General features: G+C 47.5%; 96 protein-coding genes and 1 pseudogene (2 of these 97 only partly in view). 69 read left to right on the top strand and 28 right to left on the bottom strand.

Annotation, left to right across the window (positions count from 1 at the left end):
- Nucleotides 1-1,443 carry the 3' portion of an ABC transporter ATP-binding protein gene (locus AC4E8D_RS29880; RefSeq protein ID WP_490205610.1) on the top strand. It extends 438 nt beyond the left edge of the window, so only the last 1,443 of its 1,881 coding nucleotides appear in the window; its start codon lies beyond the left edge, outside the window; its stop codon occupies nucleotides 1,441-1,443.
- Between the two features lie 651 nt (nucleotides 1,444-2,094).
- On the opposite strand, the gene AC4E8D_RS29875 is transcribed toward AC4E8D_RS29880, so the two are convergent.
- Nucleotides 2,095-2,688, bottom strand: coding sequence for a hypothetical protein (locus tag AC4E8D_RS29875; protein WP_490205609.1), 594 nt, complete (start codon nucleotides 2,686-2,688; stop codon nucleotides 2,095-2,097).
- A gap of 314 nt (nucleotides 2,689-3,002) precedes the next feature.
- On the opposite strand from AC4E8D_RS29875, the gene AC4E8D_RS29870 reads away from it, so the two are divergent.
- Nucleotides 3,003-3,899 (top strand): diacylglycerol/lipid kinase family protein, encoded by an 897-nt coding sequence (locus AC4E8D_RS29870; RefSeq protein ID WP_490205608.1) that lies wholly within the window; start codon nucleotides 3,003-3,005, stop codon nucleotides 3,897-3,899.
- Nucleotides 3,900-3,939: 40 nt separating this feature from the next.
- On the opposite strand, the gene AC4E8D_RS29865 is transcribed toward AC4E8D_RS29870, so the two are convergent.
- Nucleotides 3,940-4,530 (bottom strand): GNAT family N-acetyltransferase, encoded by a 591-nt coding sequence (locus tag AC4E8D_RS29865; RefSeq protein ID WP_221819677.1) that lies wholly within the window; start codon nucleotides 4,528-4,530, stop codon nucleotides 3,940-3,942.
- A 160-nt stretch (nucleotides 4,531-4,690) separates the two neighbouring features.
- Here AC4E8D_RS29865 and pdxR point away from each other — a divergent pair, with 160 nt between their 5' ends.
- Nucleotides 4,691-6,160: a MocR-like pyridoxine biosynthesis transcription factor PdxR gene (pdxR, locus tag AC4E8D_RS29860; protein ID WP_221819675.1), complete on the top strand. Its 1,470-nt coding sequence runs from the start codon at nucleotides 4,691-4,693 to the stop codon at nucleotides 6,158-6,160.
- On the opposite strand, the gene AC4E8D_RS29855 is transcribed toward pdxR, so the two are convergent.
- Nucleotides 6,157-6,783 (bottom strand): TetR/AcrR family transcriptional regulator, encoded by a 627-nt coding sequence (locus AC4E8D_RS29855; protein ID WP_221819673.1) that lies wholly within the window; start codon nucleotides 6,781-6,783, stop codon nucleotides 6,157-6,159. The two genes, pdxR and AC4E8D_RS29855, sit on opposite strands and share 4 nt — an antisense overlap.
- A 178-nt stretch (nucleotides 6,784-6,961) precedes the next feature.
- Here AC4E8D_RS29855 and AC4E8D_RS29850 point away from each other — a divergent pair, with 178 nt between their 5' ends.
- Nucleotides 6,962-9,193, top strand: coding sequence for an MMPL family transporter (locus AC4E8D_RS29850; protein ID WP_221819671.1), 2,232 nt, complete (start codon nucleotides 6,962-6,964; stop codon nucleotides 9,191-9,193).
- A gap of 269 nt (nucleotides 9,194-9,462) precedes the next feature.
- Complete coding sequence (locus AC4E8D_RS29845) at nucleotides 9,463-10,416, top strand: nucleoside hydrolase (RefSeq protein ID WP_221819669.1); 954 nt, start codon at nucleotides 9,463-9,465, stop codon at nucleotides 10,414-10,416.
- A 238-nt stretch (nucleotides 10,417-10,654) separates the two neighbouring features.
- On the opposite strand, the gene AC4E8D_RS29840 is transcribed toward AC4E8D_RS29845, so the two are convergent.
- From AC4E8D_RS29840 to AC4E8D_RS29830, 3 genes are all read right to left on the bottom strand, one after another.
- Nucleotides 10,655-12,373, bottom strand: a complete 1,719-nt coding sequence (locus tag AC4E8D_RS29840; RefSeq protein ID WP_490205607.1) for a methyl-accepting chemotaxis protein — start codon at nucleotides 12,371-12,373, stop codon at nucleotides 10,655-10,657.
- A gap of 273 nt (nucleotides 12,374-12,646) precedes the next feature.
- Nucleotides 12,647-13,378 carry a DUF3105 domain-containing protein gene (locus AC4E8D_RS29835; RefSeq protein WP_490205606.1) on the bottom strand — a complete coding sequence of 244 codons (732 nt, stop codon included), beginning with the start codon at nucleotides 13,376-13,378 and terminating at the stop codon, nucleotides 12,647-12,649.
- Between the two features lie 472 nt (nucleotides 13,379-13,850).
- Entirely contained in the window at nucleotides 13,851-14,768 is a 918-nt protein-coding gene (locus AC4E8D_RS29830; RefSeq protein ID WP_490205605.1) for a hypothetical protein, read from the bottom strand.
- A 362-nt stretch (nucleotides 14,769-15,130) separates the two neighbouring features.
- Here AC4E8D_RS29830 and AC4E8D_RS29825 point away from each other — a divergent pair, with 362 nt between their 5' ends.
- The 9 genes from AC4E8D_RS29825 (at nucleotide 15,131) to AC4E8D_RS29785 (ending at nucleotide 24,186) form a co-directional block, all read left to right on the top strand.
- The gene (locus AC4E8D_RS29825; protein ID WP_017691786.1) at nucleotides 15,131-15,475 is read left to right on the top strand and encodes a Na-translocating system protein MpsC family protein; all 345 of its coding nucleotides are present in this window, start codon (nucleotides 15,131-15,133) and stop codon (nucleotides 15,473-15,475) included.
- Nucleotides 15,476-15,939: 464 nt separating this feature from the next.
- Complete coding sequence (locus AC4E8D_RS29820; RefSeq protein WP_221820266.1) at nucleotides 15,940-17,010, top strand: ABC transporter substrate-binding protein; 1,071 nt, start codon at nucleotides 15,940-15,942, stop codon at nucleotides 17,008-17,010.
- Between the two features lie 100 nt (nucleotides 17,011-17,110).
- Nucleotides 17,111-18,049 carry a nucleoside hydrolase gene (locus AC4E8D_RS29815; protein WP_341344241.1) on the top strand — a complete coding sequence of 313 codons (939 nt, stop codon included), beginning with the start codon at nucleotides 17,111-17,113 and terminating at the stop codon, nucleotides 18,047-18,049.
- 219 nt (nucleotides 18,050-18,268) lie between these two features.
- The gene (locus AC4E8D_RS29810; protein WP_036612869.1) at nucleotides 18,269-19,090 is read left to right on the top strand and encodes an ABC transporter permease; all 822 of its coding nucleotides are present in this window, start codon (nucleotides 18,269-18,271) and stop codon (nucleotides 19,088-19,090) included.
- 4 nt (nucleotides 19,091-19,094) lie between these two features.
- The gene (locus AC4E8D_RS29805) at nucleotides 19,095-19,886 is read left to right on the top strand and encodes an ABC transporter permease (RefSeq protein WP_017691790.1); all 792 of its coding nucleotides are present in this window, start codon (nucleotides 19,095-19,097) and stop codon (nucleotides 19,884-19,886) included.
- A gap of 18 nt (nucleotides 19,887-19,904) precedes the next feature.
- The gene (locus AC4E8D_RS29800; RefSeq protein ID WP_221819659.1) at nucleotides 19,905-20,963 is read left to right on the top strand and encodes an ABC transporter ATP-binding protein; all 1,059 of its coding nucleotides are present in this window, start codon (nucleotides 19,905-19,907) and stop codon (nucleotides 20,961-20,963) included.
- 173 nt (nucleotides 20,964-21,136) lie between these two features.
- Nucleotides 21,137-22,876, top strand: coding sequence for an adenine deaminase C-terminal domain-containing protein (locus tag AC4E8D_RS29795; RefSeq protein ID WP_221819657.1), 1,740 nt, complete (start codon nucleotides 21,137-21,139; stop codon nucleotides 22,874-22,876).
- A 129-nt stretch (nucleotides 22,877-23,005) separates the two neighbouring features.
- Nucleotides 23,006-23,326: a transposase gene (locus AC4E8D_RS29790; protein WP_221819655.1), complete on the top strand. Its 321-nt coding sequence runs from the start codon at nucleotides 23,006-23,008 to the stop codon at nucleotides 23,324-23,326.
- Nucleotides 23,323-24,186, top strand: coding sequence for an IS3 family transposase (locus tag AC4E8D_RS29785; protein WP_405132428.1), 864 nt, complete (start codon nucleotides 23,323-23,325; stop codon nucleotides 24,184-24,186). Before AC4E8D_RS29790 ends, AC4E8D_RS29785 begins: the two co-directional genes overlap by 4 nt.
- 88 nt (nucleotides 24,187-24,274) lie before the next feature.
- Here the strand turns inward: AC4E8D_RS29785 and AC4E8D_RS29780 are convergent, their stop codons facing one another.
- The 3 genes from AC4E8D_RS29780 to AC4E8D_RS29770 form a co-directional block, all read right to left on the bottom strand.
- Nucleotides 24,275-24,463 (bottom strand): hypothetical protein, encoded by a 189-nt coding sequence (locus tag AC4E8D_RS29780; protein ID WP_145149558.1) that lies wholly within the window; start codon nucleotides 24,461-24,463, stop codon nucleotides 24,275-24,277.
- A gap of 115 nt (nucleotides 24,464-24,578) precedes the next feature.
- Nucleotides 24,579-25,010, bottom strand: coding sequence for an SMI1/KNR4 family protein (locus tag AC4E8D_RS29775; protein WP_133386174.1), 432 nt, complete (start codon nucleotides 25,008-25,010; stop codon nucleotides 24,579-24,581).
- A gap of 151 nt (nucleotides 25,011-25,161) precedes the next feature.
- On the bottom strand, nucleotides 25,162-25,425 hold the full coding sequence (locus tag AC4E8D_RS29770) for a hypothetical protein (RefSeq protein ID WP_051447285.1): 264 nt from the start codon (nucleotides 25,423-25,425) through the stop codon (nucleotides 25,162-25,164).
- 288 nt (nucleotides 25,426-25,713) lie between these two features.
- On the opposite strand from AC4E8D_RS29770, the gene AC4E8D_RS29765 reads away from it, so the two are divergent.
- The 3 genes from AC4E8D_RS29765 to AC4E8D_RS29755 all read left to right on the top strand — a co-directional run bounded on the left by AC4E8D_RS29765 (nucleotide 25,714) and on the right by AC4E8D_RS29755 (nucleotide 28,652).
- Entirely contained in the window at nucleotides 25,714-26,451 is a 738-nt protein-coding gene (locus AC4E8D_RS29765; protein WP_221825608.1) for an HAD family hydrolase, read from the top strand.
- Between the two features lie 382 nt (nucleotides 26,452-26,833).
- Nucleotides 26,834-27,313, top strand: a complete 480-nt coding sequence (locus AC4E8D_RS29760; protein ID WP_200869383.1) for a Dps family protein — start codon at nucleotides 26,834-26,836, stop codon at nucleotides 27,311-27,313.
- Nucleotides 27,314-27,440: 127 nt separating this feature from the next.
- Nucleotides 27,441-28,652, top strand: coding sequence for a nitric oxide synthase oxygenase (locus tag AC4E8D_RS29755; protein WP_221825605.1), 1,212 nt, complete (start codon nucleotides 27,441-27,443; stop codon nucleotides 28,650-28,652).
- 49 nt (nucleotides 28,653-28,701) lie between these two features.
- Here AC4E8D_RS29755 and AC4E8D_RS29750 read toward each other — a convergent pair whose 3' ends face one another.
- Nucleotides 28,702-30,060: an MFS transporter gene (locus AC4E8D_RS29750; protein WP_221825600.1), complete on the bottom strand. Its 1,359-nt coding sequence runs from the start codon at nucleotides 30,058-30,060 to the stop codon at nucleotides 28,702-28,704.
- A gap of 255 nt (nucleotides 30,061-30,315) precedes the next feature.
- Between AC4E8D_RS29750 and AC4E8D_RS29745 the strand changes: the two genes are divergently transcribed.
- Genes AC4E8D_RS29745 through AC4E8D_RS29730 form a run of 4 tightly spaced genes read left to right on the top strand, consistent with a single transcriptional unit; the run spans nucleotide 30,316 to nucleotide 34,102 of the window.
- Entirely contained in the window at nucleotides 30,316-31,425 is a 1,110-nt protein-coding gene (locus AC4E8D_RS29745) for an ABC transporter ATP-binding protein (protein WP_036612848.1), read from the top strand.
- Complete coding sequence (locus AC4E8D_RS29740) at nucleotides 31,415-32,248, top strand: ABC transporter permease (RefSeq protein ID WP_017691799.1); 834 nt, start codon at nucleotides 31,415-31,417, stop codon at nucleotides 32,246-32,248. The genes AC4E8D_RS29745 and AC4E8D_RS29740 overlap by 11 nt, the downstream gene beginning before the upstream one ends.
- The gene (locus tag AC4E8D_RS29735; protein WP_062836831.1) at nucleotides 32,223-33,032 is read left to right on the top strand and encodes an ABC transporter permease; all 810 of its coding nucleotides are present in this window, start codon (nucleotides 32,223-32,225) and stop codon (nucleotides 33,030-33,032) included. Before AC4E8D_RS29740 ends, AC4E8D_RS29735 begins: the two co-directional genes overlap by 26 nt.
- Nucleotides 33,029-34,102, top strand: coding sequence for an ABC transporter substrate-binding protein (locus tag AC4E8D_RS29730; protein ID WP_339167566.1), 1,074 nt, complete (start codon nucleotides 33,029-33,031; stop codon nucleotides 34,100-34,102). Before AC4E8D_RS29735 ends, AC4E8D_RS29730 begins: the two co-directional genes overlap by 4 nt.
- Nucleotides 34,103-34,404: 302 nt before the next feature.
- Here AC4E8D_RS29730 and AC4E8D_RS29725 read toward each other — a convergent pair whose 3' ends face one another.
- The 5 genes from AC4E8D_RS29725 to AC4E8D_RS29705 all read right to left on the bottom strand — a co-directional run bounded on the left by AC4E8D_RS29725 (nucleotide 34,405) and on the right by AC4E8D_RS29705 (nucleotide 38,718).
- On the bottom strand, nucleotides 34,405-34,905 hold the full coding sequence (locus AC4E8D_RS29725) for a hypothetical protein (RefSeq protein WP_017691802.1): 501 nt from the start codon (nucleotides 34,903-34,905) through the stop codon (nucleotides 34,405-34,407).
- Nucleotides 34,906-35,157: 252 nt separating this feature from the next.
- Nucleotides 35,158-36,159: a cation diffusion facilitator family transporter gene (locus AC4E8D_RS29720; protein ID WP_091036009.1), complete on the bottom strand. Its 1,002-nt coding sequence runs from the start codon at nucleotides 36,157-36,159 to the stop codon at nucleotides 35,158-35,160.
- Nucleotides 36,160-36,353: 194 nt separating this feature from the next.
- Nucleotides 36,354-36,950, bottom strand: coding sequence for an SMI1/KNR4 family protein (locus AC4E8D_RS29715; protein ID WP_490205604.1), 597 nt, complete (start codon nucleotides 36,948-36,950; stop codon nucleotides 36,354-36,356).
- A gap of 323 nt (nucleotides 36,951-37,273) precedes the next feature.
- Nucleotides 37,274-38,044 (bottom strand): DODA-type extradiol aromatic ring-opening family dioxygenase, encoded by a 771-nt coding sequence (locus AC4E8D_RS29710; protein WP_490205603.1) that lies wholly within the window; start codon nucleotides 38,042-38,044, stop codon nucleotides 37,274-37,276.
- Nucleotides 38,044-38,718, bottom strand: coding sequence for an alpha/beta hydrolase (locus tag AC4E8D_RS29705; RefSeq protein WP_490205602.1), 675 nt, complete (start codon nucleotides 38,716-38,718; stop codon nucleotides 38,044-38,046). Before AC4E8D_RS29705 ends, AC4E8D_RS29710 begins: the two co-directional genes overlap by 1 nt.
- Before the next feature lie 228 nt (nucleotides 38,719-38,946).
- Here AC4E8D_RS29705 and AC4E8D_RS29700 point away from each other — a divergent pair, with 228 nt between their 5' ends.
- Both AC4E8D_RS29700 and AC4E8D_RS29695 read left to right on the top strand, forming a co-directional pair.
- Nucleotides 38,947-39,312 carry a glyoxalase superfamily protein gene (locus AC4E8D_RS29700; protein ID WP_237177283.1) on the top strand — a complete coding sequence of 122 codons (366 nt, stop codon included), beginning with the start codon at nucleotides 38,947-38,949 and terminating at the stop codon, nucleotides 39,310-39,312.
- A 67-nt stretch (nucleotides 39,313-39,379) separates the two neighbouring features.
- Complete coding sequence (locus AC4E8D_RS29695; protein WP_405130965.1) at nucleotides 39,380-39,919, top strand: helix-turn-helix domain-containing protein; 540 nt, start codon at nucleotides 39,380-39,382, stop codon at nucleotides 39,917-39,919.
- Between the two features lie 291 nt (nucleotides 39,920-40,210).
- On the opposite strand, the gene AC4E8D_RS29690 is transcribed toward AC4E8D_RS29695, so the two are convergent.
- From AC4E8D_RS29690 to AC4E8D_RS29670, 5 genes are all read right to left on the bottom strand, one after another.
- A complete protein-coding gene (locus AC4E8D_RS29690; protein WP_221825582.1) occupies nucleotides 40,211-40,930 on the bottom strand; it encodes a 3-ketoacyl-ACP reductase in 720 nt (239 codons plus the stop codon).
- 78 nt (nucleotides 40,931-41,008) lie between these two features.
- Entirely contained in the window at nucleotides 41,009-41,908 is a 900-nt protein-coding gene (locus tag AC4E8D_RS29685) for a DUF4097 family beta strand repeat-containing protein (protein ID WP_490205601.1), read from the bottom strand.
- On the bottom strand, nucleotides 41,905-42,498 hold the full coding sequence (locus AC4E8D_RS29680; RefSeq protein WP_221825578.1) for an HAAS signaling domain-containing protein: 594 nt from the start codon (nucleotides 42,496-42,498) through the stop codon (nucleotides 41,905-41,907). The genes AC4E8D_RS29685 and AC4E8D_RS29680 overlap by 4 nt, the downstream gene beginning before the upstream one ends.
- Nucleotides 42,491-42,820: a PadR family transcriptional regulator gene (locus AC4E8D_RS29675; protein ID WP_036667851.1), complete on the bottom strand. Its 330-nt coding sequence runs from the start codon at nucleotides 42,818-42,820 to the stop codon at nucleotides 42,491-42,493. The genes AC4E8D_RS29680 and AC4E8D_RS29675 overlap by 8 nt, the downstream gene beginning before the upstream one ends.
- 298 nt (nucleotides 42,821-43,118) lie before the next feature.
- Entirely contained in the window at nucleotides 43,119-44,663 is a 1,545-nt protein-coding gene (locus AC4E8D_RS29670) for an FAD-dependent oxidoreductase (protein WP_221825576.1), read from the bottom strand.
- Nucleotides 44,664-45,032: 369 nt separating this feature from the next.
- On the opposite strand from AC4E8D_RS29670, the gene AC4E8D_RS29665 reads away from it, so the two are divergent.
- Nucleotides 45,033-47,855, top strand: coding sequence for a glycoside hydrolase family 3 C-terminal domain-containing protein (locus tag AC4E8D_RS29665; RefSeq protein WP_221825574.1), 2,823 nt, complete (start codon nucleotides 45,033-45,035; stop codon nucleotides 47,853-47,855).
- Between the two features lie 73 nt (nucleotides 47,856-47,928).
- On the opposite strand, the gene AC4E8D_RS29660 is transcribed toward AC4E8D_RS29665, so the two are convergent.
- From AC4E8D_RS29660 to AC4E8D_RS29650, 3 genes are all read right to left on the bottom strand, one after another.
- A complete protein-coding gene (locus AC4E8D_RS29660) occupies nucleotides 47,929-48,768 on the bottom strand; it encodes a methyl-accepting chemotaxis protein (RefSeq protein WP_221825569.1) in 840 nt (279 codons plus the stop codon).
- Nucleotides 48,769-48,984: 216 nt separating this feature from the next.
- The gene (gene nrdG, locus AC4E8D_RS29655) at nucleotides 48,985-49,494 is read right to left on the bottom strand and encodes an anaerobic ribonucleoside-triphosphate reductase activating protein (RefSeq protein WP_221825568.1); all 510 of its coding nucleotides are present in this window, start codon (nucleotides 49,492-49,494) and stop codon (nucleotides 48,985-48,987) included.
- The gene (locus tag AC4E8D_RS29650; protein ID WP_221825566.1) at nucleotides 49,491-51,452 is read right to left on the bottom strand and encodes an anaerobic ribonucleoside triphosphate reductase; all 1,962 of its coding nucleotides are present in this window, start codon (nucleotides 51,450-51,452) and stop codon (nucleotides 49,491-49,493) included. Before AC4E8D_RS29650 ends, nrdG begins: the two co-directional genes overlap by 4 nt.
- A gap of 481 nt (nucleotides 51,453-51,933) precedes the next feature.
- Here AC4E8D_RS29650 and AC4E8D_RS29645 point away from each other — a divergent pair, with 481 nt between their 5' ends.
- Together AC4E8D_RS29645 and AC4E8D_RS29640 are read left to right on the top strand one after the other, a co-directional pair.
- The gene (locus AC4E8D_RS29645; protein ID WP_237177298.1) at nucleotides 51,934-53,571 is read left to right on the top strand and encodes a histidine kinase dimerization/phospho-acceptor domain-containing protein; all 1,638 of its coding nucleotides are present in this window, start codon (nucleotides 51,934-51,936) and stop codon (nucleotides 53,569-53,571) included.
- A 154-nt stretch (nucleotides 53,572-53,725) separates the two neighbouring features.
- Nucleotides 53,726-54,664, top strand: coding sequence for an aldo/keto reductase family protein (locus AC4E8D_RS29640; RefSeq protein WP_405130956.1), 939 nt, complete (start codon nucleotides 53,726-53,728; stop codon nucleotides 54,662-54,664).
- Between the two features lie 141 nt (nucleotides 54,665-54,805).
- Here AC4E8D_RS29640 and AC4E8D_RS29635 read toward each other — a convergent pair whose 3' ends face one another.
- Nucleotides 54,806-55,918 carry a GGDEF domain-containing protein gene (locus AC4E8D_RS29635; RefSeq protein WP_237177301.1) on the bottom strand — a complete coding sequence of 371 codons (1,113 nt, stop codon included), beginning with the start codon at nucleotides 55,916-55,918 and terminating at the stop codon, nucleotides 54,806-54,808.
- A gap of 272 nt (nucleotides 55,919-56,190) precedes the next feature.
- On the opposite strand from AC4E8D_RS29635, the gene AC4E8D_RS29630 reads away from it, so the two are divergent.
- The 20 genes and pseudogenes from AC4E8D_RS29630 (at nucleotide 56,191) to AC4E8D_RS29535 (ending at nucleotide 77,171) form a co-directional block, all read left to right on the top strand.
- Nucleotides 56,191-56,586, top strand: coding sequence for a Fur family transcriptional regulator (locus tag AC4E8D_RS29630; protein ID WP_036612807.1), 396 nt, complete (start codon nucleotides 56,191-56,193; stop codon nucleotides 56,584-56,586).
- Complete coding sequence (locus AC4E8D_RS29625) at nucleotides 56,562-57,368, top strand: winged helix-turn-helix domain-containing protein (RefSeq protein WP_449004071.1); 807 nt, start codon at nucleotides 56,562-56,564, stop codon at nucleotides 57,366-57,368. The genes AC4E8D_RS29630 and AC4E8D_RS29625 overlap by 25 nt, the downstream gene beginning before the upstream one ends.
- A 251-nt stretch (nucleotides 57,369-57,619) precedes the next feature.
- Nucleotides 57,620-59,083, top strand: a complete 1,464-nt coding sequence (locus AC4E8D_RS29620) for a catalase (RefSeq protein WP_339185466.1) — start codon at nucleotides 57,620-57,622, stop codon at nucleotides 59,081-59,083.
- Nucleotides 59,084-59,292: 209 nt separating this feature from the next.
- Nucleotides 59,293-59,709: a BlaI/MecI/CopY family transcriptional regulator gene (locus AC4E8D_RS29615; protein WP_221825553.1), complete on the top strand. Its 417-nt coding sequence runs from the start codon at nucleotides 59,293-59,295 to the stop codon at nucleotides 59,707-59,709.
- Nucleotide 59,710: 1 nt separating this feature from the next.
- Complete coding sequence (locus tag AC4E8D_RS29610) at nucleotides 59,711-60,571, top strand: M56 family metallopeptidase (protein ID WP_339180159.1); 861 nt, start codon at nucleotides 59,711-59,713, stop codon at nucleotides 60,569-60,571.
- 49 nt (nucleotides 60,572-60,620) lie between these two features.
- Entirely contained in the window at nucleotides 60,621-61,034 is a 414-nt protein-coding gene (locus AC4E8D_RS29605) for a DoxX family protein (RefSeq protein ID WP_221825551.1), read from the top strand.
- Nucleotides 61,035-61,332: 298 nt separating this feature from the next.
- Complete coding sequence (locus tag AC4E8D_RS29600) at nucleotides 61,333-62,034, top strand: pirin family protein (RefSeq protein ID WP_405130954.1); 702 nt, start codon at nucleotides 61,333-61,335, stop codon at nucleotides 62,032-62,034.
- 44 nt (nucleotides 62,035-62,078) lie between these two features.
- On the top strand, nucleotides 62,079-62,414 hold the full coding sequence (locus AC4E8D_RS29595) for a hypothetical protein (protein ID WP_076209715.1): 336 nt from the start codon (nucleotides 62,079-62,081) through the stop codon (nucleotides 62,412-62,414).
- A 175-nt stretch (nucleotides 62,415-62,589) separates the two neighbouring features.
- A complete protein-coding gene (locus tag AC4E8D_RS29590; protein WP_221825548.1) occupies nucleotides 62,590-64,182 on the top strand; it encodes a spore germination protein in 1,593 nt (530 codons plus the stop codon).
- Nucleotides 64,183-64,186: 4 nt separating this feature from the next.
- On the top strand, nucleotides 64,187-65,386 hold the full coding sequence (locus tag AC4E8D_RS29585) for a Ger(x)C family spore germination protein (protein ID WP_490205600.1): 1,200 nt from the start codon (nucleotides 64,187-64,189) through the stop codon (nucleotides 65,384-65,386).
- Nucleotides 65,379-65,600, top strand: coding sequence for a hypothetical protein (locus AC4E8D_RS29580; protein ID WP_221825544.1), 222 nt, complete (start codon nucleotides 65,379-65,381; stop codon nucleotides 65,598-65,600). The genes AC4E8D_RS29585 and AC4E8D_RS29580 overlap by 8 nt, the downstream gene beginning before the upstream one ends.
- Before the next feature lie 33 nt (nucleotides 65,601-65,633).
- On the top strand, nucleotides 65,634-66,836 hold the full coding sequence (locus AC4E8D_RS29575; RefSeq protein ID WP_490205599.1) for a GerAB/ArcD/ProY family transporter: 1,203 nt from the start codon (nucleotides 65,634-65,636) through the stop codon (nucleotides 66,834-66,836).
- Nucleotides 66,837-66,966: 130 nt separating this feature from the next.
- On the top strand, nucleotides 66,967-67,797 hold the full coding sequence (locus AC4E8D_RS29570; protein WP_490205598.1) for a uroporphyrinogen-III synthase: 831 nt from the start codon (nucleotides 66,967-66,969) through the stop codon (nucleotides 67,795-67,797).
- Between the two features lie 175 nt (nucleotides 67,798-67,972).
- On the top strand, nucleotides 67,973-69,460 hold the full coding sequence (locus AC4E8D_RS29565) for a cobyrinic acid a,c-diamide synthase CobB (protein WP_490205597.1): 1,488 nt from the start codon (nucleotides 67,973-67,975) through the stop codon (nucleotides 69,458-69,460).
- 160 nt (nucleotides 69,461-69,620) lie between these two features.
- Nucleotides 69,621-70,360: pseudogene (locus AC4E8D_RS29560) on the top strand (SDR family oxidoreductase).
- A gap of 42 nt (nucleotides 70,361-70,402) precedes the next feature.
- Nucleotides 70,403-71,041, top strand: a complete 639-nt coding sequence (locus tag AC4E8D_RS29555) for a ThuA domain-containing protein (RefSeq protein ID WP_074092596.1) — start codon at nucleotides 70,403-70,405, stop codon at nucleotides 71,039-71,041.
- Between the two features lie 72 nt (nucleotides 71,042-71,113).
- Nucleotides 71,114-71,494, top strand: a complete 381-nt coding sequence (locus tag AC4E8D_RS29550) for a phasin family protein (RefSeq protein WP_076209724.1) — start codon at nucleotides 71,114-71,116, stop codon at nucleotides 71,492-71,494.
- Nucleotides 71,495-73,165, top strand: coding sequence for an ABC1 kinase family protein (locus AC4E8D_RS29545; protein ID WP_221825539.1), 1,671 nt, complete (start codon nucleotides 71,495-71,497; stop codon nucleotides 73,163-73,165).
- A gap of 517 nt (nucleotides 73,166-73,682) precedes the next feature.
- On the top strand, nucleotides 73,683-75,134 hold the full coding sequence (locus tag AC4E8D_RS29540) for a SulP family inorganic anion transporter (RefSeq protein ID WP_490205596.1): 1,452 nt from the start codon (nucleotides 73,683-73,685) through the stop codon (nucleotides 75,132-75,134).
- A 429-nt stretch (nucleotides 75,135-75,563) separates the two neighbouring features.
- Nucleotides 75,564-77,171: a DEAD/DEAH box helicase gene (locus tag AC4E8D_RS29535; RefSeq protein WP_221825537.1), complete on the top strand. Its 1,608-nt coding sequence runs from the start codon at nucleotides 75,564-75,566 to the stop codon at nucleotides 77,169-77,171.
- Between the two features lie 491 nt (nucleotides 77,172-77,662).
- Here the strand turns inward: AC4E8D_RS29535 and AC4E8D_RS29530 are convergent, their stop codons facing one another.
- Nucleotides 77,663-78,595, bottom strand: coding sequence for a hypothetical protein (locus AC4E8D_RS29530; RefSeq protein WP_221825536.1), 933 nt, complete (start codon nucleotides 78,593-78,595; stop codon nucleotides 77,663-77,665).
- A 408-nt stretch (nucleotides 78,596-79,003) separates the two neighbouring features.
- On the opposite strand from AC4E8D_RS29530, the gene AC4E8D_RS29525 reads away from it, so the two are divergent.
- From AC4E8D_RS29525 to AC4E8D_RS29470, 12 genes are all read left to right on the top strand, one after another.
- Nucleotides 79,004-80,797 (top strand): vWA domain-containing protein, encoded by a 1,794-nt coding sequence (locus AC4E8D_RS29525; RefSeq protein ID WP_221825535.1) that lies wholly within the window; start codon nucleotides 79,004-79,006, stop codon nucleotides 80,795-80,797.
- A gap of 259 nt (nucleotides 80,798-81,056) precedes the next feature.
- The gene (locus tag AC4E8D_RS29520) at nucleotides 81,057-84,446 is read left to right on the top strand and encodes a tubulin-like doman-containing protein (RefSeq protein ID WP_091036105.1); all 3,390 of its coding nucleotides are present in this window, start codon (nucleotides 81,057-81,059) and stop codon (nucleotides 84,444-84,446) included.
- A 13-nt stretch (nucleotides 84,447-84,459) separates the two neighbouring features.
- Nucleotides 84,460-86,895, top strand: a complete 2,436-nt coding sequence (locus AC4E8D_RS29515; RefSeq protein ID WP_490205595.1) for a transcription initiation factor TFIID — start codon at nucleotides 84,460-84,462, stop codon at nucleotides 86,893-86,895.
- Nucleotides 86,896-86,980: 85 nt separating this feature from the next.
- On the top strand, nucleotides 86,981-88,264 hold the full coding sequence (locus AC4E8D_RS29510) for a vWA domain-containing protein (protein WP_221825534.1): 1,284 nt from the start codon (nucleotides 86,981-86,983) through the stop codon (nucleotides 88,262-88,264).
- Nucleotides 88,265-88,283: 19 nt separating this feature from the next.
- Nucleotides 88,284-88,931 (top strand): hypothetical protein, encoded by a 648-nt coding sequence (locus AC4E8D_RS29505; RefSeq protein ID WP_062836882.1) that lies wholly within the window; start codon nucleotides 88,284-88,286, stop codon nucleotides 88,929-88,931.
- Between the two features lie 90 nt (nucleotides 88,932-89,021).
- Nucleotides 89,022-90,281, top strand: coding sequence for a TRAFAC clade GTPase domain-containing protein (locus AC4E8D_RS29500; protein ID WP_024632789.1), 1,260 nt, complete (start codon nucleotides 89,022-89,024; stop codon nucleotides 90,279-90,281).
- A complete protein-coding gene (locus AC4E8D_RS29495; RefSeq protein WP_221825533.1) occupies nucleotides 90,278-93,499 on the top strand; it encodes a GAP1-N2 domain-containing protein in 3,222 nt (1,073 codons plus the stop codon). The genes AC4E8D_RS29500 and AC4E8D_RS29495 overlap by 4 nt, the downstream gene beginning before the upstream one ends.
- Before the next feature lie 655 nt (nucleotides 93,500-94,154).
- Nucleotides 94,155-95,039, top strand: coding sequence for an ABC transporter ATP-binding protein (locus tag AC4E8D_RS29490; RefSeq protein ID WP_221825532.1), 885 nt, complete (start codon nucleotides 94,155-94,157; stop codon nucleotides 95,037-95,039).
- Between the two features lie 93 nt (nucleotides 95,040-95,132).
- Nucleotides 95,133-95,945 (top strand): (2Fe-2S)-binding protein, encoded by an 813-nt coding sequence (locus AC4E8D_RS29485; RefSeq protein WP_221825528.1) that lies wholly within the window; start codon nucleotides 95,133-95,135, stop codon nucleotides 95,943-95,945.
- Between the two features lie 152 nt (nucleotides 95,946-96,097).
- Nucleotides 96,098-96,577 (top strand): glutathione peroxidase, encoded by a 480-nt coding sequence (locus tag AC4E8D_RS29480; protein ID WP_062836886.1) that lies wholly within the window; start codon nucleotides 96,098-96,100, stop codon nucleotides 96,575-96,577.
- 486 nt (nucleotides 96,578-97,063) lie between these two features.
- A complete protein-coding gene (locus AC4E8D_RS29475; protein WP_221825527.1) occupies nucleotides 97,064-98,425 on the top strand; it encodes an FAD-dependent oxidoreductase in 1,362 nt (453 codons plus the stop codon).
- A gap of 302 nt (nucleotides 98,426-98,727) precedes the next feature.
- Nucleotides 98,728-99,579: a formate/nitrite transporter family protein gene (locus tag AC4E8D_RS29470; RefSeq protein ID WP_339180085.1), complete on the top strand. Its 852-nt coding sequence runs from the start codon at nucleotides 98,728-98,730 to the stop codon at nucleotides 99,577-99,579.
- 58 nt (nucleotides 99,580-99,637) lie between these two features.
- Here AC4E8D_RS29470 and AC4E8D_RS29465 read toward each other — a convergent pair whose 3' ends face one another.
- Nucleotides 99,638-99,913, bottom strand: coding sequence for a hypothetical protein (locus AC4E8D_RS29465; RefSeq protein WP_221825523.1), 276 nt, complete (start codon nucleotides 99,911-99,913; stop codon nucleotides 99,638-99,640).
- Between the two features lie 736 nt (nucleotides 99,914-100,649).
- On the opposite strand from AC4E8D_RS29465, the gene AC4E8D_RS29460 reads away from it, so the two are divergent.
- From AC4E8D_RS29460 to AC4E8D_RS29450, 3 genes are all read left to right on the top strand, one after another.
- On the top strand, nucleotides 100,650-100,943 hold the full coding sequence (locus tag AC4E8D_RS29460; protein ID WP_221825521.1) for an AbrB/MazE/SpoVT family DNA-binding domain-containing protein: 294 nt from the start codon (nucleotides 100,650-100,652) through the stop codon (nucleotides 100,941-100,943).
- Between the two features lie 851 nt (nucleotides 100,944-101,794).
- Nucleotides 101,795-102,379 carry an RNA polymerase sigma factor gene (locus AC4E8D_RS29455; protein WP_221825519.1) on the top strand — a complete coding sequence of 195 codons (585 nt, stop codon included), beginning with the start codon at nucleotides 101,795-101,797 and terminating at the stop codon, nucleotides 102,377-102,379.
- Complete coding sequence (locus tag AC4E8D_RS29450; RefSeq protein ID WP_339305987.1) at nucleotides 102,348-103,463, top strand: DUF4179 domain-containing protein; 1,116 nt, start codon at nucleotides 102,348-102,350, stop codon at nucleotides 103,461-103,463. The genes AC4E8D_RS29455 and AC4E8D_RS29450 overlap by 32 nt, the downstream gene beginning before the upstream one ends.
- Nucleotides 103,464-103,523: 60 nt before the next feature.
- Here the strand turns inward: AC4E8D_RS29450 and AC4E8D_RS29445 are convergent, their stop codons facing one another.
- On the bottom strand, nucleotides 103,524-103,853 hold the full coding sequence (locus AC4E8D_RS29445; RefSeq protein WP_221825514.1) for a BLB8/JUQZ-1 family protein: 330 nt from the start codon (nucleotides 103,851-103,853) through the stop codon (nucleotides 103,524-103,526).
- 584 nt (nucleotides 103,854-104,437) lie between these two features.
- On the opposite strand from AC4E8D_RS29445, the gene AC4E8D_RS29440 reads away from it, so the two are divergent.
- From AC4E8D_RS29440 to AC4E8D_RS29405, 8 genes are all read left to right on the top strand, one after another.
- A complete protein-coding gene (locus tag AC4E8D_RS29440; protein ID WP_397376305.1) occupies nucleotides 104,438-104,617 on the top strand; it encodes a zincin-like metallopeptidase domain-containing protein in 180 nt (59 codons plus the stop codon).
- Between the two features lie 620 nt (nucleotides 104,618-105,237).
- Nucleotides 105,238-107,301: a molybdopterin-containing oxidoreductase family protein gene (locus tag AC4E8D_RS29435; RefSeq protein WP_490205594.1), complete on the top strand. Its 2,064-nt coding sequence runs from the start codon at nucleotides 105,238-105,240 to the stop codon at nucleotides 107,299-107,301.
- A 192-nt stretch (nucleotides 107,302-107,493) separates the two neighbouring features.
- Nucleotides 107,494-108,717: an MFS transporter gene (locus AC4E8D_RS29430; protein ID WP_036667966.1), complete on the top strand. Its 1,224-nt coding sequence runs from the start codon at nucleotides 107,494-107,496 to the stop codon at nucleotides 108,715-108,717.
- Between the two features lie 284 nt (nucleotides 108,718-109,001).
- Nucleotides 109,002-110,549, top strand: coding sequence for a response regulator (locus AC4E8D_RS29425; RefSeq protein ID WP_490205593.1), 1,548 nt, complete (start codon nucleotides 109,002-109,004; stop codon nucleotides 110,547-110,549).
- Nucleotides 110,550-110,881: 332 nt separating this feature from the next.
- Complete coding sequence (locus tag AC4E8D_RS29420; RefSeq protein ID WP_235193717.1) at nucleotides 110,882-111,742, top strand: ABC transporter permease; 861 nt, start codon at nucleotides 110,882-110,884, stop codon at nucleotides 111,740-111,742.
- A gap of 15 nt (nucleotides 111,743-111,757) precedes the next feature.
- Nucleotides 111,758-112,222, top strand: a complete 465-nt coding sequence (locus AC4E8D_RS29415) for an ABC transporter permease family protein (protein ID WP_260633048.1) — start codon at nucleotides 111,758-111,760, stop codon at nucleotides 112,220-112,222.
- Nucleotides 112,165-112,575: a sensor histidine kinase gene (locus tag AC4E8D_RS29410; protein WP_490205592.1), complete on the top strand. Its 411-nt coding sequence runs from the start codon at nucleotides 112,165-112,167 to the stop codon at nucleotides 112,573-112,575. Before AC4E8D_RS29415 ends, AC4E8D_RS29410 begins: the two co-directional genes overlap by 58 nt.
- Entirely contained in the window at nucleotides 112,554-113,840 is a 1,287-nt protein-coding gene (locus tag AC4E8D_RS29405) for an ABC transporter substrate-binding protein (RefSeq protein WP_339305975.1), read from the top strand. The genes AC4E8D_RS29410 and AC4E8D_RS29405 overlap by 22 nt, the downstream gene beginning before the upstream one ends.
- Before the next feature lie 311 nt (nucleotides 113,841-114,151).
- Here AC4E8D_RS29405 and AC4E8D_RS29400 read toward each other — a convergent pair whose 3' ends face one another.
- On the bottom strand, nucleotides 114,152-115,343 hold the 3' portion of the coding sequence (locus AC4E8D_RS29400) for an ABC transporter ATP-binding protein (protein ID WP_490205591.1). It continues 521 nt past the right edge of the window; the window shows 1,192 of its 1,713 coding nt (coding positions 522-1,713); its start codon lies beyond the right edge, outside the window; it ends in the stop codon at nucleotides 114,152-114,154.

Below are 115,343 nucleotides of genomic sequence, written 5' to 3'. Positions count from 1 at the left end.
GGACGTCTTCCTTTGAAATATTTTGACTCCCGCACAACTGGGGAGACACTTAGCCGTGCCACGAATGACGTGGACAATATCAGTAATACACTTCAGCAAAGTTTGGCACAGTTCATTACGTCTATCGTCACGATTGTCGGCGTAATTATCATGATGCTGACGATTAGTCCATGGATGACGCTAATCACGATTTTGACGCTGCCACTCAGTGTGGTTGTTGTTATGCTTGTTGCTTCCCGTTCGCAAAAACACTTTGCCGGTCAACAGAAATCCCTTGGGGAACTGAATGGTCATGTCGAAGAGATGTACACGGGACACAAGGTTGTCAAAGCTTTTGGACGTGAAGAACAATCCGTACAGCAATTTGAGAAGGTCAATGAAGAATTGTATGAATCCGGCTGGAAAGCCCAGTTTATCTCGGGTATTATTATGCCGCTCATGAGTTTTGTGGGCAACCTGGGTTATGTGCTGATCTGTGTGGTTGGTGGGATTTTCGTTACACGCGGCTCTATCTCTATCGGGGATATTCTGGCCTTCACACAGTATTCCCGTCAATTCACACAACCGATTAACCAGATTGCAAATATCTCCAATATCATTCAATCAACGATTGCTTCGGCAGAACGGGTATTCGAGTTGCTGGATGAAGAGGAAGAAGTTGCTGAGTCTAAACAACCTGTGCAATTACGGCAGCCTAAAGGTGCGGTTGCATTCCAAGGTGTTAACTTTGGATATAAAGAAAATGAATTGCTCATTCATAACATGAACATTGATGTGAAACCGGGACAGACGGTCGCCATTGTTGGACCAACGGGAGCCGGTAAAACAACCCTGATCAACCTGTTGATGCGTTTCTACGAAATTCAGGATGGTCGAATTACGATTGACAGTGCCGATATTAAGGACATGGAGCGTGGCAAGCTGCGCAGTCTGTTCGGAATGGTGCTTCAGGATACCTGGTTGTTCAACGGCACGATTCGGGACAACATCGCCTATGGCCGAGAAGGTTCTACGGAAGAGGATGTAATCAAGGCAGCCGTTGCGGCACATGCGGATCACTTTATCCGTACACTGCCTGATGGTTATGATACAGTGCTGAATGAAGAGGCGTCGAACATCTCTCAAGGGCAGAAACAGTTGCTCACCATTGCAAGAGCGATTCTGGCGAACCCGGCCATCCTCATTCTGGATGAAGCAACGAGTAGCGTGGATACACGGACCGAAGTATTTATCCAGAAAGCAATGAATGATCTGATGAAGGATCGCACAAGCTTTGTCATTGCACACCGTTTGTCTACCATTCGCGGCGCCGATCTGATCCTGGTTATGGATCATGGTAACGTGATTGAACAGGGCAATCATGATGAATTGATGGCAAGTCAGGGCTTCTATGCGGATCTCTACAATAGTCAGTTTGCGGAGCAACAACCGCAGGCGATCTGATTACAGATGTAACTAACAAGAATAGCCGTGAGCACTCCTAGGGATGCTCACGGCTATTTGTCGTGTATCCAGAGGAGTGGATTCCAATGTGGAGTTGATTGGATCCGTTTCGATACGATGGATTTATAGGATATGAAAGAACGTTGCATGGTATCTGGGTTGTGGTGCTCGTCAGCCTTTCAGTTGTTTGCGTGAGGTGCAGATAGGGGAGTCTTCATCCTCAGTCATGCTAACGAATCGTAGACACCTTATATGAAGGGTTATCAAGCACTCCCAGCTCTAACGAACTTGAGACATGTATTTCTCGGATAAGCAGCACAAAGTGGTAAAAGAAACCGCAGAATGAGGAAATAAAGTGTCTACGATTCGTTAGAATGCCGGAATTGTGAAATTATGCCTATTAGAGTGTGCTGAGTTCGTTAAAATATTCTAGTAAACCATAGTCATAATTGTCTTACATATGCCATGCTGCAAAAATAAAAACGGGACGAAGCGGTGTAACTACACTGCTTTGTCCCGTTTGTTTATATTTTGAATTCATCGTACACCGATCTAGATACAAGCACGCGAGCATAAGCTCACCGATTAGGAATCCAGATTCGTCATGAGATACTTTGTAAGCCTCTGTTTGGGCATGGCATGACCCGCATTTTATTGATCCTTAGACTCCTTAGCAAGTTCATCAGTGTCGTTGCTAGAGACCGACTTTACTTCTGCCTTCACGTCGTCGCTGTTAGCTTCTTCCAGTGCAGACGGAGCGGGTTCACCCGGGATTAATTCGCGCTGCTCAATCATGCGTTTCACAACCTCATAACAGTCATCCACATGTTTGTTACCCACATAGCGCATGGCTGTGAAGCTGAGTGCGGCAGCCAATCCCTGTCCTGCAAAGGGGACAAATTTGGCGACCGATTTGGTGGCTACGCGTACGCCGACTCTTTTCAGAACCTGTACCACCAATTCCTTGGTGATCATACGACCGATGACTTTGCTTCCGATGGACATCACGAATCCATAGATCATGGATTTGGTCTCGGGGTCCATACCGTCCAGCTGTTTTTGTGATAATCCGAATTTATTGTTAATGGCAGGCAACAGCTGCATCAGCATCCCCACATCAGCCAGTACGTCTGTACCGGGCAGTGGAACGAGTGTTGTACCGGCGGAAGCGGTAGCTCTTTTGCGAACCATGGTACGGCATTCCTTGCGAACTTGCTCCAATTGTTCCAACGTTGCTGGAATCATAGGGAATCCCTCCATTCGTATATGGTATAGATATAACCGTTTTGACTCGATTTGAATGGGTTCTCACCAGCAAAATTTGCAGCCTTATGATATTAAGGTGCGGAGAAACCCTTTTTCTCATGCATACCTCTGGTTAAACAAGGAAATGGTTTATGGATAAACGGGTCATCTAGCTATTACGAATGAATGAGGATTAGGATGCATACCTGATTGGGAAACCTATTGGAATCATGATGAGTGCTTTACGAAGGGCTTGTTTACGGCTTCGACCTTTGTGGGTAAAGGGTAACAAGCATTGGAATGGAGGAAGAGGGATGGAGTTTAACAAAGCGTTGTTAATTCATCATCATCATTCGGGCAAGGCCAATTGTGAGAATACAGTGGGCCTTGTGGCTGGTGTGCTGGCTCCCGCTGTCCATGAACTCGTCATTGTGCGTACGGATGAAGCTGGTGAAGGAGAGAAGCTGTGTCGTGAACGCGGGGAGCAATTCGATGTGGTGTTTATCCTGGGTGGGGATGGCACGGTGCATGAATGCGTGAATGGACTGGCCGATCTGCAACATCCTCCGTTGATTGGTATATTGCCCGGAGGCACCTGTAATGACTTTGCGCGTTCGCTCGGGATTTCACCGGATGCAAAGACTGCGGCACAAGAAATACTGGCAGGTCGGGTGGTATCCATTGATGTTGGACGGGCTAATGATCGGGTGTTCACGAACTTTTTCGGCATCGGTTTGATCAGTGATGCATCGCAGAATATTAACGAAAATCTGAAAGGCGCGCTGGGTAAGCTCAGTTACTTCATCAGCACCTTACAGACAATTAGTCATACAGAGCCGTTTCGTTACCAACTGGAGGCGGATGGGAAAGAGATGGAAGGCGCAGCGGTGATGATCTACGCAGCCAATGGGCGTTTTCTGGGAACGAATGCCCTGCCCTTTGCACCGGATGCGTTGCAGGATGGCGAACTGGACGTGCTCATTATTCATGAGACAGGCATTCCGCTGCTGCGAGAGATGCTGTCGCACAAGCCAGAGGGAGATTGGCAACCTCAAAGTGAGAGCATTTCATACTTCAAGGCATCTACGTTAAAAGTGAAGACGGATGCGCCGATGTCAGCTGACACGGACGGCGAATTGTATATGAAAACACCCGCCGAGCTTTCGGTGCTGACGGGTCATCTGAAGTTTCTAACCGGGGAGGGTTATTAGATCCCCCGGTTTTTTAGTTTGATTTTGACTGATCGAAAAATCAAACATTCCCTGCCTGATCTTTCATATGACGTTGCCTGAACTCATCCTCCAGCATGCTCATCTGAATCGCATCATGATATTGATGGTTATAAAACAACACATCCCGCTTCACACCCTCGCGCTGGAATCCAAGCTTTTCATACGTGCGAATGGCTCGCTCGTTGAAGGCGTACACCTCAAGCTCGATTCGATGCAAGTTACAGATGCCAAAGCCGTAGTCCAGCATAAGTAGCAACGCCTCGCTACCGTAACCTATTCCTTGATGCTCAGCCTGATCGATGGCAACCCGAATATGTGCACTGCGATTCTTGGCATGCATGTCCATCAGGACGACATCTCCGATGATCTGGTCATTTTCCTGTAAAGCAATAAGTAGCATGAGTCGGGTGTCATCTTGTGCAGCGCTCTCAACATAACGTTCAACCTGAGCGCGTGTGAAACTGTTCTGTGTTCCTGTCAGCCTACGCATCTTGGCGTCAAACAGGCCATGGAAGTATGCATCCACATCTGTAATCTCGAAAGGACGCAGATATATGCGCGACGTTTCCAGCAGACGGGGGATACGTGGGGATGGTTTTGGTGGTGACATAAGTTGTTCCTCCTATAGGTTCAAGGCGGGACAGATTGAGATCGCCCTGCCTCTTAAAGTTGGCGTTACATATTGATGATGACATGAGTATATCCCAATACTGTATACTTCCAAATATACAGTTTTAATTCATTTTACAGGACAGATGAGGTGCAGCAGTATGATTCAATTGCCAAAGTTGGATGAGAACGATAGTGCGCCAATCTATGTACAGCTCTCGGATCATATCAAAAGGGGAATCATTCACGGGGTATTGGCTGAGCATAGCCGATTGCCTTCGGTGCGAAAGCTTGCTGAGATGCTTGGGGTAAGCACCACTCCTGTGGAATGGGCCTATCAACAGTTGATCGCCGAAGGATATGTATACAGTCAGCCACGACGCGGCTATCGTGTCCGTGCCTTGGTAGACAGCTATCATGCCATGCAGATCGGGAAGACAGACCCACAGACAGCCGGGAAAGCTCCCGAGGCTCGAACGACATGGTCAGAACAGCAGGGCATACGCCCTGCTAGAGAAGTACAATATGATTTTCATATGTCACGCAATGATTTCAGCCTGTTCCCATTTGCCAAGTGGCACCAATATGTTAATCGGGTATGGCGGGAAGAAGCGGAGGAGCTATTGTTCTATGGGGACCCTCAGGGAGAATGGGGGCTACGATGTGAAATTGCTGTCTATCTTGCGCAGTTCAGGGCAGTCAGCTGTTCTCCAGAGCAGATTGTTGTGGGTGCTGAACAGCATCTGCTAATGTCCCTATTAGCACAGACCTTGCTTCACAAGGGAGAATCAACACATTCCATCGGTGTAGAGAATCCTGGATACCGACTGTTACCTGGCACATTCCGCAATTATGGTTATCAGGTTGTCCCGATCTCTCTGGACACTGATGGCATTAACTTGAGGGAGCTGGAAAAGGCCGGAGTGAAATTGGCGGGTGTGTCGCCCTCTCACCAATTTCCACTAGGTATGACTATGCCCATTACTCGCAGATTGGCGTTGCTGGATTGGGCGGAACGAACAAAGGCATATATCATTGAAGATGATTACGATGGGGAGTTCCGGTATCATGGGAGGCCAATCCCTTCCATGCAGGGGCTGCGTGAAGGAAGCCGCGTGATCTATATGGGTGGTTTCTCGCAGGTGCTCGCACCTGCTCTTTGTATCCATTACATGGTGCTTCCGAGAGAATTAATGGATCATTTTCGCCAAATGTATAAGACTATTCTATTCGAGCAATCAGCTTCCCGGCTCCATCAGCGAACATTGGAGATGTTCATGCATGAAGGAGAACTGGGTAAGCATATCCGAAAAATGCGTAATGTCTACAAACGAAAGCATGACCTGATCGTTCAGGCCATTCAGATGCATTTTGGTGATCGGGTTGAAATAAGGGGTCAACATTCTGGATTCCATCTGGTATTGCGAATGGCGACCAAACAGTCAGCCACAGAATTGGTAACCATAGCGATAGAGGCAGGGATACAAATCAGTTCAACGGAGTATTTGTGGGCAAACGGGAGCGAACCAGTAGATGGCAAAAGAGAGTTCATTATCGGTTTTGCCGGAATAGAGCCGGAACGCATTGACCCGGGTATTGCCGCATTGGCTAGAATCTGGGGCGATTATTAGTTCCGCTTAACCGCTCCATCCAGAAATAGCCCCACCAGTTCCCGTGCAAGTTCCTCGATGCTGCCGCCATTCATGTTGCGTACATCTTCGCGGTTCGCGAGCATCAGCAGTGACGTAAATGCATGGGCAAGCAGCATAGGGTTCCCGACCCGCAAATAACCGTTGTCCATCTCCTTCTGAAAATGGGTGGCTAGTACTTCAAAGATGCGAACCTCTGCTTCCCGAATCTGAGCGAGTTGCTCCGGGTCCAGATGTTTCTCGGCTTCTCGCATCATGGTCTCCGTTTCAATATGGGAGTGCTGCATCTTCGCTTCGGCAACCTTAACCAGACGTTCTTGCAATGGACCGGGTTCATCCAGACGGAGAGAAGTCTGCTGCATGCCCATCGCCATCATACGGGTAATGGCAACGGTGAACAGCTCGGCTTTGCTGGAGAAGTGATAATAGATCGATGCTTTGGTCACATTACATAACGAAGCGATCTGCTGGAGAGAAACGGGTTCATACCCGTATTCCATAAACAATCGTGACGCGGTCATTAATATGTTGGTTTGCACAGACGCTTGATCCACACCTGCTTTGGGTCTACCCGGTGAACGGGGAATGTTTGTTTTTTTGCTCATAAGTACATACCTCTTTACGTATTTAATTGCTTGTTAGAAGTGTTCACAAAATTAGGCATTGCAAAATTAACCTTCCGGTATATATAATTAACTCAATTATACTATGACCCGTGGTTCATTACTACACCATCATATATATTAGGGCTTCATAGAAACAAAATAGGGAGATGAAGAGACAATGCAGGAAGGTTCGGGTTACGGCCGCTGGGTTGCTGGCAAACGAAGCAAATGGATTACGCTGTTGGTATGGATCATTATCGCCGTTGTGCTTGGCATGGTATGGCCTGCTGTAGGTGAACGTGAAACCAATAACGCACAGGATCTGAGTGAATCCAAACCATCGGTTCAGGCAGCTGCACTTGCCGAGAAGGAATTCCCTGGCGGTGAAGGACTGCCCGCGCTGATCGTATGGCGTCAAGCCGGCGGTCTGACGGATGAGCAAATTGAGAACATTCAGGCATTAACGGAGCGACTGGATCAAGATCCGGTAGAACAACAACAGTCCGTTGTGCCACTCTATCAATTACCACCACAGGCATTGAAAGGCCAGCTTTCGGAAGATGGAAGTACCTTGGTTATGCCACTTTTCTTCAATGAAGGTGCCGATTCGGAACAATTGAAGGAAGCTATTGAAGCACTTGAGCAAAAAACACAAGACATCTTCGGGGCAAACCCGTTTGATGTAGCCATAGATGATACCAATACACTAATTGCCCGTGTGACAGGGCCAGTAGGGATATCCATTGATGCGAGCGGGCTATTCTCCTCCGCCGATGTATCCTTGCTGATCGCTACGGTTGTTCTGGTATTAGTCCTGCTGTTGTTGATCTACCGCTCGCCGGTATTGGCAATTATCCCGATTATTGCGGTTGGTTTCGCGTATATGGTGACAAGCCCGATTCTGGGATTCATGGCGGATAAGGGCTGGATTACGGTAGACGCACAGTCGATCTCGATCATGACGGTATTGTTATTTGGAGCAGGAACGGATTACTGTCTGTTTATGATCTCCAGATACCGTCAAATTCTCTATCATGAGCCGGACAAAAAGAAAGCCATTTTTCAGGCAATTACCGGATCTTCCGGCGCCATTGCCATGAGTGGATTCACGGTCGTTGCAGCACTACTCGTGTTGTTGCTGGCTGAATACGGTGCATATCAACGCTTTGCCGTACCATTCAGTCTGTCCATCTTTATTATGTTTATTGCAAGTCTGACGCTGGTTCCGGCGCTCCTGGCGATCTTCGGTCGGGGTTCATTCTACCCGTTCGTACCACGTACACATGAGATGGAAGTGGAACGTGCGAAGAAAAAAGGCAAACCGGCTCCGGCCCCGCGCAAAATCAAGGAAAGCTGGATTGGCCGTGTTGTAATAACAAAGCCATGGACTGTTCTTGCAATTACGTTGGTATTGCTGGGAGGACTGGCGGCATTCTCTACTCAGGTTAAATTCACGTATGATCTGTTGTCTTCCTTCCCGGAGGATGTGCCTTCCCGCGAAGGTTTCACCGTCATTGGCGAACAGTTCTCCCAAGGTGAGCTGGCTCCAGTCAAAGTGATCGTTGATGCCGAAGGCAAAGAAACTGATCTGAAACAGCGTCTCGAATCGCTGGATTACATTAGCAAAGTAGGCGATGCTCAGCAGGGTGCCGAGAATGCCAACATTACCGCCTTTGATGTGGAATTCAATCTGAATCCATATTCCATGGAGGCAATGCAGCATGTTCCAGATCTGCGGGCTACTGCGGAACAGGCGCTTCAAGATGCTGGTGTAGCTAATGTGGACAGTCAGGTCTGGATCGATGGTCAGACGGCTGAACAGTATGACATTGAAGTAACCGGAGAACGGGATGCCAAGATCATTATTCCGGTAGTCATCGGCATGATTACTTTGTTGTTACTATTATACTTGCGTTCCGTTGTGGCCACGGCGTATCTGATTGCAACGGTTGTTCTGTCGTATTTCTCTGCACTGGGTCTGGGTTGGATCATCATTCACTACGGACTTGGCGCAGATGCCATTCAGGGAGCGATTCCGCTGTATTCCTTCGTATTCCTCGTGGCACTGGGTGAAGACTACAACATCTTCATGATCTCTAGCATCTGGCAGAAACGCAAAACGATGCCGCTTCGTCAAGCGATCAGAGAAGGTGTTGGCGAGACAAGTTCGGTTATTACATCTGCAGGTCTGATCTTGGCAGGAACGTTTGCGGTACTTGCTACATTGCCAATTCAGGTGTTGGTGCAGTTTGGTATAATCACAGCTGTTGGTGTGATGTTGGATACCTTCCTGGTTCGTCCATTCATGGTACCGGCGATCACCGCATTACTGGGCAAATGGGCCTTCTGGCCAGGCAAGTATGTGCCGATTGCCGAGAAGAATGAGGAGAAACAGAACCAGTCCATGTAATGCATGGATGGGGTGAGATGGACGGCGGAGCTTCAAGCCTGCTGTCCATTTCTTTATTCTCCGAACGATGATGACCTCTACCAGTTGTCCTCCTGAGATGGAATGGTGGAACTGTAAAATATCCGCAGGATGAGGCGTGATCCTTGTTTTCTTTGCATGGGGAAGGTTTACGTAGCTAAGGGTTATGGGACATAATAGAGAGAGCGTCGGCCTTGGGCAGACGGATGATCAACATCAATGGGACAACCAGGGGAAGGATGAAAGCAAGCATGACGAACCAACTTAATGTGTATTTCAACCATGACGGCGGCGTAGATGATCTTGTATCGCTGTTCATGCTTCTGCAAATGGACAATGTACATGTAACCGGCGTATCGGTTATTCCGGCAGACGGATATCTGGAGCCAGCAACAGATGCCAGCCGTAAAATTATCGATCGTTTCGGTACATATTCCGTAGAGGTATCCAAATCCAACTCCAGAGGGAAAAATCCATTTCCTGCGGCGTGGAGACTGCATTCCTTCTATGTAGATGCACTTCCTGTACTGAACGAGTCCGGCAAAATGGAAGCACCACTCTCTGCCGTTCCAGCACACCAGCATCTGATCGAGAAAGTGCGCAATACCAAAGGCAAAACGTTGCTCCTGTTCACAGGCCCACTGACTGACCTTGCGCGTGCACTGGACGAAGCACCAGACATTGAAGAGAAAATCGACAAGCTGGTATGGATGGGTGGTACATTCGAGCGTGGTAACGTAGAAGAACCTGAGCATGATGGCACAGCAGAGTGGAACGTATTCTGGGACCCGGAAGCGGCTTACCGTGTATGGCAGAGTGGTATCCAGATCGATCTGGTTGCACTGGAAAGCACGAATAAAGTACCGCTAACTCCAGCCGTTCGTAACCGCTGGGCAGCAGAGCGTCGCTTCGAAGGCGTCGATTTCCTGGGGAACTGTTACGCAGGTTGTCCGCCACTGGTGTACAGTGAGACAAATTCCACATACTATCTGTGGGATGTACTGACAACGGCTTCCGTTGGACGCGAGGACATCGTGAAGAAGAAAACCGTGAACTGTATTGTCATCCCGGATGGTCCTAGCCAGGGCCGCACGGTGGAGCAAGCAGACGGACGTCCAGTACAACTGGTGTATGATACCGATCCGGAAGCGTTCTTTACGTACATGACGGATTTGGGTAAAAAAGCTGCTCCGCAGCGCTACTAATTCAGGCAGCCTTGGGGCTTGCCATCCTTAAAGGTACAACAAAAATAAAGCCGCAGGCAGTGGTCTGGGTATGGGGTTGACCCCATAATCCCGTCCCTGCCGTGCGGCTATTTGTTTTGGGCCGATTATATAGGTCGATAACAGCGATCGGAAGGTTGTTCTGTCATCGAAGTGGTATGTGTGAATATTCTTTAGTTCAATCTATATAGCCGATCTATATAGCAATCTAAGCTGCCCGCTATATTTTAAATCGACCAATCAATCCGTTCAACTCACTGGACAATACCCGCAGAGATTCGGCGGATGCACTCATCTCATCCATGGATTGCAGTTGGCTTCCGGTAGCATGAGACACCTTCTGTATGCTCGAAGAGGATTCGCGTGAGATATGTTCCATATCCTCCACAGAAGCGGATACTTCTTCTGCACTGGCAGACAGCTGCTCAGATGCTGCGGATACTTCGTGCAGACGTTCATTCATCGTCTCAATCCCGGTATGAATGAATGTGAATGAACGGCCTGCCTCCTGAACAACAGCGAGACCGGATTGGACTGCTGATGTGCTGGCAGACATATGTTCTGACAACAGGGCAGTCTGGCGTGTCATCTCGGCGATCAGTTCGGTTACATGCTGGGACGATTGCTCTGATTCCCCCGCAAGCTTGCGAACCTCGGAGGCAACCACCGCAAACCCGCTACCATACTCTCCTGCACGAGCCGCTTCAATACTTGCATTAAGTGCGAGCAGATTGGTCTGTGAAGCGATGCCTTTCATCAGGTGTGCTACCGATTCAATTTTACCTGAGTACTGCTCCAGCTGAGAGGTGGAGGCCACCATCTGCACATTTGCTTGATGAATTTTGTCCATGCTGTCCATCGCCGTGTTGATGTTGGCTTGACCTTGCACCGCGTTATTGGTCGTTTCTTGTGATACATCCGCGACCATAGAAGAAGAATTCGCAATGTGCTGCATGCTGCGTGTAATTTCTTCCATGGCTACCGTTACTTCGCCCGCACGAGCTACCTGTTCAGCAGCGCCACTGGCTGTATGATTCGTATGCTCGGCAATACGCTGACTGGCTTCTGCAGTCGCCTGTGAATGTTTCGATACACCTTCTGCAGCCTGTAGCAGAGAATCGGAGCTTTGACGGATGCCCGTCATGACATCCCGGGTACCTGTAACCAGATGTTTGAACTCCGAAGCGAGCTGTCCTACCTCGTCCTTGCGACTAAGTTCAACGTTGACGGTCAGGTCGCCTTTTCCTACCTGGGTGATTAACTTCTTCAACTTCACCAATGGTCGGGTCAAGTAGTGGGCGAATCCATACACCAACAAGACACTCAGCAGAACAATAGCCAAGGCTGTCCAGATCATGGTCATTCGGTTGCGGGACATCAGTTCATAGACCGCAGTGGAATCCAGATCCGCACCGACCAATCCTAGTACTTTCCCGTCATCCCTATGGATTGGCACATATGCTGTAATGGTAGCTCCATATTCATCCTGTGTGAGTTCACCCCGAATAGGCTCATTCTGTTCAAAAGCTTGCAGCATTCCTTCATAATGGGTCTCCTCTGCGGAACCGTAAGGGGAGAAGTCATCCTCTGCCACATCGACAGCAGCCCCATCCACAACGTAGAAATATGTATTTGTTCCATTTTCTTCGCGTGTACCAAGGGTGTACAGATACTTGAGTCCATTGGCCTCGCGCAGCTGACTGAGCTGCTCACGCAATACGCCGTAATACGCTGTCTCGTCCTGTCCGGTACTGAGTGGTGCATACAGAGAGGTGTCAATTAATGCAGCTGCCCGTTCACCCACAGCCTGTGCCTGCATTCCCATGGATTGTTCGACCAGTTGGGCCGATGAACGGTACATGGTAATGCCAAGAACCGCACCCGCGGCCAGCATCAGACAGGAAAAAAATAAAAAGATCCTCATAAACAAACTGTTCATTGGTAAAAGTGTTCCCCCTTGATCTGTTGAATCAATCGTCTCTTTGTCTCTTTACTTGGTGCTTGTCGTTCTTCTTTGGTTCGTATGTATTGTATATCAAATATACCATTTTCTACTTGAAATATCGGCATCCGGTCCATAAAGAATTAGCCCCCGAGTCAATTTGATCCGGGAGCTAGTTTCGTTTCAATCCTATATTGACCATGCTTATCATTGGAAGAAGCCTCATTGTTACTCCTTAGAGGGGCTTCATATGACTGAGTGATTAAGTCATTACATCGTTCCGCCGCCCTGGCGAACAGAGGCAGGAATCTTTTCAGGTCCCTGATTAATATATTTATTGATAAAAGTACCCACCTTGGCATCGTCGAATTGGTCGAGCTTCATTGTTTTGGTCCATGCGGTCACCACGACTTCACTGCCTTCGGGAATATCCTTGTTGGGTACAGCCAGAATACCTGCTCCGGCTTCGCGGAATTTGGCTAGGTATTTCAGATGTTCCTTCAAATCCTCGCTTGCGTTCTCACGATAATAGATGATGATATCCCCGTGCTCCAGATTGTGTACCAGGTAATTGTAGCCCGGGAAGTCAGTGTAAAATCCAAACTTGATATCATGCGGATTATGCGGCCCCGATGTTGGAATTGTCATCTCATACTGAATGGGGTCCTCCGTATGGTCTGCCCCATAGTATTTATCGTCCGTCACGTCGATTGTCGCGTTGGACTCCAGATCGGCTACATTATATGTTTTACCTGCTCCTTGCATGAAGAACAGGCCAAACGTAATCATCGACACAGCTATCATTACATGTGCAGCCAGCCGAAGGGATCGACTTTTTTTCTGGATGTCCGCCCGCTCTTTCTTTTTCATGTGGCCCAGGATTTTGCCCTGTGTGCGTGATGCCCAGATATAGGCGGCGATGGAGAACAGTAATACGATTACACCTACGATGAGCCACAGGTAGGATGTACCTGCCTCGTGCTCCATTTGCATATGATTCATATGAGTCATGTCCATAGAGAGTTCCTCTGCTTTCTTTGTAAAATGAGTCATTAATACACTACATAATGTAGTGTTAATAACAACAGTGAATCCTCTCATTACGTAGCGGGAGTTGCTGGTTCCGTGTTTGTTACGTAAATAAGAACATACCTGTTGCACTACACATTATAGTGTATGAAACATGCTCGGCGCAATGCTGCCTTAGAAAACCAAAAAAGACGTTCCCCGAGTGAGCAGGGAGCGCCTTCATATAAATCAAAAGAGTCAGGAAAATTTATATCTATTGGAATAATCATTTACACGAAAACGTAGAGGACAGAAAGAACCTGAAGAAGCGGAGCGTTCGCCTTTATCGCCAGATTTTCACTTTGCAAAAAGTGAATTAAAAAAAATCTGGAGATAACAGCGATCGGAAGGTTGTTCTGTCATCGAAGTAACAAGTGTAAATAATCTTTAGTTCAACTTATATAATTCACAGACGACCAAACGGTGAAAGCATCATGCCAATCAGTCCAATGATAATCTCACCCAACAATCGATACAGAATAAAGAACACGACCACATTAGCGATCAACACGCTGTACATGCTATCGATGGCTGCTTTGGTACGATTCAGTGGATATTGGAACAGCACCGAGTTCAGAGCAACAAAGATAATGATATACGAGACAGCAAGCAATGAGATCGCGATGGAATACGAGATGATAATAAACAGATTCGCCAGAACAAGGGATACGACAGCAGGAACAAGCAATGTACCAAACTGGGCAACCAGTGTTTTGGGGCGGAAGGTTATTTTTTCAATCTTCAGAATAGCGTACATCAGTGCAATAGAGGCAATCAAGATAATGACGGTGAACAATAGCGGCCTTAAAAATCCACCAATGAACAAGCCGTCCATGCCTATGCGACTAAAGGTAATTAAGAAGTATGTAGAAGATAGAATTGCAATTAGCGCCATCGTTAGCCATCCGTTTAGTGAATGCTGGTCGCCAACGGTTTTCATCGTCTGATAAGGACGGGCTAATACACTGAGGAAATAGGACAGATACTGTTTACTTACTTCTTTGGCTTGCTGAACTTTCTCATTCTGCACAATATTATTCCACTGATTGGAGCTATTGCCTCCTTCAGAAGCATGGTCATTGATACCTGTTGATTCTCTCGCCTGTTCCTTGTGAATGGAGACGGATGGTGTGTTGGATGGAGAAGATGTCTGGGAAGAGGTAGCCTGCGTGCTGGACCAACGGGTATATTCGGGTTCGGAAGCAGCAGCAGATTCCAGGTTCGGTACAGGAGTTGGTGATGAGGTTGTTTGCGTTAGATTAGAGCCGCACCTCTCGCAAAAATGGGCATCTCCATTTTCGTGATTACATACTGGACATTTCATGGTATAAGCCTCCAATTTCTAGAAAATAAAAACATGTCAACATTGTGTCTCATTTTAACGGTTAATGACGAAGTTTGTCTATGTTTCGCAGGAATTAGTACCCATTAGGGAAAGTTGAAACAAAGCCACGAATCCTCTGTATGAAAGCGGAGTGTAGAAGCAACAATAGTATAGGAATGACATGCAGGCATATTACTGTGGTATAAGCCGAATTGTTTTCTGCTGTTAATGTCTCATCGTTCGCTTTTATGTGTTATTATCATGTTAACTATATCTTTTGGGTTGCCTATGATCGTATATTTATGTATAATCAATCGTGTTAACACGTCGAATGTACGGTAGTAAGAGATGTGGGTGAGTTCATGGAACTACTGGACAGCAATGAGAGCAAGAAGAAGATGTGCCAGTATTATAACGAAATTTCGAAGGAACTGTTCGGATTTGGCACCACTCTCCTGAGAGTGACCATTGACCAGAATATTGTGACCTTCTACGCGAAGCACCGACGTTCACCGCGCTCTGACGCCCTGGAAGGGGAGGCCCCCGGCTTAAAGCTGGAAGTGGACTTCCGCATGTCTGTCTTATATAAGAAGAAATTCCGGGAGAAGCTCGAGCAACACATGGGTTTGCCAATTGAAGCTATATTGCGGGATTATGATGCGTCCACTCAGTGGGCGATCACGAATGTGATTCTGGAACAAGCCTAAGGATGGATCGGCAGGATTAATTCTTGTTGATGTATACAGAGGTTATGGCCGGATTCATGATCAGGTTCCGTACAATTTCATATGATGGCGTCTGTCTTTGGATTGATTCTGAAGCAGAAACCGATGATGTACCGGCAGCGGGTGTCGCTTTCCTTTGTTTACGAAGAAAAGTGTTCTTGTTTATACAAGAGCGCTTTTCTTTTTGTTTTTTAAGTCGAACTATACACACTCAACTAACGTAATTTACACGGGCACTTGATGACAGAACAACCTTCCGATCGCTGTTATCCCCAGATTTTTTGATCCTTTAAAAGGTGAAATCCGGTGATAAAGGCGCACGCTCCGCTTCTTCAGGTTATTTCTGTCCTCTCCGTTATGTGTAAATGCTTAGCAGAGCATGTAAGCTAGTTCAACTTAATGGTTGGGTTGTTAAATCACACATATCAGGGGGAATAAGGATCATGATGAAAAAGTGGATTAGCGGTTTGGCAGCAGTGGCAATGACATCGGTATTACTTGCAGGTTGTGGCAGCAGTACGGAGGATGCAACAGGCGGATCAGGCAGTGGGGGAACCGCAGCTAACAAATTGGTTATCTCCACTTGGGGCTTCTCCGAAGATTTCTTCAATGAAGAAGTATTTGGTCCATTCGAAAAAGAACATAATGTAGACATCGTGCTCGAAGTCGGCAATAACGCTGAACGTCTGAACAAAATTCGTCAAGGTACATCAAATGTTGATGTTATCTACCTGTCTGATTACTATGCACAACAAGGTATCGATGAAGGTCTGTTTGAGAAAATCGACCGCTCCAAAATTCCAAATGTAAATGACATTTATGATATTGCCAAAGCACCACTTGGTGAAGATTATGGCCCGGCCTACACCGTTGGACAGCTCGGTATTGCTTATAACCCGGATCTCGTATCCAAAGAAGTGACTTCATGGAGTGACCTGTGGGACCCGGCGTTCGAGGGTAATCTGACCATCCCGAATATTACAGCAACAGCTGGCCCAATGGTTGTGGATGCAGCTTCCCGTGTAGCTGGGAACGATACGTTTAATGAAGATGCGGCATTTGCTGAACTGAAAAAACTGAGCGGCAATGTGGTTAAATTCTATAGCCAAACTTCCGAGTTCGTGAACATGTTCTCCCAAGAAGAGATTGCGGGCGGACCGATCATGGAAATGTATTTCAAAGATCTGAAAGCAGCCGTGCCTAATGCCAAGTTTGTTACACCTAGCGAAGGTGCATATGCCGTGATGAACACAATCAATGTCGTGAAAGGCAGCAAAAACAAAGAGCTGGCTGAAGAGTTCATCAACTGGCAGCTGAGCCAGGATGTACAAGCGAAATCTGCTAAAGCCAAGGTCGATTCCCCGGTTAACACAAAGGTTGAACTGACTGCTGAAGAAGCAGAAGGTGTAACATACGGCGCTGAAGTTGTTGAGAAGCTCAACAAGCTGGATATGGAATTCGTGAATCAACAGGTTAAGGGCTGGACAGATCGCTGGAACCGTGAGATTGCACAATAAAAACAAGTAACCGACTGATTTAAAAGTATCTTTGATCAACATGTTCAACTTATATCATTTGCAGCAAGCAACCATATCACCGTATAGGAGTTGAGAACGGATGAGTGAAGCGCAAAATCGCATCATTCTGGACGTGGACACGGGGATTGACGATGCACTGGCGATCTTGCTGGCGGTCAAAAGCCGGAAGCTGGACATCCTCGGTATCACCACAGTCTGTGGGAACGTATCACTCCAGCAGGCAACAGAGAATACGTGCAAAATTCTTGAACTCGCGGGTGCACCAACGATCCCGGTCATTGCCGGAGCAGCTGGACCGCTTACTCGCAAGTCGCATTATGAACACCGGGTACATGGACAGGACGGGTTGGGCGGTGCGCTGCCTGATCCGGCCGTGTCTAAGAAAGCCGAGGAAGGTTTTGCGCCAGACTTTATCGTGGAGCAAGCCAAGTTGTATCCAGGCGAACTGACATTAATTATGACCGCACCATTAACCAACTTGGCCCTCGCGTTGATGAAGTGTCCTGAACTGCCTTCTTTATTGAAGGAAGTCATCTTCATGGGTGGTGTTGTTCGCGGACATGGCAATATTACACCGACTGCCGAGTACAACACATACGCTGATCCAGAAGCAGCTCGCATCGTACTGCACGCAGGCATCGAGAAGCTTACCCAAGTCGGATTGGATGTGACGCGTCAAACATTGCTGAATGAAGCAACGATTGAGCGTCTCACTGATCCTGCACTGCGCGCATACGTTGCTCAAAGCACGGAGATTTACATCAACCGTTACGAACAAATGAACGGCGTCCGCGCTTGCGCTTTACATGATCCACTAGCCGTGGGCGTAGCCCTTGCCCCGGAACTGGTAGGACGTAAATCGTATTATGTCGATGTCGAAACCGCTAGCCGCCTGTGCGATGGTCAGATGGTATGCGACTTCCAAAACCGTTTGGGTGAGCAACCCAACACGCTTGTTTGCGAAACTGTAGATGCAGAAAGCTTCCTTGAACTATTTATCAACGCATTAAATGCGTAGCTATGATAGTTAAATTCATGTTTTACACAATAACGTAGTGACAGAAGAAAGCTGGAGAAGCGAAGCGTTCGCCTTTATCCCCGGATTTCCCCTTTTCGATAAGGATCAAAAAATCTGGGGATAACAGCGATCGAAAGATTCTTCTGGCACGGAGTGAGCTAGTGTAAAGTTGTGCTTTTAACGTGTGAATAAAACCATTTTAATGTCAGGAGTATCGCGATGAAGAAATCAGTAATCTACTGGCTATTGCTGCCGGGATTTGTGTTTTTGGCGGCATTTATGATCATTCCGATTGTCCTGACGATCGGGTCGACGTTTTTCCAAGAAAACTCCTTCACGTTTGAAGGATACATGCATTTTTTCAGAGACCCATACTTTTTGAAAATATTGCTTACGACGCTGCAAGTCAGCGTGGTCACCACCATCGTCTGTGTGGTGCTCGGATTCCCGACAGCTTATTATATTTCGCAGAAAGCGCCGCGTCGCAAAGGCATTTTGCTGGCACTGGCGATCTTCCCACTGCTGACGAGCCCGGTCGTGCGCTCGTTTAGCTGGATGATTATCCTTGGACGCAAAGGGCTGATCAATAACACCCTTGTTGGTCTGGGTATCGTGGACAAGCCGCTGGACATTCTGTACACGCCGGCAGCGATGATGATCGGTCTGACACACCTGTTCCTGCCACTGATGATTATCTCTCTGGTAGGCGTGCTGGAGAACATTGACGGTGACCTGCTCAAAGCAGCACAAAGTCTGGGTGCATCGCGCATTACGGCATTCCGCCGGGTCGTGTTCCCACTGGCTGTGCCAGGACTTGTGATCGGAGCCGTGCTTGTCTTTGTCGGAAGCCTGACGGCGTATACCACACCTGCCCTCCTTGGAGGAAAACAGCGTGTAATTGCTACGTTCCTGTATCAAAACGCCATGACCCTCAACGACTGGTATCTGGCCTCGGTTGTTGCCGCGATTATGATTGTGATTACATTTGTCGTGGTTGGTGTCATGAACAAAATGGCCAAAACTTTAAATCCGAAGGGGTAGACATATGCGGGAGAAACATATCGGGCTGGGCCTGTTCAGTCTGCTGGTCTTTATCTTTCTGCTGGGCCCGCTTCTGATCATATCGGTCACTTCGTTTGAACCGGGAACGGTACTCAAATTTCCGCCGGAAGGGTTCTCCTTCCGCTGGTATGAGAATATTTTCAACACAGGCGGTTTCCTCCGCACATTCCAGACGTCCATCATCATTTCCCTGTTGGGGAACCTGTTGGCGCTGGTACTCGGAGTTCCTGCTGCGTATGCACTTAGTCGTTACGATTTCAAAGGCAAGTCCGTGCTGAACGCACTGTTCCTGTCCCCGGTACTGATCCCGGGAATCGTGCTTGGTTTTACATTGATGAAATACCTGATCGTAATCTATCATCTGCCGATGTATCTCGGACTGTTGATCGGTCATACAATTATCATGCTTCCATTTATCATTCGGGTTATTGCATCGAGTCTGTCGAGCTTTGACTTTGCAGTGGAAGAAGCTGCGCTGAGTCTTGGCGCGGGACGTGTAAGAACGTTCTTCACGATCGTGCTTCCTAACATCCGCTCAGGAATTATCGCTGCCGTGTTGATTGCCTTCCTGGAATCCTTCAACAATGTGGACATCTCGGTGTTCATGACCGGACCAGGGGTAAGCACATTACCGATCCAGATGCTGACGTATGTCGAGAATTATTTTGACCCAACGATTGCAGCGATTTCCGTGCTCTTGATGGTGCTGACCGGACTCTTAATGTTTGTGATCGAACGGATCATGGGCGGATTTTCATACTTTACTAAACGTTAATTGGAGGCGCAGAACGCTATGGCATTGCTGACATTAGACCACGTATCCGTGGCATACGATAAGCAGACAATCCTGAAGGATTTTCAGTTGGAGCTGGAAAAAGGTAAACTGCTCTCCCTGCTCGGACCGAGCGGTTGCGGCAAAACAACTACGCTGCGCCTCATCGCCGGATTCCTGGAAGCATCACAGGGCAAGTTTATGTTTGGCGGCAAGGATTATACGAAGGTTCCGGCGAACAAGCGGAACTTCGGATTTGTATTTCAGAGTTATGCGTTATTCCCGCATCTGTCTGTCTATGACAACGTGGCCTTTGGCCTGCGGATGCGTAAAGTAAAAGACAAGGATATCTCTTCCCGTGTGATGCGAATCCTGGAAGTGGTTAACCTGAATGGATTTGAGAAACGTTTTCCACAAGAATTGTCTGGTGGACAGCGTCAACGTGTGGCGATTGCCCGCGCATTGGTGATTGAACCTGACCTGCTCTTGTTCGACGAACCACTCAGTAACCTGGATGCCAACCTTCGCCTCAACATGCGGGTGGAGATTCGCCGGATTCAGCAAGAGCTGGGCATTACAACGCTGTATGTCTCTCATGACCAGGAAGAGTGCTTCTCGATCTCGGATCAGGTAGCGATTATGAACAAAGGTGTGGTCGAGCAGCTCGACCGCCCGGAAACCATTTTCAAATATCCGGCGACTGAATTTGTAGCACGATTCATCGGGTTCCATAATTTTATTGAATTTGCGGATCGCAGTGATGCAGGTGAATTAATTACCCTGAGCGCAGGTGGACGTACGTTTACAGCTACCGCACATCCTGGAACAGCACGTCCTGGTGCACGCAAAGGTGCGATTCGCCCAGATGATCTGATCGTTAGTGGAGATACCTCTGCGGATGTGGTGAACGCCTTGCCGGGCATTATCAAAGTCAGCACGTATCTGGGACGCAGTTATCAGTATGTAATCGAGACGGAGCTTGGTGACTTTACAGCAAATCAGGAGATGGAAACACCGTACCTTAGTGGGCAGCGTGTTAGCCTGATTTTCCCACAGGACAAGCTTGTATTGGTAGAGTAGTCGTGAATGTAGGAATAGCTTGAAGAAATAAGAGCAGCAAAGAAGGCATTTCATGCGATGATTCCGGACGAGGTAGTGGTACGCAATCAAGTGTATTGCATTAGATTAAAGTGCAGGGTCATCGTCCAGTCCGGATCGCAGTGAAATGTTTGTGAAGAAGGAGATTATGCCCCATGCGTGCAGATCAACTAATTGTGAATGTACATGTGTATAACAGTTATTATAAACGGTTTGAAATGAACAACGTTGCAGTACTCGACGGCAGATTCCTGTATGTTGGACCCGACGGACCGGAGATGATTCAGGCAGACGAAGTCATTGATGCGCGGAGAAGATACATGATTCCTGGCTTGATCGATATCCATCTGCATATCGAAAGCACGATGGTGACACCGGAAACCTTTTCCCATGGTCTGATTGGCTGCGGCGTAACATCCATTGTAGCGGAACCGCATGAGATGGCGAATGTATTTGGGCTGGAGGGTGTGCAGGAGATGATGGCTGCGAGTCGGGAGACGACGGTGGACATGTTCTATGCGATCCCAAGTTCCGTTCCGGCAACCCCGATGGAGACAACAGGCGGTTCGATCGAGATCGAAGATATGGACGTGCTGCTCGCCACTGGCGAGATCATCTGTCTGGGCGAGATCATGAACTATGTCGATGTCATACGTGATCCGGAGTGCAAGACGAACCAGATTCTACAGCATGTCCGCAAAAACTATCCTGATCTGGTGATCGAAGGACATACACCGAAACTGCTTGGACTCGATCTGCATCGACTGATCTACGCAGGCATCGATTCCGATCATACCCATCAGAGCATTGAGGGATTGCAGGCGCGGATTGCGGCAGGTATGTTTATTGAAATTCAGGAGAAATCAATGACCCCGGAAGTCATGGAGTACCTGATTCAACATGATGTGGCGCAGCATTTCTGCTTTGTTACGGATGATGTGATGCCGGATTCACTGGTGGAGCGTGGCCATCTGGATCATATCGTACGCAAAGCAATTCAGATGGGCATGCGTCCGGAAGACGCGATCTATGCAGCAACATCTACCCCTGCTTCCCGGATGAAAATGACTGATCGTGGCAGCGTTGCCCCAGGCAAAGTGGCCGATTATGTGTTGGTATCCAACTTGGATGATCTCTCTATTGATCAGGTGTACAAAAACGGCCGCAAAGCTTATGACGATTACGAACCGTATAAGCAGGAGCGCATAACCGGGCAGTTCCCACCTCACTTCTATAAGAGCGTACAGTTGGAGAAGCTGGGCGTAGCAGATTTTGCAATTCAGTTGGCAGACCCAAAAGTCAGTGGATCAGGGGTTGATCTCGCTGGTGAAGGTGAGTACCAATGCCGTGTCATGATGGTCAAGGATGGTTCTACTTTTGTGGAAGAGCATATTGCATCGGTTCAGTCCTCAGATGGCGAATTGCAGTGGGAAGAAAGTGGATATGCGCAGATCGCGACCTTTGAACGTTATGGCGTGAACGGCAATCGTGCACATGGCCTGATCGGTGGAGACACCATCAAACGCGGCGCCATTGCAACGACATATTCACACGACAATCACAACCTGCTGGTTGTAGGACGTAATCGTGAAGATATGATATTGGCAGCTAACACGGTAATTTCGAGCCAGGGTGGGTTCTGTGTGGTGGAAGATGGCAAGGTGCTATCCCATCTGGAACTTCCTGTAGGTGGCATTTTGACGGAAGAACCACTTGCAGTGGTTTCCCATCAAGTGAAGGAATTGAGAGCAGCGATGTTGTCTCTTGGATATGTGCATTACAACCCAATCATGTCGATCAGCACCCATTCCCTTGCGGTAAGTCCCGCGTTGAAGATTACGGACCATGGCTTGATTGATGTGAATGCAGGTAAGGTTGTATCGTTGATTGTATAGTTTGAAGACACATATGTCGTGATGCACATGAAAAAACACCCTATTTGGTATTATCCCCTTTAAGTAGACACTTGAAAAAGCCTTCATGTTATCATGAGGGTTCAAGTGACACTTGGAGGGGATATTTTTATGGCAAAAAAAGGACAAACATTTCAGACGTATACCGAAGAATTTAAATTGAATGCGGTTAGATCCTATGTCGAAGGGTCTTCAAGTTATAAAGTGGTAGCTGAACGCGAAGGAATTCGAAACTGTTCACAACTGAAGGTGTGGGTGAAAAAGTGGAAAAACGGGGAAGCGTTCGATGAGCGAAAAAACAATGTTCCGAATCCAATGAAAGGACTTCCCCGTACTGCCTTTAGCAGTGTAGAAGAAGAACGTGACTACCTTCAAGCACAGGTGGATTATTTAAAAAAGCGGTATCCAAATCTAGTAAAGGAGAAGCGCTGAGCCAACGGGAGAACTACGATATCATAGACGAATTGCGCTGCTCGCATAGCATTACACGCCTATTATCGATTACAGGAATACCCCGTTCCAGTTATTACAAATGGCGAGCAACACAGCCGCAGCGAGACGCAAGACAAGACCGTGATCGTGAGATCAAAGAACACATGATGGCTATTCATTTTGCAAACCGAGAGTTTGGTTATCCTCGCATGACAACGGCGCTCTGGGAGGCTGGTCTGAACGTTAATCACAAGAAAGTATGGCGAATCATGCGGGAACTATCGATCCAATCGGTCATTCGTAAGAAGCGGAAGAAGTCCAGCTATACGCCATCTGTGATTTATCCGAATCGCCTGAAGCGCAAATTTCATGCCACAGCCCCCCAGCAAAAAATGGTGACGGATATTACTTATATTTCGGATGGAAACACATTCGTTTATCTGTCTGTCATTCAAGACTTGTTCAACAACGAAATTGTAGCTTGGCAATTATCTAAACGGAACGATGTTCAGCTCGTATTGGATACGGTGGAACAATGGACACAAAAAAGAGACGTTTCGGAAGCCGTGCTCCATTCGGATCAAGGCTTCCAATACACATCTCAGGCGTACAACACACGATTAGAAGCATTCGGCGTGAAGGGCAGCCACTCTCGCAAAGCAACCTGCCTGGATAACGCATGCATCGAATCCTTCTTTTCGCATCTCAAGACAGAGAAGCTGTACCTTAACCAGTGTAATTCAGAAGCAGAGATTCGACAAGCCGTGGAAGATTACATGTACCATTACAACTACCGACGATTTCAAGCCAAACTCAAACAGCGCGCACCGATTGAATATCGATGCGCACTGGCAGCATAGCTTTTTTCATCTGTCTACTTGACAGGGGTATGACCAATTTCACAATTGTGAGCTAGGGTGTTTTTGTCTGTGCTTATTGGAATTATTATTATTTTAGCAACTTCTCTGGGTTCTTCACTTTAATGGAAACAACTTCGCCACAATCCAGACAAACCGTGTACATTTTTTCCACACCGAGAGTCATTTTCTTATCCAATGGACGAAGGTTGATGTAATCCGATGCTTCTACGAAAGATGTTCCTCCGCAATCATGACATTTCTTTTCTGATGTACTCATAAGTTCATTCCACCTTTTATTCATTTGTAATGTGTTCATTAATATAATATTCATTAAATGGAAATACAAAATTATCTAATTATTCATCGTAGATTAGGGTCCGTTAGTCCGTAAATTAAATTTTTATTTTGCCTTCTAAAGTCCACTCCAAATATTTGGACACTGAAGGTGCGACCCATTTTCGGCTGTCATTTTCATGATTCCACACAAACACGTCATCTCTACACGTTCCATCCCCTGTCACAGGAAAAGCAAATAAATCCCCAATCCCACTTTCCCCGAAGAAGAGCAGGTGATCAAAGGGCATGTAGTAATCTTGGGAGTGGTCATCCCGATAATGTCTGTTTTCATTCTTAATTCGATCTTCTGACCAGATAAGTCCCAAATCGTAAATAGCTCTGACTCCATTGGTTTCGAGCAATATTTCTTTTAATTCACGAGGGAGCGTAACCTGTAAGGAGTCTTCCATCTTTGCAATGTCATCACCAGATGCAGGGGGACTGAACGTATACTCCTTCGAAATGCTATGAAGATGCTCTTTCCACATGAATAAAGGCCTCCTCGATATATTCTAACTGTCAGTAACGAATGAAACGGTATGTAATTGATTGAAAAAAGAAGTCCTTCTTAACTTAAAAGGCTACTGTTTTTGATGTAGCGCAGTAATGTTATGTAAGGACTACTCTTCTAACTCCAGTTTACCAAGTTAGCCAACCGCTCGTTCGTTTATAGTTGTGCAGAAGATCGTATTGCTCGTGGTGCATGAGACGCTTCATTTTGGTTCTATACAGACGATAATCATGTTTACGATCGGGTTTACTTTCTTTGTTGTAATGCGTGCTCTTGATTCCTTTACGGTGATCTTTCAGCTTTTCTTTTCTTGGATCAATGAACTTCTTGTTGTGTCTCTGTGCAAAAGCTGTTTCATTTTCCCATGATTGAATCTCTTCCTGTGTGAACATCTTCATCCCCGTTGTACCGGGCTAGATTTTGGCTTGAGTAGCCAGTGCCTTGAGCACAACTAATAGGAGAAGAATTTTGGGTTGAACATCGTCATCACCTCAGATTTAATCATCCTTATTTTAACATATAAAGCCGTCCGATCAATTCTGGTCTAAGCGTTATTATGGGTACTGTTCTGGAGTAGAGATGATCACGCAACAAATCCCTTTTGGACGAGGCATAGGAATACATATATAGTAGTAAGAAAAGAGTGTTTGGACGCAAAAGCAGGAGGATAGACAACCATTATGAGTGAAATAGATAATGCTAAAACCATATTTTTCGACGTGGATGATACGTTATATGATCACTTGCAGCCACTTTGTGGCGCGTTGCAGGACGTTCTCGGCCTGCCCGATGAGTTCCCTTATGCTGAGGCCTATCATCGTTTTCGTTATTATAGTGACTGGCTGTCTGCACAAGAAGATCTGTCCGCTGTACCAGAAGCGGATGCAGTAGAGCGAATGCGCCGTCGGAGGTTTGAGTTGACGATGGAAGAGTTCGGACTCCCCCTACAATCGGGACAGGCTGAAGAACTACAAGCACAGTATCTGAGCAGACAGTTTGAGATTGTACCTTTTGAAGGAGCGTATGAGCTGATCAGAAGGCTTCAGGCAGAAGGCCATACCGTTGGTCTAATTACCAATGGAGAAGGAGAGCATCAGCGCCGCAAGCTTGAAGCACTGGATGTGCTTAGTCTCGTGGACGAGCATCTGGTCTTCATCTCCGGTACAACTGGTTATGCAAAGCCGGATCGCAGGTTGTTTGAATATGTGAGTAAGCATTCCGGGACAGATGCCCGTTCCAGCTATTACATTGGCGACTCGTGGCGTAATGATGTGGTAGGTGCGGTCGATGCGGGGTGGACAGTCATCTGGTTCAACCATCGGGAGGCGCTGCCGGAGTCCGATCATCAACCTCATTTTGTAGCACGGAGCTATGAAGAGATCAGTCGTATCCTGACTTTTGAGTTTGTTAAGCAATAAAATTGTACAGGTGGGTTCATGCGGTCCTATCATCTCACGGAGATGAAGGGCTGTTTTTGCGTTATTTGCACTGTGAGAATATTCGCAGTATGTGAGCGTAATTAAAGGTATAAATAAAAAGTGGGATCTGGTGCAAGCAGTACTACAGATCCTCATTAATCAGCCGTGTGGCCAGTGAACTCCACTTTTTATAATGATATAGGATGAAGCTCAGCTTCATGGAATCTTCATGTACAAGACAGGGCGAAATCCTTCCCAAACAGGATATGCGGTGTTATAATTAAAACAAGATTTAGATTAAGTCTAAATTAAAAGAAGCGAATCAAAGCAATCCATTATAAAATTCAAATTCTATTTTTATATTCGAGAGGGGATAAATTCCATGAGCACAATCCAAACTAGAAACAACACTTTTGCTAACAATGCCACAGCACTTCAAGAAGTCCTGAACCGTCAGATCGCAGGTTGGTCCGTACTATACACGAAACTGCATAACTTCCACTGGTATGTCCAAGGACCTCATTTCTTCACACTGCATGCCAAATTCGAAGAGTTGTACAACTTGGCTACGGCGAATATGGACGAAGTTGCAGAACGTTTGCTGGCTATTGGTGGACGTCCGGTGGCTACGATGGCTGAACAGCTGCGTCTTTCTCCAATTGAAGAGGCACAAGGGCAGTTGTCTGCTGAGCGTATGGTAGAGTCGGTGGTTGCTGATCTGCGTACAATGGTGAAAGTGATTCATCAAGGCATTCACGAAGCGGGAGAAGCAGAGGATAACGCAACGGAAGATATGCTGATTGGATTCACCGCTGCGCTGGATAAAGAGGTCTGGATGTTAACCGCATTTCTGGGCAAATAAGCAAAGTCACCCTACATCCTGACAACGATATGTAGAGTCCGTGAACAAAGTGTCCGTTCGCTTACAAATCCGGTGCGCTTGCCGTATAATGATGGCATTCAAGATGTACAGAATGGTGGAATGAACGATGCGGTCAGACCTGGAACAATTGCAGGAAGAAGCTGAACGGTTTATATATACATGTTATGAAGAGCTGGGCCATTCGCGTGAAGACGCAGAGGCCCGGCTTGTTGCCGTTATGGGAGAGATCGAAGTAACTGGTACTTATGTGCATACCACAGAAGAATTGGAGCAAGGTTGTAAAATGGCCTGGCGGAACAGCAACCGCTGCATCGGGCGGCTGTTCTGGGATAAATTGCGGATCGTGGACGCACGTCATGCTGATACGGCAGGGACGGCAGCAGAAGCTGTGTTGAATCATATCCATGTGGCATCCAACGGTGGCAAAGTAATCCCGATGATTACCATTCTTCCACCGGATGGGCCGAATGGAACTCCGGTACGTATCTGGAATCATCAGCTCATTCGATATGCAGGATATGAGACAGAGCAAGGCATTATTGGAGATCCTGCTTCGGTGGAACTGACCAAGGCGGCGATGTCACTTGGCTGGCAGGGGGCAGGTAGCTCCTATGATGTCTTGCCACTCATAATTCAGGCGCAAGGACAAGCTCCAGAGTGGTATGTTATACCCGAAGAAGAGATTGTGGAAGTTCTTATCGAACACCCGGAGCGGAAAGAGATTGCGGAGCTTGGCATGCGCTGGTACGGTGTGCCGATGATCGCCGATATGCGACTGGAGATTGGTGGTGTGTCCTACCTGGCAGCACCGTTCAATGGTTGGTATATGGGTACCGAGATCGGCGCCCGTAATCTGGCAGACACGTTTCGGTATAACAAGTTGCCTGCAGTGGCGGCAGCATTTGGATTGAATACCTCGAGTGAAACGACCTTGTGGAAGGACCGTGCGTTGGTAGAGCTGAATGTGGCTGTGCTGCATTCGTTCAAAAAAGCAGGTGTGAGCATTGTGGATCACCACACGGCAGCAGCGCAGTTCCAGTTATTTGAACAGCGGGAGGAGAAGGCTGGGCGTGAATTGACCGGAGATTGGGTGTGGCTGATTCCGCCAGTGTCCCCGGCTATAACGCATATATTCCACAGCTCCTATCGTAATGAGATCGTGAAGCCGAACTTTTTCCATCAGGATCAGGCGTATACCCTGAAAGATGGTGTGGCATCTGCCGCAGAGCCGCGAAGCAGCGAGCAGCAGAATGCACAGGTAGAGAATCACCAACCACAGGCCGGAGATGCACCAATGAAATGCCCGTTTGCACATTAATTGTGCAGGCGGGTCATTTTTTGTGATCCTTTTTTATCCAAACGAAGGGCTACCCCTCTTTCAATCGATACCGACTGCGCATCACGGCCTGAACTATAATGGCAGCAGCAATCAGCACCAGGTTGAACACAAACACGGAGTAAAGCGATCCAACTTCCGTAAGCAACGCAGCAACCAGTGGAGATACGATGGAGCCGATCTCGGCCGCAGAGACAATTTTGCCTATGACAGAACTTCGACTCTCGTCTGGGATGTGATCACCAATATGGGCAAAGAACGAATCCATGTAACATGCACCGCCAACCCCGCCAATGAGCATGCCAACGTAGACCCATAGATGGGAGGACGTGCTTAGAAATACAGCAACTTCGATTCCAATCAGGAACATGCCGAGCATGCAAAGCAACAGGCGATCGCCTAACCGGTCAGAGAGATAACCAACAAAGGGAGCAGCGGCAAGCGTAGAGATCCCGGAGACGGTGAAGGCGAGACTGGTGGCAAACGGGTCCCAATGCATGATGTGAGCTGCATACAGTGCAAAATAGGTGAGGAATACCGCATACGCGCTCATCTCAAGAAAATGTACCGTGCCGTAACCGATAAGCTGCTGATGCTGTGTGAGCCTTGTAGACAAACCTTGAGTATGCTTTGCGTCAGACGGTGATGAAGATAAAGGAGGAGGTTCAGTGGATGCAGCAAAAGGGTGGGATTCACTGATGGTGGAATCTACAACAACGTTATCCGTGGAGAGTGGCGAATGTGATGATTTATCGATAGGTTCTTGTGTCACAGTAGCCGAAGGATCTTCTAATAGGTGATCACTTAACGTATCCCCAGATCCATGATTGGCTCTAGCTTGTGCCGTCGTCTTCATCCCCATCGCAGCGACCACGGCCATCAGACAACATACGGTAACGAGCAAAAAAGGAACCGACAGCGGCCAATGCATAGCCAGCCAGCCACTAATGACGGGACCGAGTATCATACCGCCGCCCTCACTGCTGCTGATATATCCATTGTACAGGCCGCGGTTGTCTACATTGCCCCCATCCCCGATGATGGAACGTACGACCACGGTAAGGCCCGTGGAAGCGAGCCCTTGCAGCAGTCGTAGCAGGCCGAATAACACCGCAGCAGTAGACAGCGCGAAGCCACCCATACAGACTGCCAACAGGATCAGCATGAGGATGAGCGACTTTTTTCCTCCGAGTTTTCTATAAATTGCCGCCGCAGGAACACCACCAATTACTTTCCCTACATAAAAAAGTGCAAAAATAACCCCCATCATCCAGCCGGACAGGCCGAATTCCTCAATAAACAAAGGAAACAGGGGCAGGATCATGAATCCGCCCATCTGACTTAGGAAACAAATGGTCATTAGCAAAGGCAGGTTACGACGAATTTCCAAGAGCCAAGACTCCTCTCACACATAAAATGGAATCCCTAATATGCTTTATTTTCCAAATGAATGCGTAGATATCGACATATACCCGTAATGTATGCAGGATTTATGAAAATAAGAAGAAATGACACGTGGTGTTTACATCAAAACCATTGCGGATATACCTGAATCATATATAATAGATGGGTTATCAATAAGGAAACATGGACGAAAGTGTACAGACTTAAGATGTACCTCAAGTATAAGGGGGCGATGTGAAGCATGTCAGAACAACAACCGATTATCCGCTTCGAAGCGGTGACTCAGCAATACGATCAGGATGAAGCCGTATTGAAGGCAGTCAGCTTTGAGATTGAGCGGGGTAAATTTTATACGCTTCTTGGCCCGTCAGGGTGCGGGAAAACAACGATATTGCGGCTGATTGCCGGCTTTGCGGAGCCGACACAGGGCAGTATTTATTTTAACGGTGCGCTCATCAACCGAGTGCCTGCCCACCAGCGGCAGGTGAATACTGTATTTCAGGATTACGCGTTATTTCCACATTTGAATGTATTTGAGAACGTAGCTTTTGGTTTGCGGATCAAAAAGATGAAAACAGCTGAAATTCGCAGCAAAGTGTTGGAAGCCCTCAAATTCGTCAATCTGTCCGGTTATGAAAACCGTGAAATTGGTGAAATGTCTGGCGGACAACGGCAACGTGTCGCGATTGCACGTGCCATTGTGAACGAACCTGAAATTCTCCTGCTGGACGAGCCTTTGTCAGCACTCGATCTGAAGCTGCGGACCGAAATGCAGTACGAGTTACGGGAGCTGCAACAGCGACTGGGCATCACGTTTATCTTTGTTACGCATGATCAGGAAGAGGCTCTAGCGATGTCGGATGAGATCTTTGTCCTGAATGGCGGCGTGATTCAACAGAGCGGTACACCGAATGATATCTATGATGAGCCGATTAACCGCTTTGTGGCGGACTTTATCGGGGAATCGAACATTGTATCGGGCAAAATGAAGCAGGACTTTGTGGTGGAATTCGCTGGCGCACAGCACGAGTGTGTCGATCAGGGTCTCCAGCGGGACGAGCCGGTAGAGATTGTCATTCGTCCAGAGGATCTGGAGATTACAACGGAAGACCAAGGCAAGCTCAAGGTTAATGTGGACTCCCAGTTATTCCGTGGGGTGCATTACGAGATATCCACGTACGACGATGCGGGCAATGAGTGGCTTGTTCATTCAACCAAGAAAGCCGTTGTAGGCGCACGGATTGGACTCTATTTTGACCCGGAAGCGGTACATGTTATGCGCTTTAACGAGACCGAGGAAGAGTTCGATAAACGACTCGAAGCCTATCAAGAGGCCGCTCATGCAGACTAAGGCCAGCACACGCAATGCGTATCTGATTCCATATGTATTATGGATGGTGTTGTTTGTTGTGGCGCCGGTTCTGCTGGTCATCTATTACTCGTTCTTCGACGTTGAAGGGAACTTCACGTTTGGCAACTACGCCCGGTTCTTCACACCGGTGTACTTGCAGATGACGCTCAGTTCGTTCTGGTATGCATTTCTGATTACGGCCTTCTCGCTGCTGATCTCCTACCCGACGGCGTATATGCTGACCCGGACGAAGCACAAGCAGTTATGGTTGCTGCTGATCATTCTGCCAAGCTGGATCAATCTTTTGCTAAAAGCGTATGCCTTCATCGGCCTGTTCGGAACGTATGGTCTAACCAACTCCTTACTTGAAGTCGTGGGTATTGGTACACAGCAGATTTTGTTCACCGATTTCAGTTTTATCTTTGTCTCGGTGTACATCTTCATTCCATTCATGATTCTGCCGATCTTCAATGCGCTGGAAGAGATGAATCCATCATTGATCTACGCTGCGCGTGATCTGGGGGCCTCATCGTGGCTGACCTTCCGCCGGGTTATCTTTCCACTGACGATTAGCGGTGTGAAATCAGGCTGTCAGGCTGTATTTATTCCTGCGCTGTCTCTGTTCATGATTACCCGCCTTATTGCGGGGAACCGTGTAATTACGCTGGGAACAGCGATCGAACAGCATTTTCTCGTCACCCAAGACTGGGGGATGGGTTCAACGATTGCCGTCTTTTTGATTATTGCGATGGCGATTATTATGTTCCTGACTGGATCAGGCAAGAAGGAGGTGCGTAATGGGAAGAAACGGAAAGCTGTCTAACGTCTATCTAGCCGTTGTATTCGCCATATTGTACGCACCGATTGCGTATCTGATCTTCTATTCCTTCAATAGTGGCGGGCATATGCGCAGCTTCGAAGGATTCACGCTTGAATGGTACAGAGAGGTATTCGCTGATACTCGGCTGCTCATCATTGTGCTGAATACATTTATCATCGCACTGCTGTCATCGGCGATCTCAACGATCCTTGGTGTTGCAGGAGCACTGGCAATCTACCATGTGCGTCGCAAACGGACCAAAAATACGCTGCTGTCACTCAATAACGTGCTCATCGTGAGTCCCGATGTCATCATTGGTGCATCGTTCCTGATCCTGTTTACCATGATTGGCATCAAACTGGGCTTTACTTCGGTTCTGTTGTCTCATATTGCGTTCAGTGTGCCGATTGTTGTCATCATGGTACTGCCGAAGCTACAGGAGATGAGTCCGACACTGATGGATGCGGCACGCGATCTGGGCGCTGGATCATGGCAGATTCTGACGCGTGTGGTGCTGCCATACGTGAAACCGGGTATTTTTGCCGGATTCTTCATGGCATTGACGTACTCGCTGGACGACTTCGCGGTAACATTCTTTGTCACGGGTAATGGTTACTCTACACTCTCTGTAGAGATATACTCGAGAGCAAGGCAGGGCGTTTCGTTGTCCATCAATGCTTTGTCTACCCTGTTATTCCTGCTCACGGTGCTGCTGGTAGTCGGATATTACTTCATTAACCGCCGTGCAACACGGATTCCACCCGGAGGAAAGGGGCTGCGTCCATGAAGCAACTGGTACGGACATTTGCGCTTGTATTCGTGGCCGCCTTTGCCCTGATGATCCTGGCTTCGTATCTGAACAAGAGTCAGGGGTATTCTGGCGGCAACACGCTGACCATCTATAACTGGGGAGATTATATCGACCCGGATCTGCTCAAGGAATTTGAGGACGAGACCGGCATGAAGGTCATCTATCAGACGTTTGATTCCAATGAAGCGATGCTGACCAAGATTGAGCAGGGCGGAACTACGTTTGATGTGGCGATTCCTTCTGAATATGCGATTAGCAAAATGAAAGAAGAAGACCTGCTCGTACCGCTGGATCATAGCAAATTAACTCACCTGGACAACATTGATCCGAGGTTCATGGACTTGTCCTTTGATGAAGGTAACAAGTACTCCATCCCTTATTTCTGGGGAACGGTGGGGGTTGTGTACAATCCTGAGCTGGTGGATGGATTGACGTTTGATAGCTGGAATGACCTGTGGGACCCGCGTTTGAAAAATCAAATCCTGCTCCTTGATGGCGCACGCGAAGTCATTGGGATGGGATTGAACAGTCTCGGGTATTCTCTGAATGATACCAACGAAGACCATTTGCAAGAAGCGCTGAAGAAGCTGTCTACATTGACACCAAACGTCAGAGCAATTGTGGGTGACGAGATCAAGATGCTGCTTGCGAACGAGGAAGCGGCAGTTGGACTTGTATGGTCCGGGGATGCGTCCGAGATTATGGATGAGAACGACAAACTGGATTACATGGTGCCGGAAGAAGGCTCGAACCTTTGGTTCGATAATATGGTTATTCCAAAGACGGCGAGTAATATTGAAGGGGCACACCAGTTTATCAACTTCATGCTGGACCCAGACCATGCGGCTCGCAATGCCGAGTATGTGGGATATTCCACACCAAACGCTGAGGCCCTTAAGCTGCTGCCAGAGGACATCTCGGAGGATGAACGCTTCTATCCAGACGAGACACTGACAGGCAAGCTGGAGGTCTACGATAATCTGGGTAAAAAAATGCTCTCGCATTATAACGACCTGTTCCTGGAGTTTAAAATGCACAGTAAATAATCGCTCAATAACGTGTGCACAGTTCGTTAGATTTGCAAAAAAAACAAAAAAGGGATGCTGCTCGTCATTTCAATTGAATGACGAGCAGCATCCCTTTATTTTTACCTACTTCAGAGCAAAAGCTCAGGTTATATTATTTTCGTAGACACGTTAACGGAGGAGACAGAACAAACGAAGGAAGCGAAGCGGTCGCCTTTATCAACGGATTTTCCCATTTCTAGATGGGATTCAAAAAAATCCGGGGATAACAGCGATCCAAAGTTGTTCTGTCACCGCAGTAATCAGTGGAAACGAACAAAGAGTTACATGCGCTTTTTGCGACCCACCATGATCCATGCCCCGCCCATAATCAACACAATCGCCACAAACGGTTGGATAAAGCTCAAACTGCTCAGCATCGTGCCAATCGACATCACGGCAAAAAACAGCAGGGAGATAACCGTTAGAATGTTGATGGGGATCAGTAACCATTTGTTCCGACCACCGAACCAGTATAATTCGAACAAACCAACAGCTACAGCCAGAATGAAGCCCGGCCACATCGTACCCCAGTTGTTAAACAGCATAGCGATCTGACAGACGATACCAACCGTGAGCAGCAATCCACCAGGAACCAGAAGTCCAACCCCTCTGCCAATCATGGAGAAGTAGAGCCAGTGGAAGAACAGTCCTAGTGGAATCACGAATAACGTGGGCCAGAAGGTCGCAAAGATCGTACCCGGACCGAGTGAACCTCCCTGGTTCAGAATCAGGTACACGCCCAGCAAAATGAGAACAGGCGCAAGGATCGTACGTTTAGCCATAATATCTCTCCTTCTCAATACAAGATCAATTTCCGAACGGTTGTATGTAGAGCAATACTTTCGTTACTCACAGCATACCATGAACTGGAAAAGCCTATCCTCCGTCTTTGGAGTTAAAGTGAACCTAGACCAAAGTCTAGGTAAGTATTTGGGCAACTACCTCTTTGTAGATGAGTGTGTAGTTGAACATACTAAAAACCCACTCTGTTGAAGAGTGGGTTCTGTCATTCTTTTTATCCAAAACGAAGCTTGTTATTTCACCACATCTGAATGTTTCTTGCCCCAGCTGTTCACACCGTCATCCTCAATAATGGAGATGGCAGCGTCGGCGATATCGGGGTTCGTCATCAGTTTCTCCTGAATACGGAACTTGATGTCATCTGCATCAGCCAGGCTGAGTCCTTTGGTCAACTCAATCAGACCTTCGACATGATAATAACGGCCTTCCTGAATGATACGCATCATCTGAATATCGGCAACGTGTGTGTCTGCGAGAATGGTTTGGGACACTTTGTCCTCAATATCCTGCGGAGCCGCTACACCAATCAATCCGATCATATTATCGTAACCGACACGGAAGGCTACAGCGATCATCAGACATCCAATAATCGTTGTCACAATGCCATCGAGCAATGCAAAATTGGTTAATGCAATGACTACAACGGAGATCAAGGCGAGTGTTGCACCGAGTACTGCTACAACATCTTCGTAGAATACGAGACGGGTTGGTGGCGCAGCACGGCCTACATTTTTGATAGCAGCAGGGACCAAGGCAAATCCGGCGGCTTTAGGTGCGCGTGCTTCTTTGAGGATTTCCTTCATGGCTTTGATCAGGATGGCCCCGTCAATGACAATGTTCAGAACAAGCACTCCGATGTTAATCCAGAGACCGCCGGTATGACCAACAGGATGCTGGAGCAGGTGAATCCCCTCATGAATGGTCTCATAGGCCATAATCGTCACGACAATAACGGCGATCATACAGAAAATGTTGATGACCCGTCCGAACCCGGTCGGGAAGCGGCGTGTAGGTTTTTTCTCGGACAACACACTTCCGACAAAGACAAACCCTTGGTTAATGGCATCAGCGAGTGAATGCATCGCCGAAGCGAACATGGCACCACTGCCACTGAATAGGAAGGCTCCCCCTTTGCACACAGCAAGAACAGCATTACCTGCCATCGCTACAGCGGAGGATGTGTTTCCTTTTTTGACGAGAGACATAAAGCTCTCAGACTTCGGTTGTTCAGCCACTTCGTGTGTTCCTCCCAGATCAATGTATTAGGTGTAGAAAAGGCATTTTATCTATACAGCATGTGCATTTCCACTAAATGTTATTATAACCGCTTTGACATATCCCAGCATTATGCAAAAAAGGTCATATCATCATGCTGATCATGTGATCCTTAGGGAGTAGGCTGATGCCAGTGTGGATACGTTATACTTTCTCAGTACTCACTGGCCTCCAAGGCACGTAAATTCCGGTTGGACTGTTCCAACAGTTCCGTAAACGTCCCAGCGACATAATATACAAAATCCGGGTCATGCACGTACATAATAATCTGTCCAACCGTTCCTTGCTTTGTCGGATCAAAGTCGAACATCAGATACAGTGAGCCACCTCCAAGCATGCCAAACGTGATCCATTTCTTTTGAAAAAGGTAGGGTTTGATTCGGGGATCAAGCTCACGGATCTCTTCATCGGTCAAATAATCATCCATGCGGTTCTCCACCAGCGTGGACTGCTCCTTTTGAATTTTTTCCAGGGATAACAGGTAAAATGGTTCGGATTCCCGTCCTTCCTCAAGGCTTGGATACAAGACGTGAAAGCCATAACCACTCCCATCTTTACGTTTATAAAACGCACGAAAATCAGCAGGTAATTGAATACCGTGTTCCTGCTCGAATGCGTCAAGCTGCTCATCCGTCACGCCTTCAAACTCGCGATATTCGTTGAGTAGCTCCCGGTTTTCCTCATCCTGTACCTTCTCCTCCAGCAACATATCCAGTTCATCCATCAATTCATATATACGCTGTTCTGGCATCCAATTCCCTCCGTATGAGCTATTCAGATAATATGGTGAGTGATAATGCGAGCAAACTGTGCCTGATTTCACCTCATATTATAGTTATAATCCAGAAAAGCACACAAGAAACCGGAGTCCTTGCTTACATACTACAATGGTCTCATTATTCAAAGGCGGTTGTTGCATATCAGCACACCTGTCTCCATCCGAATCGATTACATACAACCATCATGAAAGTCGCTCCTAACAACAAATAAAGCGTGGGCAACAGGAATGATCCCTGTTACCCACGCTTATTTTTTATCTACTATATAATGCAACTAATCTTTTACATAGTCCTCTTATTCAAACTTCCAACAGGACAAGCTCAGATTGCCATACTGATAGGCTTTAAACAGGAGCGATGCACGTTTGTTCTGATCTCCCGCACCCATGGCGAGTAACAGCGGTACAAAATGCTCCGGCGTAGGCACGGCGGCTTGAGCTGAAGGGGCCAGTTTATCATAGGAGAAGAGAGACTCCGTATCCCAACTCACCAGCTTGTCATGCAGCCAGTTGTCGAACTCTGATGCCCACGGGTCAACGCCGTTACTTTCCCAGTTCAATCGACGTAGATTGTGGACGGTTCCGCCGCTGCCAATGACAAGAATGTCTTGCTCACGTAAGGAAGCGAGTGCCTGTCCAACTTGATATTGCTGCTCACCTGTCAGATAGCGATTCACAGACAAGGCAACTACGGGAATATCCGCATCAGGGTAGAGCAGGCGTAGAACAACCCAAGCGCCGTGATCCAGGCCACGAACATCATCCGTTTGTACCGGAATCCCGGCTTCTGCAAATAAACGCTCCACTTCGGCAGTGGTTTCTGCCTGTCCTTGAGCCGGATACTTGATCTGATACAGCTCGGGCTGGAAACCGCCGAAATCATAAATGGTCTCATAGTTGGCTACCGAGGATACAAGCTGAGTTGTGGATTCCCAGTGAGCAGAGAACAATACGATTGCTTTGGGTTTCGGCAGTTCCGGTCCTAGTTTTTGCAGAAATTCAGTGTACACATTCTCCTCCAGTGCCAGTGATGGGGCACCGTGAGCAACAAACAGGGATGGCATCATTATGAATTCAGTCCTTTCGAGTCCTCGATAGTCAGATTTGCATCCGTCCGAAGCCAGTGTTGAAATTGTTGATATAGATTGGGGGTCACCTGGTGCCCACCGTTGTAAGGTACATATGTGACGTGATTGGTATGTTGACGGAAGAAATCGGCGTTATCTTCGCCCAGTTGGAGCGGGAATAGATGATCCTGATCCCCATGCGAGATGAACACAGACAGCTCCGAATCTGGTTGCAGCTTGTACTCGTCTTTCACAAATTGCGGGATGTACCCACTCATCGCTACAATGCCTTTAATTGCATCTCCCATAATCAGCGATAGGGTCATCGCCATAATGGCGCCCTGGCTAAATCCGGCGATATAACGCCGCGTGGGATCAATAGTATATTTGGCGGAAAGATCAACAATCAACTGTTGCAGTCCCAGCACGGAGGCATCATACAGTTCACGGATGGGGTTGCCAATGCTTTTAATCTGAAAATAAGCATAACCACTACCCTGAACGATAGGCCCACGGATAGCAACAATAATAAAATCAGACTGCATAGGCTCCATTAAACGAAGCATATCCTGTTCATCTGATCCCATCCCATGTAAGGCGAAAATCACGGGATAACGCTGATCTGGATTGTAATGAGACGGTAATCGGACTTCATGTATATAAGGAGAATTCATTGAAAACACCACCTGAAGAGGAATGAGTTAAATATATCGTTCTGACAAATAAGTTCACCAATATGAAATAAATATTCTTATTTATGAACAAAATTTATCATGGTTTCATTGTAGGGTCAATACTTTTTTTGTATGATGAATATATGTTGTTTATAAAAAGTCTTGAATGGTTCTACAATAAATACCGCTGCGCATGGTTCATATCTTATTCCCGAGGACGTGATCAGGATGTTAAAAAGTATCGTGCCTATTTTGAGAATATTTGATGAAAATAAAGCTAGAGAGTTCTACCTGGAATACCTGGGTTTCCAATTGGATTGGGAACATCGATTTGAGCAAAATATGCCCTTATATATGCAGATTTCGCTTGATTCCATCGTGATTCATCTGTCTGAACATCATGGAGATTGTACACCTGGAGCTGCCTTGCGCGTGGAAACGGATAACTTGGATACATTCCATGGTGCACTTCGTCAGAAAGAGTACAAACATGCGAGACCCGGTATAGAGGAGACCCCTTGGAAATCAAGAGAAATGACCGTGACAGATCCGTTTGGCAATCGGATTATATTTGTGGAGGCACGTGCTGAATAGATAACCAGAAGTAGCTAAGCTTACGTCTGATGTTTTATATAGATCAATAGAAGGGGAGGGACGCAATATGGATATTGGCTTGGCTATTCGTACGATCCGCAAGCAGAAACAGATTACGATCATGCAGATGTGCGAGGGCACGGGGTTGTCCAAAGGTTTTATTAGTAACGTGGAAAATAACAAAACGTCACCTTCCATTGCTACGCTTGAAAGTATTGCGGATTATCTGGAAGTGCCACTTCCCTATTTGCTGCTTACACCGGAGCAGCGGATGAATGTGGTACGTAAGAACGAGCGCAAGGAGACGACAGCCGGAAGCGGACAGATCAAGGTGCAGCAGCTTACAGCCAAAGGTGCGATGCATATGTCCATTGTGGAGTTACCGCCAGGTGCTTCAACCGGGGTGAGCAAACATGCCGGGGAGGAAAGCCATCTGGTGTTGCAGGGCAAGATTCGTGCGGAGCAATGCGAAGATGTGGAGGTTCTTGATGTGGGTGATTCGTTTACCTGGAATGCAATAGTGCCTCATGAAGTGACCAATATCGGTGAGGAACCTGCGGTGGTGCTCATTGCGGTGTCCAAAGAATTGGGTCTGGATCATTTATAGAATAAAAAAGGACGACTCCCAAGTCATGAACATGCGAACCTGCATACATGTACAATGGGAAACGTCCTTTTATTTTCTAACGAAATGAGCGAGCCCTATTAGATGATTTTAAGCAGATATCGAGATGTAACGAATCTCAGACGCTTTATTTCACTGCTGTGTGTGTAATTTGGCTACATTCCACAGACTTGTGGCGAAATAACGTCGCTATGATTCGTTACGTTTCTCAATTCCTGCAAAAGGGAACAATAAGGTGCGAGAGATTCCTTAGAAAGGTCAGAGGGCCTCTGTCTACTGTGGATTAGTCGTCCAGATGCCTGCTGCTTTGACAAAGACACGGTCGGACAGCTTGAGCGTTGCGAGTGCAAGTTCAGCTACATCTTCCGCTTGCATCATGCGATCTTCGTCGCCAATTTTCAGTCCGGCATTGGTCGCAAGCTCCGTATTAACGGTGCTTGGAGTCAGTGCTGTCACACGAATGTTGGACTTGCGCACTTCTTGCATCAGAGATTCGGTCATGCCGAGTAGTGCAAACTTGGACGCACAGTATGCCGAACCTGTAGCGAATCCGCGCTCACCTGCAGTGGAAGCAATATTGATAATGCTGCCGCTACTTTCCTTGATCATGCTCGGAAGGACAGCACGAGTCACGTAGTATGTACCCATGACATTAACATGCAGGATGCGCTCCCACTCTTCCGGTTCCATCTCCATGAACGTCCCGAACTTTCCGATCCCTGCATTATTGATGAGAATATCCACCGCGCCGAGTTCCATCTCAATGGCTGCTACAGCGGCTTCCGCCTGCGTGCGATCCGAGATATCTGCTACAGCACTGGTTACTTTTACACCGTATTGTTGACTAAGTGACTGTTGCAGAGCCTGAAGATCGGAAGCGGTACGTGCAATAAGGCCGAGGTGCACTCCTTCTTTTGCAAGTGCTTCAGCGATGGCACGGCCGATACCTTTTCCGGCACCTGTGATGATCGCTGTTTTATTTTTAAGTTCCATGTGGGTAATTCCTCCTTAGAAATGGACTAGCATTCAATTATACTATTATTACCCACAGTTCGGAAATTGGCTTCATCACTATTTGGTAATCTCGATGCTGCCAGAAGAAGTACGGGCCTTGATCACTTCCCGGCTCACCATTGGCGATTCAGGTACATCTACACTTCCGGAAGTAGCCTTAGCGTCATAGATTCCGTCAAAATCAGGTGCAGCTTGAATGAAAATATCTCCTGATGTTCCAGACGCATTAATCGGGGCGGCATGGGACTGTTCAATATGAATACTACCCGAAGTGAATTGAACATCGGCTGCGCCGTTTAATTCAGTGATCTCAATATCACCTGATTCGATCTCACTGTTTACATGACCTATTACCTGATCAACAGTGAGGCTTCCCGATGTCTGTTTCACGGTCATGTCTCCATCAATCATGGAAGCGGTAATGTCACCCGAAGTTAGATCCAGCTCAATACGTGGTACCTTGATGTTTTCCAGACGTATGGAACCTGAGGTGTTATTCAGCTCAAGCTGCTTGGCACTCAGATCTGTCAGATCCCAGTCACTTGAAGAAGAATCCAGCTTAACCTCATTTAATTGGTGCCCTTCGGGCAGGGCCACAGTTATTGTGGAGTCTTGATAATTCCAATACAGGGTGAAAAATTGTAATCGTTCACGTTCTGTCTGAGACAGTTGGAATGTGCCGTTGGATAAATTGGCTTGTTCGAAGCTTTTGATTACGGCAGAGTCCCATTTGCCATCCACTTCGATATAACCATTCGAATCCGGGCTTACAACAAATTCAATATCTGCACTGAAATTAGCATTCATGATAATGTTCTGCAATTCATCTGCTTTGAAATCCCATCGTTTAGAATAATGCTCCCGTTCATCCCCGAACTGAACGCCATAGATGGATGTTCCAAGTAAACCTATTCCGATACATATCACGGCGAGCGCAAGCCATTTTTTGGTACTCATGCGGAAACATCTCCTTTCATCGTGTTTTTATTCCATCTAATATATTGAAGAGTGACGATTTTGAAGGCTCTAAAGACATACTTCGATACGATAGCAAACAAAATGCCGACACCGAAAGCGCCAATCGCAACGAAAATTTCCGGTTTATCGAGTTGCCCCAGGAATACAAAGTCCAAAACTGCTGCCACAGGAGCCAATACCAGCAAGGATAGGCTGGCAATAACAAGCCATACCGACCACATTATGAGACCAAGAGGAATGCCAAGAATTAGATTCAGGAATAACAGGCCGATGGCTGTGAAAAATTTGCGAGTGGCTCTGGTGTTGTTTCTAGGTGACCGCATTTCGCGATACGTCGGTGCATAGAACGCATCTGAACCCGGCGTATGAATGTCATAACGATCACCAAGTGCTTCCTTGGCGATCTCTTCCGGGTGTCCCAGTTCCCGAGCAATCTCTTCTTCCAGTCGGCCTTCTCGTAGTCCGAGCTCGAAATGTTGATCATAGTCGGCGAGCAACTCAGCCCGTTCGAATGGGTCCATCGGCCGTAGATGAACTTCCATGGCTTTCATAAATTGTTGTCTATTCATTAGGGATTCCTTCCTCAATCAGATTTGCGACATTGCGCACAAATTCATTCCATTCTGTTGTCAGTGCCGTCATGTAGTCGCGACCTGTATCAGACAGTCGGTAATACTTGCGCGGCGGTCCTTCGCTTGATTCTTGCAGGTAGGTGGTGCAGTAACCGTCATTCACAAGCCGGCGAAGCAAGGGATACAGTGCACCTTCAGCAACTTCGATATGTTTGGAGACCGCCTGAGCCAGTTCGTAGCCATACCGATCCTGGCGGTTAATTAATACCAGGACGCACAGCTCCAATACTCCTTTTTTGAACTGGATGTTCACATTCACACAGGTTCCTCCTTCGTAGCTTCATTTATCGCTAGTGTATATTGTTCAGTAGTGGTGAAGTCATCATAGCATCCAGTACTGTTTAATGCAAGGTAGTGACTTTAAAATAGTTCCGTATCACGATTTCTCGATCATAAGTTCGTTTAATGTGGATGCTTAGCCGAGGCTGCCTGTTTAGCTATATAATTCAGCATACGCAAAAACCGGATCGGTTGCTTCCGTCTGAAGGCGGATTCCGATCCGGTCTGTGAGATGAACTTTGGTTTCTTTGGTTTACAGGTGAATCGCTAAATGTCGGTTATTCTTGTGCATCCAGAACTTTAAGGTCTTCCACAGCAGGGCCCTCAATGACATGGCCTGCATAATCGAAGCGGGAACCATGGCATGGGCAATCCCACGAACGCTCGCCCTCGTTCCATTCGACTTCGCACCCCAGATGGGTGCAGGTGGTATCCACCAGAAACAGCTTGCCACTGTTGTCCTTATAGGCGCCAGCACGTTTGCCTTTATGACGAACGACGGCTCCTTCGTCTTCACCAATATCGCTAACGTTTTTGTGCACAATGCCCACTTTACCGGAGATTAATTCCTTGGCTACATTCACATTTTCCACTATAAAGTGTTTCATACCAGGATCAGCTTTGAATCTTGCCGGATCGAATATGGCAGCATGAGGGTTGTCACGTCCAGTGATGCGATCCGCAAGAATGTGTCCTGCCATCGTACCAGTCGTCATACCCCATTTGGCAAACCCGGTCGCCACATAGACACGTTCATGTCTTCCGGTAATCGGTCCAATGTAGGGCACCTTGTCGATAGAGATTAGATCCTGGGCTGACCAGCGAAAAGGGATGTTGCGGATGCCAAATGTCTCCGCTGCGAACTGCTCCAGGCGTTCATAATGACCGAAGGTGCAGATGCCTTGTCCGGTTTTGTGATTTTCGCCGCCAAAGAGGATAAGTTCCTTGCCGTCATGTAAGACGGTACGCAAGGAGCGGGACGGTGTATCGTCCGAGATGTACATGCCGCCGGCATAGGGTTTCTCCGGTTCGACTAATACGGCGTAGGATCGTTCCGCATGTAACCGCGTGAAATAGAATCCGGGATCATAGACAGGGAAATGAGAAGCTACAACAACATGTTCTGCTGTTACAGATGGGCCATCGCCATAGGTTCTTACATGCAGAGAAGCATCTTCCTCTACATCCGTAACTGTCGTATGCTCGTAGATCTGTACCCCGTGTTTTACGGCTGAATTAAGCAAGAAGTGAAGGTAGGCCAGCGGATCATATCGTGCCTGACCCGGCATGCGAATGCCTGCTCTTGCGGGAACCGGAATGGGGAGGGGATCGACCCACTCACCAGGAATATTGAGTTTGCCATAGGCGGTCAGCTCGATCTCCAGTTTTTTGATGTTTTCCTCCGATTGAATGTAGACGTAGGCATCTTCCTCTGCCCACTGGCAATCAATCTGTTTTTCCTTCACCAGATTGCGCATCCACTTCGCGGCATCGGCATTACCTTCATAGTACATTCGAGCCTGTTCTTGTCCGAAATGATGCATAATTTCATCAAATATGACACCGTGTTGGGCAGATACCTTGGCCGTGGTATGGCCGGTCGTACCATCCAGTACTTTTCCAGCCTCTAGCACGACCACACGCATACCCGTCTGTGCCAGCAGATACGCGGTGGTAATGCCTGCAATACCGGCACCGATAATAGCCACATCAGCGGTAATATCTTCTGTCAGTTTCGGATAGCTATCGAATTCATGCGTAGCACGCCACAGTGATTCGGGGACCGGGGGCAGACCCGTCTTGGGCTGCTGATTGTCGCTCATTTTTTTTCCTCCTTGATTATCTTCAATCTATCGCATGGGATGTTGTTCAGCGCACATCGTTGTACTCTTATTCATGATTGCCAGACTATGCCAGGAAAAAACGGTGTTGTTTAGATTTTGCAGAGGGGATGTTCACAATTTCCTGCACAGAACCTCTGTTTTTTTTGTTAAACATGCTATATGATAGAATCACCGAAATCGTTTTAGGTTTTGAAAAGGAGATCAGGTGTTACACCTGTAAACGTTGATTATAAAAGGATTAATCTATCTATTGGAAGAAAGATTTCATCCGAATTAATCCCCGTTTTTTCTTGATATATGTATTCGCTATCATTTTAATTAACTACCGATAACCAAAGGAGATTCTTTATGACCACCAACCAAACGAAATATCCGTTTCAAGATACAGCACTAGAGTTAGACACCCGTGTGAAGGACCTTGTATCCCGCTTGACGGAAGATGAAAAAATTGAATCCATGCTGCAATATCAACCGGCAGTAGACCGTTTGGGTGTACCTGCATACAAACACGGAACAGAAGCTGCCCACGGCTTGGCCTGGCTTGGAGAAGCAACATCTTTCCCACAACCGGTGGGGCTGGCATGCACATGGGATGCGGATTTGATGAAAGAGATTGGTTCCGTGCTTGGAGACGAGGCACGTGTATTTTATAAACGCAATCCGGCAGTGAACGGTCTTACCCTGTGGGCACCTACAGTAGATATGGAACGTGACCCGCGCTGGGGACGGAATGAAGAGGCGTATGGTGAAGATCCGGAACTGACAGCCGAGCTGACAACAGCATTGGTCAAAGGAATTCAGGGCGACCATCCGAAGTATTACAAAGCGGTCGCTACCTTGAAGCATTTTCTTGCGAATAATAACGAAGTGGATCGCGGAAGCGGTTCGTCCAGCATTGATCCGCGCAACATGCGTGAATATTATCTGAAGGCGTTTGAGAAGCCATTTAAAGAAGGCGGCGCACAGTCTATGATGACGGCGTACAACTCCATTAATGGTACACCAGCGTTGTTGCATCCATTTGTGAACGAGATTGTCAAAGGCGAATGGGGCATGGATGGTTTCATTGTCAGTGATGCAGGCGACGTAATGGGCATCAAGAACGATCATAAATACTATGATTCCCACACACCGGGTACGGTAGAATCTGTGAAGGCCGGAATTGATAGCATCACCGATGATGCTGAGCTGTCCAAACAGGCACTGCGTGAAGGATTGGAACAAGGTACGCTCACGATGGATGACATCGACAAGGCGTTGTTCAATACATTCCGTGTGCGTTTCCGTATGGGTGAGTTCGATCCGGAAGAGGGCAACCCGTATGCTTCTATCGGTGAAGAGTCCATGATGACAGAGAAAGCAAAAGAACTGTCGCTCAGAGCCGCAAGAGAACAAGTGGTATTGCTCAAAAACGACAAAGGCACGCTCCCGCTGGACAAAACAAAAGCTGGTAAAGTGGCTGTGATTGGTCAACTGGGTGGAACGGTCTATCGTGACTGGTATGCAGGCACCATGCCGTATAACGTATCCCCACTTGAAGCGATCCGTGGCAAAGTAGGCAGCGATAAAGTATCGTTCAAGGATGGAAATGATCGCATTACGTTAACTTCCGTAGCCAATGGGAAGAAAATTGGACTGGCAGAAGGTGAGAAATCACCTGTGATTACTTCGGGAGAAGCAGAAACGTTCATGGTGTCCGACTGGGGCTTCGGAAGTTATACCTTGCAGGCGGAAAGCAACGGCAAATATCTGACCACAGATGAAGAGACCGTAACGGCTTCCGCAGATGAAGTGTACGGCTGGTTCGTGAAGGAAGTATTCCACCTGTTGCCACAAGAGGATGGCAGTGTAGGTCTGACCACTTGGAATGGCAAAACGGTGACTGCACCTAATGGTGGAAACGATGCATTTGCGGTGTCCGAAGACCTGAAAACCTTTGGCGCCACAGAGACATTCAAGCAGGATATTATTGTGAATGGACTTGAGGAAGCAGTAGAAGCTGCCAAGGCTGCGGAAACGGCAATTGTCTTTGTGGGTAATAATCCGCTTGTAAATGGTAAAGAAGAAATTGATCGTCCAAGTCTGGATCTGGCCGAATCTCAGCAACGTCTGGTTGAGGCGGTCTATGCCGCGAACCCGAATACAGTTGTGGTCATCGTGGGTAGTTATCCATTCACATCGAATTGGGTTCAGGAGAACATCCCGGCAGTATTGTACACTTCACACGCAGGACAGGAACTGGGTAACGCAGTGGCTGACGTACTCTATGGCGACTATGCGCCTGCCGGACGTTTGAACATGACATGGGTACAATCAGCAGATCAACTGACCGACATCAAGGATTACGATATCATTCAATCCGGTCGGACATATCAATATTTTGAAGGTAATGTATTGTATCCGTTTGGACATGGTCTGACGTATGCAACGTTTAAATACAGCAATTTGGAACTTAGCCCAACTCAAGTGGGTACAGAGGGCAGCGTTACGGTAACTGTAGATGTAACCAATACCGGTTCAATTGCCAGTGACGAGGTTGTACAGTTGTACGTTCGTGCAGGCAAATCCCGGGTGAAACGTCCACTCAAAACGTTAAAAGGATTCCGTCGTCTTCATATCGAAGCGGGAGCTACAGCAAAAGTCAGCTTCACCTTGCCTGTTCAGGAACTGGCCATCTGGGATGTAACTCGTGATCGGTATGTCGTGGAAAGTGGAACTTACTCTATTATGGTTGCCAAGTCATCCTCTGATGTTCAGCTGGTTGCAGACTTGACGGTAGAAGGAGAGACAATCCCTGCTCGTAATCTGGCTGTGGCTACTCGTGCCGAGAATTATGATGCTTACCTGGGTGTTGATCTGGATGAGAGTAAAGAGGGCGGAAGTGCTGTCCATGTAGTTGGAGAGCAGGGATGGATTGCCTTCAAGGATGCCGATCTGGGTAGTGGGGTAGTAGCAATTGAAGCTCGTGTATCCGCAGAACAAGCAGGCGCTGTGTTGGAAGTGCGACTCGGCTCTCCGGAGGGTACGCTCGCAGGACGTGTGGAACTGGCACAAGGTGAAGCCCAGCAGTGGTCTACCGTGAAGGCGGAACTCACAGGTGCAGCAGGTAAGCAGGATGTATACATTGTGCTGTCAGCAGGAGTACGCATCAGTCACTTCGAGATTTGTTAAGTCATATAGCTAATGATAAAGCCTCCGAATACATTCGGAGGCTTTAGTTTATTGTTTGCTATTAAACGTATCTTTATTTACCGTCAAACGTAATCATTTTTTGCACAAATTGCTTCAATTGTTTGTTGGTTTCATTCAGTTGCTCAATTGTGTTCATAAAATTATTTACGAGTTCAGCCTGCTCTTGGGAGCTTGCCGTGATCTCCCCAAGTTCATTCTCCATGCCTTGAATGGATTGCCGAACTGAGAGAAGAGAATCTTCAATACGTGCCGTCGCTTCTTTGGTATCCACAGACAGTTTGCGAATTTCTTTGGCAACAACGCCAAAACCTGCACCTGCTTCACCTACACGAGCAGCTTCAATAGCTGCATTCAAGCCGAGCAGATTGGTTTGCTCGGAGATTTCACGAATGAAACTGGCGACCTGAGTGACATTGCCTGATTTCTGTACGGCTTGTTTGGAATTATTCCGGATCTCTTCGGTTGTGGCACTGAGTTCCTCGGAATGTGCAGCTACATGCTGTACACTGTCAATTAACTGGTTGGTCAGATTTTCGGTAGCATCCATGAGTTGTTGCAGCTGGTCCTGGTCATCCATACTGTAGAGCAGGTTAAACAGGGCGATGATTTCACCTTGTTCATTTTTAATGGGAATGAAAGCTACGTCAAAAGGAACACCGAACAAATCTTTAGGGTAGTGATCGAATCGTTTGACTGTACCGCCGTTGAGATCAGCAAAATTTCGATTTCCATCCAATAGAGGGTCGCCAGGTTGATAATTCAGTTGCTTTAACGATTCCCCTGCTGAGAAATAGAGGAATTTCTCATGGTCAATAACGGACAGAGTTACATCTTGACGGATGGTGTCTCGAAAGAAAGGCATACATGTAATTAATGCTTGAACAATATCCATATAAAAGATGATTCCTCCCTGGTTACCTTATGTAAGCGGTTAAATTTTAAATGCTAACTTAATAACTACCTATATAATATATCGTCATGCAATAGAGAAGGAAATAGAGAGAATGGATAAAACCTATTTCTTAAAGCAGACTGTTATAAGCCAACAAGACACGAGTCCCCTGGGGACCCGTGCCTTGTTAGTTGTTGAGGGGAATAAAACCAATGTTTACCGCATACTGAGCTGCATTGTAACGATGGTTCGAGTGGCTAGTGTTGCACGGACATCAATCAAACGCTGGTTCCGGCTGCCGCGGAAAGGAAGAGAGACATCACGCTCCGCTTCAATATATCGACCGTCAATAATCACATCGCACAACCGGGCAAGCTCCGCTCTCGCAGGGTCGGTAATCAGTTCTTCATATTCAAATCCCGTGTAGGCCCATACCGTCAGATCAGGACGTGCAGCGCGGAGCTGCTGAACCCAAGACGTACATTCTGCTGCCGAGAAAAAGGGATCACCACCACACAACGTAACGCCATCCAGCAATGGATGGGTCGTCACTTCATGCAGAATCTGCTGCTGCCGCTCCTCTGTAAAGGGCTCACCCGCTCGAAAGCTCCATGAATCCGGACTGAAGCAGCCCGGACAGGCGTGACGACATCCGCTGATGAACAACACGGCGCGCAGGCCTGTCCCTTCATTCACCGATTCTGGAATGTAACCATATAGATTCACCGGTGCTTCACCCGATCCCGCACTTCGGCTTGCTTCGCAGCATTGAAGCGTACTTTGTAATCTCCGGTCAGATAGCCCGTTACGCGGCGCAACCGCTGGAAGTGTACATGGTTCTCGTGAGCTTCACAGCTTGGGCATACATCTCCAATGACGCCTTCATAACCACATGCAGGGCAGCGATCAATCGGATGATTAATGGAGAAATAACCGATATCCTGCGCCAGTGCATACTGCACAATTCGCAGGAAAGCTGCGGTGTTGGCCCGAACGTTTCCGTCAAGCTCCACATAGGAGATTGCACCCGCATTACATAACGTATGGAAAGGGGCCTCCAGTTCAATCTTCCGATAAGCTGGAAGAGTATGGTATACCGGGATATGGAATGAGTTCGTATAATACTCCCGATCATTAACTCCAGGAATGAGACCATAATGCTCCCTGTCGATTTTCGTGAATTTGCCGGACAACCCTTCAGCAGGTGTGGCAAACAGGGTGATATTCAGGTTATGCTGCTCGCTCATCCGATCACAGAATTCTCGCATGGTCCGAATAATGTTCAGTGCTTCACGATGTACATGAGTGTCCTGCCCATGATGGCGCCCATAGAGAGCTGTCATACATTCCGCAAGACCGATAAAACCAAGAGATAATGTTCCATGCTTCAAAAGATCGGCAACCGGCTCGTTCGGGCCAAGCTGTTCTCCACCTTCCCATACTCCCTCCCGCATCATGAAGTCGGATGCCTTAGCAGGTTGTGCTGTCTGAATTTGGTAGCGGTGCAGCAGGCCGGAAGCGGCATTATGCATAACCGACTCCAAAGCAGTATAGAACCCTGCCCGATCTGCAACGGCTCTGCTGCCTTGGCAGATGCCAAACCGGATGCCGAGCTTGACGAGGTTAATGGTGTTGAAGGACAGATTACCTTTACCACTTTGACGATTGCGACCAAATCGGTCAGCCAGTGTACGTGTGCGGCATCCCATGGTGGCGATGATCGTATCCGGATCTTCCGGATGATAGAAAGGCAGATTGAAAGAGGCATCCACATTGACAAAGTTGGGATACATCCGCCGGGATGAACAGGTGACTGCGAGACGGAACAAATCATAGTTCGGCTCTCCTTGAGCCTGATTGATCCCCTGTTTGCACTGGAAAATATGTTGAGGGAACACGGGAGTCTCCCCGTTGCCCAGGCCACGGATGGTTGCTTCCAGCAACGAGCGTGATACCAACCGACCTTCTGCTGATGTACATAATCCATAGTTCAGTGAAGTGAATGGAATCTGGCCACCTGCACGACTGCTCATCGTATTCAGGTTATGAATCAGCGATTCAGCAGCTTGTCCTGTCTCCAGTTCAGTCTCTTCATAGGCGAAGGCATACGCCTGCGGGCACTGATTCTTCGCTTCGATGCTGTCCAGATGAAGCTGTTCATCCTCGAGCAGGGCATGCTCACCAAAGAGTCGTTGTCCTTTGCGGTAATGTTTGCGGAACGATCGCTGTACATAGGGAGCCAGATCCCAGTCGATTTTATTGGCTGACACACCGCCATATTGACTGTTCTGCTGGGATTGGAAGATGATCGCAACCAGAGCCATTGCAGACATGATTGTCTGAGGTGTGCGAACCGATCCGTTGCCTGTATTGAAACCCGCAGCAAGAAGACGGTCAAACGGGATAAAGATGCAGTTGGTCGTTCCAAGTGCATACTGGTCCAGATCGTGTACATACAGATCCCCATTCTCCACAGCTTGGGCAAGCTCTTCCGGCAACACATGACGCAGAGCATGCCACTTGGCTGTCTCCGAACCGAGCCTGCTCATCTTGCCGCTGAAGGAGTCTCCGTTCAGATTGGCATTTTCCCTCAGCGTATCGGCGTCTTCTGCGCCAATAATTCGTCTTCCCAGGTCGGATAATAGATCGGATGCCGGTGGAGTGGCATACTCAAGCATGTTCATGTAAGGTTCCTCCTAAAATGATTGAATATCATTCAATTTCCGTATAACACTATATGTAGATTCGTCTTATCCATTTATAAACTATATGTGGTTTTTTGGGTGTGATAATGGTCACATAGTTCACAGGACAAAGTGGACTTTCCTTTAATTGCTGTGGATAAAGGTTCCCAAAGTTTGAGTAGAAGCGTATAATTTCTAGTTATCCTGCAAGGATAATATCCGAAGTCGGACAAGATGGACCTTGATCAATCTGAAAAGGCGTTTTGCCATAGTTTTTCGTTTGTTAATCCATCCGTTTAAGAACTGTTTTGACCGCAAATGGGCAATAAACAGGAAGTATGATTCTCTTATACAGCTACGGTGTTAAACATATAAGTATAGATTGTGACAGCTATTCGGATTTTTTGATGAACCCTTGTACGTGATTACACAATTATGATCTACAGATTGGATAGTGCAGCTAAGATAAAAGGGGTGGATCATGGGGACGGCAGAAGGCATTACGAGAGGCTTCTATGAAGATATAAAGGAAGCTGCGGCCCATATTGTAGACGTACTAAGTGGTATATTGAAGGTCAATACCATCTTTGTTGCTACGAATGACGGTTTGACGAATGTCATTCTGGAGGCGTTCAATCGCAAGGAAGAATTGATTGTAAAAGGTAGCGAACTTCCATTTGAAGATTCTTACTGCAGCTTGGTATTAAAAGATAAACATGAGAACCTTACAATCCAGAATACATGTGAACATCCGATGACAAGATTCATGGATGTCACGAGTGGGCTCGGCAATCGTTTCTTCGTGGGCGTGCCCATCATGCGAAGATCTGGCGAAACATTCGGGACCATCTGTCTGATGGATAATCCTGATTATGTAATCAGTGAAACCGACATGAAGACGCTGAAGGCGATGGCTGTATTCCTTGGCTATGTTGTGGACCTGGAGAGCACACTGCATCTTCAGGAGCGTAAATTGAGTGATTCGGAACAAATGCAACAGCAGCTCCAGGCAGAGAAAGAACGAGCTGAATCGGAGGCCATGACCAAATCACAGATGCTCAAGCTGATGAGTCATGAGATTCGTAATCCGTTGAACGGCATTCTGGGACTGACAGATCTGATACGTACACCGGATATGCCTGAGGAGCAGTCAGAATATGTGAATATGATTGAGACGAGCGGCAATATTCTGCTTACTTTGTTGAACAATATGATGAATTTCAACATCAATGAGGCAGGTAAAACGGTTATACATGATGATCCTTTCGATCTGGTAGGTACAATCGAGAATACGGTCTATCTTTATGCGGGAATTGCGGCTGGCAAGAACATTGAGCTGGGATTGAATCTGGAGCTGAATGTGTCGCAAGTATTCGTTGGTGATGAGATCAAGATCGGACAGCTGCTTGCACATGTCATTCAATACGCTCTCGATTCAACGCGTGAGGGCTCCGTCCTGATCACGGCAGTGGTGAACGGAGAAGACACCGAAGAGACGGGTACACTTCTGCTCAAGGTGAATTACACAGGTCAGACGTTATCGGATAAGAAGATCCAAACCTTTAACAGCCAAGAAGAGAAGTTGAATATCCAAAAACTGATTGGAAGCAATCTGGGTCTGGCTGTAAGCCAGAATCTTGCCATTCTCATGCATGGCCATATTCAGGTGAGCAGTGTGAAGGAAAATGAGACGGAATTCAACATATCCCTTCCGTTACGCAGATACTGGGAGTTACCTCAACTCGCAAGTGTTCAGCAACGGTTAAAAGGGAAAAAGGTGTTACTCGCCAAGGACCCTGACATTTTGCAAGGCGTCTCTTCCCTGATGCGTAGGTGGGAGATGGATGTACACATGACCTCGAATTTGACATTAGCGCATGATTGGATCAACGAAGGATTCATGCCTGATGTAGCCGTTGTAGATATGGGATTACTGGAAGGCGGCGCGGTCGATTTTGTACAAGAACTGAAACAGCGACTGGAGGATCTGCCCGTCATTGTTCTTGTTCCTTATGGTATACACATTGAATTGCATGAAGCAGAAGCCTTTGATGCTGTCCTGACGAAGCCAGTCAGACAGGCTGATCTGTTGAATGCATTGAGTATTACTTTGCCTTAAATCATGATCAGAAGACAAATCTTTATTCGGCGCACCTGTTATGGTGCGTTTTTTTTCATTTTCCATTTTCTGAGGCAAAGCCCTTTTATTCCGAGCTGGTTACGTTACAATAGAAAGTGAACTTCATCTTTATAACCACAGAGGAGGATGTACATTGGATTATCGCAGATTAGGTGGAAGCGGACTGAAAGTAAGCGAGATCAGCCTGGGAAGCTGGCTGACGTACGGAGGGTATGTGGAACGTGAAAATGCGGTGAAATCAATTGAAACTGCATTTGATGAAGGCATTAACTTTTTTGATACTGCCAATGTATATGAACGGGGTGCAGCAGAAGAACTGCTTGGACAGACGCTCAAAGCGTACTCCCGTGACTCTTATGTACTTGCAACCAAAGTATTTGGCAAAATGGGTGATGGTCCGAATGACCAGGGGTTGTCTCGCAAACATATCAAGGAGCAATGTGAAGCCAGCTTGAAGCGCCTGGGCGTTGAATATGTGGATATCTATTACTGTCATCGTTATCATACCGAAACACCAATCCAAGAAACACTCCGCGCTCTTGATGATCTTGTACGTCAAGGCAAAGTGTTATATGTAGGCGTCAGCCAGTGGACTGCAGCTCAGATGGAAGATGCGTTAGGTACAGCAGATCGTCTGCTCCTCGATCATATCGTGGTCAATCAACCGGTGTACAATATGTTTGACCGTTATATCGAAAATGAGATTATTCCGCTCGGCGAGCGTAAAGGCATTGGACAAGTTGTATACTCCCCGCTTGCTCAAGGTCTATTGACCGGGAAATATACGTCCGTTTCCGATATCCCAGAGAATAGCCGTGCTGCCAAGCTAGGATGGGACGAAGGAAAGATCAATGCGGATCGTATCGGGAAAGTTCGTCAACTGATTGAAGTGGCGGACAAGCTGGATCTGAAGGTTGGCCAACTGGCCCTTGCCTGGATTCTGCGCCAGAACAATGTATCCAGTGCACTTGTAGGGGCGAGTCGTCCCGAGCAGGTAAAAGAGAACGCGGCTGCATCTGGCGTGAAGCTGGATGCTGCTATTATCGAGGAGATTGAGAGCATCCTTGCTTGATCTCCTGTCAGCACACAAGCTGAGATGATATGTGATGATCCATAAAAAGAGGGATGTCCTGTGCGCCTGAATAGGCGAACGAGACATCCCTTTTTTGGGAGAACGGTGAAAAGTTAGTTTATTTACCGGTTAGATATTACTTTAAAGTGTAAGAGGCAAGGAGCGAAAAGTTAAGGCACACACACGGTTACGCCCTGTATTTTTGGCTTCATATAAAGCGCGATCGGCCTGTTCGAAGAAATCATCATCGTCATGATCATCACAATGATCGGGATACACGGCTACACCAATGGAGATGGTTAGACGTGTCGTGTGCCCGTCGGGTAGAGCAAAATGGTATTTCTCTACAGCCTGTCGTATAGATTCGGCGGTAGCCACGGCCTGACGGTGTCCACAGTCGAGCAAGAGAATGGCGAATTCTTCCCCACCGTTTCGTGATACGATATCAGCAGAACGTGCATGCTCAACGAGCAGTTGTCCAAGTTGCTTCAGGACCGCATCGCCAGCGGAATGACCATAGGTGTCGTTCACCTTTTTGAATCGGTCAATATCTATGGCAAGCAATGAAAGCTTCTGTTGGTAATCCCGCGCACGCTGGAGTTCCAGTTGAAGTGATTTTTCGAACTGTCGTCGATTGCTCAGGTTGGTAAGATGATCGGTAGATGCTCTCTTTTCCAATAGAAATAACATTTCATTGGATTTATTGATGAATTCTGCGATGAAATAGATAAATAATCCACCGGCAAAGGAAATGGTCATTTGTAACGGATATATCTTCATTAATGAATTCATGCTGTCCGTGTTCAACATAAGGATGATAAAGATTAACGTAATGCCAAGCAGATTCATCGTAATGATTTTGGTCAGTCTGGACCAGGAAGCATAGGCGAAGTATACACCGGACAGTCCGATCAGCGTCATGACAAATCCTGCATCTATGGCAGAGGATGATATGCCAAACATCAGAATACGAAGGACCGAGATCATGAGTCCCGTAACGATCGAAGCCAGTCCTCCCAGATATACCGCTGCGGTAACGATGGCCAGATGCCGTAGATCTACAATTGTAGTCTCGTTCAAAGGGAAGGAATAGTTCATGAGTACTGTGCCATATATACCGAATAATAAGCCGCCGATCAACTGAACACGTAACGAGGGAAAAGGCAATCGGATACTATAGAACTTCGCGATGATCCCGGACACATACATAAACGTAATCATGACACAGATATTAATGAAAAAAGTGCTAAACAACCGACATTCCCCCTTTTTACGCACATCCCTATATTTTATCTGAAAAGTGGTGCTGTAGCGAACCATATTATCCCAAATTTATGAGGGGATTGCTGGGAAAGATGTTTTATTTGCATATACAGGATGTTAGGGTGATATTGACTTCAATATGCAATGAGATTTATACTTAATCTAAATCAAAATGTATTCCTTCTTTTTGGGAAGACCATCATAAGTAGAAGATCAGTGTCTGATTTCATATAAAATGGATCAATAATAAAGGAGAAATGGTTGTGAGAACTTTAAATCTGACGATACAACGGCAAGCGGTATATGATGTGGTGCGCCATTCAGAGGATCACCCGACAGCTGCAGATGTCATGAATCGACTTGTAGAACAAGGATATAATCTTGCCTATGGTACGGTGTATAATTCTCTTCGTTATCTGACGGACAAAGAATTGATACGGGAACTTAAACTCGGAGAGACAGCAAGCCGATACGATGCCCGTATGGATGATCATCAGCACATTATGTGTGAAGTGTGTGGCAAAGTGGATGAGGTAATGACAGAGGTCCCTCCACAATGGATGAAACAGGTAGCTGAAGAAACCGGATATGCAATCGATCATGCTCATGTGGTCTTTGGAGGTGTCTGCGGGGAATGCAGAAACAAACGGATCAAGTAAAAATAAAACTGCCTGGCCGCCGTTTACCCCTTAGGGTTAAACCAACCTTGTCCGACTCGGCACCCCTTGTGGACAATTGTCCTGTTACACGGCGTGTTATTCTGATCAGCCCGATGCCGGGGCAGGTTCATGAACTGGTAAAAGCCTTAACGGATAGCTGCTTTGATGTACTGGTCTTTCATCGCTGGGAACCGGATCTGCATGAGCGTCTTGTCTTTGATCTGTTGATCTATGACCTGTCTGTGGCCGGAACGATCGATGCATTTGCCGGCATTAGCAGCCGATTGAATCGTGAGGCTGAGCATACAACCCCTTGTCTGTATCTGGTTGGTGAGAAGATGATCGGCAGTGCGAGTGGACCGATGCTTCAGGAGGAATTGCTGGTGTGGCCTGCACGCCCGCAGGAAGCACTTTACCGGGTGCAGCGTATGATTGGCAACAGTCCTGCTCTGCCTAACCGTGGTTTTTTGCCTGAGGAAGGGCACCGTATCGGATTTAAGGATCTGTGGCTCGATCGTGAACGGATGAGTGTACAGCGCGATAATAACCGGATTCATCTAACCAAGACCGAATATGATCTGTTACTCAAGCTGATTGATGCCAAAGGTGCAGTCATTTCCCGTGAGGAGATGCTCAGCGATATCTGGGAGACGGACTTTACGGGTGGAAGCAATGTGGTCGATGTTCATATCAAAAGCTTGCGCAAAAAATTGGGCGATAACGCATCTTCGCCGCAATATATTGTCACTGTAAGAGGAGTGGGCTACCGCCTGGCGGATTAGTCCGCTTTTTTTTGCCTAATGGATATAGTAAATCCGGATCACTTCCTTAAAAGCATGTTCATAGTTCATTCATGAAGTGTTGAAGAACCTCATCTTAATCTCATGTGAACCTCATGCAAGAGCAGAGAGGGACATGTTAGAATCAATTTAACAGTTAGATCAAGTCTAAATGTATATTTAAACCGAAGCCGAATATGATTTTAATAGTAGATATATAACAGCCGTGAGACCCATTAGAGGAGGACGACATGATGACAGAACGTATGACTACGAATCAGGGAGCACCTGTAGGTGACAACCAGAATTCTCGCACAGCAGGCAGAAGAGGGCCAACACTGCTTGAAGACTACCATCTCATTGAGAAAATAGCCCACTTTGACCGTGAACGTATTCCCGAAAGAGTCGTACATGCGAGAGGTGCCGGAGCTCATGGTGTATTCACGCTGGAGCAAAGTATGAAGGCTTATACAACAGCGGACTTCCTGCAAGATCCGGGTACGGAGACCGATGTGCTGGTGCGATTTTCGACCGTTATTCATGGTACGGGATCACCAGAGACCGCAAGAGATCCACGTGGATTCGCCGTCAAATTCTACACACGTGAAGGCAACTATGATATCGTAGGCAACCATCTGCCCGTTTTCTTCATTCGTGATGCGATAAAGTTCCCTGACATGGTTCACTCCCTGAAGCCAGCTCCGGATACCAACATTCAGGACCCAGCTCGCTATTGGGACTTTATGACCCTCTCGCCGGAATCAACCCATATGATGACCTGGTTATTCTCTGACCTGGGTACACCGGCAAGTTATCGGGAGATGGATGGATTCGGCGTACATGCTTTCAAATGGATCAATGCACAGGGACAGGTCCACTATGTGAAGTATAAGTGGGAGTCTGCCCAAGGGGTCCGAGGCTTCTCTCGTCAGGAAGCTGCCGAAGTACAGGGCCAAGACTTTAACCATGCTACCCGTGATCTGCGTGAACATATCAAGAACGGGCAATACCCGCAGTGGAAGCTTCAAGTGCAACTGATGAAGCCTGAACAGATGGATGATTTTGCTTTTGATCCACTCGACCCTACGAAGACCTGGCCTGAGGATGTACTCCCGTTCCATACGGTAGGAACCATGACCCTGAATCGTAATCCGCAAAACTTCTTTGCTGAAGTGGAGCAGGCTGCGTTTTCTCCTAGTGCGGTTGTACCTGGAATTGAGCCTTCCGAAGACAAATTGCTGCAAGGACGCCTATTCTCCTACCCAGATACACAGCGGCACCGGCTTGGAACGAACTATTTACAAATTCCGGTGAATTGCCCGTACGCACCCGTTCGTAATCATCAGCGTGATGGACTCATGAATGTGAATCAGGACCCATCCCCGGTGAACTATGAACCCAACAGTTCCGGGAACAGCCCGCAGGAAGATCCGGCATACCGGGACAGTCAGGTTCCGTTGCAAGGACACGTTACAAGAGAGAAAATCGAGAAGACGGATGATTATACGCAGGCAGGGGAGCTTTTCCGTTCATTCACTCCTGTAGAGCAGCAGCATTTGCTGGATAATCTGATCAATGACCTTAAGGGCGTATCTGTTGATATTCAAATGCGTGCCCTGTGCCACTTCTTCCGGGCGGATGGACAGCTTGGCGGACGTTTGGCTCATGGACTCGGCGTGGATATTTCTGCACATATGCCGTCACAGGATGGAAAATAAATTGCAGTTTGAACTTATACTCACAACATCATACTGACTGATATTCGTTGAAGACCGGGAAAACCGTGAACGTGCGGAATTTCCCGGTCTTTAACCTTTTTTACTGCAATGGAAAACAAATTTACAAATCATTTACATAAAATAGCTGACATAGAGGTTGACTTCTCATTTGTTGGCACTACAATGGGTAGTGTGAGGGGTGTCAGAAAATGAGAATACACAATTTCAAAGTGGGTGAGCGTGGGCTCAACCGATTTTTCGGTCCGCTGGAGGCCAAGATCATGGACATTTTATGGGCTCGTCCTGGCAGCAGCATCCGTGAAGTGCAGACCGCACTTGAACAAGACAAAGACGTCAATTTTAATACAGTCATGACCGTGATGAACCGGCTCGTAGACAAGGGACTTCTCGGAAAGTCACAAAAGGGCAGAACATCTTTGTACCAACCGGTACAGAGTAAGGAGGAGTTTATGAACGACCAATCCAAGGAACTGTCACATGAGTTGGTGGATGAATTCGGAGCTTTGGCATTGAATCATATGCTGGATGCGCTGGATGAAGCAGATGCGGGTCTGATTGAACGCTTGGAACAGAAGATCAAACAATGGAAAAAGGATACCGATTAAGATGTGGAAGACCCGCTCGAAACTTTTGTTTACCGTCGGGTTTGGCATTCCGTTACTCGTGTTCATGCAGATGTTCATGTACGCGATGTACAAAATTTTTGGCTGGGATATCCCGTTTAACCTGCTCTGGCTCTGTAATCATTGGATGAGTCGACTGGGTTGGTTATCCGTGGGACATTTCCTGCTGGCACTGGTATTGCTGACATTTGCGGGAACAGGTTGGTTGCTAATGGTGCGTATGATGAAAACCAGAGCAGCCGTACGTAAGCTCCGCTCCATGGAGGTGCGTGCATTGTCTCGCGAACTGGAGTCCAAGTATCACCATCTTGGACAGCCAGGATTCATTGTAGTGGACAAGCATTCTCCGGCTGCATTTACAATTGGTCTATGGAGACCTTGCATCGTACTCTCCACGGGGCTTCTGACGATGCTGGATGCAGAAGAGGAGACAGCAGTGGTGTACCACGAAGTCCATCATCTGTGGCACCGTGACCCACTGAAAACGACACTGTTATCGGTATTTGCAATCATGATGCCGTATATTCCCGTATTGAAGCATACTTCGAAACATTACAATATCGTTAGAGAAATTCTGGCAGACAATGAGGCCATTGAGCGTACAGGCAATGTGGCAGGCATTGGCAGTGCTTTGCTCAAGCTGCTCCGCGCTTGTCCTGAACCTTGGGGGGCCACAGAACTGACCGTTCAATCCTCATTTGCGGATACGTCGGTGAATGTCCGAATTTCACGTCTGCTGGACCCGGAACAGGACGTGACGTTGAGGTTGCCACGTTATGCTGTTCTCATGTCGGCTACTGTTTTTCTATTGCTGTCTATCTTGTTTGTTTGGTCGATCGGATAGATTAATTTGGCTAAAGTGAAGTCGAATATAATGAGAAAGGAAGATGAACATGAATAATAAAAGTGTAGAGATTGGATTACTTTTCTCAAGGATTATGATTGGTTTGATCTTTGTATTGCACGGCTGGAGTAAATTCGAAGGTGGAATCAGCGGTACGGTAGGTTTTTTCGAAAGTATTGGTATTCCCGGATTTCTTGCATCCGTTGTAGCCATCATTGAGTTGGTAGGTGGTGCAGCGATGATTCTGGGTCTGGGAACACGTGTGTTTGCTGCCCTGTTTGCCATCGTGATGGTTGGCGTTCTGTTTACAGCCAAAGTGGGTGAGCCGTTCCTGAGTGGTACCGAGTTAGATTACCTGCTACTGGCGGGTTCCGTGACACTGCTCTTCACAGGAAGCCGCTTCCTGGCCGTGGATTATCTGTTCTCCAGACAGGGGAACGGTCGCCAGAATGTGAGTGCTTGAATGGACTAACGATTGCTACAAATAATGAAATGCAGGATTAGTCCTGTAACGAGGTTCTTTATTGGCCAGGCCGGTTCGGGAATTGATTTGCGAACCGGCCTGATCAGTAGAGAACTTTTTTTAAAATATAGGAAAGTATATCATTTCGCCCATTCTTTATCTATATTTCTTCGGAATGAAACACGCTGAGCCGCGAGAGGACTGCGACAGCCGTTTCACCTTGTTTGGACGACATGCCTTTGGTTTGGTACAATGAGAATAAGTATGCTACTAAGAAAAAATAAGGAGGATGCATTTTATGATTAACGTCATTCCATCCGATGCCCGCTCCAGCTTCGATCGAGGCTGGCTCCGTGGTAGTCACAGCTTTTCTTTCGGAGAATACCAAGACCCGGAGAATACGGCGTTTGGACCGATGCGGGTAGCGAACGACGATGTGATCGCGCCTGGTCGCGGTTTTGGAGTTCACCCGCATAGTGATATGGAGATTGTATCGATCGTACTGAACGGCAAGTTGCGACATGAAGATAACCTTGGGAATGTAGCCGTTACAGGCTTTGGCGGTATCCAGCGGATGTCAGCAGGCAGTGGCATGATTCATACCGAACATAATGCATCCGATACCGAAGAAGTACGTTTGCTTCAACTCTGGTTCATGCCACAGACCAAAGGGTTGGAGCCCTCCTATGAGACGACATCATTTGATCCAGCGGCATTGGCAGGAGCACTCGTGCCGATTGTATCCCCAGATGGGGGACCAAGAGTTGCGACCATTCATCAGGATATGACGATCTACCTTGGCCGATTAGCCAAAGACGAAACGTTAACCTTTAATCAGGATGCAGGCCGCCGAATGTACATTTTCTCCATCGAAGGCAAGCTGGGATTGGATGGAGAGTACCTGTTGAACGAAGGCGACACGGCTCGTGTGGAACAGCGGGATTCAATCGAACTGCAAGGAAACGAAGATACGTTCTATATGATTATTGATTTGCCGTAGATGACTGATGAAATGAACTCCAAGATGAAGGAGGATATACACGTATGGCGCAACAGGAATGGTTTATGGTTAAACATGCGGTGACCGGGCGAGGATTAGCTAATAGCAAAACAGATTCCCTGTCCTATCGGTTCCAACAGGAGGGTACAGGCTTCATATTTACCGTTACGGGTCTGGACGAGCAGATGGTGGAACAGATTATGGAGCTTAGACAGGAACTGAACGTATTTCGCTTCGTCCAACGCAAGGATCAGCCCCTTTTGAAACACTGGTACTACGTAGATGGTGAACGGGTTGTGTACGATAGGGAGAGTCACACGCTAAGCATCTATGCGAAGTCGGAGATTCGTTATGTGCCTGAAGATTATTTTGCGGATTAACGTGTAAGTAACGATAGAACTTGGAACATCCCAGAGGTCTCTGTTAAATACAGAGGCCTTTTTTGCTGTCTGAAAACTCAGAGGATTTAATCGTAATTTTGCAAAAAAGACCACATAATTCTCTGCTGTCTGGCACAAGCTACCTTGTATAAAAACAAGAACGGAGGGGCGGCATATGGCGGACAAAACATCTGGTAAAGACAAGTCCCGGCAATCGGGAAGAACTTCAGAAAAAAAACATATCCCTTTGGGACTGCCGTCCCCGCCTTTTCTGCGGCAGCCGATTAGTGCAGTACATGAAACTCAGATTCAAGCGGTGAAGGAGATATTCTCCGATTGCTCGGATGTGGTTTTTCGCAACGTCATGATTACGCCTGAAGTGAAAGGACTTCTCGTCTATATCGAAGGCATTGTTAATTCGGCTGATATCCAGGAACACATGCTGCGTCCGATTATTCGAGGGCTGGTGCAGCAGCGTACAGATGAACCTGATGTTCCTTTGGATGATACACGTGTTGAGCTGACACAGGTGAAGCGAGTGGATACCTGGGCTGCTGCGACAGAAGGGGTGCTGGCATCCTCCGCACTTCTGGTGGTCGATGGAAGTAGCGAAGCCTGGATGTTCAATGTCAAAGGCGGCGTCAGACGTGGTGTGGAGGAACCGCAGACAGAATCCGTGATTCGGGGACCGCGGGAGGGATTTACCGAGACGCTCCGTGTAAATACGGCCTTATTGCGGTTCAAGCTGAAAACACCCTCTCTCAAGATCGTGAGTATGACCCTTGGCACAGATACCAAGACCGATATCGTTCTAACCTATCTGGAGGATATAGCTGATCCTAAAACGATTCAGGATGTCAAGAAACGTCTGGAAAAAATAAAAATCGACGGCATCCTGGAGAGTGGGTATATCGAGGAGTTAATTGAGGATCATCCGTATTCTCCTTTTCCACAAATGCACTACTCGGAGCGTCCGGATACGGTAGCAGGCAATCTGTTGGAAGGGCGGTTTGCCATTATGGTAGATGGTACTCCCTTTGCGTTGATTGCTCCAGTCACAATGTGGCAGATGCTGCAAGCCAGCGAGGATTATTACGAACGATTCTTCATCAGTAATCTGGTGCGTTGGATTCGATTTTTGTTCGTAGCCATCGCTCTATTTCTGCCAGCGCTTTACATCGCTATTACAACATTTCATCAGGACATGCTGCCAACCACTTTGATACTGAGTATTGCCGGGGCGCGGGAAGCCATCCCTTTTCCGGCACTGGTAGAGGCTCTTATCATGGAGCTTTCCTTCGAGGCACTTCGTGAAGCAGGAGTCAGGTTACCGAAAACGGTAGGGCAGGCCGTCAGTATCTTGGGTGCGCTTGTAATTGGGCAGGCAGCCGTTCAGGCAGGGATTGTATCTGCACCAATGGTTATTATCGTATCCATGACAGGTATCGCTTCCTTTACGATTCCGCGGTTTAATTTTGCGATTACCGTTCGTCTATTGCGTTTTCCAATCATGTTACTGGCTGGCATGTTCGGACTGTATGGCATCGTGATCGGTCTGGTCCTGATTTCGGTGCATCTGACCCAGATGACCTCATTTGGTGTGCCTTATCTGTCGGGTCTTAGCCCATACAGCAAAACGGATACCAAGGATATTCTCATTCGTGTGCCGTGGTGGAAAATGATCAATCGTCCATCTACCGTCCATGATAACCATAAACGGATGAATGAGAAGATCAATGGTTCCCCCGAAGCAGAGGAAGGGTGGTAAACCCATGCAATTTATGTATAAATACCGGGCAGTTATAGCCCTGTTGTTATGTACCTCTCTCATTTCAGGTTGCTGGGATCGAGAGGAAATAAATGATGTTGCCTTTGTAATTGGTATCGCTGTGGATAAGGAGGAACAAAACTACAGATCCAGTCTGCAGATTGCTCTTCCAGGACAATCTGGTTCTTCGGGTAGTGAAGGAGGAGGAGGGGGCACAAGTGGTGATAAATCCTGGTTCATATTGTCCAATACAGCCAAAACCTTTCACGGAACATCTCTTGAAGGGCAAAAGGCGCTCTCACGCAGAATATATTACGCTCATCGGCGTACTCTGCTAATCGGTGAGGATTTGGCGAGGGAGGGCGTTGCCCCTATGCTGGATTTGATGACACGTTATCCGCTCAATCGTTTCTCAGCGTTGCCGGTTGTGACAAGAGGAGAAGCATATAAGGTCATGGATACTGATGCACCCATAGAAAAATTTCCATCTGAGATGGTACGGGAATTGTGTTTTTTAAATATGCGAAATCCCCGCTCGCTCAAGACGTTTATAGATTCCATTCTTAGCGAAGGCGTAGATCCTTTTCTGCCCATAGCTTCGGTCGTTGACACTGTGCCCAAAAACTGGAAGGACCCCAAAACGAACATCAAGATGGATGGATTGGCCATTTTCAAGAAAGACAAGCTGGTAGGCATGATCGATAAAGCACCAGCAGATGCACTAATTCTGGCCATGGGTGAGGCCAATGCACCAGAGGTTATGGTCGAGGCTCCAGGGGGAGAAGGAGATATATTCATTAAACTGAACGAGAACAATTCTTCGCTGCATCCCAGTGTCAAGAATGACAAGGTTAAGGTAAACATTCAATTATACGCCAAGGGAGTTATCGTCGATAACGAATCGAATTACGGTGACCGGCGGGAGGATGAGATATTAAAGATAAATGACGCCATCCACAAGAAAATAAAGTCAGATATTGAGGAAGGCATCCGATTGGTCCAGCAGAAGTATCGTGCCGATATTCTTGGAATCGGTCGATCTATCCATCAGCACCTGCCGGCGGAATGGGACAAGATGAAGGATCGATGGGAAGTCATTTATCCTGAAGTTGAGGTAACCGTTATTCCCCATGTCATTATTGAAAATGTAGGAGTGATCAACAAACCGATCGGTGTCGTGGAGAAGGAGGTCGTACATGATTAAACCGCTTTTGTTTACCTATCTGGGCATGGCAATTGTGGTCATCTTGATGGATTTCAGACATATGAAGCAGGCAGCAGCCATTAATCGCTGGATATCCTATGGTCTGATTGCATTGGGAACGGTCATTTGGTTCTATGTCACTCACTTGAGTAAAACGCTTTATGTCACAGTATGGATAAGCCACGTTATTCAGCGATTTTTACCTTTACCATAGATTGCAGATTAACTGACGGAAAGGAGGTATTGTATGAATCAGAGTGTGACCCATCGGCAGGTTGTGCTGCTCGTGCTGATACTCAGTATTACAGGTACGCTGATTCAGCCCCACGCTCAGGCCATTTTCTACGCGGAGCAGCATGCTTATCTCTCGTATGTGCCCGTTGTTTTTGTGATGATAATATCTCTATGGTTAATAAGTCGGGTCCAGCGACGATTTCCCAATCAGGATCTGTTCGAATCCATTGTTCAGCGATTCCCGTTTTTGGGGAGAGTAATGGGATTTCTGTACATTCTATTTTTTTTCTTCGTGTTTGCAAGAGACATCCGACTATCAGGTGACTATATAAGTATAACGCTACTGGAGAACACACCCATTTCCATCATTGTATTATCTCTGGTGGTCATGGGCGTCTTTATCGTTCGAGGCGGACTCGGTTCCTTAATCGGAATGGCGGAATTGTATGTTATGCTGTTTCTGCTGATCTCGTTGATTATACCTTTCATGCTTATTCAGCAGGTAAATATGGATAATCTCATGCCGTATTTTCATGTTGATGTTGCAGGAGTAGGCAAGGGGAGTTGGTACATATTTTCGTTTTATGGAGAGATGATTGCATTGCCGTTTGTCATCAAGGGTAGTGATTTTCGTTTCAAGTCGGTTCTATGGGGAATTATCATCTCTGCACTCCTAATGATGCTTATCCTTGTGGAGACGATAACTGCGATCGGAGTCCCTATTGCTTCCAGACTCGTATACCCATCCTATGAACTGGCAAGGCAGCTGCAAATCAGTGATTTTCTGGACCGGTTTGACCTTGCGCTGGCAGCAGCAACCATGCCAACCATGATTACGAAGATTGCATTTGATCTATACTTTGTCTGCTGGGGACTGAAGCGGATGATTCCGAAAGTGTCGGGAAAGATGATGACAGGCCCGGTGGCCTTGGTTGGATTCGTATGTGCTTTCTGGTTCTTCCGAAACGCGATTCAGCTTAATCGTTTTACCCGGGAATGGACATGGATCGCCATTGTTTTCGAAGCGCTGTTCCCCATTGTGCTGTTCCTTTTTCTTCGTCCTCGCAAAAAGGATAAAAAAGAATCCACCCAACAGAGATCGGGAGACCAGTCAAAGAAAGAGAAGCATGAGCCGGAACAAAAATCGGCTGATTCGGAGAAGGACGGAGAGAAAAGAAGGCAGGATTCTCATGGTGGGGAACTCCAGCCTTCCTGATGCATTCCATCAAAAATCCTTATAGATGAACGGGCAAAAAGAGGGAAAGCACAGTTCCCCTTCACAGAAGTACCCTGTATACTGTAGTCAGACTGATGAACATTCGGCTGAACTAACGGGGGGAACATGAATGGCTCAACATTTGGCAGGTGTGCGTGTAGCATTGACAGGACCACGAAAATCGAAAGAAATGTCCGTACTGGTTGAAAAGATGGGTGGAATCCCGCTTGTGCGACCGGCACAGGGGACCGTATTCCTGGATGATCGGAGTATCAGGGATGGGCTGGTATCCTGGATCTCAGACCCGCCAGACTGGGCGGTATTAACTACGGGTATGGGATTGGATGCATTGTTTGAAATGGCTGAGGATATGGAAGTGGCGGGAAAATTACTGGATGCATTATCGGAATCCTCAATCGCGGCAAGGGGATACAAGACGGTGAATGCACTCAAAAAGCGCAAGTTAACACCGCTGGTACGAGATGATGACGGTAGCACGGACGGGCTCATTCGAGAATTCTCCCCACATGATCTTGCAGGGAAAAAGGTCATGTTGCAGCTTCATGGGGAGACAGCTCCCAAACTCGTTGCATGGTTGGAAGAACAAGGTGCAATCGTCAGACAAGTGCTTCCTTACCGCCATGTACCGCCAGAAGAGGCAGAGCTGGAACAGTTATTAAATGAAATTCTAAAGTTCGAGGTAGATGCTGTTGTGTTCACAAGTGGACCGCAGGTCAGATTTCTGACGCAATATGCGGCCTCCCAGGACAAGCTTGAGCCGATGCTTGCAGCCTTCAGACAAGGCGTAATCCCTGCGTCTGTAGGTAAAGTAACAGCAAACTCCATGCGTGAAGAAGGCATTGAGGCACTGGTCATTCCGGAGGAAGAGAAGATGGGAGCACTCATCGTTGAGCTTGGACGTTACTTTGCAGCAGGGCGTGGGGCTAAGATTAGAGATTAGTAGCCTGCTTTTAGATCAGTTCGACAAAAAGCTTTTGGCGTCGCTTCATGAATAAAGGGTGTGCATTAAGCTTAACCGCATCGCTATATGATGCGGTTTTGTTTAGATTATAGAATTTATACGTTTTCAGCGGAGCTGAAGGATTCGATAATCGCAAGAAAAGGTGGATATGACGATGACCATTGCAGATCGTAACGCCAGGCCCCGACTGATCATTGCAGGCACCGGGAGTGGTGCAGGAAAAACGACAGTAACCTTGGGGCTGATGAGAGCACTCGCTCAGCGTGGCTTGAGTGTACAAGGGTTCAAGTGCGGCCCGGATTATATTGATCCGACATATCATACCGCAGTCACGAGCAGACCGTCACGTAATCTGGATGCATGGATGACATCGCCTGAGTATGTGAGAGATACGTTCGAGAAGGCATCGGCAGGACATGATATATCCATTATCGAAGGCGTTATGGGCCTCTACGATGGCAAAGATCCGCTTAGCAATACAGGCTCAACTGCAGAGATTGCTCTGGTCACGCAGACCCCTGTGGATGTACGCAGCATGGCTCGCAGTGCGGCCGCGATTGTACTGGGTTTTCAACATTTGGAGCCTGAATTAAATATTGCGGGAGTGATCGTTAACCGGTGTGGAAGTGCGGGTCATTACACCATTGTGAAAAAAGCCATTGAGCAGATGTGCGGCATTCCGGTGGTTGGCTGGCTGAAGCGTGACGAGGACATGTCCATTCCGGAGAGACATCTGGGACTGGTACCTGCGATCGAGCGCGGTGAACTGGAGCCATTATTTCAACGTACAGCCGATGTGTTAATGGAAGGCACTGATCTGGATCTTCTGCTGGAGCTGGCAGCAAGCGCCCCGCCGCTTCAACAAGAAAAAGGGAGTCTTGCCGCTACTACCCACGCGGATTCGGCTAATGCTGAATCAGGCTCGAATTACGATTCGCAATTCGATTCAGTGATCCACGTTAATAATCGACATGTATCATATGCGGTGCAGCCTGTCATTGCCGTTGCGCGTGATGCGGCATTTAATTTCTATTATCCCGATAATCTGGAATTGCTCGAAGCAGCCGGGGCCCGATTACAATACTTCAGCCCGCTCGCTGGTGAAGGTATTCCAATGGATGTGGATGGGATCTATTTGGGCGGTGGGTTTCCTGAGGAATTTGCAGCAGAGATTGCCGGTAACCAAGGGTTCTTGGAAGGACTTCGACAGGCGGTACAATCCAACATGCCGTTATTTGCCGAGTGTGGTGGTTACATGGTGCTCGGGGAAACGTTAACCGACCGTGAGGGAGTCACCTTCAACATGGCGGGCATTATCCCCGCTCAGGTGCAGATGCAGAAGAAGCGAGCTGCGCTTGGCTATCGTGAAGCGAGTAGCATTCAGGATTCCTTTTTGCTGAAAAAGGGTGAAGTGCTACGGGGTCATGAATTTCATTATTCCACGATGACCTATCGTGATGAAGCAACGATTCCTTATGCATATGAGACCAAGGGGTTGCGCGGCCTGAAGCAAGAAGGGTATGCGGCAGGCAACATCGTGGCGGGGTATACGCACGTTCATCTGGGCTCTTACCCGGCAGCCGCTCAAAGATGGGTGGAACATTGTTTAGCCTATCGGCAGGAGCGATATATGCAGAGATAATAGCAGCTTTTTATAGCTCAAATAGATAGCTGAATTCAATAAGCAAAATGGCTCTAATCTCGCTTTTGCCTCCTGAGTCTTTGGTCGTGAAGTTGGCGATCCCATTCTGAATTAAAGGTTTTTAGATGAATATGTGGAATGAATAAAAGACAGAATCATTATGCGAGGGAGGGACATCATGATGAGAACCGTATGTGTAACGGGAGCTGCTCGGGGATTGGGATTGGCTTTGACGGCACAGATGCTGAAGAGAGGGTATCTCGTGTATGCGGCCGGTCTGGACGTGGAGGATTCCGAGGGGATTCGTATGCTTGCAGAAGGATATCCTGACCATCTGCGCGCCATCGAACTGGATATCGCGGACGACCTGTCGGTAGCTTTGTTCACGGAGACGTTGAAGCTGGATACGAATCATTTGGATATGCTGATCAATAATGCGGCTATACTAGGGAGTATTACGGATCATATCCGCGGGCCGTTGAATATGGCGGAGATGGCTGAAGTATTTAATGTGAACACCTTAGGCACACTGCGTGTGACTCATTCCCTGTGCCCCTCCTTCTTCAAGGGCAGGTCAAGCTGATTGTTGATATCTCTTCCGAGGCTGGAAGTATAGAGCAATGCAGTCGGGATGGGTGGTATGCCTATTGTATGTCCAAAGCTGCTTTGAACATGCAGGCCCGTCTTGTGCACAATGGTCTGAAGGATGAAGGCGGACAAGTGATGCTTGTGCATCCCGGTTGGGTACAGAGTTATATGAGGGGCGAATTGGATGTTTCTGCGGATCTCACGCCCGAGCAATCTGCACAGCATATCGCAGTACTTATCGACCGCCATGAACAGTTTAAAGGAGATCAACCCGCATATGTGGACTACAAGGGCGAGAAGCTCCCCTGGTAGTTGATTGATACAGTGAGGTGAACAAGAAAGGAGATTGATTGAATGGATCATCGTAAAAAAGCATTACTACTTGGCGATTATACACATCCGGATTGGCACCCGCTTCAAGGTGTGGATGCGGAGATTAGCCGAATTTTCCATGATACTATGACTGTGCAGTGCAGTGAGAATCGGAATATGCTGCTGCAAGAAAATATAACCGGGTTTGATGTATGTATCTCATACATGGACGATTGGAAGGGGAAAGTCTCTCCACAGCAGACAGCAGGTTTGTTGTCCTATGTAAGTAATGGAGGTGGACTGGTCATTATACATAACGGCATTTCGCTCCAAAATCGTTATGAGCTCAAACAGATGATCGGTGCCAAGTTCCTGCATCATCCGGCATATGCACCGCTTGAATTTACTGTAACGGCGGAAAGCCATCCCGTGACGGAGGGCATTTCGAATTTCACAATGGAAGAAGAGCCGTATCAGTTCGAATTTGGTTCTTTTGCCGAAACGAAAATATTGCTGGAATATCAATCCGAAGATGGACCAAAACCTGCGGTTTGGGCTCATCGATATGGTGTTGGACGTATTGTGTATCTGATGCCGGGTCACCATGTGCCGTCTTTTGCACACGAAACGTACCGTAAATTACTTCTGCAAGCAGGCAAATGGGCTGCACGTTACGTCTGATCGGACACGCAACTTTGCATGCAGAGTATAAGGGGTATAATATAGAGATCAACGAAGAGGAGGATGACAAAAATGAGCGATTTGTTCAAAAAGGCGATCTCGTTAGGGCTTGGTCTTACTGTTGTAAGCAAAGAAAAGATTGAGAAAACCGTGGATGATTTGGTCAAGCGCGGGGAACTTGCGCCCGGTGAATCCAAAGCTTTGGTTGAACGTCTGCTGGAACGGGGCGATGAAGAGCAGGGTCAGTTCAAGAGAATGATTCAGGAGCAGGTCAAGCGAGTGCTTCAGGAAGCTGGTGTGGCATCCGAAAGTGATGTAACCAGTCTGGAACAGCGCGTTGCTGTCCTGGAGAAAAAACTTGCCGAACTGGGCCAATCACCACAGCTCCACCCTGATGAATCCCCGGCTCCACTTGAAGTTCCTCCTCCTCTCAAAGGAAACGAGATCGAGTAGATGGCAGTGCGAATCAAACATGTCGGCAGATACCGTGAAATTGCCATGGCGCTAGTGCGTCATGGCTTCGGTTATATGGTCGAGGAGCTGGGTTTGTTCCAGCTGCTGGCTCTGCCCAGACGGTGGATGTCGCGTGAAGCACACACCACCAAAACGCTGAGTGAACGCATCAGGCTTGTGCTGCAGGAGCTGGGGCCAGCTTTCGTTAAGCTGGGGCAACTCGCAAGTACAAGGGCAGATCTGTTGCCTGAGTCTGTCATTCGTGAGCTGGTGAAGTTGCAGGATCAGGTCCCCCCGTTCTCTTCCGAGACGGCACGGGGTATTTTGGAACAGGAATTGGATACACCGCTGGAGGAGATCTTTTCCCGGTTTGAGGATACCCCTGTAGCTGCGGCCAGCATTGGACAGGTGCATCTGGGCAAACTTCGAAGCGGTGAGTCGGTAGCCATCAAGATTCAGCGGCCGGGTATATCGCGTATTGTGCAGCGTGACCTGGATATTTTGCGTGAGCTGACAGCCATGGCCGAGAAGCGCTGGGATTGGGTGAAGCAATATCAGATTCCGCAAATGGTCGAAGAATATGCTCAGGCCCTAATGGCCGAGCTGGATTATACGGTCGAAGGCCGCAATACGGAAAAGATTGCACAGCAATACCAACAGGACAACAAGGTGAAAATCCCGGCAATCTACTGGGATCAGACTTCATCCCGTGTACTCACGATGGAGTATATCGAAGGTATCAAACTCAATGATCGTGAAGAACTGGTTAGACGCGGTCATGATCTGAATAACATTGCCGAGCGGCTGGTGGATTCATTATTGAATCAGATTTTTATTCAGGGTTTCTTTCACGCTGATCCACATCCGGGCAATCTGATGGTATTGAAGGATGGACGTCTTGCCTTTATAGACTTCGGTATGGTGGGCAGTCTGAGTGATGAGATGAAACAGCAGCTTGCTTCGCTTATTATTGGGTTAATGCGCAAAGATACGGACAGTATGATCCGGGCAATTGAGAAATTGGGCATGATGCCAGATGACATGGACCTGCGTGGGCTTCATGTGGATTTGGACAAGTTGCGTACCAAATATTATGATATTCCTTTTTCCAAGATTAGTGTGGGTCAGGCGTTAAATGACTTGTTCGGCGTAGCCCAGAGGCACCGGGTTGTCATGCCTGCCGATATTCTGCTGCTCGGTAAATCGTTGCTAACAATGGAAGGTGTCATCGAACATCTCGATCCTTCCCTGAGCATCGTAGATATGGCCGAGCCCTTTGGGCGGAAGCTGATCAAGGAACGTTTTAGCGCAGGAAGAATAAAGAATCGGTTGTTCCGCAGTGCGGCTGATATGGCCGAAAGTGTCATTGGTCTGCCAGGGCAGTTAAGGCAATTATCATCCATTATTAGCAAAGGCAAGTTGAGGCTGGAGATCAGTGTCCCTGAACTGGATGCACTCATGCGCAGAATGGACCAAATCAGTAATCGGCTGTCTTTCAGTATTGTGTTACTCGCTTTTTGTATCATCATGGTTGGTTTGATTATTGGTTCGTCGATCAGTCATCAGTCCACGATGCTGTGGGATATTCCGGTCATTGAGATTGGTTTCCTGGTGGCGATTCTGATGGTGGCTTTCCTGCTCTATTCGATATTCAAATCGGGAAGGTTCTAGCAATAGCATGACATTACAGAGTACCCGCAAAGAGACTTTCTCCAAAGGATCTTTGCGGGTTATTTTTTGTGAATAGAGAATTGGTGAGTAAATTATAGAAATATTAAGATAATAGAAGAAAAGGTTCTGTTTTTTCGCCTTAACTGTATTAGTACATATCCAGTCCTGTGACTATAATAATAGGTCAGTACATTAACGGACCCGGTTTTTCTGAGAGGGGAAAACCTATGATATCAGGATCAGCTCCTGATGTCGCACGAGTAAGACAACTGAGGGCAGTAATGGAATATCAGCGGTACACACTGGAACGGAAAAGACATGAGTGCTCATGAACCCGTCAAGGTTATACGGATGGGGAAGAATGGTGCAGCTCAGGCAAGAGCATAGACGAATGATGCGGAGCGGGATCCGTTGTTTTGTGCTGTCCTGGGTAGTTGGTTAGTGTGAACGTCTTCCGTTACTCTTCAGTAAGATTGTCCATTCTGAGGAATACACGTAGGAGGAACGGCAAGAACATATGAATACTTTAAAACAACAATGGTTTGGCAACATTCGCGGAGACGTGCTGGCAGGCATTACGGTAGCGCTGGCGTTAATTCCGGAAGCCATTGCGTTCTCCATCATTGCGGGTGTTGATCCGATGGTCGGGTTGTATGCTTCGATTACAATTGCAATTGTGATCTCGATAGCTGGTGGAAGACCAGGCATGATCTCGGCGGCAACAGGTGCCATGGCGGTACTGATGGTTGGACTCGTCAAGGATTATGGCGTGGAATACCTTTTTGCAGCAACGATATTAACAGGAATTATTCAGTTTCTACTGGGCATATTTAAGGTTGGACGGTTTATTACGTTTGTGCCTCATTCGGTACTGACCGGATTCGTGAATGCACTGGCTATACTGATCTTTATGGCGCAGTTAACCCACTTCACGGGAGCGAATTGGATTATGTATGCGATGGTGGCGGGCACGCTGGCGATCGTTTATATTTTGCCACGGTTTTTCAAAGGCGTTCCAGCTCCACTGATTGCGATTATCGTGATGACGATTATTACCTTGGTGTTTCATCTCGATGTAAGAACAGTCGGCGACATGGGGAATATAACGAGCACTCTGCCGATGTTCCACTTGCCGAATATTGCGTGGACTTGGGACACGCTGATGATTCTGCTGCCTTATTCATTCACCATGGCACTGGTTGGTTTGCTGGAATCCCTGCTGACTGCAACCATCGTGGATGAGATGACCGAGACCAAGAGCAGCAAGAACCGTGAGGTGCGTGGTCAGGGTATCGCGAATTTTGTGAACGGTTTGTTTGGCGGCATGGGCGGCTGTGCGATGATTGGGCAGTCGGTCATTAATGTGAAGTCTGGCGGACGTGGAAGATTGTCCACGTTTACTGCGGGTGCGTTTCTCGCGATCCTGTTGTTGCTGTTTAGCGGCGTGGTGAAACAGGTGCCGATGGGTGCGCTCGTCGGTGTAATGTTTATGGTGTGTATCGGAACATTCGACTGGAGTTCCATTAAAAATATTGCTCGTGTGCCTCGGGCGGAAGCCTTTGTCATGATCGTGACGGTGGCAATTGTGGTCTATACCCACGATCTGTCGATCGGGGTCATGGTAGGCGTTGTGCTCAGCGTGTTGCATTTTGGCTGGAAACAGACCAAGATTCGTGTTCAGGCGAGCCAGGAGCAAGGGCAGAAAGTATATCGGGTTCATGGACCGTTCTTCTTCGGTTCTTCGTCCCGGTTTGTGGACGAGTTCGATGCAGAAGCTGATCCGAAGGAAATCACGATTGATTTCGGAGGTTCACATATCTGGGACAATACTGCGGTTGTGGCTATTGGCAAAGTGAAGTTCAAATACGCGAAGCTGGGCAAAACTGTGCACCTGCGCGGGTTGAACGAAGAGAGCACTCGCATTCTTGAACGGAGTGGATTTGCGACAGCTGGAGGGCACGGCTCGTAACTTGGTTGCAACGAAGTAAACAACGAATAGATAACATAAAAAGATGCATTTTAATCAGCGGCGCACTTTTTCCGGATTTAATCGGGGAGAGGGCGTCGCTGTTTTTTATTAGAGCCTGAGGCATGCTAGGTCATTTCCACATCATCAGCAATCTGAAGGCAGATCTAGAGTCACTTGGTTGATACAAGTCACGCTGATCTCGAGATTTTATGCTACAAGTTAGGGTGTAACGCTGTATCCCCTTTTGTTTTGCTTGACTAACGTGTAAACTACAGGGTATGGAGAAGAAGAGCAACGAGTGGATTGCTTTTTAAAAAATTCATTTCATAAACATGATTGATATAAGGAAAACTAGTCTTGATGGCAGATACTGATACTAAGGTCATTATGAAATGGACTTATCTAAATGAATATACAGAGGTGTAACGATTGGCAAACTTTGAACAACTGGGCATTCGCCCGGAATGGTGCGAGATCCTGAAACATCAGGGCATCGCCGTGCCGACTCCGGTACAGGAGCGTTCGATTCCGGTACTGCTGGGTGGACGCGATATTATCGCCGAGGCACAGACAGGAACAGGGAAAACGCTGGCATTTTTGCTGCCGATTATTCAGAAAATTAACGTATCGGACCGTTCGCCACAAGCGTTGATTATTGCGCCTACGCGTGAGCTTGCGCTGCAAATTACGGAAGAAGCGAAGAAACTCACGGCAAACGACGATAAACTGCACGTGCTTGCCGTATACGGCGGGCAGGATGTGGACAAGCAACTGCGTAAATTGCAGAACGGTACCCAGATCGTTATTGGTACACCAGGTCGTCTCCTGGATCACCTGCGCCGTGGCACGTTGAAGCTTGATAATGTGAAGAAACTGGTGCTGGATGAAGCCGACCAAATGTTGCACATGGGCTTCCTGGACGATGTGGAAACGATTCTTAGTGAGCTTCCACACAAACGTCAGACCATGCTGTTCTCAGCAACAATGCCGAAGGGCATTCGCAACCTGGCGAAGACCTACATGAAAGATCCGGAAGATGTAAAAGTATCTTCCCAATCTGTTATTCCGATCAAACAAATTCGCCAGCAAGTGCTGGAATGCACGGATCGTGGTAAATTAGAAGCACTTCGCGGCATGATTGATACGTATCGCCCATACTTGGCGATTATTTTCTGTCGGACCAAGCGTCGTGCATCCAAGCTGAACCAAGATCTGCGTGAAGCAGGTTATGCAAGTGATGAACTTCATGGAGATCTGTCCCAATCCAAGCGTGAGAACGTCATGAAAGCGTTCCGCGATGCCAAACTGCAAGTGCTGGTTGCTACAGATGTAGCTGCACGTGGACTTGATGTTGAAGGCGTTACGCATGTATTTAACTACGATATGCCGCATGATGCGGAAAGTTATATTCACCGGATTGGTCGTACGGGCCGTGCAGGCGGTACAGGTCTTGCTGTAACGTTTGCAACAGAGCACGACAGACCGGAACTAGCACGTATTGAACAAGGGATCGACCAGAAGCTGTCCCGTATCCAGTGGACAAGCGAAGGTCCAATTGCTTCAACTGGAGCAGCTAGACGTTCCATCAACAGTCAAGGGGATGACGAACGTTCAGGCGGACGCTCTTCCGGAACTGGTAGTGCCCGTCGCGGTGCAGGCCGTAACGATCGCAGAGATGGCGGACGTGGGGGGCGTGGTTCCCGCGGCGGCGAAGGTGGACGCAGTGAAGGTGGCCGCAGTGGTGGTCGTAGCGCTGGCCGCAGCAGCGACAGCAGTCGTGGTGCAGCGGGTCAAGGTGGACGCGGTGCAGGTCGCAGTGGCGACGAGCGCAGCGCAGGTCGTGGTTCCGCGCGCAGCAGCGACAGCAGTCGCGGAGCAGCGGGCCAAGGCGGACGCGGTGCAGCTAGCAGCGGCTGGGCTGGCCGTAGCGCCGACAAGCGCAGCTCCGGGCGCAGCAGCGAAGGCTCTCGCCGTCCGGAATCCGCAGGACGCGGACCGGCAAAGGGCGACCGTCGCGATTCCCGTCGCGGACGGTAAAGCCTTGGCGCAAGCGGCGATGCAGCCGCAATTGCGCAGGCACCATGCCATGCCACAGGGTTTGGCATGGCACATATGAGAGGGTTCGGGTACAGATGTACCGAACCCTCAGATCAAGGGTCGCGACGGAACCACGTCGCGGCCCTTTTTCAACAGGGCAGATGATCATTTTCGCTTATTCTTTTTGTCATCTGTGAGTGCCTGTTTGTGCGCCTGCTTGATCCATGGAAGATGCCATTTAGGTATTCCCCATCTAGTTTTTCTTTCTGTCCGTGTACTGCGCATAGCACTTGGCAAACTTCCATAAAATTCAAAACACCTCATCCTAGACCTAAGGATGGGGTGTTTTTGGATTAATTCTTATATCATTAGAATCATAACCTTCGATCTGTGGTGCTGACGCGCATGCAGGGATGGATGAAATTGCATTCGTCTATATACAGGGAATGAGTTTGCACTAAACTACGTTTTTCTTTCTCAATATATCATCCCTACAGCTGAACATCTGCGTATTGATCCCGATATTTCTCGTTATACACCCGGCCTACTGACTCCGCCAGTCCCCCGCGTGCCTTGCTCGGATAGCGTTCAATCGTGTGATAAAGTCTCATGAATCGATCCTTGGGCATAAAGCGGGCGTAGCGGGTAATAAGACTAGGGAATAACTCAATATATTTGCTCTTGCGCACGGCAGCAGCAGCTACGGCTGTAAGAATCTGAATACCATTGTGGAGCTGTAAAATGTTCACTTCATAGGTTGCGATATAACGAATCGCATCTTCCCGGATCAAATCCGGCTTAAGTCGTGCGATCTCACCGATATATTCAGCCAGTAGCCGCTCGAAGCTGCGTAACAGCAAGGGCTTGAGCTGCAGATCCATATCACTGCGCAGTACAAAGGATTGTAACAGCGCAACCTGTTGCAGTCGAATCCGGTCATTGTAGACGAGTGAGCCGATCTCGCGGAGCATCTCATAGGCAAGTGCTTCATCCTGCTTTCGAGCTTCAGCGACCAGAGCCCAGTTGCGGTTAATACCCTGGCGGATGAGTTCCTCATCCTGTTGCAACGTGCGCTTCAACTCGCGCTGCTGCTGTACCTCGAACGAACGTTTCTGCATGAAAATCAGTAAGGCCAGAAGCAGCAGGGAAACGCTGGCTGCCGCCATGGTCTGATCTATGGTTTCACCAAAATAGGTGGCAGCAGCACCGAACAATATCGTAATGAACAGGTCGCGTGCAATTCGACGTTTCACACGGGAAGTTGCCTTCGCTTGAACGGAATTCAGGGTACCCCGGCCACAGGCCGTGCACTCCTCTTCCCACAGGCAGGTATACTGTCCACAACGGGTGCAGACTTGCAACTTTTCATAGGCATAGGTCGTTCGTTGAAATGGTCGTATGGATACAACTAGTTTAGTACTCATGCTCAATCACGCTCACCATTCAGAATAGTGTAGAGGGTACGATCCGTGTCTTCCCGGGAGACCGGTTTCCGCCGATGAAGCTGGAGTGCAAAACCCTTTATCATGACAAAAAGAAACAATATGGCGAGGCATCCGTATGTAACCATAATCCGTTCCCTTCTATAGCTTGATAATCAAGCGCTGTTATATTGCAGTTTGCTGGCAATAACTATATCATATTTCCATAGTTGGTACTTTTGTGCCAGTTACAGGCGTGAAATCGTCGATTATTGTCAGTCATTACAAAACTGTAACTCAAGATAGGGGTGCTTTTCAGAATTTATTAGCAGACTGTTAAGATTTCCTTAAGGCTTGACGCCTATAATAAACTATTCCCATTTTAATCTCAAACGTGAAGGAGTACACCCAATGCTGCGGACACGCAAAATACGCTGGCTCAGCGGAACGATGGTTCTGCTGGCAATTCTAACGCTACTGCTACCTCAAGCGTTGCTGCCACAAGCTGCAGCGGCTCAGGCACAGACAAGCGGAATCGATGCGGTACTTGTAGCCGATGTAAGTAACTCGATGAATACAAGTGACCGTGACAAGATTAGTAATGAGGCCATGAAAATGTTTGTTGATATGCTGCCGGTCCAGGGGGACAAGGTAGGAATTGTTGCATATACCGATCAGGTGGAGCGGGAAAAGGCTATGCTGGAGATTCAGTCCGATGCGGACAAGAGTAGCCTGAAGGATTTTATTGATCAACTCGGCCGAGGCCCATATACCGATGTCTCAGTTGGTGTCGCTGAAGCCGTAAACATACTGAATCATGGTGCAGACCCATCCCACTCGCCGATGATCGTGCTGCTGGCGGATGGCAACAATGACTTTAACAAAACCAAAGGCCGTACACAGGCACAATCCGACGCTGATCTGGCGAAAGCCGTGAAGGAAGCACAGGATCAAGGTATTCCGGTGTATACGATTGGACTGAACGCGGATGGCAAGCTGAACAAGAATGCACTCGCAGACCTGGCTCAGCAGACCGGAGGCAAGTCATTCATTACCGATACGCCGGATGATCTGCCACAGATTCTGAGTGAGATCTTCGCCGATCATGCCAAACTGAATGTGGTGAAGCTGCCCTCTGTAACGGGAAACGGCAGTTATCAGGAAGTTACCGTGAATGTGCCGAATGACAGTGTATTGGAAGCAAATATTTCGATCATGTCTTCGAAGCCGGTGGAAGTGCAATTGACGGACCCTTCCGGACAAGCCGTGGACCTGAATTCGGATGCAGCCAAGCTCTCGACGTCGAAGAGTTATTCACTCGTGAAGCTGTTGAAACCCCAAGAGGGAGACTGGAAACTTCGGGTAAAAGGGGCTCCGAAAGACAGCATCGATATCAACCTGTTGTTCAACTACGATCTTCAGCTCGTTGTGGACCCAATTAAGACCAAGTCCTATACCAAAGGGGACAAGGTTGACCTTGCAGCCAAACTGGAGAATGGCGGTCAGCCACTTCAGGATAATGATCTGTATACAGATATGAAGGCCACGCTGGTTGTGAAAGATGTAGATACAGGCAAAAGTGATGAACAACCGCTGGAAAACACCGGTTCTGGTTTTGCCGGAACGTTTGAAGTACCAGACAATCATAACTATGAATTAGTCATCCGTGCGGAAGAAGACAGCTTCTACCGTGAAAGTGAGCCAATCACGATCAACGCGAGCGGAGCAGCCGGAAGTGGATCTCAACCGACAACGTCAGGCGGTGAACAGGATAAGCCGTTTCCTTGGTTACCTGTCATTCTGGGTGTTGTAGCCCTGATTGTGGTCGGTGTTGGTGCCTGGTTCCTGATGGGCTTGCTGAAACGCAAAAACCGGGGATTTGTAGGTCAGATGGTTGTGGAGATTCGTGATGAGAACACGGGAGACAAGTCCTATCCGCAATATAAAAAGCTGGTATCCTTCCGCGGCAGATTCCATCTGCATCAGTTGTTGCAACTGGACCCTGAGCTGAAGGAAACCGAAAAATATGTATTTACGCCCAGCAATGGGGATCGAATTATAATCCGTAACACCGCTGGCGGTACGCTGGAGAAATCCGGTCGTGCAGTCGATGCAAGCTCAGGCGTTGAACTGAAGAACGGTGACCGACTGAGCATCCCGCTGCAACAGGCGGACAAAACCATTTTAATTGAGTATCTGGTGTGAAAGATTATAGCTAAGTGAATGTAAGCTATATAAGTTGAACTAATCCATTTACACGAGAACGCAGAGGACAGAAAAAAGCTGGAGAAGCGAAGGGTTCGCCTTTATACCCAGATGTTCACCTTTGGAAAATAGAATCAAAAAATCTGGGTATAACAGCGATCGGAAGGTTGTTCTGTCAACGGAGTGGCAAGTGTAAATATTCTTTAGTTTGAATTATATAGATTGAAGCATACGTGCGTTAATCTAAGGAGGACATGGAATGAAACCGATTGTTAGAGAACATATTCAGCAACTGGATGTATCACTTGGCGGAGGTATTGTCAGTGAGAAGATCAGAGTTGATACGATTGATAACCCCATTCTGATTATTGGTCTGGGAGGAACGGGAATTGATGCGCTGCTGCGCCTCAAATATCAGATTAACCGTCGTTTCAAGCTGCCACAAGACCCGGTATCCAAGAAAAAAATGGACAAACCGGACAATGTGGAGTTTCTGGCTTTTGAGACAAACGAACAGGATCGTGCCAAAAAGTATAAAGGGATCGGACTTGATCCGATCAATGAATTCGTGCTGCTGTCCAATGCCGAGATTGGCGGACTTCTTCAGAACCGCAGCGTGCTGGAGCCGTACATTACGGACTGGCTGTCTCCCGAACTGAGCATCACGGACGGCATGAACGGCGCCGCAGGGGTGCGTCAGGCTGGACGTCTGCTCCTGTTCACCAAGATTAATCAGGTCGTGCAGGCCATCGACAAAAAGATCAAAACCTTATCCGTAGGCACCAACAAAAAACTGATGGTGTTCCTGCTGACAGGTCTGTCCGGCGGTACAGGCAGCGGTTGCTTCCTCGATATTTCCTATATCGTGCGCGGTATTATCGAACGGGATCACGGCTCAGCCGGGATTGACCGCGTGAATACGCTGGGATATCTGTTCACGCCAGACGTGAACCTGTCCAACAAAAGCTTGAGCGAACACACTCGTGAATACATTCGCAAGAACGGATATGCTGCACTCAAAGAGCTGGATTACTGGATGAACGTGGATAGCCGCGGTGAGCGGTTTACACAGAAGTACGGCAATATTTTAACCGTGAACTCACCATTGCCGCCATTTAACCTGTGTCATCTGATCTCTGCGACCAATACCGAAGGCAAATTGCTGGAGAACGCCTATGATTACTGCATGAACGTCACGGCCGAGAACATTACCAACTTCATGGCAAGTGAGGAGAAGCAGTCGGGTGAGGAGTTTGCGATCCATGACTATATCAGCAACATCCGGACCAACATTGCACAGATGAACAAGGTGTACCCGGCGAACTATGATTACAACATCATCGGTGCATCTTCGGCTGTACTGCCGATTGAAGAGATGACAACGTATCTGGCTTACCGGATGTTCGACAAAATGAACACCATGTTCTCCAAAGCACCAAACCAGGAGGATACCGAGAAGTTTGCCCGCAAGCTGGGCATTGATCTCGAAAGTGTGGTCAAGTCTTTTGAAGCCCGCGTGCCAGAGCCGCTGCCTGGTTATCAGAACAGCGAGCGTTTATCCTATGGCAACGTGGTGAAATCACAGGTTGTGAATATGGACACCGAACTGGAGCAGAACTTCCTGGCCCGTGCCCGTGAAGAATATATCAAGGCGAAGAAACAACTGCCGGGTGAGATTGCTGGTCAGTTCACCGAACAGATCCGGCGTATGTTTTTGCATCCCGAACAAGGTCCCTTCTATGTCTCTCGTCTGATTTATACGGAAAAAGGTTTCTGTGTACTGAAGATGATTCAGTCGTACATTGAAACCCTGCGTGAGAATGCCTTCCGCATTCCGCGTGATATTGAAGCGGCTCAGGAGCAGTCCGAAGAGAAGCTGGGCGATGCGAAGAGTGCTTTTGTCTCCAAAGAGAAGAAAAAGAATGCTTATATTGAAGCAAAAATTCATGAGTACTGGCTGCACGCCGACGTGGAACGCAACGATCAGATGATCGAGTTCTATGAAGATCTGTATGAGTTGCTGAACCAGGAGAACAGCCGCATTTATAACGTATTTACCGAAACGCTGAACGCCCTTAGCTCGATATTCGCCAAGAACGGTGATCTGCTGACACGCGGCGAGGAACAAGCCGATCACAAAGGCAACAAAACATATTACTGGAACGTTGTGAGTGTACCGGATATCGTCAGTGTGGTGGACGGGCTGTTGGATAAACGTGATACAGATGATCTGATCCGTGACTTCTCTCGTGAATTGCTAGAAAACTCCAGCCAGTGGGTGAAAGAGAACGAGATTGATATCGTCAGCTCCATCTCCGACTTCCTGAGTGAGAAATTCGGTGATCTGATTACCCGTTCCATGGAAGATTTCCTGGTGATCAAGTACGGTCAGGATGAGTCAGTCGAGAAATTCGTGGAACGTTTCATTGCTGGCAAGCTGGATGATGAGGCTGTTCCAGTGTTCAATCTGAGCAACAGTACAGGCAGTCTGCATTTCCCTTCATGGGGATTTGTATCGGTACCTGCACAGGCGCCGGGCATTCTGAAAGGGATTCGCAATTATCAGAACAATGCCGTGGGCAAGTCTCATTTTACCGTTAAGGAAAGTGAAGTGCGTAACCGGATTTTCTGGCTGAATACCCGCAACGGGGTACCACTCTTTGTGTATACACCGCTTAAGGTATATGAGGAAAGTTATGAACGTACCATTTTGGACAAAGAAGGCATTGGTCGTCACTTGGTGCAAACGGAGAAAAACAACTGGACCTATCTGCCGTCTCCGATTCCAGAGAAATCATGGGGAGATGTGTACGAGAACGCCCGCGTGAAGCAGTATAACGCCCGTGTGCGTAACGAATTTGAGCAGGCGCTTGGATACAACATTGTGACAGCCAAATCGATTGATGAGAATACAAGCAACCGGTATGCGATTGTGACAACAGAAGCGTTTGACCTGTCTGCTAAACTGGGGGCCTACGACATGCGTCTGACGTCCACCACGCCGAACCTGGGCGAAGTGAAGCGGGCGGTGATCGAGCTGAAACGTCTGCAATCCGAAGGGTTGCCACGTGTGGGAGTTAAGGATATTTTCGGCAGTATTAATGAAGATATGGCTAAAGAAAACCTGGTACGCTCCCCGCAGCTGATCGCACGCGTACGTGAGGAACTGGCGAAGATGAATGCCATCTCGGCCAAAGTTGCAGAACTCGAAGGCATTCTTGCCCAGTACCAGGATGAAGAGCAGTGGTATGACCGCTTCATCGAAGCGTTATATACCGACACCATCGTCAAAAAAGGTGCGCTCTACGTCTATGACCGTGACCCGGAAGAAGATGCATGGGAGCCATTCGCTAACCTGATGAAGAGCCGTAACTTTGCCGAGTATGAAGTGTTTGGCAACTTCCGCGGTCTGGCTGAGAAGGATCGCAGTACACTGCTTCGTAAAGCCTCCCGTCGGGATAATGATCTGACGGCTTCAGAAGATATCACCCCATTGCTGACGAAGCTGGATGATCTGGCTGCGCTGTTCATGGAATCACGTGATCGTCTGGAGTATGAGCGGGTAGAACTGGCTAACGGAGAAGACATCTATCAGTTCTACAGAACGATGTCGTCCAAGCTGAACGACATTCGCAGAAGGCTGAAGTAAGATGGCGGCCGGGATGGAGTTCAATTCGAACAATACCCTGAAGCGTGATCTGGAGAAGTATGCAGCGCAGTATGCAATAGAGCAGGAGCGTCAAGGCAGCCTGGGTGATGGACGCAGCAGTATCCATTACCCGGCGTTGTTCCTGTTTGTGGGTGATCTGGTTGCACCTGCTGTGTCTGCTGTGCAGGAGATCAATCGGCTGAAATGGGATAACGGAGACGGTGTAGTCTACGTTCAGATCGGGACAGAAGATCAGAAAGAGCATCCGGTTGAAACGAGGAATGTTGGCTCGTCCGATGATGGTCAGGTGACTCGTCACCGCTTGCCTCTGTCCGCTGGGCAGACGGAGCGACCGTCCAAAACACGGCGTAAGGATGTACATCGCAGTTTCCACGAATCGGATCAGGCGCTCTACGATCTGAATCGTACGCTTCGGCGGGTCAGTAACCGAATTGCCGAATATGGACGGCTGTACTCGTCATTTGATCGGATTTACGTTACGGTGGTAACCAGAGCGGATGATCCGCTGAATGTATTGTTGCCAGAGCTCACCAAGCTGACGGAGACCATTTTGTCCCAAGCCTTCAAGTCCGTGCAGACGGATCTGCATGTATTGGTCAGTGAGATGGAACAGGTGGATTCCTTCGGGTATACCAGCGCAGCAGGCCTCGCTTTTCTGCGGGAACTGGATTATATGCAGTCCTTGGACTACACATTCAGCGGTAATCTGCTGGTGACGGAGGATGGGATCTCCATTCCGGTTACACATCCCGCGTCACCGTTGTTTGATCTGGTATATCTGTTGTCCGACAAAAATGAGCGCGGAACCGGCGTTCCCGGTGGCTGGATCGAAAATGCCGAGATCATCTGCCGCATCTGCCTGCTGAAGAACAGGAAGCAGGGAACGGATCACTCGGGTACCGTTTCAAGTACGGGAGCGAACACGTACAACAATACATCCTTTAAAAACAATATTCGTACCACCTCTGATCAGCATGGTTATGCCAGCGCGGGTTTTGCCGAGATCAGGCGGCCAAACAAGCCAATTGCACTGGCGGTGTTATATCACATGTATCGGTATCTGCTCGCACGCATGCGGCAAGAGCCGGATTGGAGCATCAAGGACAAGCTTGTTTTCTTTGGACTGGACGCGGCCTCGGTGGAACGCAAAGTTGAAGGCCTGCTGCCCGATGATGATCTGGTTAGTGGCATGAGCGGCATCATGACGCATAACGTCAGTTTCTCTGATCTGAAGCCACTCTCACTTCGTGAAGCGGAGAGAGCGTTGTTTGGACAAGGAGCCGAGTCATACTTCCGTGATAACGTTGTCCGTCTTGTCGAAGAGCGTGTGCGCGAGCGCAGCTCCGGCGGCTCTCTGCGCCGTCAGGCTGAACAATCCCGAGCGGAGCATCCAGAGGTTGGTTACTTCCAATGGGCAGCCTGGAGTGACAGTGAGCCTGGCAGTGTACGTGAAGCGCTGCTTGGACTGATTCGGGATAAATCGATGCAGCTTGAATCGGCACGTGCTCTGCTGGAGCAACGTCAGCAAGAGCGAGTGGAGGATCAGTCGTTCAAACGAGCGTTGTTCCGTGATAAGCAGAATGTGCGCAATCTGATTGACTGCATGCTGGAGCGAGTGTATGTACCAAAGGTAGAATTACTGCGACTGGAAAATGAATTACATCTGCTGCGCATCTACGATACGGAGATGGAAGAACTTCATCGTTTCAGTCGCCAAGTCACAGCAGCACTTGAAGCGCTGGAACGCACACTGCGGGAGACAGCTGCCCAAAGTATCGCTGCTGCCGATGAATACATCGGACAAAACGTGATGGAGTACTACGGCAAAGTGACGGAAGAGCTAATCATTGATTTGGAGGCCAAGCGCGGACGGGATGTATGGTTTGAGGACCGTTACATGGGAGACATGAACCGGCTCGCCACAGAAGGCGATGATCGTCTGTTGAAACGCCTGATGGAGGTATGTCACTCGTTGCTGCTTACGGCAGAGCCGTTGCAATTGCCATTTGAAGAAGAGCTGTTGCAACGAGCCAATGTAACGATTGCCTACGGAGACAAAGACGTATTAACCCGGGATGATCTGTTCCGCAGGTTATACCACACGCTGGAGGATCAGGCAGTTGTTCGGGTACGGGTATTCGATTATACGCAGGAACATCGGTATGAAGAAAAGTACTTCTTTGGCGACCATCATAGTGCTTTCATGGACTATGCGGCACATGCCGAAGAGACGTCACGCATCTACAAGTTGGGTGTGGTGTACGAAGAACGCAGCAGTGGTGTGGAGAAACTGAATCTGATGGGAGGTTTCCATCTGGAGGATCTCATGGTGTATCGGAACGGCAAGGTATATTATGACTCGTACACGGAGAATGGTTATGAACTTCACCCCGCAGGTCTGGTGGAAAAGTTGTCACCCATTCGTTAAGAAGTCTGGTGGTGTCCTACACCCAGCACCAATCTTGTATTAACTCAGCCTGTTTAGGGCTGGTATGGAAAGGATGCATGTAGACATGCAGCGAAAAATCAATCTTCTCCTGGTCCTGTTCAGCCTGATTGGCGGGGCAGTGGGCTTTGCGGCAGGAGAAATCATGCTGCGTCAATGGCTTGGGGAGATGCCACGTCTGTTGCTGATGGGATTATACTTTGGCGTACTGGCGCTGAGCGTTGGATTGTTCTGTTTGATCGCAGAGATGATCTCACCCAAGCTGAATGGCGCTTCATGGAAGCTCCGGTATCTGGGACTGTCGTGGAAATTGCTTGTTCCGGCAACACTCGCTCTGTTGTTTGTTGCTGGACTCGCCCTGCAATTGTTGTATCAGATCAATCCGGGCGGTGCGAAGCAAGTGAAAGACATCGTACTAATGATCGACAACTCGGGCAGCATGAATGATACAGATCCGGATAACGGACGCTTTGAAGCCGCCAAGACACTAATCAGCCAAATGGAGAGTGACAAACAGATAGCTGTCATTACGTTTGATGATCAACCGCAGTTGTTACAGCCGTTTATTGCGCTGGATAGTGAAGGGGCCAAGAATGAGGTTTATAGCAAAATCGATGGCATTGTCACAACTTCGGGCGGCACCAATTTTGATGCCGTGCTGCGGGAAGGCATGGAACAGATTCAGGGCAAACAGGACCCAAAACGCGGTACCGTCGTCATCTTGTTATCCGATGGCTTCAGTGAAGCGGACACGACCGATATTTTGTCCCAATATAACAACGAACAGATTGCCATTAATACAGTCGGCCTTAGTCTGGTAGACCCTTCGGGTACGGATTTGCTGCGTAACATTGCCCAGCAAACGGGTGGCATGTACTATGATGTACCGGATTCCGGTGGTCTGAATCTGGCATTCCAGCAGATCTACGATACGATTGATGAACGGACGCTGGTAACGGAGCGTACAGGCATGATGGAACATAGCGTTTATCTGGTGATTTTCCGTGTAGCAGCAGTGTTACTGATTGGAGTAGCATTGGGTGTGTCACTCGGACTCGTGTTTGATAACCGTCATCTCGCGCTCAGCTTTGGTATAGGCGGTGCGGTGTCGGGTCTACTGGCAGGGCTTCTGCTGGAGTGGGGACTCGACGGTTCGAACGTGGGTGATACATTTGTACGACTCGGTGCGATGCTCATTTTGTCTGGCGTATTGACCCTCTTCTCCTGGATTGTTCCGATCAAGGAGAACACGCCGCGGAAGAGCAGGGGGCGTCGTGAAGCTGGCGGCGGAACTTCTTCTGCCGAAGGGTTTGGTCAGAGACCAAGAGATACACGCAGCAAAGGATTCTAACGTCGGGAGGTCAATGGAAATGCGGTTTACGGATGCAGACCCTTCGACACCCTTGATTCGAAAACTGACACTTGCGGTGGACGAAGGGCGTTGTACACTTCGCTGGCTCTGGCCGGAACGGGTAGAAGCTGTCTATGTGGAACGGCTGGAGCTGGATATGATGAGCGATGATCGTACCGGGGAAGAGCCTGCACAGGGCAAGCTGAAGCTGTACACAAGAGAGGAATATAAGGCGAGCAATGGTTACACGGATCGGATTACAGGTTTTGGTGCCATCAAGTACACGGTTTATGTGTGTCAGATGCAGGAAGATGGGCCTGTGCTGATCCGTCAACGAGATGAGGACAACATGGTGATTGCAAGCGCAGGGAAGGCGGATATCCGCTTTTCCATTCGTTACAAGAGCGGTTTTTTTCAGAAACGAAAAAGTGTATTGATCACCGTCACAGCGGAAGTACCTGTTCCAAAGGAAGCCCTCTGTTATGTTCGCAAACAGGGCGGGGTTCCGCTGAATAAGGAAGATGGTACGGTGTATCCTTTTGTGAGTGATTTTGCTCCCGGAAGAAATGAGATGCCGCCCGTTGAAGTTGCCAAGGATGATTATGTGCGATTATTCTTCACGGACGGACCGAAATATGGAGCCGCCTATCGGCTTATATCAGACTAGATAGTTGGACTAGCGATTGGAAGGTTACTCTGTCATCGTAGTGCAAGTGTAAATCACCTTAGTCTGACTGATCAGGGGAGGGGAGTGGCTATGAGCTTTTTTAGTCGGTTTTTGAAGAGACAACAGCCGGAGGAACGTCCGCTGTTTTACGATATTGTATGCCCTTATTGTTTCAGCAAGTTTTCACCGGAAGAGGTGGTGTTCCGCGCCGCCCATCACCGCGATGATGATGAGGACTACGCACTCGGGGAAGATGCAAAGTTGAATCGGTATCGTGAAAGATTCGGACTCGACACGGTATTTGATATGGAGGCTGTATTGGCTCCGCATGATGTACCGGAGGAACATCGAATTTATTCCGATAACATCGTGATGGGTCTGAACGATCGGTACGGTGTCGTTACACGCCGCCGGTTGTGTCCGCAATGTCATAACGAGCTACCTGTTACGGCAGGTAAAGCACCAAGCAATATCATTTCTATCATTGGTGCATCCCAGGTGGGGAAATCCGTCTATATGACTTCACTAATTCATACATTGCAGCATTATACGGCCGATCATTTTGATGCGGCTTGCATGCCATTGAATGCGGAGATCAGCCGCCGGTTCCGTGCAGATTATGAAGAACCGTTGTTCGAACGGGGGGATCTGCTGGATTCCACACAGAAGGAGAAATTGCAGGAGCCGTTTATCTTCCAGTTTGTGTTCAAGGATGAAGATAAAGCACCGCTGACACTGGTTTTCTTTGACGTTGCGGGTGAAGGTATGGTGGAGCAGGATTATCTCGGACTTCACGGGCAGCATATCAAGAACTCGGCAGGTATCCTGTTCATGGTGGACCCGCTTCAGATTCGTTCGATTCGGGACAAAATCCGCATTAACCTCGGCAATGAGCCGGGAGAGTGGACACCACGATACGATGAGCCACGTGACGTGGTACTGACGATGTTTGGAGATTTTATCGCGTATCAGGATAAAGCCAAGACCAATATTCCAACAGCCGTTGTGCTCACGAAAAGCGACATGTTGCATTCCCTCAAGGATGAAGAGGGCGATTATATCAAATCCAACAGTAATGTCTTCCGCAACATGGTGCACCGCGATTGGTTCGACTTAACCGAGTTCGAGAATATCGATGGGGAGATCCGGCGTTTTATCGAGAAAGTGGATCGTCCGTTCAAGGGCACGATGGATGTGTACTTCAAGGATACAGCCTATTTCGCAGTATCTGCGTTGGGCAGCAATCCGGTGGATATGAAATTGCAGGGTGTGGTTAGTCCGATTCGCGTGGATGAACCCTTCTTATGGCTATTGTACAAGCTGAAGTACATTGAGGGGAGAGTGGGATGATGCGTTCTTCCGTAACCCCGCCCATTGAACAACAGCTGTATACCCGAGAGCGGCGCGGGGTGTTTCGCACAACAGAGGGGTTTGATACGATTGCGGCATCGCCGGGACTGGACCCTTCTTTTATCAAAAAAGTGCTTCACCCCTACTGTGTCTATGACGCTCCAGCGGAGCTAACAGGCCGTAGCGAGAAGGACGAGACGAAGTTTCCGGCTTCCATTCACCTGCTTCATCTGGAGAGTGGAGAGACGATTCTTGGGCAAAATGTGTACCAGTCTGCAGATTTCACCGGGCTGCGCAGTGCCTTTTTTGCACATAATTACGTCTTGTCTCCCGAACGCTCGGAAGAGCAGATGAAACAAGGCGGCTGGCTGGATGCCGTGTTCGCCACGTCCTATGACATCGAACAAGGTACAGTTCTGCCGGCGCTTGCTGAATTGCCTATATCACCTCGGAGCGGACAGGGTGGGGCGACCGATGCTGGCGTAGGATCACCAACCCAAGTGCTGAGCGCTTTGAAAATGAACGAAGTGCTGTTCAAGCGCCTGCTCTATGCGGTAATGCAGTCTGTAGCGACACGCAGAAAAGTATACATTGCGCTGGACCTTCCCGCAGAGGAAGTGACCGCAGGGGCCAAAGGATTGTTACGTTTACTGTACACGGCTTTACCCTACGCATTCCGGCGGCAGCTGGGATTCATGACGTTTGCCAAGGAGCCACAGGCCAAGAAGGGCATTCACGTCCAGTTTGTAGAGCGAGGAACGTTACGTCCGAAAGATCGGAATACGGAGAAGGATTTCACCTTTGATCTGGTATCCGGCAGAGTGACACATGCGGATGCATCTGTGGCGAAGTTACCTTACGCCGAATTCGCTTGGGCCTTATTGCAGGAACCTGCGGCGGCGGATGCGTTCTATACGTTTGCGGATGAGATGCTGTCAGGAATGGAGCCTGGACGGGAACTTTCCATTGAAGCATATGGTGAACTTGCGGTGTTCTATGGTCTTGAACAAGGCATGGAAGACCTGTATCTGGATAACAAAAGTCATGTCCTGAGTGGTTTGCTGACCTATTTGAAGCCGGATGGTGGATCGCAGCAACGATCCCGTCTGAACGAGCTGTTCCTGACCTTGCTCAGTAGGGAACTGGACAGTGTGAAGCGTGAGAACGTACCCGAAGAAGACGTCGCAGCTCGCATTGGAGAATATTTCAGTGTTGCCGCGCCCGTGGTACAATCACGGATTGTGGACTATTTCATCTACGGTGTGAATAATGCCCGCGCCCAGAAGCGTATGCGTGCTGTGCAGGAATTGTATGCTGTGCTGGATCGGGATCCGCAGCTGAATCGAGCTTTCTTTGATAAAGTGCTGGCCAATGAATCGCTTACCAAGCTGTTGTTCGAGCCTTATCTCGACAATCAGCTGAAACGCACGGAATCGGCAGCGAACGTTGTGGAAGTGATCCGAAGATGGGTTACGTCCCATCCATCTGCGATCCACTACAGCTTCTTGCAGGAGCGGACAGCCAATGAGCTGCGTGAACGGTTATGTTCTGCGCCTAATCCGGTACAATCTGCGAATGAAGCACTCCAACGGGTTAGCATACTCGATAGGGTATCTGTGGAAGGTACTTATGATACAGGCATTACGGCACGAATTGGTCAAACTGAAGCTACAGCCCGCCCTAATCGAAAAGGGGGATCTCCGGCTGCCAGTCAAGATCCGGCGTATCAGGAGGAGTTAACCCGCCTTGCAGACAAGCTCGCTTATGTCATTAACCTGTTTATGATTCAGGATCTCGATCTGGATCGGGTTAACCGTGAACAGTTGTTAAGCATCGATATTTTGCAGCATGGCAATGAGGTGCGGGATTGGGCGGCACGTCAGGGCTCTGATGTATCCGCTCGAACGAACATGATGCTGGCTGCGAGAGTGTGGCTTAGTGGCGAGGGGAATGAAGAAGAGGCCTTGGAGGCACTTTCCCTGGCAGAACGCAATGAACTTCAACGCTGGACGCGTCGCTGGCTTGCCGGAGAGCTGCAGGCTCATCCGGGGATTGCGGCATATGAAGCTTTGCCGATGGCTTTTTATAGGGGAGGAAGCGGCAGCAATCGGTTGGATTATCCTGGCCTGATTGAATTCATCCGCACGAATGCAAGTCGTGCTGAAGGGCTGTATCCATTCTTCGAATGGTCAGGAGATCATCGAATGTTTGTCCGGGGTTCCAGTGCGCATAAAGGATATGCGGATGCGATCGTGGCGTATTTCAAAGCCCATGACCGGGAAGCTTTCAAGTCGAAGTCAGCTTTCAAACCGTATTACGTGAGAGCCAGCAAGACAATGAAGCCGGTCTATGACCGTGCGAAGACGGAATTGTCCTCTCCACTGGTGCGGATGCTAACGGGTAAAAGGAAAAATCTGTTCGGATTAATCCTCTTGATCCTGGTTCTTGGTATTGCTGGCGGTACATATGCATGGATGAAAGATTCTGTAGAGCCGCCAGCGGCATCCCCTCCATCTACCCAGGAGCCTGTCATACCGGCTGAACCTGAGGTGCAGCTCGCGGAGCAGATTGCTTATATGATTCCTACGAGTGACCAGGAGGGTACGGAATTACCTGCTCAACTGGTGATCCGTTTCAGGAATGATACGGGAAGCACTGAGTTTGAGCAAGGCAAACTTCAATTGACGATGAAGGATGATAGCACTCAGGAGTTGGATACTACAGGCAAGTGGGAGAGTTTTAATCGGAATGAGGAGCCAGATAAGCAAGTTCCTTCCGATAGTAGTTCAGGAAGTACTTCCGAAGGGAGTACGGATGGGTCGTCAGCGGGAAACGCGGGGAACTCAGAGCAGACGGAGGAAGGCGATCAACAGGCCGATCCTTCAACATCGGGTGATTCCACTTCAGATCCTGCTACCGATACAACAACGGATACAGGGACGAATGCATCGTCTAATGCTGCGAGTGGAGACGCGGATCAAGGTACGGATGCAGATCAATTTACTGGTTCCACATCGCCTGACACATCTGTATCCAATGAACAGGGTGCGGATGCGAACACTCCTGCACAGATGTCTATTGGAGAGGTAGATCGTCTCTATCCGTATGGATTGCAGATTGATCTTCCAGCGAATATGGATGCCGAGAGCATTGTCAGTGTGAAGAGTACGCAGGGCAATATGACGGTGATCCAATTGATGCCGCAGCCGAAGCTCTAAGTTATTTTATATGAACATGTTGCATAGATTCATTAAGTGTCTTTTGATCCAATAATGAAAAATGCTGACTTCATACCTTATTAAACGAGCGTATGTGAGATGACCTTGAACTTGAATTTCAAGGTCATTTTTTTTATTTGATATGGCGGCTGAATAGATTGAACTAACATTTACACAAAAACGCAGAGGACAGAAATAACCTGAAGAAGTGAAGCGTTCGCCTAAAAGCTTTCTAAAGGAAAGCTACATCGGAAGCATATACTATCCCCGGATTTACCCTTTACAAAAGGATCAAAAAATCTGGGGATAACAGCGATCAGAAGGTTGTTCTGTCATCGGAGTGGCCACATTCACAATTCGGACACAAAATTTGCAATTCAAGAGTTTGAAAGACAGTGAGAAGTGATAAAGTGCGCGGAATGAATGAGAAAAGATCTCATGTGTACTTGAGAAAAGAGGGCGATTTCTGCTATAGAAAAACCAAATAAAGCACAAAAAGAGAAGGAAATTTGGTTTTTTATGTTGACAAATGATAATGATTATCAGTATCTTTAGTGTAGAAGATATTTGCGTCGGAAATACACAGAATTACAATTTCGTTTTTGTTGCCATAGCCGGATTACATAACCGGGATAAATGAGAGAGGGATGATCGCATGTTTCGTCTGGAGACGACCAAGCTGGATATCGCTTATGAGGAAAGACTAATTGTAGAGGATCTGAACATTCAGATTCCCCAAGGAAAAATTACAGCACTTGTTGGAGCCAATGGTTCAGGGAAGTCAACCATCCTGAAAACGATGGCACGTATTATGGCTCCAAAAGCAGGTAACGTATTGCTCGACGGGAAGTCCATTCATAAACAATCCACGCGTGAAGTTGCCAAGCAGCTTGCGATTTTGCCACAGAATCCAACAGCCCCTGAAGGTCTTACTGTTACTGAACTGGTATCGTATGGTCGCTTTCCTTATCAAAAGGGATTTGGCTCCATGCGTGCGGAAGACAAACGCATGATAGAATGGGCTATCGAAGTGACAGCCATGACTGAATTCCATGATCGTCCGATTGATCAACTGTCCGGTGGACAGCGTCAACGTGCCTGGATTGCTATGGCACTTGCACAAGAAACAGATATCCTTTTCCTGGACGAGCCGACTACGTTCCTGGATATGGCTCACCAGCTCGAAGTATTGCAATTACTGGAGCAACTGAATGCCACAGCCAACCGTACCATTGTTATGGTTGTGCATGACTTGAATCATGCTTCCCGCTACGCACATCACATGATTGGTATCAAAAAAGGTAAAGCCATCGCTCATGGTTCACCTGTGGAAGTTATGAATTCGGATGTACTTCGTGAAGTATTTAACATTGAAGCAGATATCGTGATTGATCCACGCTCCGGTGTACCACTCTGCTTGCCTTACGCTCTTGCAGGCGAACGTCAGCAATCGAAAACACCAGACCAGATGGTCATGAACAGTGCGATGGTTCATGCTGGAGGACGGACAGAACCACGTGTTCAAGCGACAGGAAGTTAACGAAATGGGCCATATGTGGTCCTTACATTATAGAATGAAGCCGCTGTGCATAATGCACGCGGCTCATTCGCATTCATGGGAGGTTTGCAACCAATGGGAGCAATCAACTACACGTGGTTAGAGCAATATGGACGTATAACGACCGGTCCGGTTAACGAACCGGTTTTTGGCATGCCTTTGACATTGTTAAGACATCCGGAGAACGCAAAGCTTATGCTCGAAGTCTATAATAAGCACCTGCGTACAGATTCTCTTCGCTCTGCTGCTGTATATTTCATGCACTCTGTTCGCGGTTTAGTGCTCGGTATTCATTACTTGACATCTATGTGTGATGCATCGCTGAATATTTCGTTGGAGAATATCCATTTGCAGTTGGAGGTTCAGGAAGGGCGTCCTGTAATCCATTTTCAGATTGTGGATGCAACCGAGTATGCCCATCCTGGTTCAGTCGACAGCAGTGTTGGAGCTGTATCTCCTTGGCGGAATGAGCTACTTACAGCATATTACGGTGAACAACTACGCCCACTGATTGAGGGGGTGGCCCTTGCGGGAGAAGCAAACACGGGTCAGATGTGGGCACAGTTCGCATCCATCCTGAGATGGTTCAAGACGATGGTGGTAAAGATGGACATTACAGAATCGGAACGAGAAGCTGTAATTCAGGGATATGAGCATGTCATTGCCATGCCACCGGAGATTCTGGGGTTACGCAAGAACTTGCTGTCATTCAAACCGGTCGAGATTGCTAATCCCCATCAACCTGGAGAGACCATGCTGATGAAGCCGACATGTTGCCTGCACTATCAGGTGTACGGTGGTCAGAATTACTGTTACAGCTGTCCCAAACTGACCAAGGCCGAGCGGCAAGAGCGGTATGATGCAATTGTGGCTGCCAAGTCAGGTTGAAGTGAGTCGGGAGCAAAGGGATATGGGTAGATCCGAGATTTGGTAATCGCATCCGATCAGGTTTATAATAATAAGACAGGCTGTAGGTTCATTGGTTATGCCAACGTGCTCGCAACAGTCCAAACCAACATATGTCATGGGAGGAATCAGTCATGTCCGTATATTCATATCAGGCGGTAACTACCGCGAACCAAGAAGTCTCACTGGATCTGTATCAAGGTAAGGTATTGGTCATTGCCAATACAGCCAGCAAGTGTGGACTGACCCCGCAATACGGTGAATTGCAAAAGCTCTATGATCGTTATCGCGATCAAGGCTTGGTTGTACTGGGTTTCCCTTGTAACCAGTTTGGAGGGCAGGAGCCAGGTACAAGTGAGGAAGCCGAATCATTTTGCCAGATTAACTATGGTGTGAATTTCCCGGTGTTTGCCAAGGTAGATGTGAATGGTGAGGAAACACATCCTCTATTCCAATACCTGAAGGAGCAACAACCCGGCGTAGGCGAAACAAGCGACATCCAATGGAACTTTACCAAGTTCCTTGTTAACCGTGAAGGTGAAGTGGTAGGTCGTGTTGAACCGAAAGAATCCCCGGAGACCATGATTGCAGATATCGAGAAATTGCTCGGTTAATACATGAACGTTGAGAAGCCTATCCTCGTATAAACGAGGATAGGCTTTTTTGATTATTTTATATACGCAGATTTATTCTCTTCACAGGTAGGAGTTGGCTCCATGAAATCAACTCTCTGTAATGAAAATTGAAGACATTTATTTTTTGTACAACTAAAACATGAATGAAAGGCACGCTTCTAACTTTATGCGTCCATACAGGGATCGCGGAAGCCTTTGCATAGCATAAATCGACCCGAATCCGGGGAAAATGAAATCAATAAAATGAAGGGAAGAAAAGCTGAAGAAAAGCTTGAATACAGGGAAATGACTTCTTTCGACAAACTTTTTTTGCTCAACCTATTGCAATGTGAAAAAGATCACATTATAATGAGTGTATAAAGTGAAATTAATCACATACACAGTATCGATTAAGAAGTGAAATATTTCACAACCATAACAACCTTATATTCAAACTCATTTATATATTTCGAGGAGGAACTTTTAATGAAAATCGCAGTTATCGGATGTACACACGCAGGGACCGCAGCCATCGTAAATACCGCCAAATTGTACCCGGATGCTACCATCACCGTGTATGAGCGCAATGACAATATCTCCTTCCTATCTTGTGGCATTGCGCTCTACGTAGGTGGGGTTGTGAAAGACCCTGACGGTTTGTTCTATTCTTCGCCTAATCAATTGGCAGATCTCGGCGTTGTAACCAAGATGCTTCATGAAGTTACAGCAGTTGATGCCAAGGGTCATACCCTTCAGGCTAAAAACCTGAAAACTGGGGAAGAATTTGAAGATACGTTTGACAAACTGATCGTGACAACGGGTTCTTGGCCTGTCGTTCCGAAGCTTGAAGGCATCGACAAGGATAACATTTTACTTTGCAAAAATTACAATCACTCCAATACGATTATTGAAAAAGCCAAAGATGCCAAACGTGTTACCGTTGTAGGTGCAGGATATATCGGCGTAGAGCTGGTGGAAGCTTTCCAGATGAACGGCAAGGAAGTTACCCTGATCGACAGTGTGGACCGGATTTTGAACAAATACCTGGACCCTGAATTCACAGATGCGATCGAAGATACGTTGACTGGACGCGGTATCAAGCTGGCTCTTGGTCAGACGGTACAGAAGTTTACTGGAGAAAATGGCAAAGTGACCAAGGTGATCACGTCCAAAGGTGAGTTTGAAACCGATCTGGTTATTCTGTGCATCGGCTTCCGTCCAAATACAGAGCTGCTCAAAGGCCAAGTGGATATGCTGCCAAACGGTGCGATCATCGTGGATAAATATATGCAAACCAGTCAAAAAGACGTCTTCGCTGCGGGTGACAGCTGTGCTATCCATTATAACCCTACAGGCAAAGCATCTTACATTCCACTGGCGACTAACGCTGTGCGGATGGGTACACTGGTAGCCCGCAACCTGGTTCGCCCTACGACACCGTATATGGGTACACAAGGAACATCGGGTATCAAAATTTACGAGCAAAATATCGCGGGTACCGGGATGACGGAAACATCTGCTGCTGACGAAGGTCTGATCGTGGAATCCGTGGTACTGGAAGACAGCTACCGTCCGGAGTTCATGCCTACGGCTGAGAAACTGTTACTCAAAGTGGTATATGAGCAGGCTACTCGTCGAATTGTCGGAGCGCAAGTAATGTCACAGGTTGATCTGACTCAATCGATTAATACGATCTCGGTCTGCATCCAAAACAACATGACCGTAGATGAGCTGGCCTTCATCGACTTCTTCTTCCAGCCACATTACAACAAACCGTGGAACTTCCTGAACACGGCGGGTCTGCAAGCACTGCCTCCAATAGAAGTAAAAGCACCAGCAATGGTGTAAGGAAGCAGAATAGATGTTGATATAAAATACTGAACCATAAAATGCACAAAGGCTGGCGAGCATATCGTCAGTCCTTTTTTGTATATCTGTAATGGAGGTGTAAGTAACATGCACGATATCCCTTGCTGTCAGAGTCATTCAATGACAAGCATGAATAACGACTTTTATACATAACATTGTGATAATTTGCACAAAGTTTTGTATAAGACCAAGATACAATTAGGATATGGTATTCAACGCATAACTAATGAATTTTAGATGGTCTTATCCAATGATGAACAATGAAGGAGAGGATGAATGATATGGCAGCAAAAACACCTCTTGAGGTTGCACAATATACGGCGCAAACAGGAATGAAGAAGGCACAATATCGGGACTCTTCTGTACTGGTGCTCAGTTTTCTGGCAGGGGCTTTTATCGCGCTGGGTTTTCTACTGGATATTCGGGTAATTGCTTCTGCGCCAGCAGAGTGGGGAAGTTTGGTTAATTTGATCGGTGCGGCGGTATTCCCAGTTGGATTGATTATGGTGCTCATTGGTGGTGGCGAGTTGCTGACGGGAAATATGATGGCTGTTCCACTCGCGACAATTGCACGAAAATTATCCGCGGGCAGCATGTTGAAAAATCTGACGTTAGTGACGATTGGTAACTTTGTTGGAGCTTTGTTTGTCGCGTATGCGTTTGGACATGTGCTTGGTCTGACTGGAGAGGGTGTATATCTGGCGAAAGTGGTGGATATGGCTGGACATAAGCTGCATGATGGATTCCTGCAGGCTTTTATCTCCGGCATCGGCTGTAACTGGCTGGTTGCGCTGGCCGTGTGGTTATCCTATGCATCCGATACGATGAGTGGCAAAGTACTAGGCATTTGGTTTCCAACGATGGCATTTGTGGCGATTGGATTCCAGCACGTTGTGGCCAATATGTTCCTCATCCCGGCAGCAATCTTCGAAGGACATTATTCGTGGGGTCAATATGTGATGAATTTCATTCCGGTATGGCTCGGGAATCTGACTGGAGGAGCTTTGTTTGTAGCTGCAGCCTATTGGGTGGTGTACCTGCGCCAAGTTGAGCCGAAAGTGAAGCCAGAGATAGCAACGTCGATCGAACCTGTGGAGACGGAGGCTAGAGCGATGTGGAGCAAACAAGCATAGAGGGCATTGCGTAGCATGTGTGGACGTAGGTCGTCCCCAACTGCCAATTAAATTTTTATTATTCAAAATATGAATTCATTGTTGCCCACATTCGATTGTACTCGCTTCGTACCGCTGAGAATGCACCGGGCTTTTCAGATTTATTGTTTGAATTTGGCTCAAACGTTAAATATTTATTACGTGATTTGCACTCATAGTTTTTGCTATTTATAAGGAATTCAATTCTATCTTTAAATGGTCTGTCTAATAATTTAACCACCATAATGTCTCCAGTACTGGTGGTTCTAGCAGGAAAATAAATCAAAAAGTAACCTTGTTCAAATCGGTACTCCATAGCACTTACCTCCATTCGAATATAGAATTTATTGCTAGTTAACTAAACCATCAAAAAGTATCTATACATCAATTATACATGATGAAGTTAGTGCATAATATTATTGTTTTTATCACCAATTTAGAGAGTTAACTGGACTCATTTGTGTACGTTACGGAAGGAAATAAAGTTTCACTATGACGATGATTAGGATGGGATTGCGTTCGATAAAATTATATCGGCGCGTACATGAATCCAGAAATTACAATTACAAATAAGTTCTAAGAAAAGGGCATTCCTGGATTATTGGGAACGCCTTTTGTGTGTCCTGTTGCAACCTAGGCTTGGTTTAAACAAGCCTAGACTAAGGGAAGGATTTCGGATCAGGAAGGGCTTCAGCTTCTGCAGGAGGATCGAAGGAGTGTTTATACCAATCAAGAAGACTAGGGCAAGAGCGGCCACCTAAGAGCCGCTACGCACTGCTGGGGGGTTACTTGGCCCGATACCTAGAGCGCCTAAGCCGTCCCGGCCAAGGCGCTTTAGGTTCCTGTGCCGCGCTTCACACCCCGCACTGAGCCTTAACAGATATTAAAGACCACCAACGTTCGTCTTTTAAGGCAATTTGGATGCTTGGCCAGCTCCTGCAGCTTGCCTATTTTTGTTCAAAACCCGAACATTCCATAGATAACATTATCTTAATATCCGATAGAACTATAAATAATATGGTACAATAAGGAAAAAAATAGGAGAGGAAACGGTGATGAAAAAAGATAAAGATACGGGAATGGTATACCACATAGACGCACTTGGACGTATTGTATTGCCTATTGAACTGAAGCATAACCTGGGGATCGAGCATGGAGATCCAATTGAATATTTTTTTGATGATCCACGCATAATTTTGCGGAAGTATAGAACATGTGAATGTACATTTTGTTCCGCAACGGAACAACTTACCTACTTTAAAGATTATTTCATTTGCAGTTCATGTATAAAAGAAGCTTTAGGGTCTGCTTGCTGCTACGTAGGGAGAGGAACGAAAAGCTTCTAAAAAAGAAGTGGTTCCTTCCATTGAAAAAAAACGACAGCCCCCAAGCGACCGGCATGCTGCTGCTCTCTCCGATCCGGACGAGATTCGCGCAGCTCCCACCCAGGACATCAGGACATGAGCTGAAGACGAGATCCATGCAGAACAATTAGAAAGTATCGAAAGATTTTGAAATATCATTGCGATACTTTTCGTGAACATCCGGGATAGGCCAAGGCATATTAATGAATTTGTATGTTCAACTTCACCCACCGAGCAAATTTCTTGTGCACCTCTGTTATGTTCAACACTGCGATAAGATAAGCACTTTGCAACCCCGGAATATCTACCCCTAGAATAATTTCCATCAAATGATTTTAATTAAATCTTTCTTTTCTTCATGTTCGTACATCCAATCACGATGGATTTGCATATTTCCTTTACCATAAATGGTGAAATGAATGCCTCGGTCCGAATCGTGAATGAGCCCTTTTCCTGGTTTCTGCGCATTGCAGGCCTTCTTTAGGCTCCTCTGTGCGGGTTTGGTTGCGTATAATTTGCTTCGAGCCACTGGGCAAACTTTGCTGCAGGACCGGATGCTCCGGCACAAACGATGGTCAACCGCAGGCTTTATATGACCTCGTCAAGCTAAATAATAAGTAATACATAATCGAGCAAGGACTTGGTGTAAGACAAGCTCTATTTCCCTGTGTCTGAAGGCAAACAAATCTACTCCCCCTACTAATCACACGAATCGCTGCAAGCAAAGAGGAGGGAGATGGCAGTCGAAAGTATTTATAAAATAAAGAATAGCTAAGTGTCACAAATTGAAGTTTCCAATTGTTATATAAGTACACGGAAGGAGGCGATATCAATTGACTTCTGAACATCCAGACAATATTGACAGTGAGGAAATTGATCAAGTAATTCAGCAAATAAAGAAAGGCGATACTGATAAGTTCAGAGTCATCATTGAGAAGTACCAGAGGAGAGTTTACCTCTATAGTTATTACTTACTGAATGATAAAGAACAAGTAGATGACGCAGTTCAAGATATTTTCATTAAAGTGTATCAACATATTGGTGACTATACTAAAACAGTTTCTTTTTCTGCTTGGATTCACAAGATCGTTTATAACCACTCTATAAATTTAAATAAGAAGAAATTCAGAGATTATCAACTGCTTCTTGATTTTCAATATTTAAACAAAGTTTCATCCACTAATGAAAACCAGAAAAATTACATTGATGTGTTATTACAACAGCTTAATTTCAATGAAAAATACATTTTACTATTACGGGCTGTAGAGGAGTATTCTTTTGATGAGGTGGGCCATGTACTTAACATAACTGCAGCAAATGCTAGAAAAAAATATGAACGTATTCGAAAAAAATTAAATAGACACAGAAATGGAGGTTATGAAGAACATGAAAAAACACTTGGAACCACAAGAGGATGAAGTAATAAATAAAATTCGTGAAATGGATCCAAACAAGGATTTCTCAGATATCATTATGACAAAAATTAAAGAACAAAATATAAAACCTATCACCACTATTGAAAGGAGAATAAAAGTGAAGAAAAGGGTTATTGCTACAACGGTTGCTGCTAGTTTAACGCTGGTGATTGCAAGTGGATTTGTGTCACCTACAATGGCTGAATCTTTGCAACAAGTTCCTGGGGTAAAGAGTATCTTTAAGCTAGCAGGAGACTTAGGGTTAAAGGTAGCAGTTAAAGAGAATTTAGTTAACTTCCCTAACGTAAGTGCATCAAATGAAAACATATCTTTGGTAGTACCGGAAATTATTTATGATGGGACGAGAGTTTCCTTGAGCTTAGAGCGAAATCCAACAAGTGAATTATCAATCTCAAATAATCCATTAAAAAAAGATATTAAAAATATAAGTCTATTGATTAATGGTGAAGATATTCAATCTTTTGGTCCTGATAATTCAAACGACATTGGAGTATTTCAATATGCCGGTGTTGATAACAATTCAGTTATCCTTGAATTCTCAGATTTACGTAACCAAGAAGGGAAAATACTGCCTAATTCCTTTGATCTGACTTTGAATGTTGATCTTAAAGGAGAAAGCAAGCCTTTATCTATTGAAGTCCCTGTTGAGAAAAATGCCACAGACGCTTTTGTGACTAATATTAATGCGACAAAGAAGTTTGAAGATTTCACAATAAAATTTCAGAAAGTTGAAATTACACCAGTAACAACGAATCTATCAACTGTTTTGAGTTTACCAGAAGGAGAGGCGTATGATCCACTTACACTTAGCTTAGCCTATGATGTTGTCGATTCAGATGGAAACAGTCTAAAGTTACTTAGTTCTAATGAATGGCATGAAACGAATGGGAACGAGTTGACCTCAGATATTCGATTCCAGCCTTTTAATACAATACCAGACAAAATAACAATCAAACCTTACATTATTGAAATTAATGAGAATGGAACATTTAAACAGGATCCAAACGGTGAGGTTTTAAAACAGTACCTAACTAATCTTGAGGTAGAAGTTCAAATTAAAAAGTAATTATAAAAAGGTCAGTAATTGGGTTACCCCAATTACTGACCTTGATTAAAAAACTATGCCTTATTTAGTTACTACAAATGTGTACACTCCGTTGAGTGCACCATTAGATTTGTATGCTGCTACCTGCGCGGTACCTTCGCCGATCATAGTAGCTTTGCCACCCGAAAGACTTACCACATTGGAGCCATATAAGATAGTAAAAGAAGAGCCTGTCATGAAGAAGTCGCTACCCACAGTAGTACGAATTGTAGTATCCATTGGAGTAATGATTGAACCACCGATTGTAGTAGATTCAGCTTGAACAGCTGGAGCGGCTGAAACCGGAACGGTTCCTAGTGTGAATGCAAGAGCTAGGGCTGGTACAGATACTGCTGCTAATAATTTTTTCATTTTGTCGAAGTCTCCCTTTTAAAAAAATAATGTGTAGTACTACAAATGTATAATTCGACCTCGATGTCCAAATTACTCCTTTAAAAGTGAATATTTTCTAATTTTGTTATGAGAGACCATTTTGTTTCGCAAATTGATTCGAAAGCGAAAGAAGTATTTTGAGGAAAAGGAATAGATGTTATCTGGTTTGTTGAAGATCGAGAACTGAGTATAGATTTAAAGTTTCGGGTATTGTTTCGATGGGAGTCTGAAATTAGATCTTATTTCAATCAGCAAACACCAGGACAAACTTATTTACACAAAAATCTAAGAAGTGTAGAAAACAGGTGTTTATTCCCGCAGTTCACCGTCCCTAAATCCCAAGCGCCCCCGGATAAGCCGTCCGGGGGCGCTTGGGATTCTTAACGGAACCAGCAGGGAAGCTAAAAACTTGGGGCAATGCTCATACATCATGGGCATTGCTTCGCTCCGTTTCACTCCACTTCACAATACCCACCATGTACTACGAAGCAAATAAAGAACCATGACTCCATTACGCTTCGCTTCATTCCTTCACCGTTCCAAAAAACCGTCCGTCTGGTCGTGTGTTCTATCGTCCAGTTGACGATATTGTGAGGGTGCTACCTATCTGTAATTTCAGTAAAACAGAAGAATATTACAGCACATTATTCCACGAGCATGTACACAGCACAGGCCACGATAGCCTTCAAGGATTAAAGAACTTGCTGCCTTTGGAGATGAAAACTACAGCAAAGAGGAATTAGTTGCCGAAATCGGGGCGGCGATGCTTTTCGGTGTAGCTGGTATTGATGGAGAACAGCACGGCTTATGTGGGCAGTTGGATACGTAAGCTTAAAGATGAAAAGAAGTCTGTCGTACAGGCCGCGGGGCAGCAGAAGGCCTATGGCCAACTTAAATTTAGAGCCAAAACCGAACATGAGGGCATAAAGTCTTTTTTCTTTTTTCATTTAGAGACGTGGGATGGATGCATATGAGGGAGGGTAACAAGACACCGTCACACTGCCTAACGAATATGCTGTGACGGAGAAGGTCGGGATCGTTTTTTGTATGGGGTCCTTGTTGGAATTCAACGCAAAGCAAATTCGCCATGACAAGGTTCGGGGGAACGAAACCTGTTCATGGCGAATTTCGGGAGTGGTCCATGATATGGCATGAGGAGGAAGTGGGGAAACACTAGCCTAATGCCTTATTTTTAATTTACCCCTGAATTCTGAAGTTGAATCAAACGACAAAACATTTTTTTGAAAATAATTTGAAGCTGCTATAGCGGCGAATATTAGGCGAAAATATACTGTTCTCTTTACGTGATAACCTCGAAGAAGATATGATATAGGGATAGCTTTTAAAGAGGGGGAGCCATACGATGATCGATCAGGAGAATGGGGTATTTGCAGCGGTATGCCCGCTCGATTGTCCGGACACTTGTGGTCTGTTGTTACATAAAGAGAACGGTAAAATTGTGAAGGTAGCTGGCAATCCGGACCATCCGATAACGAAGGGTGCCATCTGTAATAAAGTCAGAAATATGACCGAGCGGGTGTATCACCCCGAGCGTCTACAATATCCGATGAAACGTGTAGGAGCCAAAGGCGAAGGCAAGTTCGAACGAATGAGTTGGGATGAAGCGATTCACGAGATTACGACCAAATTCACTGCATTGTCCGAAACCTACGGCCCGGAGAGTATCCTGCCCTACAGCTTTTACGGTAACATGGGCATTCTCGGCGTAGACGGTATGGACAGACGTTTCTTCAATGCGCTTGGTGCGAGTGTACTGGAGCAGACGATCTGTAACTCCGCTGGAAATACCGGCTGGAAATATACGATGGGCGCCAACCGGGGAACGGTGCCGGAAGATACGGAGCATGCGGATCTCATCCTGGTATGGGGCGGCAATATCGTGAGTACAAATATGCATCAGGTCGTTTTGGCGGAGAAAGCCCGCAAAAAAGGCGCCAAGATCGTCGTAATCGACGTTCATCGCAATCGCACGGCCCAATGGGGCGACTGGTTTATTCCGCTGTATCCGGGCACGGACAGTGCACTGGCGCTAGGATTAATGCATGTGCTGTTCGAACGGGGACTAACGGATGAAGCGTTTATGCAAAAATATACGGTGGGTCATGAGGCACTGCGTGACCATGTCCGCAGTTACACCCCTGACCGCGTTGCACGTATTACGGGCGTGCCGGAGGAAACTATTGTGGAGCTGGCCGAACTATATGGCAACGCACAGGCAGCCCATATTCATATTGGCAATGGCCTCCAGCACCATGATAATGGGGGGATGAACGTGCGCAGCGTTGCATGTCTGCCTGCCATTACAGGGCAATGGCTGAAGCAAGGCGGCGGTGCCGTTCGCACCAACAGTTATGCGAGCACGAATAGCGACGCGCTCGAACGTCCGGAGCTGCGGCAGAACCCGGAGCCGCGAGTGGTGAACATGAATCGAATTGGTGAAGCGTTGCTGGAAACAGAGCAGCCGATTCGGGCCATGATGGTCTACTGCAGCAATCCATTGGTGGTGGCACCGGATACCGAGCGGGTGGAGCGAGGTTTTGCACGGGAAGATTTATTCACGGTTGTGCATGATCTGTTCATGACGGATACGGCGAAATATGCAGATATCTTGTTACCAGCTACGTCTTCATTTGAAGCGACAGACCTGTACACCTCTTATTGGCATCAGTACGTTCATTTGCAAGAGCCGGTGATTGCACCGATCGGGGAGAGCAAGAGCAATGTCGAACTGTTTTCCCTGCTTGGACAGGCCATGGGGTATGACCCTGTGATCTTCGGAGAAACGCCGGAACAGATGATTGAGGACGCACTTCAGGGGACGGACAACCCCTATATGAATGGAGTCACGTTGGAGGGATTGAAGGAACATCGATTCGTGAAGCTGGATATGACGCCACATGCTGCATTTCTGGATCAACTGCCCACACCTTCAGGCAAAATCGAATTGTATTCGGAGACAATGGAACAGAGAGGGCTTCCGCCGCTCCCTACCTATAGCGCTCTGGTTGAAGGATATGATGGGGAGCATCCGGCTGGACCTGCCGATACGTATCCATTGATGTTCCTGTCGCCGCCAAACCATAATTTCCTGAACTCCACCTTTGGTAATTCAGCCAAACATCAGCGTTTGGAAAAGATGCCTCTATTGCAGATACACCCCGAGGACGCTACCCGCAGAAACGTGGAGGATGGAGATGCAGTGGTCGTATGGAATGATCGTGGGCGCATTGAACTTACCGCCAAGGTGAGTGAAGCCATGTTGCCGGGAACCGTCATCAGCCAAGGCTTATGGTGGGATGGTGACGGGAAGAAGCAGCGGGCGAATTCACTGACGTCCAATCGGTTGTCGGACATGGGGAACGGGGCGACCTTCTTTTCGGCCACTGTTGAAGTGAAGCGTCAATGAGTGTGCTTGCAGAGTGAAATTTTTGAGGTAAGATGAACAAAGACTAGAATTTGAGCAGGATTAAAAAGCAATCCACGTAACACTTCATAAAACCTTCGCTCTGGCTGGTTATGGTTATGCCGTCAGGGCAAAGGTCTATTTTTTATGGCTATTTGTATGTGCAGAGGTACTAAGGAGAATGAATTAACGATGATGAGATGGCTGGATAACTATCCAAAAGAAGTGAGAATATTTTTATTAGCAAGTCTGGTTAACGCAACAGGCAGTGCTTTGATGTGGCCGCTGACCACAATGTATGTATTTGACGAGCTTGGACGGACGATGGCCAACGCGGGTTTTGTGATCCTGATTCAGTCCCTGGGTGGCATCTTTGGACAATTGCTTGGTGGTTCCTTGTATCACAGAGTAGGCGTGAAGAAGCTGATCATTGGTTCACTGGCGCTTAATGCGTTAGGTTTGTTTGCACTGCCCTGGATTAGCGCGTATTGGGTCGTATTTATATGTGCGATGGGCTGGATTGGCCTGTTCAGTTCATTGTCGCTGCCAGCGATTCAGGCCTTTATTGGCTTCCGGTTTGCGGAGCGTCGCGGTGAATTATTCAATATTATCTATGTGGCGAACAATATCGGGGTGGCGATTGGTACAGCGCTGAGTGGTTTTCTGGCTGACTTTTCCTATCACCTCAGCTTTGTACTGAACGGGGTGACCTCAGCCGGATTTGCGATTTTCTTCTGGTATTATCTGTCGCGAGTCGAACCGGATCAGGGGGAAGTACATCTGACGAAACGCAAAACAGTTCCCGATGGGCCGGGCGTCTGGGCATTGCTGGGCAATACCCGATTATATCTGTTTATGAGCTTGGGCGTGCTCTTCCTGTTATTCGGTAACTCCATCTGGAACACAGGTGTGTCACCCTATATCATCTCTGAGGGTATGGAAAAAAGAATGTACGGTCTGCTCTGGACCCTGAACGGGGTGCTGATCTTTGTGGGACAACCTTTTACCAGCTGGGTGAAACGGACCATGGCCCGTACCTCAACTGCCCAGATGACGGCGAGTGCGGTATTCTATGGCATGGCCTACATTGTCATGATTACCATGTACAGCTATCCGGGCATGGTGCTTGCAATGGTACTTGCCACGTTTGGAGAGATGCTGATCTCCCCTGCGACGCCTGCCTTTATATCGGAGCATGCAGGCAGGGCAGCACCTTTTTACATCGGGATATCGGGTGGGATCGGTGCAGTTGGACGGGTTATCGGCCCCTATGCGATGGGGGTTATGTATGACAAACAGGGACTTATTCCTGTAGCGTGGCTGGCAACAGGCACAGCAGCGATTGCGGTACTTGGTTTTGTACTGCACGCGGTGTTGAACCGTAATCGTGAAGTGAAGGAGTATGGGATGGATACGTAGTGATGTACCAGAATTACTCCGTCCGTACCCATACCCTGATGATGTTATAAAATGAAGCGAGGCTAACCTTCATCCCCAGTACCGGGTGAAGGTTGTTTTGTCTTTACAGAGACTAACTCCAATAGCCGTGCCAGCGAATGATTTTTCAGATGAGATGACTCAGGAATGTTCAACAATCAGACTTGTTAGGGTTCAATTCCATGTCATTCAACGTTCTCCCCTCTATTTGAGCATAATGCCCATATAATAGAATGGAACTGGTTAAAGGCAGGAGGATGCATACAATGTACAAGGTTTTGTTGGTCGATGATGAATTTATGATCTCGGATGGGATCTCCAGTGTCGTGAACTGGTCCCGACTAGGAACAGAACTGATCGGCATTGCTCAAGATGGATTGGAAGCGCTTGCTTCAATTGAGCGGCAACGTCCCGATATTATCATCTCGGACATTCGCATGCCGGGAATGGATGGCTTACAGCTGGTTGAAGCAGTGGCGGAGAAGTATCAGGATATCTCATTCATCATGCTCACGGGTTTCACCGAATTCGAATATGCGAAGACGGCCATGCATTATGGAGTGAAGCACTATCTGCTCAAGCCCTGCAGTGAAGAGCATCTTGTACAGGCTATTAGTGAATTGGTTAGTGAGAAGCGGGAGTTAACCGATCAGGAGCGTTTTGTGCAGTCGATCCAATATAATCTGGAGCGTGTACTGCCGCATGCCAAGGAATATTTTCTGAAAGAGCTGGTCACGAACAGAACATACGGGGTCAAGGAATGGAAGTATTTCGAGGAATTATTCGATGTACAGTTCCAGGATCAGCGTGTGCGGTTGTTGCTGGTAGAGATTGAAGGGCATCATGAGTATTTGCACTTGTTCGCGGTCAAGAACATTGCCGAAGATATTTTTCACAATCCCATCTTAAGTGCCACGGTTGGGGGGCATGTGCTACTAATCATGGAGGACAAGTTGTCTGAAACGCAGTTGTTCCATAATATCGATGAGATTCGCGCCACATTTACCCGATATTATCATGACGATCTCACGATTGCGCTGAGCGAGCCGGGAGATCTATCGCAGGCACGCCATTTGTACATGCAGACGCTGGTTTATCTCAATTACCGCTTTTACCTCGGTGAGGGCAGTCTTATTATGGAGCGGGATATTTACTCTCCCGGGGAGCGCATTCTTCCTGAATTCGAATACGATCCCGAGCGGATGGTTACTGCAATCAAGGCTGGACACTGGCAAGAAGTGGGAACAGAGCTGAACCGGATGTTTCAGCTGCTTGCCAGCTTGCGATACGATATCTCCCAAACGAAGTCCTATCTTATTCAGATGTTTATGGAGATGATTCGACTCAGTGGCTCTGCCGAGATGAAAAGGTATATGGATCAGTTGCCAGGCATGATTGAAACCAGCACGCTGCATTCTTTTCAACAGTTTCTGCTTGCCGTCGCCAAAGAAATCACCCTGCGCCGCTACGAACAACACCGCTCCAGACAATCGCAGATGGTAGGTAGTGTGAAACAGCTGGTAGAGAAGCGCTACAGGGACGAGACATTAACACTCCAGTCCATCGCCGGGGAAATATACATGAATCCAGACTACATCGGCAAAATGTTCAAAAAAGAAACCGGTGAGAAATTTACGAACTATGTGTTAAGCTACCGCATCCGTAAAGCGTTGGAGCTTCTGGAGCAGGACGGGAACTACACCGTATCCTCGCTTGCCGAACAGACAGGCTTTGGTGCCAACTGGCCGTATTTCAGCAAAATGTTCAAGAAATACACAGGTTTCTCCCCTTCCGAGTATAAAAAAGTACCCTAAGACAGCGTTGCTGTCGCTTCTACATAGCTAATCTTTATATCCGATCTACATCTAATCTGTGATCGGGCCCTATACGCCATTCATCGGCAGCAGGGTCTTTTTTTGTCGGACGGAACTCGGTTTTGAACATCCATTTATCGGAAATGAGCATGGGAAGAAAAGGCGCTCGCTTCTATCATTAGAAGTGTCATGTTAGTGAATGAACATCGAGAGTGGAGGTTGAGTGGATGGAGCTGAATCGAAGCCGGGGGATTGAACCTGGGCGTTTGAAGCCAGCTGGCAAATGGAGTTCGGTGAAAAAGGAACTTGTCCGCAACAGATACGTCTATCTGATGCTCGTTCCTGTGGTAGCCTACTATCTGATTTTCAGCTATGGGCCAATGTACGGGCTACTGATGGCATTTCAGGAATCCTACAACCCGATCAAAGGAATTTTGGCAGGCGAATGGGTCGGATTTGACAACTTCACCATGTTTTTTGAAAGTTATTATTTCTGGCGACTGATTAAGAACACACTGATTTTGAGTTTTTACAGTATTGTATTTGGTTTCCCGGCTCCGATTCTACTAGCACTGCTGCTGAATGAAGTCCGGAAGAAGTGGTTCAGAGGTGCAGTACAGACCATTAGTTATATGCCGCATTTTATTTCGGTTGTTGTCGTGGTTGGAATGTTGAAGACGTTCTCATCTCTGGACGGTGGGTTATTTAACGTCATTCGTGACTTTTTCGATCTGCAGCCGATTATGTTTTTGGCGGAAAAAGATATGTTCCGTCCGATGTACATCCTGTCCAACATATGGCAGGGCGCAGGCTGGGCCTCGATTATCTTTTTGGCAGCACTAAGTGGTATTGATCCTCAGTTGTATGAGGCTTCCAAAATTGATGGCGCAGGCCGCTGGAGACAGCTGTTACATATTACGCTGCCGGGCATTATGCCCACGATTGTGATCATGTTAATTCTGCGTATGGGGGCGGTCATGAATGCGGATTTTCAGAAAATATTGCTGATGCAAACGGCACCGACCTATGAGACATCGGATGTCATATCCACCTTTGTATATCGATCCGGTATTTTGGAGGGGAACTATACGTATTCAACCGCCATCGGACTATTTAACGGCGTCATTAATTTCGCGCTGCTCATTATCGCAAACGCGATCAGCAGAAAGCTTAACTCAACCAGTCTATGGTAATCGGAAGGTGAAGCGATGAAACAGTCTATAGGGGAACGACTTTTTGATGTATTTAATACACTGCTGCTCTTGGTGATCATGGTTTTATGCTTGTACCCGATGCTGTACGTGTTCAATTCTTCAATCAGCGACCCGGACCAGATGCTGCGTTCCCGTTCACTGATGCTCATTCCTGAAGGTTTTCAGCTGGGAGCGTACAAGTCGGTATTTCAGGATACTCGCATCTATACGGGATATATGAACACCTTGTTCTATGTTGTGGTGGGTACAGCCATCAATCTGCTCATGACTTCACTGGCTGCATATGGGCTGTCACGTGGTGATCTGATGGGCAGAAAAACGCTGATGAAATTAATTACGTTCACGATGTTTTTCGGCGGGGGCATGATTCCAACTTTTCTGCTGATTGTTTCCGGCAACGATTGGATTTCCGTATGGATGTGCCTGCTTCCTATCTGGGTTGTGCCATTCCCAAGTTGACCCTACAGCCACTACTGGAGAATGCCATTCAATACGGTTTGGAACCACAGGTTGGGTCATGTCTGATTCGAGTGTATGCCGAAATATCAGGTGGCAAGCTGGCCCTGATCGTGGAGGATCACGGTCCCGGCATGGAACCCGAATATGTGGAACAGGTGCTGCGCGGTGAAGTGAAAACCAGAGGAACAGGTATTGGTCTGCTGAATATCAGGGAGCGGGTGCGTCTGGCTTTTGGCGAAGAATATGATGTTCTGCTGGAGAGCAAGCCGGGGCGTGGAACGAGAGTAACGGTGCTGCTGCCACCCCCATCACCAGGTAAGGAGGAGAAGCTATGGGAAGATGGATGCGAATGATGGGCATGCTCTGTCTTATGCTGACTCTTCCTGGCTGCGTGAACCAGTTGGATCAAAGGCCAGGCATGATTGTGGAAGAAGAGCCGATAACGCTGCGAATCGCTTGGTGGGGTGGGGAGTTCCGCAACAATGCAACGATAGCTGTTATCAACCTGTATGAGAAGTTGAATCCACATGTGAACATCGAATACGAATATAGCAGTTTCAACGAATACTGGAGAAAACTCGCCCCACATGCAGCAGGCAATGCGTTGCCCGACATTATCCAGATGGACATCTCCTATCTGTCCCAGTACAGTTCGCTGCAACTGTTGGAGGATATGACGCCGTACATGCAGAGCGGGCTGATTGACACGACAGATATTGAGAAGGAACAGTTGGAGAGTGGTAGCCTGAATGGAAAAACCTATGGTCTCAGTTTGGGGGTTAACGCCATGCTCAGCATCTATGATCCGGAAGTGTTAAGAGCCAATGATATTGAATTGCCAACGGATACGTGGACATGGGCGGATTTTGACCGGATGGGCGAGCAATTGCTCGGGAAAGGCATCTATCTGGGAACCTATTTTACGCCGGAACAGTTTTTCGCGTATTACTTGAGACAGTATGGTTCCAAGCTATACGCGGAGGATGGCAAGAGGTTGGGGTATGAGGATGATGGGTTGTTTATTGATTATTTTGGCAGGATGCAGCAGCTCGCGGAGAAGAAGCTTATTTTTGCACCTGATATCTGGACATCAGATATTGGCCAGCCTGATAACGACCCGTTTTATCTGGGAGAGGCTTTGTTTAGCTGGGGGTATTCCAACCAATTTATCAGCACCGCTCAGCGTTATGGCAAACCCTTAACCATCTCCCCAATGCCTGGGCCAAACAGCCAGGATGGATTGTTCTTGAAGCCAGGCATGTTTTTCTCCATGGCGGGTAATTCCAGACATAAGGAGGAGGCTGCCAAGTTCATCAGCTTTTTTGTGAATGATTTGGATGCCAATCTGCTGCTCAAAGGGGAGCGGGGTGTGCCTGTCTCATCCAGTGTCAAAGAGCGGATGAAGCTGGTGGTTGAACCGGAGCTGGCGCAGGTGTTTGATTATATCGATTGGGTTGCGGATAACAGCACTCAGATGGACCCGCCTGATCCCGTAGGAGCGCCAGAGGTCACTGCGGTGTTACGTGAGTTGTATGATCTTCTGCTGTTTGGCAAAATTACGCCTGAGCAGGCGGCGGTGGAATTTCGTGAGCGAGCAAATGCCATTCTGGATGGGTAGTTATATAAATTGAACTAAACGCCATTTACACTTGCCACTTCGATGACAGAACAACCTTCTGATCGCTGTTATCCCCAGATTTTTTTGGATTTCCTTTTTCAAAGGGGAAAATCCGGGGATAAAGGCGAACGCTCCCGCTTCTTCAGGTTATTTCTGTCCTCTGCGTTCTCGTGTAAATATGTAGTTCAATTTATATAACGAATAGTAAATATAAAACAACCTTCACTCTAGGACAGAGGGAAGGTTGTTCTGTTGTTGTGACCATGTGTTTAAGCCTACAAACCACTTGGTTTCACTTTTAAGCCCTGCCTTTAACCAAACTGGGCTTGATGCAGTCGGCTGTACGAACCTTTGCGCGCGAGCAGTTCTTCATGGCTGCCTTGTTCAGCTACACTACCGTTCTCTACCACCACGATGCGATCGGCATGTCTAATCGTCGCCAGTCGATGGGCAATGACCAATGTCGTACGTCCCTGAGCCAGCTCGGACAAGGCCAGTTGAATGGCAGCTTCTGTTTCGGTGTCGAGCGCGGAAGTGGCTTCATCCAGAATGAGAATAGGTGGGTTTTTTAGGATCATTCTTGCGATGGATAAACGTTGCTTCTGTCCGCCGGACAACTTCACGCCACGTTCACCAATCATGGTGTCCAGTCCGTCTGGCTGGGATTGTACCAGCTCTTCCAGTTGGGCCCGGCGAATGGCTTGCCAGATTTCCTCATCGGAAGCATTCAGTTTGCCGTATGCAATATTTTCGCGAATCGTTCCGTCAAACAGGAAAATATCCTGCTGTACAATCCCGATATGGGAGCGCAGTGATTCCAGCGTCATATCCTTCACCGGAATGCCATCGACGGAGATATGTCCCGCATCCACATCGTAGAAACGTGGGATCAGACTGCATAGCGTCGTTTTACCCCCACCCGAAGGTCCAACCAGAGCGACCGTCTGGCCTGCCTGAATATCCAGATTGACCTGAGACAGTGTAGGTTTGTGTTCTCCATAAGAAAAGGTAACGTTATGGAAAGCGATATCCCCTTTGACATCCGGAATTGGTTTTGCTTGAGGTGTATCTTCTACATCCGGTACAGCTTCAAGCAGCTCCAGGTAACGTCTGAATCCGGCGATGCCTTTGGGATACGTCTCGATGACAGAGTTAATCTTCTCGATGGGTCCGAGGAATACATTGGACAGCATCACAAAAGCGATGAATTCCCCGTAGGTCATACTGCCTTGAATGACAAACCAGGTTCCACATACCAGTACAAACAGTGATACAAATTTCATCAGGATAAAACTGAGTGAAGAGTTCCAGGCCATAATGCGGTAGGTGATTAGTTTTGTAAGCCGGAAACGTTCGTTATTCTCAACGAAACGTCCTACTTCATGTTTTTCATTGGCAAAAGCTTGTACGACACGGATGCCGCTCACATTGCTCTCGACCCGTGCGTTATAATCGGCGATATCCGCAAACATACGCTTGAACGCTTTGGACATTTTGCGACTG

This window comes from Paenibacillus sp. SRL342, from assembly GCF_984798905.1.
This window is presented reverse-complemented; position numbering and strand designations above follow the sequence as displayed.

What these genes read in the sequence shown, in the direction of transcription:
- AC4E8D_RS29445 (WP_221825514.1), bottom strand. Translation starts at nt 103,853, where the DNA reads ATGAAAAAATTATTAGCAGCAGTATCTGTACCAGCCCTAGCTCTTGCA.
- AC4E8D_RS29510 (WP_221825534.1), top strand. Translation starts at nt 86,981, where the DNA reads ATGCAGCGAAAAATCAATCTTCTCCTGGTCCTGTTCAGCCTGATTGGC.
- AC4E8D_RS29850 (WP_221819671.1), top strand. Translation starts at nt 6,962, where the DNA reads ATGCAGGAAGGTTCGGGTTACGGCCGCTGGGTTGCTGGCAAACGAAGC.
- AC4E8D_RS29650 (WP_221825566.1), bottom strand. Translation starts at nt 51,452, where the DNA reads ATGAACATGCTTGAGTATGCCACTCCACCGGCATCCGATCTATTATCC.
- AC4E8D_RS29830 (WP_490205605.1), bottom strand. Translation starts at nt 14,768, where the DNA reads ATGAAATGTCCAGTATGTAATCACGAAAATGGAGATGCCCATTTTTGC.
- AC4E8D_RS29565 (WP_490205597.1), top strand. Translation starts at nt 67,973, where the DNA reads ATGACCATTGCAGATCGTAACGCCAGGCCCCGACTGATCATTGCAGGC.
- AC4E8D_RS29700 (WP_237177283.1), top strand. Translation starts at nt 38,947, where the DNA reads ATGTTAAAAAGTATCGTGCCTATTTTGAGAATATTTGATGAAAATAAA.
- AC4E8D_RS29870 (WP_490205608.1), top strand. Translation starts at nt 3,003, where the DNA reads ATGGAGTTTAACAAAGCGTTGTTAATTCATCATCATCATTCGGGCAAG.
- AC4E8D_RS29760 (WP_200869383.1), top strand. Translation starts at nt 26,834, where the DNA reads ATGAGCACAATCCAAACTAGAAACAACACTTTTGCTAACAATGCCACA.
- AC4E8D_RS29585 (WP_490205600.1), top strand. Translation starts at nt 64,187, where the DNA reads ATGCAATTTATGTATAAATACCGGGCAGTTATAGCCCTGTTGTTATGT.
- AC4E8D_RS29540 (WP_490205596.1), top strand. Translation starts at nt 73,683, where the DNA reads ATGAATACTTTAAAACAACAATGGTTTGGCAACATTCGCGGAGACGTG.
- AC4E8D_RS29490 (WP_221825532.1), top strand. Translation starts at nt 94,155, where the DNA reads ATGTTTCGTCTGGAGACGACCAAGCTGGATATCGCTTATGAGGAAAGA.
- AC4E8D_RS29615 (WP_221825553.1), top strand. Translation starts at nt 59,293, where the DNA reads ATGAGAATACACAATTTCAAAGTGGGTGAGCGTGGGCTCAACCGATTT.
- AC4E8D_RS29515 (WP_490205595.1), top strand. Translation starts at nt 84,460, where the DNA reads ATGGAGTTCAATTCGAACAATACCCTGAAGCGTGATCTGGAGAAGTAT.
- AC4E8D_RS29780 (WP_145149558.1), bottom strand. Translation starts at nt 24,463, where the DNA reads ATGAGTACATCAGAAAAGAAATGTCATGATTGCGGAGGAACATCTTTC.
- AC4E8D_RS29665 (WP_221825574.1), top strand. Translation starts at nt 45,033, where the DNA reads ATGACCACCAACCAAACGAAATATCCGTTTCAAGATACAGCACTAGAG.
- AC4E8D_RS29570 (WP_490205598.1), top strand. Translation starts at nt 66,967, where the DNA reads ATGGCTCAACATTTGGCAGGTGTGCGTGTAGCATTGACAGGACCACGA.
- AC4E8D_RS29475 (WP_221825527.1), top strand. Translation starts at nt 97,064, where the DNA reads ATGAAAATCGCAGTTATCGGATGTACACACGCAGGGACCGCAGCCATC.
- AC4E8D_RS29575 (WP_490205599.1), top strand. Translation starts at nt 65,634, where the DNA reads ATGAATCAGAGTGTGACCCATCGGCAGGTTGTGCTGCTCGTGCTGATA.
- AC4E8D_RS29620 (WP_339185466.1), top strand. Translation starts at nt 57,620, where the DNA reads ATGACAGAACGTATGACTACGAATCAGGGAGCACCTGTAGGTGACAAC.
- AC4E8D_RS29770 (WP_051447285.1), bottom strand. Translation starts at nt 25,425, where the DNA reads ATGTTCACACAGGAAGAGATTCAATCATGGGAAAATGAAACAGCTTTT.
- AC4E8D_RS29795 (WP_221819657.1), top strand. Translation starts at nt 21,137, where the DNA reads ATGCGTGCAGATCAACTAATTGTGAATGTACATGTGTATAACAGTTAT.
- AC4E8D_RS29765 (WP_221825608.1), top strand. Translation starts at nt 25,714, where the DNA reads ATGAGTGAAATAGATAATGCTAAAACCATATTTTTCGACGTGGATGAT.
- AC4E8D_RS29710 (WP_490205603.1), bottom strand. Translation starts at nt 38,044, where the DNA reads ATGATGCCATCCCTGTTTGTTGCTCACGGTGCCCCATCACTGGCACTG.
- AC4E8D_RS29805 (WP_017691790.1), top strand. Translation starts at nt 19,095, where the DNA reads ATGCGGGAGAAACATATCGGGCTGGGCCTGTTCAGTCTGCTGGTCTTT.
- AC4E8D_RS29525 (WP_221825535.1), top strand. Translation starts at nt 79,004, where the DNA reads ATGCTGCGGACACGCAAAATACGCTGGCTCAGCGGAACGATGGTTCTG.
- AC4E8D_RS29550 (WP_076209724.1), top strand. Translation starts at nt 71,114, where the DNA reads ATGAGCGATTTGTTCAAAAAGGCGATCTCGTTAGGGCTTGGTCTTACT.
- AC4E8D_RS29420 (WP_235193717.1), top strand. Translation starts at nt 110,882, where the DNA reads ATGCTCGTTCCTGTGGTAGCCTACTATCTGATTTTCAGCTATGGGCCA.
- AC4E8D_RS29415 (WP_260633048.1), top strand. Translation starts at nt 111,758, where the DNA reads ATGAAACAGTCTATAGGGGAACGACTTTTTGATGTATTTAATACACTG.
- AC4E8D_RS29660 (WP_221825569.1), bottom strand. Translation starts at nt 48,768, where the DNA reads ATGGATATTGTTCAAGCATTAATTACATGTATGCCTTTCTTTCGAGAC.
- AC4E8D_RS29820 (WP_221820266.1), top strand. Translation starts at nt 15,940, where the DNA reads ATGAAAAAGTGGATTAGCGGTTTGGCAGCAGTGGCAATGACATCGGTA.
- AC4E8D_RS29845 (WP_221819669.1), top strand. Translation starts at nt 9,463, where the DNA reads ATGACGAACCAACTTAATGTGTATTTCAACCATGACGGCGGCGTAGAT.
- AC4E8D_RS29405 (WP_339305975.1), top strand. Translation starts at nt 112,554, where the DNA reads ATGGGAAGATGGATGCGAATGATGGGCATGCTCTGTCTTATGCTGACT.
- AC4E8D_RS29715 (WP_490205604.1), bottom strand. Translation starts at nt 36,950, where the DNA reads ATGCCAGAACAGCGTATATATGAATTGATGGATGAACTGGATATGTTG.
- AC4E8D_RS29810 (WP_036612869.1), top strand. Translation starts at nt 18,269, where the DNA reads ATGAAGAAATCAGTAATCTACTGGCTATTGCTGCCGGGATTTGTGTTT.
- AC4E8D_RS29825 (WP_017691786.1), top strand. Translation starts at nt 15,131, where the DNA reads ATGGAACTACTGGACAGCAATGAGAGCAAGAAGAAGATGTGCCAGTAT.
- AC4E8D_RS29690 (WP_221825582.1), bottom strand. Translation starts at nt 40,930, where the DNA reads ATGGAACTTAAAAATAAAACAGCGATCATCACAGGTGCCGGAAAAGGT.
- AC4E8D_RS29595 (WP_076209715.1), top strand. Translation starts at nt 62,079, where the DNA reads ATGGCGCAACAGGAATGGTTTATGGTTAAACATGCGGTGACCGGGCGA.
- AC4E8D_RS29500 (WP_024632789.1), top strand. Translation starts at nt 89,022, where the DNA reads ATGAGCTTTTTTAGTCGGTTTTTGAAGAGACAACAGCCGGAGGAACGT.
- AC4E8D_RS29865 (WP_221819677.1), bottom strand. Translation starts at nt 4,530, where the DNA reads ATGTCACCACCAAAACCATCCCCACGTATCCCCCGTCTGCTGGAAACG.
- AC4E8D_RS29435 (WP_490205594.1), top strand. Translation starts at nt 105,238, where the DNA reads ATGATCGATCAGGAGAATGGGGTATTTGCAGCGGTATGCCCGCTCGAT.
- AC4E8D_RS29755 (WP_221825605.1), top strand. Translation starts at nt 27,441, where the DNA reads ATGCGGTCAGACCTGGAACAATTGCAGGAAGAAGCTGAACGGTTTATA.
- AC4E8D_RS29695 (WP_405130965.1), top strand. Translation starts at nt 39,380, where the DNA reads ATGGATATTGGCTTGGCTATTCGTACGATCCGCAAGCAGAAACAGATT.
- AC4E8D_RS29705 (WP_490205602.1), bottom strand. Translation starts at nt 38,718, where the DNA reads ATGAATTCTCCTTATATACATGAAGTCCGATTACCGTCTCATTACAAT.
- AC4E8D_RS29505 (WP_062836882.1), top strand. Translation starts at nt 88,284, where the DNA reads ATGCGGTTTACGGATGCAGACCCTTCGACACCCTTGATTCGAAAACTG.
- AC4E8D_RS29530 (WP_221825536.1), bottom strand. Translation starts at nt 78,595, where the DNA reads ATGAGTACTAAACTAGTTGTATCCATACGACCATTTCAACGAACGACC.
- AC4E8D_RS29600 (WP_405130954.1), top strand. Translation starts at nt 61,333, where the DNA reads ATGATTAACGTCATTCCATCCGATGCCCGCTCCAGCTTCGATCGAGGC.
- AC4E8D_RS29735 (WP_062836831.1), top strand. Translation starts at nt 32,223, where the DNA reads ATGGGAAGAAACGGAAAGCTGTCTAACGTCTATCTAGCCGTTGTATTC.
- AC4E8D_RS29740 (WP_017691799.1), top strand. Translation starts at nt 31,415, where the DNA reads ATGCAGACTAAGGCCAGCACACGCAATGCGTATCTGATTCCATATGTA.
- AC4E8D_RS29840 (WP_490205607.1), bottom strand. Translation starts at nt 12,373, where the DNA reads ATGAACAGTTTGTTTATGAGGATCTTTTTATTTTTTTCCTGTCTGATG.
- AC4E8D_RS29605 (WP_221825551.1), top strand. Translation starts at nt 60,621, where the DNA reads ATGAATAATAAAAGTGTAGAGATTGGATTACTTTTCTCAAGGATTATG.
- AC4E8D_RS29480 (WP_062836886.1), top strand. Translation starts at nt 96,098, where the DNA reads ATGTCCGTATATTCATATCAGGCGGTAACTACCGCGAACCAAGAAGTC.
- AC4E8D_RS29470 (WP_339180085.1), top strand. Translation starts at nt 98,728, where the DNA reads ATGGCAGCAAAAACACCTCTTGAGGTTGCACAATATACGGCGCAAACA.
- AC4E8D_RS29465 (WP_221825523.1), bottom strand. Translation starts at nt 99,913, where the DNA reads ATGGAGTACCGATTTGAACAAGGTTACTTTTTGATTTATTTTCCTGCT.
- AC4E8D_RS29775 (WP_133386174.1), bottom strand. Translation starts at nt 25,010, where the DNA reads ATGTGGAAAGAGCATCTTCATAGCATTTCGAAGGAGTATACGTTCAGT.
- AC4E8D_RS29495 (WP_221825533.1), top strand. Translation starts at nt 90,278, where the DNA reads ATGATGCGTTCTTCCGTAACCCCGCCCATTGAACAACAGCTGTATACC.
- AC4E8D_RS29610 (WP_339180159.1), top strand. Translation starts at nt 59,711, where the DNA reads ATGTGGAAGACCCGCTCGAAACTTTTGTTTACCGTCGGGTTTGGCATT.
- AC4E8D_RS29790 (WP_221819655.1), top strand. Translation starts at nt 23,006, where the DNA reads ATGGCAAAAAAAGGACAAACATTTCAGACGTATACCGAAGAATTTAAA.
- AC4E8D_RS29645 (WP_237177298.1), top strand. Translation starts at nt 51,934, where the DNA reads ATGGGGACGGCAGAAGGCATTACGAGAGGCTTCTATGAAGATATAAAG.
- AC4E8D_RS29545 (WP_221825539.1), top strand. Translation starts at nt 71,495, where the DNA reads ATGGCAGTGCGAATCAAACATGTCGGCAGATACCGTGAAATTGCCATG.
- AC4E8D_RS29430 (WP_036667966.1), top strand. Translation starts at nt 107,494, where the DNA reads ATGAGATGGCTGGATAACTATCCAAAAGAAGTGAGAATATTTTTATTA.
- AC4E8D_RS29555 (WP_074092596.1), top strand. Translation starts at nt 70,403, where the DNA reads ATGGATCATCGTAAAAAAGCATTACTACTTGGCGATTATACACATCCG.
- AC4E8D_RS29745 (WP_036612848.1), top strand. Translation starts at nt 30,316, where the DNA reads ATGTCAGAACAACAACCGATTATCCGCTTCGAAGCGGTGACTCAGCAA.
- pdxR (WP_221819675.1), top strand. Translation starts at nt 4,691, where the DNA reads ATGATTCAATTGCCAAAGTTGGATGAGAACGATAGTGCGCCAATCTAT.
- AC4E8D_RS29815 (WP_341344241.1), top strand. Translation starts at nt 17,111, where the DNA reads ATGAGTGAAGCGCAAAATCGCATCATTCTGGACGTGGACACGGGGATT.
- AC4E8D_RS29680 (WP_221825578.1), bottom strand. Translation starts at nt 42,498, where the DNA reads ATGAATAGACAACAATTTATGAAAGCCATGGAAGTTCATCTACGGCCG.
- AC4E8D_RS29800 (WP_221819659.1), top strand. Translation starts at nt 19,905, where the DNA reads ATGGCATTGCTGACATTAGACCACGTATCCGTGGCATACGATAAGCAG.
- AC4E8D_RS29875 (WP_490205609.1), bottom strand. Translation starts at nt 2,688, where the DNA reads ATGATTCCAGCAACGTTGGAACAATTGGAGCAAGTTCGCAAGGAATGC.
- AC4E8D_RS29685 (WP_490205601.1), bottom strand. Translation starts at nt 41,908, where the DNA reads ATGAGTACCAAAAAATGGCTTGCGCTCGCCGTGATATGTATCGGAATA.
- AC4E8D_RS29450 (WP_339305987.1), top strand. Translation starts at nt 102,348, where the DNA reads ATGAAAAAACACTTGGAACCACAAGAGGATGAAGTAATAAATAAAATT.
- AC4E8D_RS29730 (WP_339167566.1), top strand. Translation starts at nt 33,029, where the DNA reads ATGAAGCAACTGGTACGGACATTTGCGCTTGTATTCGTGGCCGCCTTT.
- AC4E8D_RS29520 (WP_091036105.1), top strand. Translation starts at nt 81,057, where the DNA reads ATGAAACCGATTGTTAGAGAACATATTCAGCAACTGGATGTATCACTT.
- AC4E8D_RS29855 (WP_221819673.1), bottom strand. Translation starts at nt 6,783, where the DNA reads ATGAGCAAAAAAACAAACATTCCCCGTTCACCGGGTAGACCCAAAGCA.
- AC4E8D_RS29485 (WP_221825528.1), top strand. Translation starts at nt 95,133, where the DNA reads ATGGGAGCAATCAACTACACGTGGTTAGAGCAATATGGACGTATAACG.
- AC4E8D_RS29725 (WP_017691802.1), bottom strand. Translation starts at nt 34,905, where the DNA reads ATGGCTAAACGTACGATCCTTGCGCCTGTTCTCATTTTGCTGGGCGTG.
- AC4E8D_RS29835 (WP_490205606.1), bottom strand. Translation starts at nt 13,378, where the DNA reads ATGAATCATATGCAAATGGAGCACGAGGCAGGTACATCCTACCTGTGG.
- AC4E8D_RS29670 (WP_221825576.1), bottom strand. Translation starts at nt 44,663, where the DNA reads ATGAGCGACAATCAGCAGCCCAAGACGGGTCTGCCCCCGGTCCCCGAA.
- AC4E8D_RS29625 (WP_449004071.1), top strand. Translation starts at nt 56,562, where the DNA reads ATGCAGAAACAAACGGATCAAGTAAAAATAAAACTGCCTGGCCGCCGT.
- AC4E8D_RS29580 (WP_221825544.1), top strand. Translation starts at nt 65,379, where the DNA reads ATGATTAAACCGCTTTTGTTTACCTATCTGGGCATGGCAATTGTGGTC.
- AC4E8D_RS29590 (WP_221825548.1), top strand. Translation starts at nt 62,590, where the DNA reads ATGGCGGACAAAACATCTGGTAAAGACAAGTCCCGGCAATCGGGAAGA.
- AC4E8D_RS29425 (WP_490205593.1), top strand. Translation starts at nt 109,002, where the DNA reads ATGTACAAGGTTTTGTTGGTCGATGATGAATTTATGATCTCGGATGGG.